The organism is Paraglaciecola sp. T6c (genome assembly GCF_000014225.1).
Lineage (GTDB): Bacteria > Pseudomonadota > Gammaproteobacteria > Enterobacterales > Alteromonadaceae > Paraglaciecola > Paraglaciecola atlantica_A.
This window is the reverse complement of record NC_008228.1, coordinates 1,730,144-1,845,486: the sequence shown is the minus strand read 5'-3', so window position 1 is coordinate 1,845,486 and position 115,343 is coordinate 1,730,144. Positions and strand designations below refer to the sequence as shown.

Genomic DNA, 115,343 nt, shown 5'->3' with positions numbered 1-115,343 from the left:
AAAATATTCGGTTCATCGTCCACAACTAAAAGCTTACCTGTCGCCGGAGTGGCATGTAATTGCTGGCTGTTCATTTGCGTTAGCCCCTAAGCATTATTATGTTAATTAAGACAGTGTTAAGTAACAGAGCACTGATTTTTAGTATGTTGATGTTCAAAACTGATACTGCCCTTCAATTCGCACTCGAACACCTTGTTCGTCTTTCCCTTTAATAGTTCTAATGTCGCTGACGCGGGCACCTAACCACCAGTTATGGTTCATTTTCCGGCGCAATCTAATATCAACCCCCTGCAAATTCGAGGTAGCAAACCTAGCGGTGCCGTTTTGCGCAAATTCATTAATCACACCAAAACGTTCGACCCGCAGGTACCTTATATGCCAAGCATAATTGCCCACTTGCTTTAAGGTACCTTGGCTAAACTGCACAGCAAGGCTGGTTTTCTGATCATTAAATTGGTCGAACTGTGAGAAGCTTTCCAACGAATGCCCTATATCTACGCCCAATTTATATCCTTGATAGTCAACACTCGTGGACAGGCGTATCGAACGGTTATCTAGCTCAGTGTCTTTTTTCGCATACCTTGCGCCCTGCTGACCGTGGTAATCCACCAGCCAAGGTGAAACCCTCAGCTTTATCCCCTTAAAATCATAGTTCATATTCAACTGTATGATGTGCATCAGACCTATTACATCGCTGTTTCCATCCAGAGGTTTCAGTGATGCGAGTTGCAGTTGATGCTGTTCATTGAACTGATAATTCAGGTGAACGCCAATAGGGTGCAAATTTCTATCCCAAAATATGTCAGTGACTTGCTTCGATTGCCACGGAATTTTGCCGATATAAAGCTGAGCTTGGCTGGATTTTCCTGAATTAAATTTTCCAGTCATAAATAGGCGTTCTACATACACATCGTTATCTGGCTGAGGCTGTGTATTAAATCTAGCGACAGTAATGGCTGGTACATTTTGCTTATTTTTCAACCCCGTACTTAAACGTCCCTGTGCAGACCAATTATTATTGATGTCAGCCTTGAGCCCTAAACGGGCAATCAAGCGAAGACGCTCCCGGTCTGGCAAATTATTGTGCTGGCTTTCATGTTCGTATCTCAGAATCATATTGCCAAATACATCAAGATCACTCGCAATCGCTGCACTGGGTACTGCACTGAGCGCTATGAGTACTCGCAACATAAACTTCTCCATCGAAAACTCCTTGCCATCACAGATAACATTAAATTCGTGAGACTAATAATTACACAATGTCACTATTGTCACATATTACACTTTAGTCCTATTTGTCATTTTAGTCATAAATGGTATAAACTAATCATACGTAATGACAGCCAAGAGAAATCAATGAAAACATTAACCTCCGGTGAAATAGCGAAGTACTGTGACGTTAATTTGCGCACGGTTATCCGCTGGATTGATAGTGGCAGACTCAAAGGCTACAAGTTGCCTGGTGGTGGTAATAACCGTGTGAAAGAAGAAGATTTTCTCGCATTTTTGCAAGATAACGAGCTACCTATCCCTACTGAGTTTCAAACAAAAGAGACACGTGTGTTGATAGTTGACGATGAATTGCAAGTGGCAAAAGCCATAAGCCGAGTAACCACTCGCGCCGGCTTCAAAAGTGTTATAGCGACAGACCCTTTTATGGCAGGTGCGTTGTTGACCAGTTTCAAACCGCAGTTAATGACACTCGATTTAAGCATGCCTGGGGTTAACGGTTATGACATCGTTAAATTTGCCCGCCATGATTACGACGATAAATCGTTGAAAATACTAATTATTTCAGCCCTAGGAGAAGAGCAACGACAACAGGCAGTCGATTTGGGCGCTGATATGTCACTGTCTAAACCATTTTCAAACAAAGAATTACTAAACACGATTGAAAGCCTGCTGGTTAAATAATTTTTGGCTACACACGTGTTGGTCTCTTTTTGATTGTTTTTTTGTTCACTTTCGAACGATGATAGGAGTACAAGATGAAAAAACGTTTTCTAGGCTGTATTTTTTTATTCTGCGCTTTAACCACATTGCCAGCTTTGGCCGCTGAAAAGCAGTCACAGCAAGCATTAACCTTTGCTGTTGTGCCTCAACAATCAGCGAAAAAACTAGCCAAGTTGTGGACCCCACTATTAAAGGAAATAAGTGCAACTAGTGGGGTTGAACTTGTATTTACTACGGCACCCAATATCCCCATATTTGAACAACGTTTAGAGCGTGGTGAATACGACTTTGCTTATATGAACCCGTACCATTTTACTGTGTTCAACCAAACGGCAGGCTACCACGCGCTAGCAAAGCAAAGAAATAAATCTATTCAGGGGATCATCGTGGTCAAACAAGACTCCCCCATCACAACCCTGCAGCAATTAGAAAACCTGACCTTGGCATTTCCTGCTCCTGCGGCATTTGCTGCCACGCTTTTGCCTAAAGCTGACTTACAAGCTCAAAATATACTGATTGAAAGCCGCTACGTATCCTCTCACGACTCTGTTTACCTTGCTGTCGCAAGAGGTTTGCTGCCTGCAGGAGGCGGCATTATGCGTACGTTCAATAATGCACCAGAGCAAGTCAGAGATAGCCTGCGAGTCCTTTGGAAAACCAAAGCGCACACGCCTCACGCCATTGCTAGCCACATGAGTGTCCCGTTGGAGGTTCGTGAACGAGTACTACAAAGTTTACTTAGCCTAGACAAAACAAAACAAGGAAAGGGTCTGCTAAAAACCATTAACTTTAGCGCTTTTGAAAGCGCAGAAGATAATGACTGGGATGACATTCGGGCCTTGGGCATTAAAACGCTTTAATACGCGTCATGCTTAGAATATTTTAACGGGAGTCTCACATGTCTTTGCGTCGAAAAACAATAATAGGTATTGCCAGCATAGAAGCCGTGCTGTTGCTTTCGTTAATCATTACCGCCGTGACGTTTTTAAGTCAATCTGTGAACAAAGACTTGATTAAACATGCCTCTACCACTGCGACTTTGTTCTCAACCACCACCAAAGATGCTGTCCTTTCGTACGATCTTGCGTCACTGGATGATTTTGTCTCTGAAGCGCTTAAAAACCCCGGTATAGAATACGCTCGAGTCATTAGTAGCACTGAGGGCATTTTATCGCAAAAAGGCTCTGCTTCAGCATTGGCCCGTGCATTTAACGCCGATATGCATATGTCCGACGTCACCGATGGCATCTTTGACACCTACGCCGATATCATTGAAGGGGATACTGTTTATGGTCGCGTGGAAATAGGCATGAGCACAGAGCAGGCCGTCACTTCTATCGCCAAAATAAAACAATGGACCACCTCCATTGCAGTTGTAGAGTTAATTCTCGTGGCTTTATTTTCATATGCTTTGGGTCATTATTTAACCCGCCAACTTGGTTTGCTAAGGGCTGGGGCGAAAAAGATATCCTATAGCGTACTCTCGGGTGATTTTAATGACACCCGCATTGCGATAAAAACTAAGGATGAACTCGGAGAAGTTGCCCACGCCTTTAACCAAATGGTCGAAACCTTAGAAGCGGAATGCGTTCGGGTTAAAAAATATCAAGAAGAACTAGAGCATCTAAATCAAACTTTGGAAAAGCGTGTAGTGGCAAGAACGCAACTACTTGAAGATAAAAACGCACAATTAAGCCTTATCAACTTTGAATTAAAGAGCACACAGGAACAACTTGTACAGGCTGAAAAAATGGCCTCTCTTGGGCAATTAGCAGCTGGGGTTGCCCACGAAATAAATAATCCAATAGGCTTTGTTAGCAGTAACCTAACATCTCTTTCAGAGTATGCAGATGTGTACGTTAAGCTGGGGCAACATATCACCGATTGGCAATCGAGCGAAACACCAGAAGACCGCAAAAAGTACGAAAACAGCCTAATTGAATTTATTCAAAGTGAAAATCTTGCGTTTATGCAAGAAGACATTCAAGCGTTAATCAATGAATCGAATGAAGGCCTAATACGGGTTAAAGATATCGTATCAGGACTGAAACAATTTTCCCGAGCTGACAGTAAAGAGAGTCAATACTTTGATATCAATGACTGTGTTAAAACCACGTTGAGTATGGTCAGCAACGAACTTAAATACCACTGTGACATCGTCACGCACCTGCAAGATGTCCCTCAAGTTAACATCAATGTAGGCAAAATTTGTCAGGTACTAACCAATTTATTCATCAATGCAGGTCAAGCAATTGGTTCGCAAAATACTTCCCGACAAAGTATTGCCCCACAAAGTATTGCCCCACAAAGTATTGCCCCACAAGGCGTCATCACTATTGAAACCTATTCTCATCATGAATTGGTATATGTGGTGGTCAGTGATACTGGTCATGGTATTCCAGCTGAGAATCTAAAGCGCCTGTTTGACCCTTTCTTTACCACTAAGCCAGAAGGGCAAGGCACGGGACTTGGTTTGGCTATTTCTTTTGGTATTGCCCAAGAACATGGTGGCGATCTGAGCGTGTTCAGCGAAGAACACAAAGGCAGTCGCTTTACCTTAAGCTTGCCCGTAACCACTTTACCCACAGAAACCGTCTAATAATGAGCCTTACAACTCATAAAATAGGAGTCAGTATATGAACACGTTATCAGAAAACGAAACGACCACGTTTACGGTTTTATGTGTCGATGATGAAGTCAATATTCTCAAAGCCATCAAACGAGTTCTTCACAGGCAAGATTTTAAACTGATCACAGCTGAAAGTGGTGCACAAGCATTAGAGATTCTAAAGCAAGAATCCGTTCAGGTCATCGTTTCAGACATGAGAATGCCAAATATGTCAGGCGCTGAGTTTTTGCAGAAAAGTACTGAAATTATCCCCGACTGCTATCGCATCCTGCTGACTGGTTATTCTGATATGTCATCAACCATTGATGCCGTAAACAAGGGAGACATCGACCGTTACTTACAAAAGCCATGGGATAACCACGAGCTCATCACCACGGTTAACGATGGTCTGGCGAAAATTAAACTTAAGCTTGAGAATAAGCGTCTGAGTAACTTAGTTAATAAGCAAAATGCCTTGTTGAAGGATTTGAATCACAACTTAGATGAAAAAGTAAAACTGCGCAGCAAACAAATAGTACTCGCGATGCGCAAGCTAGAGCACAATACCCTTGCCACCCAGCGCGTACTGTATAATTTCATTAGTATTAATCCCCACCTTGATGGCGGGTTTGCGCAAAGTGTGAGCCATCTAGCAGGTAAAATTGCCGACCAAATGTCTTTGCCTGAAAAAGAACACAACCATGTTACTTTTGCATCGCTGCTTTGTGAAATCGGCCTATTAGGGTTAGACACCGCCCTGTATGCTAAACCTTTCAGTGAGCTTAACTACAATCAGCAAGATATTTTTATGCATCAAACTAAATTTGCTGAACAAATTTTAAGTCCTGCAACTCATCTTCGCGACGAACTGGATATAATTACGTGTCAGTTTGAATACGTAGACGGCACAGGCCCTAACAAGCTTTTCCTTGAGCAAATACCATTAGGTGCACAAATTCTAGCGGTCGCGAGGGATTTCTGGCGCTATAAATTAGGGCGTATAGGCAAAACCCCTCTATCCAATAGTGAAGCGATTAATGAGCTGAAGAAATACCGAGGATTACGATACGCGGCCAAAGTCCTAGACATTTTGGTCAAAAATCCAGATCTTATCAGTGGCCAGTTTATTGCCGCGGCAATACAAGTCGTTGATCTGCGTGATGGTATGCGTTTAAAAGAAGATATTCTGACGGAAAATCACATATTGGTGCTGCCTAAAGGCCATGTGTTTTCTGATGCTTCCATTCGCCAACTAGCCAACTATGAAAAACAAAAAAGCCAGTCTTTTGCCATCCATGTGCATCCAGCAGAAACCGCGCCAGACACTACTGAGGTAGAGGAAAACTAAGAGAGAATTGAGTTCCTTTACCTACAGTAGATTGCACTTGTGTATGCACGTTATGTGACTCGAGAATAGCGTATGACACCGACAACCCTAAACCTGTCCCTACGCCTACAGGCTTAGTGGTGAAAAACGGTGTAAATAACTGGTCGAGTGTTTTTTTGTCCATGCCACAGCCATTATCGATCACCTCTATCAATAATACCCTGGGGGTCAGTTTTGATTTAATCGTTAGCTTGCCGCCCTTTGACATGGCGTAAGCGGCATTCACAAATAAGTTCACAAAAACTTGTTGCAGTTGCCCGATGTTTCCAAGTACTTCTGGTAAATCCTCCGGCAACAAATTATCCACTACATGCTCATATTTAAGGGCATTCCAAGCGATTTTTAGCGCCCCTTCGATGCAAGCTTTAATGTCTATTTTGTCTAGTTTGCCATCACCGCTGTGAGAAAAGGTTTTCAAGTTCTCAACGATCTCTTTTACCCTGTCTAACCCTTCTAAATTCGATGCCAGTAAATCTTTGGCATCCTGTTGTATGTAGACTAAATCAATGTTTTCACATAATGACTTGTATTGCGCTGCATCCAACTGCCCCGAGATACCAATTTGCTTTAAAATTAACGCATGTAATTGCTGATAATCTTGTAGGTATTCTTCGAGCATCTCTAGATTTGAGCGAATAAAGCCCACTGGGTTATTAATTTCATGGGCAACGCCAGCGGCAAGCTGCCCTAAAGAGGCCATTTTTTCTGATTGAATGAGTTGCTGTTTAGCCTGCTCTAAGCGGTTCACCGTGTCTTGCAGTTCCACCGTACGCTTTCGAATACTTACGTCAGTAATGCGCCGCGTAATGCCGCTTAACAGGTGTTCTCTGGCTGTGCTGAGCACAGAGAGCGCCTCTTCGTCTAAATATTCCGCTCGGCTAAAAAACGCTAACCATGCAATTTTATTTCCGAGTAATTCAAAGTTAACAAACACTATCCATTTGAATCCGGCTAATGCTTGGCTAGATTGTTCATCGATAGCTGAGACCAACCACATACTCAGGCATTCTTGCTGTTGAATGGGTAAGAACTGTGTTGCTTGCTGTAAGAATGCTTTGTCAGAGACCCACTCATTTGGCGCCCGCCAAATATTGTCGACTTTAGATTCTAACGCTTGGCCATTTTGCGTCACGATAAACATGCCACATTCCACCGAAAAAAATTGCCCAGTCAACTCCACCGTATTCGTTATCAGCTCTTGCAACGATATATCCGAGGAGACGTCACCTGAGGTTTGGCGTAAAAACTCTAGCTCAGCTTGTTTTTTCTTAGCCATCGCCAAGGAAGTCTGCAACGACTGATTGGTTTCATACAGTGCGCGAGAGTGCACCTCTAAGTGCTGTTCAGACATCACTCGGGCTTTCTTTTCTCGCTCGACTTTACGCTCTAAAACGGCGATCCTTGCCTCTAATTCCTCGTTCGATTTAGCCAACTTTGGTAACCTTTATCACACATCGTGCGTCGCCATCATGCTCACATTCTGGTTGTTCAATTGCCACTTTTTGACCTGTATGATCGGCCAGCCCCTCTATGATCCCTTCACAGAAGTAACACATCTTGCGCGGAGAGAGATAATGAAAACTCAAAGAGTTCTCTGTTTCCTCTATAAACTCGAATTCTGGTAATATCGCTTCTGGATTCAGTTTTTTCACTTCCACATGGATAACATCTTGTACCCCATAAAGAAAGCTGAATACGTCGGTAAATTTATGCGCCTCAGGGGGAGCGGCTTCTAACAACTGTTTGAACATCCATTGGCCAAACGCCATTTGAGCCTGTTGACCCGTTAGGCCCTTCTTTCCCATGATTAAACCCACTAGGGTAAACAGTTCTGCGTCATCATAAGTCGCAACTGAAGTGTATATGCCGTCACTGGGTAACTCTGCATCTTGCAACAATTCGTCCCAAAACTCATCGCCCCATAATTCATCAACAAACTGATTCAACTTTACAAAAATAATGCCTTTCATAAGCTATTCTCCGCTGCGTTACACTCTCGACAACTAGCCAACATTGACTAACAAGTAATGTTCAGTTCCAAGATAGTCGATTTTTACCGCTAACCTCAACGTAAATTAGTCTACCTTTGCGTGTAATTCTGTCTTAAATATGCAACATTCAAGCCCCTACACGTAACGCAATCAAACCTTAACCTATTGATATATCTAAACATATAGTAATTGGAACAAGAACTGCTAACTTGAGATTAAATGAATGTTGTGCCTAACAATTTACTTGGGACCAACATTATTAATATAAGGACAATTAAATGTTTGATTCTCAGCGGTTCGATAATTCACATGATCACCATGCCTATGCTTATGGCAGCAAACCACAGCTTGCAGTAGACAATACCCGTGGTTTTAATCGCATCGTCGCCTTCAGTGACGGCAGCGCGCAAGGCTACCAGTTACCAAAGTGCCGCAATAGCAAGCGCATTAGTGTGTTTGGTCTTGGCCATAACGGCGCACTGTCGGCTATTTGCATGGCAGCCATTGGGCACAAAGTAATAGGTGTCGATTTAGACCAGCGCCGCATCAACGCGCTCAATCAAGGTCGAACGTTTTTAGACGAAGATGGTTTGCCCGAATTACTGGCCCAAATCGGTACATTCTGTAACTTGGTTGCAACTGACGATGGTTTTAATGCGGTTAAACGCTCTGATTATTCACTGATCTACGTAAATGACGATGCAGACAGCACGACTTCCGTCAGTATTGATAAACTCAAAATCATTTGCGAGCAGATTGGCCTGAGCCTGAGATACAAAGAGCATTATCATAATATCGTCTTCTGCCAACAATTAGCATCGGAAATAGTCAAGGATGTGCTTATTCCCATCTTAGAAAAACAAAGTGGCAAAAAAGTGTCTGAAGCATTTGGTGTCACGTCAATGCAAAGTGGTAACCAGACTACTCGCAGCATCAAAGAGTTTTATCAACCCGCGCAATTAGTCATCCAGTTTATCGACAAGCAGAGTTGTCAAATGACCGAGCAACTATTTAACGGTTTCAAAGCGAGTATCAGGCGCATAAGCTGGTAAGCACTTATTTTCCATTAGCCAGTTAAAAATCGGAAAAAGGCGCAAACAAATCGGAGAAAAACCGACGTTATTTGCGCCTTTTTAAATGATAAAACTAAGATTAATCGCTGCGTATGAACGCGAGCCTTATATATCCATACTTACGCGTAGGTATCAACCTGATTAACTGACGACGTACTTGACTGGCTGCCGGTTAACGACGTCAGCATATCTTTAAATACTGCACCAAGTTCATCTTCAGACATACTGCTGGCGTTATCACGTAAACTATCTAACTGTGACTTTAAAGATGACTGTTGATCCTTACTCAAGCTGGACAACATATCAGTAACAGCACTTTGCTCTTCACTCGATAGGGTCGACACCGCAGACTCTATGCCTGGTGGTATTCCTCCCTCAGGCGGCGGTGGAGGTGGGCTCTTTGGGCGACCAACGTCTGACGAAGCCAATGGATTCATGGATTGGTTAGCAGCATTTATTTGCATTTCAGTTATCCTTTTTTAGGGTGATAATTTAGCGTCGACGCTAGGGCGCGTTGATCTTTGCTGTACGCAATTTGGTCTACATCGAAACGTTTTAATCGCGAAACAGTCCTGCCGGCCTAGTCTCTTTTGCCCATCTCAGGTACAGCAACCAAGGTGTCATCAATCATCTGACAAGTCGCACTCATTGAGTCTCCTCGTCTAGTTTCTACGTTGACAAAATCCCCCTCTGATTGACCTTCACAGGCTTCAAATGCTTCAGGAGGCGGTCGGCGCTCGCCGCCTTGCCCGCGACCTTCTTGTGCACATGCTGTAAGACTGCTAAGTGCGAAAACACTAGCGACGATAAACATTTTTGATATTGGCATATTTTTTTACTCCAGATTTAGTCTACAACAAATACTATCAAGCAAATGTGCAGAAACAGTGGAGATTGCATGGAGAAGTCGGTTAAATTGCTGCCCCTGACTGGTTAAGCGAACTTTTGTACAGGTATACTTGAGCGATGAATATATTCCGTAAAGTTTTCTTATCTTTTTTAGGCTTGACTGCCTTCACTCTTCTGATCACCTTAGGACTTGCTCGTTGGAGCTTTGACCAAGGGTTTCTTGATTTTGTAGCAGGCCTAGAGCAGCAACGGCTGGGAGAACTGAGCGTAGCCCTTAGCGCAGCTTACTCTCGTGATAAAACATGGAGCACCGTGATTGAATCCGGCTTGGAGTACTATGCGAGTACTCCTCCAATCCATTTTAGAGGTCGCCCACCCGCGTTGAATCAACCCCGCCCCCTAAGGCAACAAGGCAAAGGTCCGGGCTCTCCAGGCAATCGGACTGCTCCTCCTCCCCCTAGGCGTAACGGGCAAGATGCGGCGCCGCCAACGGCTTTATTTGACCCCCAAGGTAAATGGTTAGTAGGGGCAAAACCTCATTCAGATACAAACGATATGGTCAGTTTCAGCATTTATTTACAAGATGAGAAAATCGGTGAATTACGTAGCTGGTTAGACTCGGTGCCCCAGAGCGAGCTCGCCTCATCATTTTCCATGCAGCAAAGGTATGCGAGCATTGCTATTGGTCTGTTATGCCTGCTTTTGGCAGGGATCGCATCTTGGCTACTGGCTAGAAAGCTCACTTCGCCAGTCAACGACGTCATTCACGGTGTTGAGCGTTTAAGTCGAGGTCACTATGACTTATCGCTAAACCCGGTAAGAGCTGATGAATTGGGTATTCTCATGCGAAACCTAAATGGCTTAAGCCATATATTAAATGAAAACCGCAGTGCAAAGAATCGATGGTTTGCCGATATATCCCACGAATTACGCACCCCCTTAACTATTTTACTCGGCGAGTTAGATGCCTTGGAAGCAGGTATTCGACCATTTGGGCCTGAGCAAATTGAATCCTTACAACAAGAAGCGTTGCTATTACACCGTTTGGTGGACGATCTCTACCAACTCTCTATGTCTGATGTGGGCGGCTTGAAGTACCACTTTAACCAAATCGACATCAGCAAAATTTGTCATAACGTGTGCAGTGCTCTAACAAGCAAAGCTCAGCAAAAAGGCTTACAGGTAACGACTCAAATCCAAGATAAGGTCATCTGCCTAGCGGATCTTCAACGAATTGAGCAATTATTTATCAACCTGTTAAACAACGCCATTTTGTACACTCAACAAGGCGGAAAAATACAAGTGTCACTGTCCCATCATGCCCACTCGGCAGTCTTCGAAATCAATGATACGTTACCCGGTGTACCTGCTGAGGATTGTGAAAAATTATTCGACCCTTTATACCGCCAAAGCGCCTCACGAAATCGCTCTGCTGCAGGTGCCGGATTAGGCCTAACCATATGCAAAAATATCGTAATTGCCCACAAAGGCAGCATTGTTGCCTCACCATCAACCCTAGGGGGGTTATGTGTGCGCGTGGAGCTTACGTTAACTAAGGATAAAATATGAGCAATCAACAACAGATACTGATTGTGGAAGATGAGCCCAAAATCGCTCAAATATTGGTCGATTTTCTGACCATTGAAGGCTTTGCTACACAAGTCGTCCATAATGGTGATGAAGCAGAAGATGCCATCAGGACCAAAACGCCTGACTGTGTCATCCTCGATTTAATGCTACCGGGTAAAGATGGTTTGAGTATATGTAAGGATGTGCGCAAATTTTCGCAAGTGCCGATTATTATGCTTACCGCAAGGGTAGATGAAATTGACCGCTTAATGGGTTTGGGTTTCGGTGCTGACGATTACGTTTGCAAACCTTTTTCGCCCCGAGAAGTGGTCGCACGAGTACAAGCCATTTTGCGCAGAGCCACATTTGCAGCTCCTTCATCAGATGAAACCTGTATTTTAACGTTCAAACATATCAGCTTAAATACTGAGCGCTTTGAGTGTGAGATTAATAAACAAGTGACCGAACTTACTCCTGTCGAGTTTCGCCTGCTCAAAACACTGATGAGTCGACCAGGAACGGTTTTTTCTAGAGAGAGCTTGATGCAGAGCTGTTATGAAGACGCCAGAATTGTGAGCAATCGTACTATCGACAGCCACATGAAAAATCTGCGCAATAAAGTCGCACTTACAAATGATCCTCAACCTATTTTGCAGTCTGTTTATGGCGTGGGTTATAAACTGATGTAACAGGTATATTGCCGAGCACGCGTAAAAGCCTATTGGCACGCAACATCTTATTTTGCACACCAAATCCTTAATAACTGCACCGTTTCTGCGTTTTGTTTTTTTACAGTGATAGCTGGTTAACAAAAAAAGATACGCTATGAATACGATACGAAATTACTCCCACTTCATTTTGCTACTGACCTTAACATTCACACTTTTCGCGTGCGGCGGCAGCGACACACAAACGGACACAACGAGCGATAGCGCAACCGCTAACTCCGGCTCGGATACTGACACTGACAACGATAGCGGAACACAAACAGAGACAACCGTTGACGCTAGCGACCTGTTCTTCTTTGACGACGCGGTCATTGAGTCCATCACAACACAAAGCTGTACTTTATCTGGCGGTACACAAACCACCTGTTATCGCATTACCCTCGCGGGCGAGCCAGCGAATGACGAAATAGGCCCTTTTTGCCCACCAACAATCAGCTCTGACGCATCACAAGGGGGAATTTGGTTTGATGGCTCTGGCGAGGTGTACGACATAGACGGTGAATTTATCAGTAACTTAGATCAGCTTTACGGTGATGGCTGGCAGTTATATGACCTGAGCACCGGGGAGGTAAACATCACTGATACTCAAGAGGCATGCGAAGCCGCTGCACGACCAAATGTCGACCCAGAATATCAAAATTACTGCGTGCAATGCGATTTGGATTATTACGGCGGTGGTGTGAGTGAAACCGTTTTACTGCCTGTTACACCAGTGCCGTTATCTAACCCCAGTTACGTCAATGCCAATATGGGGGTATCGTTGAACGGCGTTATATTAGCGGCACAAGCCCCCGTGGATGCCATATTGAGCAATTACACTATCGCTGCGTTTGACGATTGTGGTGGCCATATCAATCCATTTGAAGGCTATCATTATCATGCTGCCACTGGGTGCTCTACAGGTATTGACCAAGAAGATGGTCACGCCAATCAGATTGGTTACGCACTGGACGGTTACAGTATTTACGCCATGTTGGACGCCAGTGGATTCGAAGAAACCGACTTAGATGAGTGCCGCGGTCATACCGATAACACGCGAGGTTATCACTATCACGTAGCCAGCCCAGGTGAGAATATGTTTATCGGTTGTTTTCATGGTGAACAAGGTGAATGGTTGGGCAGCGAATGATTAATTCAGTAGCAAACATAAAGGTAAAAGCAAAAGCTCTGTATCTGAAAGCATTGGTCTCAAGGCCGTTAATCGCTGTTTTATCCATTTTGCTATGCGCTATATCAACACCAGCCCTAGCGCATGAGGGCCACGTAGATAAAGACGCTCAGTTCGCTTGCAGCGAAAAAGCCTTGCGTGAATCATGTGAATACATGAAGCAAATAGACGAAAAATCCGCCAAGCTATACAGTGGATATTGCCAAAAGATATCGCACACTAAGATGTGTGTGCGCAATCAGCCCATTAAAACCATCGTACTCGAACCGCTGGAAAACTAACTAAGCGGTCAGTTGCGGCGAGTCTGAATTAAGACTCGCCTTTTCGCGCCTTCAGGTTTTGTATTTCAGCAGCCAAACCTCTTCATTCGCCTTTAGTTTACCTTTTAGGCCCCCGACTACATCTTCGCTTGCCAGCTGCGAAATATCATAGTGCTGGCCATAATGGCCAGTAATTTCATTGCCATTTACACAATAAGGTGGGCCGGGTAACAAATGTTGTTCATAATCGAAGCTAATCAATAATTGCGGAGCTGCACCGGTCAATTCGCGCATGTGTAAGGTATACTTTTCACGCATATCGAAAGGTAATGCCACTAAGGCTGCACGATCATAAATCGCATCAACCCGACCAACCAACGCTGGGTTTAGTTGAAAAATATCCCCTACATACGCGTCAATCATCAACCCACCGACCATTGCTTGGTAATGAATTAGGTCAATTTCTTCAAAATGCATGACCTTGGGCTCTATTTCCATATCTTTGAACAGTTGAATAACAGCGGGCTCATGCAACTCGGCGGCAACCACATGATGACCATTCGCCACCAGCCAAGCAATATCTCTGGTTTTACCGCAAAGAGGCACCAATAGCCGGCTTGACTGGGGTAATCCTAATTCATCAAAGTGCGCTTTTAACAAAGGGCTCCCTTTAAATTGATGAAAAGCCGTCTCCCCTTTTTGCCACTTCTCATGCCAATAACTCGCTTGCATATTTACTCCATCACTTCGCTTAAATAGTATTGCGACTTCTTATCCGTACTTGGTAATGACTTTATAAAATCCATATAAACCCTATATAGACCCTTCATAAATACCGACAAACACCATCATGCCACTTAAAGTCCACTTTAGGTCAAGGTTTTTTGACTCAATCAAAGCGCTTACCGAGACATCTCAAACCTGAACACAACTAGGCTAGTTAGCCAGTTTCATTTAAAGCATCCCTTTAAGTTTTGCTAGCCCGTAGGCATTCACAGTAGAGGCATCTTTAATATCACCAGATAAAATCATTGTCTCGAACTCAGTGAGCGGTACCTTTTTGGTAATTAATCCCTCTTCCTCAGGATCCAAATTGATTTGGGTAAAGGTAAGTTCAGTGGCAAGGTAAATATGGTACATCTGATTGCAAAACCCGTATGCTAGGTATTGCTCTCCCAAATAATGCATTTTATTCGCAACCAACCCGGTTTCCTCTTTTAACTCTCCAGCGGCTAATAATGCGTGATCAGCATCAGGGTTTTCCTCCCACGCGCCTTGGGGTAATTCCCAACAGCGTTTTTTAATCGGATAGCGATATTGTTCAACCAAATGAATACACCCGTCTTGCACAGCTAAAATCACCACAAAGTCGGGTTTCTCAACCACGCTATAAATCCCTTCGTTACCACTGCTGCGGCGAATTTTATCTTCTTTTAAGCGCATCCATTTGTTTTCATAAACAACCTTGCTGGTTAATGTCTGTATTTCATCGCTCATTTTTTCATCCTAGTAGATTAGTTGTTAGGTCGCGCTAAACTGAGTCGACCTATCCTAGCGTAAAAGCATGAGTATTTTCTCATTGCATACAAAAGTAATTCCGAGATTTATTGAGGGGTTTTAATTTCGCTGCGTATACGTAGTAACATGAGGTTATTTAATGGGTAAGGCGTGAAAGTCATCCAACTACATCGGGCAAAAAAACAGCTCATTGCCAGAGATGAAAACAGCCTGTTAGTAAAACAGCTGTACGATGAATATGGCAGTGCATTACGCCGTTTTATTCGCGTGCGCTCACGATTAAACGACAGCGACTGTGAAGATGTGATGCAAGAGGTATATGAGCGCCTGTTGAAGCTCGACGATTTACCTCAAAAGCTGTCAGGTAGAATGGATACAGTTCGTAATTATCTATTTCAAATTGCCACCCATATATTAATCGACCGTGACCGCCGTGCTAAAGTGCGCTGCAAAGACGCCCATGTTAGCGAACAAGATACGGCTATATTTACATCCTTATTTTCCCCCGAGCGAGCACTGCAAAATAGAAAGCAGTTACGGGAAATAGAGACGGCATTAGCAGAGATTAAAACCAGCCACAAACAGGCATTTATGTTAAACAGAGTAGAAGGCATGAGTTACCGGGAAATCAGTGACGCATTAGGTGTATCAGTCAGCACAGTAGAAAAGTATATTTCAGCGGCCTTGGTTGCCATCAGAGCGAAGGTGTCTTCCCTATGAGCAGCAATATGAATCAAGAAGTAATACAACAGCAAGCGGCGACTTACGTTGCGCGTCTATATTCAGGTGAGCTTAGCGCGGAAGAAGAAATGCAAATTTACGTCTGGTGCGACAGGTCTCCTGAGCACCAGCAGGAGTTTGACTCCATGCTTGCTATTTGGGACACCAGCAATCAACTGTTTCAAACTGCACAACCAAATAAAAATAAGAAAATGAAAAAGAAAAAGAAAAACGCTTACTGGTTAACGAGCGTTGCTGCAAGCTTAGTATGTACTGTGTTAGTGATGTGGTATCTCACGCTCCCCGGCCCCGCCCCTTTGTATCAAGCGGCCATCCCTAAGCCGAACACCTACCACACAGCCATAGGTGAAATAAGCACGGTCGGCTTGCCCGATGGCAGTGCCGTAACACTCAACACCGACAGTGCGATCAGAATAAATTTTACGGGTCAGCAGCGCCGAGTATGGTTAGAGCGCGGCGAAGCATTTTTTGATGTAGCGAAAGACGAAAGTCGGATCTTTAGCATTAACACCGGCGAGAAAACCATTCGTGTCATTGGTACAAAATTTAATGTGCGAAAGTCTGATGCAACGCTAAAAGTATCGGTAACAGAAGGTTTAGTCGCAATACAGCCCTCGGCGTTGGCCTCGAGTGAGCATATAGATTTTGAAGAAGCGGAAACCCTACTCCCCGCGGGCTCAGTCGGCGCTTTTAACGGCACCAGTGAAGTGATTACCCATGTGACCTCTAAGGAAGTGCTGGCTAACCAACAATGGCGACAAGGCATATTTCGTTTCAACAATGAGCCGCTGGCGAACGTTATCACTGAATTTAACCGTTATCGCTTGAAGAAAATCACTCTTCAAAATCGAGATCTTGGCAAACTAAAAATAAGTGGGGTATTTAAGTTAAAAGACGGAGACAGTATTTTGTCCGCCCTTGAAGCCGCGCTACCTGTTGAGATTGACCGTTACCCTGAGTATATAGAATTGAGCGCAAGAAACTAATTTTCACTTTTTGTGGAGGATCATTTAGTGCCTTGCGTATACCTCTAATAGGAACAGTCATTTCTAATAATAATAGAGGCACACATATGAAATCACATCAGTCGTTTAAACTCAGCTCCCTTGCTTGCAGCATTATGCTCATGCTGCAAACAGGGAACAGTTTTGCAGCTCAAACACAGCAACAGAACATAGACATACCCGCACAAAAACTCGATGCGGCATTGCTCGAACTCGCCGAAGAAAGTGAAACGCAAATTTTGTTTTCTTCTGCCATTACCCCAGATATTACCACTCGTGGCATATCAGCCACGTTATCAGTAGACGACGCCTTACGTATTTTACTTGAAAACACCTCGTTAGAGTTCGTTAAGCGCTCTGCGGATACGTTTATCATTCGCGAAAAAAACAAGAGCACCTCATCAAGCTCCAATACATCAGAGACTATTGAGCCTGTTGAGGCAGTAAAAAGCGCTGCAGGTACACCAGCAAAAAAGGCTGATGGCGAAGCCAGTGTTGAGCGCATCAAAGTTGTGGGCTCAAATATTCGCGTCAACCAAGACTCTGGCGCATTGCCTATTAGCACATTCAGTGCCGAAGACTTCGAAGATTTAGGCATTACTAGCGGTGCAGATTTGCTGGCTGAATTGCCCCAGCAGGGCGAAGTCAGCTTCAACAGCGAGCGCGTGGTGGGCGGTGTAAACGATGCCCGTGGCGATGTGTCCTCGGTCAATCTGCGCGGTATCGGTACAGGGTATAGCTTAACGCTGCTTAACGGACGGCGCTTAGTATTGCACCCTGGTACCCAGGCAGAAGACTTAGTGCCCGTGACCACAGTCAACTCAAATGCCCTACCGGTACGGGGCCTTAAACGCGTCGAAGTGTTACGCGACGGTGCCGCTGCAATATACGGTACAGATGCCATAGCGGGTGTTATTAATTATGTTCTCAAAGACAAAAACACCGGTGGCGACGTGCAGTTCCAATACGGTAAAAATGATGGCACTGACAAAGACACCTTCAGTTTATCTGGCTCTGGCGGTTGGTTTTTTAACAATGAACAAACCCACCTGACACTCAGCGCCAGCGTGTATGAGCAAGATATGCTCATGGCATCTGAGCGAGAATATGCAGCCAGTTCAGATACCCGTAATTATCCAGGTTTGAACCCTGAATTTGTCGGCAACACCTCATTAGATGGTCGCACTACCTCAACGCCTTGGGCAGAGTTAAGCTCAGGCAGCCTAGGCACATTTCACATTCAACCAGATACATTCGATGGTTGTGAGGTTGCCCTTGGCAATGGCATATGCGCAGACGGTGGCAGCTTAGATCGTGAGTTGCGTTACGATTCAAACTCAGAACGTTCATTAAGCTCAGAAGTAAGCCGCGTAAATTTATACGCATTGCTGACCCATGACCTGACTGATGAAATTGAATTATATGGCGAAGCTCTGTATTACCGAGCAGAAGCTGACCGCCTACGCGAACAAAGCGGAAACTTAACCGCTCAGCGCTTTACTGTCGCCAGTGATGCATTTTACAATCCATTCGGCGAAGACGTAACAGTTAGACGCTATCGCCCTATTGATACGGGCCCACGTGCAATTAATGTTGAAGATTACTCCTACCGCTTTTTGACTGGTCTGCGAGGTTATTATCAAGATTGGGACTGGGACACGGCACTGCTTTATTCAAAAGCGCATACCCTAGACTCTGCGAATCGGGTGAATACTACTTTGTTTCAGCAAGCAGTGAACAGCACAGAACAAAGCACAGCCTATAACTTGTTCAACGGTGGCAGCTTAACTTCGCCAAACAGTGGCGATGACACAGGTAACGACCAAGACGTTATCGACGGCTTTATGTTCAATATCGAGCGCGAATCCCAAACCGAGCTCGCCCTGTATGACTTTAAAATATCCCGCCCAGACATTTTCGAGTTACCCGCCGGGGACGTGGGCATGGCAGTGGGTATTGAATATCGCTATGAAAGTTTCTCTGATGCCCGTAGTGATGCGTTAAATGGCACTGATAGTTTTATTGATGTGGTCACCGGCAACCCATCGGCGCTTGCCAGTACAGTGCTGGGCAGTAGCCCAACGCCAGACTCTTCAGGTAGTCGCAATGTGTTTTCCACTTACGTGGAATTTGCAGTGCCTTTATTAGCTGATTTACCTCTGGTAAAAAGCTTAAACATGCAATTGGCTGCTCGCTATGAGCGTTTTTCAGATGTGGGGGATATTACCAAACCCAAAATATCCCTCGCTTGGCAAGTCAACGACATAGTTCAGCTTCGTGCAGCTTATGCCGAAGGCTTTAAAGCACCAGGATTACCGCAAACCACCGCGGTTGATGTGTCACGCTCAAACACCCGCTCTGATCCCATATCAGGCATTCGCCAAGGCACCCTTGAAATTCGTAACGGTAGCGATGATTTAAAACCTGAAACTAGCACTAACACCTTTGCAGGCATTGTGTTTACCCCTATGAAAAACCTGACGTTAACCGCTGATTGGTGGCACATAAAGCAAAAAGACGTGGTGGGAATTCTAAGCAGTCAAACGCAGATTTTGTACGATACGCTACTACGTGCCGATGGTGGCAGCAATGCCAACGTTATTCGTGATGAAAACAATGAAATCTTGTATGTGACGAACGACTACACCAACCTTTTGCCTCGTGAAATTAAAGGCGTCGACTACAGCATCTTTTACAAAATGAGTACTGAAGTAGGCGATTTCACCTTCACCGCTAATGCGGCGAATTTAACCCAATTTGACCAGGGCTTGGACTCCATCACTCAGCAGGTAGTCACTGCCCAAGAAAGCGGTAATGAAGCGGTACTATTTAATGGTGAAGCTGTTGGTATTCCGGGTGCCGCTGGTGATTTACTCACTAAAAATGGTCGCCCCGAATGGCGCAGCAACATCGGCATTAAGTGGCAAAAAGACAGCTGGGGTGCTGGGGTTAAATACAAATACATCAGCGAGCTAGAAAACGTCTTTTTATCTTATTTTGATGATGCGGGTGATCTGATTTATCAACAAATCGACGATTGGTCTACGGTTGATGCCTACGCTTCCTACTCCTTCAAAGAGCAAAACAGTTTACTAGAGAACACCAAGTTAACCTTAGGTGCACGTAATATTGGTGATAAAGAACCACCTTTCACCTCTGGCACATTTGGCTACGAAAGCAGTGTTCACTCTTCATCAGGCCGCTACTTGTACATGACTCTGAACAAGAAGTTTTAGCCCTTTAGCAACACAGCCAATCGCGGATACGCTGATTGGCTTTTTTATGACCCATAAAGAATGGAATGCTATCACCATGCTTAGATATTTTTTCCCCTTAGTATTACTCGCCACGTTTTCAGCATTTAGTCAGGCCAAAGACTGCCAATTTGACGATGTCACCTTTCATAGCGACTTTAGCACTGCCCGTTTGAGTACCTGCGAACGGTTGGCTAAACATGAATACCATATTGGTATTTTGCCAGAAAATGAGCCGGTTAATCCTAGCCCTTGGTTTGGTTTTAAAGTTCAGTCAGAACAAAATGCCCAGATAACGCTTAAACTGACGTTCAATGGCAACAACCCCCGCTATTTACCAAAACTCAGTACGGATGGCACTCAGTGGCAAAACATTCCGTTTAACACTAAAGGCAAAGAAATGTGGATCAGCCTGAACACAGGCAAAGAGCCAATTTGGATTTCAGCCCAAGAAGCCATTGATAATCAAGAGTATGACGATTGGCTAGCCAGTCTCAAAAAACAGCAACCCTCCCTTGAGGTTGAAACGTTAGGGCAATCAGAAAAGGGCCGGCCAATCAAAGCGTTGATTAAACAGTCGCCGAAGAATAACGAATGGCTAGTGATCATAGGACGCCAACACCCGCCAGAAGTGACAGGGGCCATGGCGCTATTTGCTTTCAGTGAAGCCCTATTACTGGATGAGGCATTAAGTACCCCGTTCTTTGAACGCTTTAACGTTCTGATGGTGCCAGATTTGAACCCTGACGGCGTTGAAACCGGTAACTGGCGACACAATGCCAATGGCATTGACCTTAACCGAGACTGGAAAAACTTCGCTCAAGCAGAAACGCGGCTGGTACGAGACAAAATGACCAGCATAGTGCAAGGCGGCGGTAAAATTGTATTTGCGGTAGATTTTCACTCAACCTTTCATGATGTTTTTTACACCATGCCAGATGATCATGATTTAGCACCTATCCCTTTGATGGCCGGCTGGTTATCCGATTTAGATGCCGAGACAGGTTGGGTTTTCAAAACCGTGAATAAGTCAGCCTCATCACCGGATCGCGGAATATTCAAGCAGTACATCGCCGATCACTATAAAGTACACGGGGTCACCTACGAAGTGGGTGATAACACCAATCGCCAACTTATTCCTTATGTTGCAAAGCAAGCTGCCAAAGCCTTGGTAGAAAACCTGTTAGACGTTGAACCAGAAGCATTTTATGTTGATAAAAAATAACTGGCTAGCAGCGCTATTACGCGCGTACTCAAAGCGTTTTTATTCAGTAAGCAACGTTTTGCTGCTCGCCACGAGTTATATCTACTCAAGCGCAACCTTGGCCGCAGTTAACCCGTTAGACCCGAACGGCGATGCTGCGACGTTTGTTGAACAGCAGATTAACCAACAGCAAGCAATGAGCAACACACTCGCTGACAATATGTGGCAGTGGGCCGAAACTCGGTTTCACGAGCAAAAAAGCAGTCAAGCCATGCAAGATATCCTCATTGAGCATGGCTTTGAAGTCGATGTTGGCGTAGCAGGTATGCCCACTGCATTTGTCGCTCGTTATCGCTCAGATAGCGCGTCGAAGCATCAACGCTCAGCAAGCCAAGGGCCAGTGATTGCTATTTTAGCAGAAATGGACGCCCTGCCCGGCTTATCTCAAGGAGCGGTTCCTCACCAAGCCCCCATTGCAGGTAAAGCCGCAGGCCACGCGTGTGGTCATCATTTATTCGGCGCAGGCTCGCTGGCCGCTGCAATAGCGGTTAAAAACTGGCTGGTTCTGAACAAGATAAGCGGCGAAATTCGTTTGTACGGCACACCAGCGGAAGAAGGTGGCTCAGGCAAGGTGTATATGGTGCGAGAGGGTTTGTTCAATGATGTCGATAGCGTATTGCATTGGCACCCTGGTGGCCAAAACACGACTCAGCCCATGACAACACTGGCCAACAAAACGGCTAAATTTCGCTTTCATGGCATTGCCTCGCATGCCGCTGCAGCGCCGGAGCGAGGCCGTTCAGCACTCGATGCCGTAGAAGCCATGAATTACATGGTAAATATGATGCGTGAACATGTGCCCTCAAACACGCGCATTCACTATGTCATCACCAGCGGCGGCGAAGCCCCCAACATAGTGCCTGAATTTGCTGAAGTCTATTACTTCCTGCGCACCCCATCAGCCGGCGAGCTACCCGAGTTATGGCAACGCTTAGAGCAAACCGCACAAGCGGCCGCGCTGGGTACACAAACGAAGGTCGATTGGGAAATTATGTCAGGCGTGTGGAGTACCTTGCCAAATGCCACGCTAGCGAAAGTGACATTTGATGCTATGCAGCGTTTTGGTGGTATTACATACTCTCCTAAAGAACAAGCATTTGCTGAAGAGTTGCGCCCAACACTCAGTAAACGTGCATTGAACCAAGTCGGCAACGAGCAAATCATTCAACCCTATACAGATGATATCTATCACGCTACCGCATCTACCGATGTGGGGGATATTAGCTGGAACGTGCCCACGGCAGGCTTTGTAGCCGCCACTTGGGTACCAGGTACAGCGCCTCACACCTGGCAAGCGGTTGCTGCTGGCGGCATGAGTATTGGTCATAAAGGCATGCACCTAGCCAGCAAGACGCTCGCGCTAAGTGCAATACGCTTATTTCAACAACCCGCGCTGATAGAAAAAGCAAAAGCAGAGTGGAAAACACGAGTAGGAAATGTGCGGTACCAATCTCAGATTGGCGAGCGCGCACCGGCAATCACGCCGAAATAAAGCAAGCACTGAGTACCCTTTAGCAATATGCTAGCGGCTGGGCTGACCGGGTACCATTTAAGTGTTGCCTAGGCCAGCCAAATCATGAGTGCTATTAGGCGTGGGTCAACAAACACTAAGGAAACAATATAAAGAGAGCATCAAGAATATATAACTAATTTATAAAGAGAATGTATGAAATTAGCCGAAGTGAGTGACGTACACCTAGTTCAATTGATGAGCTGGTTTGACAACGAGGCGCAACTAACGATGTGGTCGGGACCGAACTTTCGTTATCCGTTTACCGAATCCTCCTTCAAAAAAGACTTGAAGTTGTCAACGCTCTCATCTTATTCATTGTTATCACCACAAGGAGAGTTGCTGGCATTTGGTCAATATTACTTGCGTGAAAAAAGGTGCCACTTAGGACGATTAGTCGTTAATCCCGTAAAAAGAGGACAAGGCATTGTGGCCACGCTTATTGCGAAATTAACGGTAAAAGGAAAAGAGCATCTACAGGTAAACACCTGCTCACTGTTTGTTTTTGAAGACAATTCCAACGCGATCCATGCTTATCAAAGGTTAGGCTTCAAACAAAGCGAATACCCAACTGATATGCCCCTAATAGACTGCATTTATATGGTTAGCGATTTAAGCTAATGCTGTTCTTATCCCCTCTTTAGAAAAACACTTCTACTACGCAGCAGGCGCGGAGCAAATGATGAATACCTTCAAGCGCCACACTTATCATTAACAGCTGCTAGGAAGGACCAAAGCGAAAGCGTTGTTAAAGCGCGCCTAAAACAATTTCAAACAGTACATACCATGCATACCCTGTAGCCCACTCCCTTGCCTAAAAGTTGACCTTACGCTGCGTATTCTCCGTCAACACTCAATATTCCAGTAATCATTCTCAATCGTTAGGGTTAGCAATAAATCACCTCTAGTTGAGGAAAATTATCCCTATGAGCAAGAGAGTTTTGATACGACCTTTAATGTGGGTGTCTTTTTAAGTTTTGTCTTTTTAAGTTTTCACTTGCTTAAAATCAGATTCATTTTTGTCACTACAAATCAATGTTCAAAAAACACACATTCAGGACATGGTTTTAGCAATATCAATAAACGCACGAAGTCTCGCTGGCATATGGCGTTTAGTTAAATAATTGATGGTGTATCGAGGTAGCGGCCGGACATATTCATCAAAAAGTGTCACTAACTCCCCAGAGATGATAAATGGTTCCGCAGGTTTTCTGTAAACATACGCCAAACCAAGTCCCGTTTTTGCAAAGTTAATCATTGAAACCAAGTCATTCACTATCATTCTAGGTTTTGGCTCTACCAAATAAGGAGTGCCCTTCCCATCAACAAACTCCCAAGAAGCAAGCTTATCTGTTGAGCCAAACGCAAAACGGATGCCTTCATGTTTAGTGAGCTCGATTGGCTTATTAGGCAGCCCATGTTTTTCCAAATAAGCAGGAGAAGCGACGAGTGCCATGTCTAGTTTTGGTCCTATTTCTACTGCATGAGTTTCTTTTTCAAGCAGAGTTTGAGAGCGTATCGTAGCGTCAATGCCTGATGTCACTAAATCAACTTTGCTATCATCATACATTATCGCAACAGCCACAGCAGGATACGCTTTTCCGTATTTAGCAATCACCTCATCGAGGAAAAACGGCGAGCTGCTTCGCGGGGCTGATAGGCGTAACGTGCCTGAAATAATATTTTCATCATCGCTTAAATCAACCAAAACACTTTCTAAATTTTTTAATGCTGGCAGTGACCTTTCAAAGAGCTTTTCCCCTGCGCTGGTGAGCGCAATTTTACGTGTGGTTCTATCGATTAAGCGGACGCCAAGTTTTCCTTCAAGTCGTTGTATGGTTTCACTCACCGAGCCGGCAGCAAGATTCAGGTTTGCAGCAGCTGCGCGAAAACCATTAGCTTTAGCTACTTCAACGAATATCGAAATGTCATTTAGGTTTGCACCTCTCATTGTTCATTAATCCTAACAGTCTGTTACTCATTTAACGATTTAAATAAACAATAAGGCGCCTTATATTTAAAAGCAAGCGCTATTCAATAGCGCTTTTAATTAATTACAAAGAGGATGTCATGACAGAAGTTACAGAAATATTTGTTTTAAAAATGAAAGACGCAGGCCGTGCAAATGATATTCGAGAAAAAGCTCGGGAAGATTTTTTGAGTGTCGAAGGTGTTGATTCATGGAAAACCTACGTCACCATCAACCCCGATCGCCCAACACTATTTGCAGAAATTTACACCTTCGCTGATGAAAAAATCGCGAAAAAGGTGACACCACAATTTGCCAAACGTGAGCTAACCAAAGCATTTCTAGGTGAAATTGAAGAAATTCTTGTTGGACAGTATTTCACTGAGCACCAGCCCCTCACAGGAGAAAACAAATGAGTGATATTAATGATATCAAAAAAGTCATAAGCACTTGGAATAATGGCCTGGGCTGCGGCGACATCGAGCGTATGATTGCGACCTGTGATCCAAAGGTCATAACGGTTAATAATCGCCAGTCTGCCACTGTCGGCTCTCAAGCGATAAGAGATAAATATATGCCGCGTATCGAAATGGCCGATATAACGTCTGGTTACGATATTGAGCAGCTAGAAGTTTTTGGTGATGTAGCCGTTGTTGTTGGCCGTTTTTATGGTGAGGTGAAAAACAAAGTCACAGGAGAAATTGGAAAATCTGAAGGGCGCTTAGTCCTAGTTTATCGTCGCACGGAAGATGGCTCATGGAAAATGATACTCGACATGGATAATAACTACGCCTAGACGTTAGTTGCTGATTAATGGAAAAGGGCTATGCATATAGTTTTACGTGCATCCCCTCTTTCCGAAAAGCGTGGCAATCACCACAATAGGTTTGCCGCCTAAATGTCAAAATTTCGCATCAGAAAAAAAGCATTCAATGTCTTTAAGTGGCGCTTTGCCACTTGTTAGATTTAATCTATTGAAGCATGAAGCATTCGCTTAATCGTTGATTACCCTTTTTTCCTGATGGTCATTTACCTGAGCGTTTTTCACCTATCTTTCAGTTAGTCCACGCTAGGCAAGATACAGCGAAATTGCGTGTGTTCTTGCCAACGCTCTGCTAACTGCAATAGTTGATTATCACTGCCCAAAGGCCCGACAATTTGCATTCCAGCGGGTAACGGATTATCACTGAACATGGGTAAAGACACCGCCGGCAAGCCCGCTTGATTGGCAAAACTGGTTAAGTCGGCTTGATTGGCTGGCACGGGCTCTTCAAACGCAAATGCCCGTTGTAAAACAGTAGGCATCAATATCGCGCAGCCTTGTTTGAACAATTGACGCGCAAATACTTTAGCGTTATCCAGAACCCGTTCAGACTGCATCATATCCATAGGAGATTTTCGTTCGATATAGGACAACATGCCGCGCATATATCCTGAAAATTTGTGCTGGTTGTTGGCCCAATCCTCTTGGTGTTCAATACGCATATCGGCTTCGCACAGCAGCAAACCCGCTCTGCGGGCTGCGCCAAAGTCGTATCCTGAAAAATCAAAATACTGAATACTAAACCCTAAGTCTGTGAACGCCGTTAAATTAGTGGCAAAGTCAGCAGCGATGTCTGGTGCAACGCCTAATTGTTCTAAGTTCTCAGGTACCAGTAATACTTTATTGTCAGTGTACGACAGGCGATTAAATGCGCTGAAATCAATAGATGCCGCACATCCCTCATCGAAGGCTTTCATCACACTGAGCGCTAAGGTTAAATCTTTTGCTGAGCGGGCTAGCGGGCCGATATTGTCCATTACTCGGCTGCACGTCACAGTGCCGTGATTACTCACCGCTCCGCGACTGGGTTTGAAACCAAAAATACCGCAATACGCCGCAGGAATACGCACCGAGCCCATGGTATCAGTACCCAGTGACAATCCCACCATACCAGAGGCCACCGCAGCGGCTGAACCGCCAGATGAACCGCCCGGGGTATAGCCATGCTTATGGGGGTTGTGGCAATCTCCAAAATGCTCGTTTTGATTGGTGGCGCCAAGCGCGCCCTCGTGCATATTAAGCTTGCCCATCACCTGAACGCCGGTTTGCTTTAAACGGCTGACCACAAACGCATCTTGTTTAGCTTGGCGCCCGACTCGCGTCGCCATGCCTGCTGTAGTAGCAAAGCCGCGTACATCAATATTGTCTTTCACGCCAATACAAATCCCTTGAAACAAGGACTTATCGAAAGAAGCGCTTTGCTCAACATTCGGCATGGCGTAGCTGATAAAAGCATTTATCGACGAATTGACACGTTTGATGAAGCTATGTTGCTCGGTTGCTAACTCTTGAGCTGAGATTTGTTTATCTTTGATGAGCGCAATATGCGTACTCACGTCTTGGCTGAGCAGTGCGATATCCATTACTTAAACCTGCTGTCGATTAAACGTATAGGTTTCTGTCTTATATCTACTTGAGTTAATGGGGTCAGCTCCCCTTCCCCCACCAAGGCCACTTTCACTTCAATGCCTATTTTACGCTTCAGCAAATCAGCATAGGCAGGCAGCAAGGCATCTCGCTCACCAAGGGGAGTTGACACTTCAGCGGTGACAATCATCTCGTCACGTCCGCTCGCATCGCGAACAGCTTCGCAAATGAATTCCCCCAGAAACTCAACTCGCTCGTCAAGCATTGGTCCAACGCCTTGAGGATAAATATTAATACCACGCAGCTTGACCATATTGTCAGAGCGACCCATAAAACCTTTGATGCGCTTAAACGGCAGATTGAGGCTATTTTCACCTACCACTTCTTGGGTGATGTCGTGGGTGTTAAAGCGGATAATTGGATACACATCGTCTTTATAAAGGCACGTTACCACCATGTTGCCGGTTTCACCGGGCGCTACCGGCTCGTTGCTATCGGTATCAAGCAGTTCTAAGTACTGGGCATCTTCCCACACGTACATGCCGCTGTGATCAGGTCCCTCTGCGGCGATAGTGCCTGTGTCACCTACCCCATACCAATCGAATAGCTCAGGGTTACCCCAGGTTTTAGCGATGCTCTCGCGGCTTTCCATGCCTAAATGACCAATGATCATATCGATTTTAATGTCTTTGCCAGGAATTAAGCCTTCTTCTTTGGCCACATCTGCTAGGCGCTTTATATAATCAACAAACCCAACCAGCACGTTTACGCCAAAGGTTTTCATTAAATTAACTTGTTGTACCGAGCGTGTTTCAACCCCAGTGCCAGCTGATAGAAACATTGAGTTAGTGTATTTAGTGACGGCTTCGCGAATGTAGTGACCGCCGTTGATCATGCCGTGACCGTAGCAAGATTGAATCGTAGCTGCGGGTTTTAACCCCATAAAACGGTACGAGCGCGCCACTAACAAAGACTGTATTTCTCGACTTTTAGGCCCGAACAACAAAGGTTGCGGCGTACCTGTAGTACCGCTCGTGGTATGAAATACCAAAGGTGGGCGCTGCTCAGGCGGTATGCCATCAAGCCCATGAAAATCACCAATCGGGGGGTACTGCTCCACACTGTCCATGATGTCTGACTTTGAAATAAGCGGCAGCTTTTCAATATCATCAAGGCTTTGAATATCCTCTGGTTTAACGCCAGCATTGCCCCAAATGCGCTGATAGAAAGGGATCTCCCAGGCGCGTTTCACCACGTGCATAAAACGCTCGTTCTGCAGTGCTTTGAGCGCGCTTTTACTCATCCCTTCAAATTGCTCAAATACGCCATCCCCCAATGGGTAATCACGCAGCATTTGGTTGTAATCGAATGATTCGAAATAGGTTGGGTATGTGGCCTTTTTTATCTTCCCTGAAGAACGACTAGGGGCTTTGTTTTCTGTGCTTGGTGCGGTATCAACCATATTATTCATTTCATTACCTATTACTGACGAGTGCTTCAACTAAGTTATTAATATTCGTGATCTGCTCGAGTTGGTCTATGCGTTTTATCAAAAAGCCAATATCAGCATCGTTAAAAGGCACAATGGCGCTGTTGCAAGCGGCGCTAAATTTAATTAATTGCACCTCACGGCCCAGAGGATTTTGCGGGCTGCCCAATACGTGTTGCAATTCAACACTGTGCTTTACCCCTGAATTTAAGGTTACTGACACACTGACAGGCGCTAACGCATTTGGGTCACTAACAGCATTTAAGTGGGTATATACTTTACTGCCTAGCGCTAAACGCTCTGCATTTTGTAAACACTCAGCTTCAAAATCGACTACCCCAATGTCACCGGTGAGTAATGCGCTGGCGGCAATATAGCCGTTACACAATTTGGCGTAGCTTGCGTCCATCCCCTCTTTTATGGGCCGACCGACTAATTTGTTGATCAAAGGCGTACCGTATACATCAACGCGGGCAACATCTTGCGCTGAAAAACCATGCTGTTTTTGCAGTTGTTGCAAGCCATCAATGGTGCCGTGGCCGGCGCGCCCAGTAGGGAAAGGTTTATGACTGACACGCTCTATTTGATACTCGCGGCCAAGTTTTTGCACCAGAGGCTGGATATCAAAACTGTCTTCGAATAAACGAAAGTAACCATAGGGGCCTTGCAAAATATCTTTAGGGCCGGCAAACCCTGCTTGCGCCATATCTACTGCGCGAATAGCGGCTGAAGCATTGATTCCTATTTGCATAGCCAACATAGGCGAGCCTTCCACATGAGATTGCATGGTGCCGCTCATTTGGCTGTACGCTATGCCAAGGGCGTTTTGCAGTGCTTCGCCTTTCATACCCAGCATGGCACTCATGCTAGCTGCGGCGCCTAAGCAGCCGCAAATCGACGGGCGAAAAAACTTCAAGCTCGAGGTGACACACTCACCGATTAATGTGGCCACATCGACCGCTATAACCACGCCTAAAATCAGTTGCTTACCAGACAAATTATGTTGCTGGGCATACGCCACCAGTGATGACAAAATCACCGCCATTGGGTGAACTACCGCCGGCTCATGCACGCAGTCCCATTCTTGATTATGAATTTGATAGCCATTTACGGCTGCAGCTGACACCGCAGGTAGCCATTCGCCTGTGGCCCACACTTGTGCTTGATGCCCCTGCCCCCACTGGCTCACCGCTTGTTTTATCTTCGCGACATTTTCCACTCGCGAGCCACTTAACCCAACTCCGATGGAGTCCAAAATAAAGGTCTTCGCCGCGTTGACAGTTGACGCAGGCAAGTCTTCAAAGCCCGTGCTTTCAATATGTTGCAATAATAATTCAATGGCATCAGGAGCATTTTCTATAGACGCGGTGCTCATAGGAAGAGGATTAACAGGCGTATCGCTCATAGACTAAAGACTCTGTAATGGGCGCAGCAGCGCGGTAAGACTGGAAATTGGCGCAGATTGTGACCAATCGAATGTGCATAACTTAGCAATGTTGTCCTCTGTCATACCAGAATGGCTAAGCAGCATATGCGCTTTTTTATGACGTTGGGTTTGACTCAAAGGCTTTTCGGGGTCACCTAACGTATCTTGCTGACTGCGCACAATCTGCTGGCCATTTTTGAAAGCCACTGTGCACTTAGCGCCAAAATGTTGGGGATACGCCGATTCTATATGCTGATCCACGCGCACGTTGATAAGCCCGCGCAGCATACTGCATTGTTTGTCTTCAAAGGCTGTTTGCGTGTAATGCTCAAGTTGAGGTTCTCCCCAGAGTAAAATAGCGGCCAAGGCGTGTTGGATGCTGAATTTTGCTTGCAGGCTGGTTTGTGGGGTTAACCGGTCACAAAACACTTGCGCGTCTTGATAAACCCCCACATCAACGCGCTCGATATCGTTTATATCGATTGCGCCTTCTTTCAGTATTTCCAGCAGTACGTCCATCGCACCATGAGCATGGCGACACGCCGGCCAAGGCTTAAAGCTGCAATCGTATATCCGCCAACGTGATTGCTTAGCGAGAATTCGCTTAGGTGACGCATCATCAGACAGCGCGTTGAAAATCCCCTGAGGGCCTTCAAGAATATATTCAGGACCAGATAAGTTTTGCTTAGCCATAAACGCCGCCATCACACCTGAGTGGCACGCCTGTGCATTATGCCACTGCTTAGTGAGGACCTTCTCATTGCGCATTTGCCACAAGCCGCCCGTAGAACTGCCCGCATTGCCTATCGCCCAAAGTGCTTGTTGCTGAGATAATTTAAGTATCGTAGACGACGCAAGCGCGGCGCCAAGCGCACCGCAGGTGGCTGTATTATGAAAATAACGGTAATGGCTACGCCCAATGGCTTCGCCTAGGCGAATGGTTAGCTCATAACCCTTAATGATGGCCGTTAAAAAAGACTCCAGTGTGCAATCCATTTGCTCAGCAACCGCCAACGCCGCCGGGATAATGACCGGCCCAGGATGCAATATTGAGCTGCGATGAATATCGTCCATTTCCAGCACATTACCTAGGGCACCGTTGTGCTGGGCTGCGTTTTGCATAGTCGTTTTTTGCTCACCGACCGCTGAGCACTTGCCGCCTTCATCGAGGGCGAGTAAGCCTTGATAAGCGCGCCCCGCATCAGACAATTTACCTAAGTTGGCACACGCCAACCAATCCAGCACATGTTCCCCTGCTCGGGCAAGGTCTTGCTGGTTGATAGGCATTTGATCAATGTCAATTAATAGCTGTTTGCTGAGTGAAAGTGTCATTGGCAAGTTACTTTAATTCCTATACTCTTCGATTTGTCCGGACATATTTATAACAGGTATTTTTTCGTTATTCGAATAACCATTGAGGATAAATGACTAAAATCAAATCGCTACCCACTAAACATACTTTGCCTAAATATCAAGATATTGGGGAAACGTTGATCAGCCAAATTTTAGCCGGTGAATATGCACTCAACTCGCTATTGCCAACTGAAAAACAACTCTGTGAGCAGTTTTCAATCAGCCGCCATACGGCTCGTGAAGCCCTGCGTCATGTAGAAAAGACAGGCCTAGTGGAGCGCAAACAAGGCTCAGGGACCTTGGTAAAACGCAGCACCATGCCCGAGCAAATTAATCAGTTTATTAACTCAGTGAAAGACTTGTTGGCTTTTGGCCAAAATACCCGATTTGAAGTGCAAGTCAGTGACATGATCATCCTTGACGAACAAATGGCTGAGCTACTCGATAGCACAGCGGGGCAAGAATGCATACACATAGGCGGTGTGCGGTTTGAGCCCCATGATAAGAAACCCATCTGTTATTCGAATATCTACCGCCGACCACATCAAGATGAAGTGGATGAAAAACTCAAAGATACCAAAACAGCGATCTACGCTGTGATTGAAGCTTTAGATGATAAAAAAATTGGCAAAATCGAACAGCAAATTTCAGCGTGTCTTCTACCTGAGCCCCTCGCATCACAATTGGGAGCCACGGCAGATTCCGCCGCAATGAAAATTACACGCCGCTACTACTCTTTGAGTGACGACGATTTAATTCTGGTTGCCCAAAGTATTTATCCGGCGAAGCGTTTTAGCTTCACGTCGGTTCTTTATCCCAATAAGTGAGCAAAAACGCCATGTTAGTGCAATTTAACTGCATCGATCACCTACCTTCAATGCAAGATATACGGCTTGCGCAGTTAGGCGCACACCTTGCTTGGGTCGAACAGAATATGGCAAACATTTGTGTCGCAGGCCCATTGAAAGATGACGGTGAAATTATTGGTTCGCTCTATGTACTTGAAACAGAAGATATCGATGAAGCAAAAGCAATTTTATTCAGTGACCCTTATTACCTAGCCAACATTTGGCAGTCAGTAGAAACACATGAATTCAATGCGTATGCAGGTAATTGGGTTGGCGGTAAAAATTGGCCAACATGAACACTTTTCCCTAGAAAGCACCCTAGTTTAATAAAAAGAAACCAAAGCATTTCCAGATAACAACAAGAAAACCAGGAGTTCCCATGCAATCAGTAACAGAATCAAGTGACAGCCCAATATCCAATGAGGGCAAACGAATGGGACATCCTATGCACTGGATAACCGTTTTTATCGCCATGATGTGTTTGTTAATTTCAAACGGCATGGTGATCACCGGCATTACGGCATTCGACAGTGCCATGCTCACTGAATTCAGCAATTGGTCCCGTGGTGATTTGAAACTGCGCGGCTTGATCACATTAGCGCTCACCGGCGTGCTAGCGCCCTTTGTTGGTATTTTAATCGATAAAATTGGGGTGAAATTTTTGGTCATGGTCGGTGCTATCGTGCTTAGTCTGTGCTTCTATGCTTACGGTAATATCAGAGATATCTCTGATCTGTATTTGATACACGCAGCCTTTTCGATTGTGCTGCTGGCGTGTGGCCTAAACGTGGCCGTTATCTTGGTGTCAAACTGGTTCGTAAAATTACGCGGCACTGCCATTGGCATTGCGGTGGTCGGGACGTCACTTGGCGGTGCCGTACTCGCCCCCTTGTTTGGCTCTTGGTTGGCTGATGGCATGACATGGCGTGAGGGCATGCAGTTGGCCGCGCTGATTCCGTCAGCATTGTTCTTACTGGCGCTGTTCTTACTGCGTAATCGCCCGACAGACATTGGGCTAAAACCTTTTGGCTTTTCAGGTGAAGCGAGTGCACCTGGGGCTGATTTATCCCAGCACGGGTTAACCTACAAAGAGGCTATCAAAACGCGTTCGTTTTGGTCTATTGCCTTTATAGCCATGTTTACCTTTTATACGATCATGGGGTTTCAGGCGAACTTGGTGCTCCACTTAATGGATTTAGGCTTTACCTTGCAATCTGCCGCAGCGGGCCTGAGCGTATTATTTGTCCCCGCACTAATAGGTAAGTTTTTGTTTGGTTTAGTGGCAGATAAAATTACTGGTAAGCGTGTGCTTTATACAAACCTGCTACTGATGCTAACAGGCTTAATAGGCATGCTATTCGCGGATAAAGATAACGTGCTGATTGCCATTGGATTAATTGGCTTTATGTGGGGTGGTTTCTACACCTTGCTGCAATTAAACGCCGTGAATAACTTCGGTTTGAAAGCCTCAGGCAAATTGCTGGGAACTATTACCGTGCTCGATGCATTCGGTGGTGGACTGGGCATTTATGCCACAGGCGCAATATACGATGCCTACGGTAGCTATCAAAATGCCTTTATGATCTTCTGCGTATTGGTTGCCTTGTCTGTGATCCTTATCAGCCAAGTAAAAAAACACGTTTAGCCCCATTGCAACCCCCTAGCGTTTTACTCCATCGCGCTGGGGGATTTTTCACTATTACCTCTGTAATCACTACCTCCACATACTCGCGACCTATACATCCCCCCAACGTTTAAGTGCTTACACCTTTTGAATACGCGTTGACGCTTTATTCTTGTTCGCTCTCTGCAACACACCGTTCGCACGTCTTGGGTAAAACGTCATAATTTCAGTCATTGACTAAGTATCAAGCATAAAAAAAGCGACCCTAATTTCGAATATTAGGCTCGCTCGTTGCTTTCATTTTTATTGCTTTCATTTATGGCTTTTCTTTATTGCGTTACTTTACAAAGATTGCGCTAAAACCACCAAGGGGATGGTACGCCAGTGTTGCGAATATAGGCCTTTTTACGGGTAAAGCGCCTGATTGATTCAGCGCCCATACGCGAGCCACCTAAGCCTGAGTATTTAAACGATTGCTTTTCTGCTTCATGGATCAAAGCTGTTAATGAAGCATCGTTAATGCTCACAGCGCCTGCCTCTAATTGGCTGGCCAGTTGCTTGGCATAGTCCACATTCTGGCTAAATACCGCTGCCGATAAACCAAACTCGGAGTCATTCGCCATCACAATCCCCTGCTCGTCGCTATCCACTATGGTCACAGGTAAAATAGCAGCGAAGGTTTCCTGACTTACGATATCCATGTCCGGTGTGACGTCAGTTAGCACTGTAGGTGCGCAGTAACGCCCGCCGCCTAAATTAAGCACCTCACCACCACATAAAATCGTTGCGCCTTTATCTTTTGCGTCTTGCAGCTGAGCCTCAACAATGCCCACCTGCTTAGCTGAAATGATAGGGCCGATTTGCCCTTGCTGAATATCAGGGTAGTTGTGCTTAAGGGCGTTGACGTTTTGCACTAGCGTCGTTAAAAACACATCGGCGATCGCTTTGTGCACATAAACCCGCTCAAGTGACATACAAGACTGCCCGGCATTGACCATGCTGCCCCAACACAGTGCTTTAGCGGCGAGCGCAGGATCTGCGTCATGGCATACCACAGCTGGGTCTTTACCGCCCAACTCTAAAAAGGCGGGAATAAATCGCTCAGCACATGCTTTGCCCACATGACGCCCAGTGGCCACGCTGCCGGTGAAACACAGTGAATCCACGGTATTAATAACACCTTGGCCTGTTTCCCCTGCACCGGTAACGAAACTAAGCACCTTATCTAAAGCCGGTACGCTTTCAAGTACGTCATTAAAAGGGGCGACGAAACGCGACGTGACTTCACTGGGTTTAATTAACACAGCACTGCCAGCCAGCAATGCGGGTATGGCATCCACGAGTGATAGCAACAGCGGAAAGTTCCACGGGCTAATGACCCCTACCAGCGGGTAAGGTAAATAATCTTGTTGTAATTCAATAAAGGGAATTTCTGCCGCCCACGATTCGCCTTTTGCTAAAAGCGTTGGGGCTTGCTTACACCAGCGATGTATCGCATTTATGGTGACATCTACTTCCAGTTCCGATTCACTGGCACGGCCTGTGTCGTTAATAAGAGCAGCGACTAGTTTGGCTTTATGCTCGGCCATTTTACTCGCCAATTGCTCTAGTGCCGTTATTCGCCCGCTTAGCCCGCTCTCCCACCACGCTACTTGTTGCTGTTTTAAATGAAGGGCGATGCTCGCGACCTGCTCAGTACTAAACACGGCTAACTCAAAATCTTCTTGGCCAGTGCGCGGATTAATCACGGACATGGTTTGCATGCGGTTACTCATCTGAATGCTCCGGTAAAATCACCCCTGCTTTTTTCAGGTTTGCAATGCTGCTCATTTGCGTTTGAATAAAATGACTCCGCTGCGGCACATTCACCTGCTGCTTTTCATTGAGCATGGTATTGGCCGGATACACCGCTTGGCTATAATGCTGGCTAAACAACTCATTACGTTGACGTGACAGAATATTGCCCATGCCTGGTTTGTTGCGATAACGACGCAAGGCGGTGATATCAAGCTCAGCATTCGCCACCATGCTCTCGCCCATACCCGCCTCAGCCATGACTCTGCCTTTGAAATCGACTAATTTAGACATGCCATCAGTGGACTCAGCGGGAAAATCAATATCGGCAATGCCCGCTGAATTAGCCGACACCACATAGGCTAAGTTTTCCACCGCTCGCGCTCGTTTGGCGATGTCTTTGGGGGTTAATTCAACCGAACCGACTTCTGAGCTACTGTGCAGCAACACCTCGGCTCCATTCATCACCAAACAGCGGCTAATTTCCGGATATAGAATTTCTTCAGATGCCACACAAGCTAAATTACCAAGTTCTGTTTTGGCCACCGGAAACAAGGACGATTGGCCGTACACGTCTAAGTATTTATCCAGCACGTCGTGGGGCGTGGGCGCAAACATGGACACCAAACGGCGGTAACGTAATATGCAATCACCGTTGGGGCCTAGAATAAAAGAGGTTTGAAAATACAAGTCTTTAAAATGTGGATCTAACTCGTACACATTGCCCGACAAATACACTTGGTTTTTTTGGGCAATTTCGCTCAGCAGCTCATATTCTTTGCCATCTTGAGCAATCGCGCCTTTCTCCTTCCATTGAGCCAACGATTCCCCCATAGGGAAGCTCGTGAGAAAATACTCTGGCAGCACAACCATTTTGACGCTGGGGCCAACGAAGCCTTTTGTGCCTTGAACATGCCTACCCACACGACGAATATTATCGAATATTTTTTGACGAGCATCAGCCACGTTCAATTTGTTAACGGCAAAACAGCGGGTTTGCAAAGCAACAGCGGTATAAGCAATAGACATATTCTACTCCAAGGGGGTTTGTGACAGGCCGTCCATCAGCATGATGTTGAACTCACCAGTGCCTTCTCGGTGTTTTTTTGCTTCTGCGTATTCTGGCGAGTCCCAAAATGCGTGCGCCGCTTCACGACTGGCCCATTGAGACATCACGATACTTTTCGGCGCGCTCTTACCTTCAATTAATTCCGGTGCCCCCATCGCGATATAATGCCCGCCGAACTTTTTAATCAATGGAGGAACGGCTTGGGTGTAAAGCTTAAATTTATCCCAATCATGAACGGTTGCTTGGATAATCAAATACGCACTCATAGCACAACTCTTTTGTTGAATTTCGCTTACTTTAGCAAATGCCACAACATATTGAAGTGAAAGAACTTTTAGTTCGTTCACTGTTTGATATTTGGCAATGGTTATCGCACTTAAGTGAGCACTAACCGCGGTGCTAATGCATGCTTTACTGAGAATGCGGCAGCAGTAACCCTCAAAAATTGATCAAAAAACACTCATAAATCGATTAACTTTCTAGCACTTTAGTTTAATAATGACTGGGCCAAATCCCTTAAAACAACATTAACAAAGTGGATGACAACTGTGACAAAAGGACAACACACAGATAGCCCTTTTAACAAACCACGCTCCCGGGGAATTCGAGCATCCCAGCAAAAATTGCGTACAGCGCAGTTAGCGGCTGGGTTCAAGTCTCAGGCGGAGGTGGTTGATAAAATACAGCAAATAGAGGGCTTAAAGAAAGCACCGCGCTCTCTGGTAAGTCGCGTATTTCGTGGCGAATCAGTCGACCCCTTAAGTATTGAGCGGGTAGCAAAAGCGCTCGATGTGCAAGCATGGGCGCTGTATTTAGATTCAGCTGAAGTCGATCATCAGCCTAGTGGCGGCTTGCTGGAGAGTGATGACACATCTGGTATTCAGACCGATGAAGTTCCTCCCTCGCTCAGTGCGCAACACACTCATATGCAAACACCAATAAACAGTGAAATGCAGTCAGTCCCTCAGGCTGAACAAAACCTTAGCAAACCGTTTACTTTCAAAGCGCCCTCAGCGGATGACAGCCGCAGTGATGGGGATAACAGCCCTTCTCAACCACATGCTTCTGAGCGAACGCATCAAGCGCCCCCGAAAGAACAAGAGCAAGAACAAGAACAACGAAAAAATAAACGCCTGCCCTTTTTGGTAATCACCCTAATAGTGCTGTTAGGCGTCTTAGTCATAGACCGATTTTGGCCGATGGACGATTTAAATTCTGCAGGTAATACACTAGCGGGTGTTGTTGATATCGATAATAAAGTAGTCGCTGTGATCCCGATTAAAGGCCGCAGAGGAGCAGATATAACCCGTAGCATTGAGCAATTACTGGCAGGCCCTACTCAACTAATTGTAGGTAGCTCAGCCCTCCATGCTGGCGTGCAAAGCCCTCAAGAATTATTACGCAATAAAAAAGCAGATTTGGTGATTAGCGCAGAGCTGATTGAGATAGGCCGCTACATCGCGGTTCGTTTATTTTTATCTCGAGATGAAGATATGCAGCAAGTGTGGTCTGGGGTTTTCAGCAAGTCTTCTTCACAACAGTATATTGAACTGCAGCTCAAAAAAGGTTTGAACACCTTGCTCACGAAACGTCCCATTGCAGACATCGCCGATTGGTATAGCCTGCAACGGTTCTTAAATGGCATGAAGTATTTTGAAGGTGAGCGCTCAGAGCAAGTTATTTTGCGGGCAATGGCTGATTTTCAGCGGGTGATTAGCAGCGCCCCAAATTTAGTCCATGGATACGCTGGCATGTGCGCGGCTTTAGTGGAACAAAACCTTGAAACCAGTGATAAAAACAACCTTGAAGAAGCATCCAGATATTGCTCAACTGGCTTCGAAATAGAGCCAGATTCTGTTTTTATTCAAAATGCATTGGGTAACCTTGCCCGTGTTAAGGGCGATTACCTAATTGCTAACGCACACTTTGAACAAGCCTTACATACGGACCCCAATGATATTACCGCTTTGCAAAAGATGGCTGAAAGCCAAATGCGCATCTTCTTAAAAAGCCGCGAGCCTGAACTTTTCTCGCGCATTTCATCTCAGCTAGCGCATGCAGCTGAGCTTGAGCCAGACAACTGGAAAATCCCTTATACCCAAGGCCGTGCTCATTATTTTAAAGGCGATCAATTGGGCGCTATCGAATATTTTTCCCGTGCAGCTGAACTGTCAGTTAATTATCAAACCTTAAACAACTTAGCGGCGTTACAGTTTTGCGTGGGTGATTTACAAAACGCCAAAACGCATTATCAACGAGCGTTAACTCTCAAACCGCAGCATGCTGTGTTGTTATCGAATATTGCAGTACTGCACTTTTACCTAGGTGAAAGCCAACAGGCGTTGGATATTTTTGAGCCGCAAATTAAGCGCATCACCGAAGAGGGAGGCCCAGGGTTATATCAACTCTGGTCTAATGTCGCCGATGTTTATCGCACCCAAGGTAACTCGGAAAAAGCACTCCAGGCGTATCACAATGCTATGTCCGAACTTGACCGTGAAGTAAGTAAAGGGGAAGCCAATGTGATGCAAAAAGCGTCTCGTTTGGCTATGTATATTTTGGTCACTGAACTGTCACCCGAGTTGCAAACCACAGAGCTCTTAGCCTCTTTAAAAAAACAAGCTGAGGCACTCAATGCCGCGGCGGACCCAGTATCGTTACATCAACTTGCTTTAAGTTGGTTGCACTTAGGTAATGAAGAAAAAGCCCGCTACTACCGCGATAAACTAAAGGCCATTTGCCCTGGGTTCGCCGCTTCACCTGACTTTCAGGCACTTGAGCCACACACCATGTAATCATCTCATCCATAATTAAACCTGCTGAAATAAGCGGTGTTTTGCCTTGTGTTCCCATGCGTTTCCTTAAAGTCATAAACCAAGCCGAATAACGTATCAGCTTGGTTTATGCCGTCTGTATCGACACGCTAGGGCTAATACTCCGATTAGGAATATACCCCACGATGTCGGGGTTGGCACCGGCATGTTGTTTGTATCATCGACCACCGTAATTTGTGCATCGAACACGCTGATATCCATAGCCAACGCGTTTAAATCTGACACGATGAGATTATTAAAAGTAAGATTGCTGACGCCTGCACCACTGGCCATAAACGATAGCGTCGCAAACATAAACTCATTAGCCTGAGTGGATAAATCGGCCGTAAATGATACCGCGTAGGCATCGACGTGATTTGAATTTCCTGCTAAATCAAAAATATCAAACTCATCTAATGACGCATTTCCCACTGCGGAATTAAGGGAGCTGACAGCATCGTTGAACCCAAGCAAAAATTCAAACCCGCCTACATCGACGTTTTCTAATCCTGAAAACCAGAGTTCGAAAATAATCGTATCGCCGATATTAACCGTTTCATTTACGTTACTTTGTGTGTTGTTAAACGATAAGATGGGCAAAGCATTCGCTGTTTTACATACTCCTGATAGCAAAACCGCCCCGAGGATTAGGTGTTTGAGCATGAAAGTGATTTTTGCATTTTTCAACATGAATATTCCTTATTTAACCTATTGAATTCGAGTTATTTTCTACATCTCATGTGCTAAACGTTAGTTTGCTGACCATATGAGATAAAGCAGCACATCCTTGTGCTTATCTCGCTGGTATTACTCGGGTTTTAAGGCGCAACGTGATAGGTCACACTCAAGTGCACAACCTCTGGCGTCTAGCACGTTAATCACACCGTTTTGATCCCAATCTGCCACATCGCCTTCACTTGCGGTTGCATTGCGAAGTCGTGCTATAGCACGAATATCTAGGCTATCCACAAAATCATTGCCATCGACATCGCACATTCTTGGTTGCACCACGTTGATCACATCAATGAGTACCTCATCCTCGTCCGTTGCTTGCCCGTCACTCACCACTAGCCGCAATGTATACAACCCAGCCAAATCAGGCTCGATAAACGCCAGCACATTATTGTTATTGATAACGGTAGCTACGCTATTTTCGGGGCGAGAAGCCACCTCCCATAAATAGCTGAGCGCTTGAGGGCCTGAGTCAGGGTCATAACTTAGTGAGCCATCGAGCGCTACGCGCTCGCCTGCATCAACGGTTTGGTCACTCCCGGCATCAGCAACCGGTATTTGATTTTCACTGACAGTCACCATGACGGAGTCCGAGTCGGTTAGCTCGCTATCGCTAACGGTGACCATGAGCGTATAAGTACCTGCGACGTCTGGCACAAACATCGCTAACCCCGCAGGCGTGCTTTCAATACTCGCGCTAACCAGCAAGCTACCCTGGGGCACTGACACAAACACCCATTCGAACGTCAGTGGCGCGGGGCTTTGGTCTGGGTCAAAGCTTGCTGAGGCATTAACCTCAACGCTGTCGCCAAGTTCCTGTTGCTGGTCAGCACCTGCATCGGCCACTGGCCCTTGGTTGACCACCACCTCGTTTATCACAATACTGGCCTCAACCACATCGGTTAACTCACCATCGAAAACAGCGAGTTGTACACGATAGGTACCCGCTACATCAGCTGTAAAGCTAGTGGTGGCTGTTCCTTGGCTAACAAGACTTGCCGTATTAATAGTGCTACCCGCTGGCGCACTTATCACCTGCCACTCGTATGTTAGGGCTTGAGGGCCGTTGTCATTGTCAACACTGGCACTGCCATCTAGAGCGACTTGTGTACCGGTTAGCATGTCGCCGCTCACTTGAATATCAGCCTGGGGCGCTACATTCGCCTGGGCCACGCGCACCACAACTGAGTCGCCAATGCTACTGTCTTCACCGTCATCAACCACAAGGGTAAATACATAATCCCCTGCGACGTCTGGTGTAAAGCTTGGGTTAACACTTGTGCTATTTTGCAGTGCAGTGACCGCGCTGCCTGAGGGCACAGAAACCACCGTCCAAGCGTAAGTCAGTAAATCACCGTCCGCATCGTTTGATGCACTGCCATCGAGCTGTGTAGGCACATTTAATTCGACGTTTTGATCTGCACCGGCATGGGCGCTAGGTGCGCGGTTGATAACCGTTACAGTAACAATCGCACTGTCACTGAGTAAACCATCACTGACAGTGAGTTCGAAACGGTATTCGCCATATACATCAGGTTGTACGCTGGCATTCGCGCTATTCGGCTCAGCGATATCAGCCTGTGCTACAGCGCTGCTATCTGGTGCAGATACCAATGTCCAACTATACGTGAGCGCCTCTGGTGCTTCATCGGGGTCGAAGGAGCCAGAACCGTTAAGTTGAATCACTTGATCTTTAAATAACGTTGGCGCAGAAGACGCAGACGCTATCGGTTTCTGCGGATCAGGCGCTGCCGTTGGCAGGTTATATTCAAGAACGTAGTCGCCAATCTGGTCTCTGCCTGAAGTACCATCACTGAGCACAATGGTATAGGTTCCATTCATCGGTAGGCTTAAATTATAAACCCCAGCCTCAGAGTAATGGCTCGCGTTAGTGAAATAACTCCCATCTGGATTATGCAAGGTAATAAAGGGGGATAAATTAGTGACTTCCAGCTCTCGCATAACTAGTGTCACCTCATCACCCACCACCCCATCAAAGGTGAATGTATCAATGTCACCTTGCGTGACCGTTTCAAAATAAGAACCAGCGCCGCTTAATTTTCCGTGTTCATTAGCACCGAGAGACTTAGCAAAGTGAATTTCATAATCGCTAGTTTGGTCACGTCGGCCTGTACCGTCCTGCACTAATAAGATGTACGTCCCGGTTTGTGTTGCAAGAATATTGCGTAAATTAGCGACAGAATAGTTGCTGGCGTTACTGACTCGACTACCGTCCGGTGCATAAAGCGTCATTAAGGGGAAGTACACATTACGCAAGATATCAGATAGCTGAATATGCAAACGTTCACCGGCAACCGCCTCAAATGTCCAGGTATCTAAATCCCCTAGCGTAATGTCACTGCTCACCACGCCACCGTTAATCAGTGGGCCGTTTTCGTTAGCGCCAACGGATTTAGCAAAGTGCACTTCATAATTACCTACCTGATCACGACGACTTGTGCCGTCTTGCACCAGCAAGGTAAACGTTCCTGTTTGTGTGGCCGAAACGTTGTATAAGTTAGCCACAGTGTAATTACTAGCAGACCCTACGCGGGTGCCATCTGGTGCATAAAGCGTCATGAACGGAAAGAAGCCAGTGTTATCCACATCCGCTATTTGAATATTCAGGTTTTCGCCTGCCGTGGCCTCGAACGTCCAGGTATCTAAATCCCCTAACGTAATGTCACTGCTCACCGCACCGCCATTAATCAGTGGGCCGTTTTCGTTAGCGCCAACGGATTTAGCAAAGTGCACTTCATAACTACCTACCTCATCACGTCGACTCGTACCGTCTTGCACTAGCAAGATGTACGTTCCTGTTTGTGTGGCCGCAACATTGTATAAATTTGCCACCGTATAATTACTAGCAGACCCTACGCGGGTGCCATCAGGCGCATAAAGCGTCATGAACGGAAAGAAGCCAGCGTCATCTACATCCGCTATTTGAATGTTCAGTCTTTCACCTGTTGTAGCCTCGAACGTCCAGGTATCTAAATCCCCTAACGTGATATCACTGCTCACCGCGCCGCCATTATTTAACGTGCCGTTTTCGTTAGCGCCAATGGACTTAGCAAAGTGCACTTCATAATTACCCACCTGCTCACGTCGACTTGTGCCGTCTTGCACTAGCAAGATGTACGTTCCTGTCTGTGTGGCCGCAACATTGTATAAATTTGCCACAGTGTAATTACTAGCAGACCCCACACGAGTTCCATCTGGTCCATAAATCGTCATGAAAGGGAAAAAGTCGCCTTCGTTCACATCCGCTATTTGAATGTTCAGTCTTTCACCTGCCGTAGCCTCAAATGTCCAAGTGTCTAAATCACCCAACGCAATGTCACTGCTCACTACACCGCCATTATTCAGCGTGCCGTTTTCATTTGCGCCAACGGATTTAGCAAAGTGCACTTCATAACTACCTACCTGTTCACGTCGACTCGTACCGTCTTGCACTAGCAAGATGTACGTTCCTGTCTGTGTGGCCGCAACGTTATATAAGTTAGCCACCGTGTAATTACTAGCAGACCCTACTCGGCTGCCATCTGGTGCGTAAAGGATCATCAACGGGAAAAAACCAGCTTCATCCACGTCCACTAATTGAATATTCAGTCTTTCACCTTCGATGGCGTCAAACGTCCAAGTGTCTAAATCGCCTAAGGTGATATCACCGCTGACTGAGCTACCGTTAATCAACGAGCCGTTTTCATTGGCACCGATAGACTTAGCAAAATGAAGCGCATAAGCGCCTGTATTATCCTGCCGTGAGGTGCCGTCTTGAACGACTAGAGAATAGGTACCTGTTTCAGGCGCTTCAGCATTATAAATACTGGCCACTGTATAATTACTCGCCGAAGTAACGCGTGTACCATCTGGCGCATAGAGCGTCATTTGAGGAAATAAATCACCAGCGGCTAAATCTACCAACTGAATATTAATACGCTCTCCCGCTGTGGCGTTGAACGTCCAGGTATCTTCCTCACCCGCTACCGAAATAACACCAGATACTGAGCCGCCGTTAACCAAATCTGCGGCCTGAACTTGACTCGCCCCCATGCACAGCATAAGTAAGCCGCACAGTACCAACCAATAGTGCTGTAAAGAGCGAGGTAAAATGCTGTTTGAAGCTCTGTTAGAAAGGGAGTCTGAAGCATGTTCGATGTGAGCATCAGGACCTCGCTTATTGTACGTAACGTTTCTAGTATCCATGATCTTTCCTTTACATGTTTGTTAGAGTGGCTCCGCTGTACAACGCGCGTGACCGAGTGTGTTCGTGTACGCGATAGACGACTGCTACCCTCTGCTAGCTCTGAGCCTCTGCTATTTACAAGAATTTACTAAACACGAATTAACACAGTGACACAAAATAAATCGCCTAAGAAACACACCTAATCCTTAAGTGAAGCAAACTGAATCATTCGTCGTTTTAAATGAATGGAAATGAACGCAAATGAGAAAAACTGAAAGCACCGTGCATGAGTGAAACAATGGAAATTTTCATCCCGTATCGGCAAGCGGATTTGCCGATCGCAGCCTGTTTCACTCGTCATTCAGGGCCTAGGGATTAGACGTGCAATGAGAATAGATTAAAAATAAATTGAAAGTGGTTTGAGCGTAGTCCGCAGCAATAAAAACAGACATCAATAGATTGTGAAGATTGACATCCATAACCAAACATCAGGGCGCATAATCAGCGTGAAACCAATACCTGATCTTCCCCTAACTCAGCAGACGAAATAACGCCTTACTCGTTTATGTGAATTATCGTTTATATGAATTAGCGCTTATATGCGTTAATCAGGCTTTCATTTTGCATTTTGTGAATAGCGAGCCAGACCAAGTTAGACAGATAGCTTTGTGCCAAAAGCCGTCGTTGAGTTTAAAAAACGTCAACGACTACTCTGTACGTAAACCAGCCGGTGAACCACATTAATATTAGTATTTGTTGTTTGTCTTTTGCGGCCGCTTCAATAAGAGAGACGTTATCAGCGCAACCGCTCAACAATAACAATTCTGCAAGGAGACAAAGTACATGACGCATAGTGAAGTCCTGTTATTCAGAAAAGATGCTCAAGAGTGTCTAGGACATATCAAACCTCGCCATTTAGTCTGATTAGATTGTGCGAACGTGTTACTTGAATACGTAAAATTAGCTAATAACACTAATATCTGAGCAAACAAACTACGCTCAGAATAAGCCTAAATTGTAATTCATTGATTTTACTTGTTTTTCATCTGTGGTACGGCGGTTGCTAGATACACGCATATTGTGATCGATCTAGGGTAAAATGAAATGGAAGAGAAGCAATTCAATAAAATAAGAAATGGCCTGTTACTGGCAGTAATACTTTTCGAAGTGTGTCACTTAACATGGGAATACTTTAACGGCGGAGTAATTACCCATCACCTTTTCATGCGTGCTGATCTTCCCGGATTGTCGAATTGGTGGGGACTACTGATTTTGCCACTTCTGGTGTGGCTATCCGCTGCAGTAATTAAAAAAAGAATATCAACTGGGTCGGATGCAAAAACACTTCCTCCGTCGGTATTACTGGGATTCTTTAGCATGCTGCTGGTAAGCACAGTTCAATCAATTGCCTTTGTAAATGGCTTTCCAAGCGTAACAATGTATTTGGCTCTGGGCGTTTTAGTTTCAGCTTTATTTGTACCGCTATACAGAATGGAATGCATTCTTGGGCATGTTATCGGCTCAACCTTTGTGTTTGGTCCTGCTATCCCATTTGTCGGTGTATTGATGTTCGCCCCTATCTCGTTGTTGTCACACAAGTGCATTAAACCTCTATTTCTGCGCTTCAAGAACGGCAGAACGGCTGTGAGTTAAAATGTTCTGAGAGTGAATGATGGTTTAGTGTTGATGGATAGAAACCTTCGCGTTTAGAAAATAATAAAACCTAAGCCAAATTAAGTACCTATGAACTTCCGGTATTTGACTATTAATGCCCGTCAGACCTCGCCCATAGGCTCCTCCGTACGTAAAGCGGTCGTACAGATGTGAAATACCAAACGGCAGTAATGAGCGAAAAGCAGCCGTTCGAGCTTGATGATTTTAACGCCCAGCTAAGGTGCTGGTTTGGAGCGCAGCGGAAAACCAGTCCCACTTGAGCTGATTGTTAGCATTAGTTTTGTTCATATGTTTTCACTCGGGTTTTAATTCGTCGCCAAATCAGGCCAGTTTTTTCATTGCTATCTTTTACATCTAATTGGTACTGCCCTCTGAAACGATACAATACGTCCCCGAGGTTTCCTCTTACCTTTGCAAACACTATCCGCTGATGCTTGTGCTTTTCTTTGTTGTTGACGTGACTTGATACATGTTGTTTTGCTTTTTTGTCATCTTCGTTTCGCTCGGTTATTACTTCTTCGTCAGAGCTAATTTGATTATCCCATTCTCCGTTGGGAAATAATTTTGGAAACCATAGCATGATATAGTGGTCGGGATGCGCTGCTCCAGCCCGTTGATATCCGGTGTAATTATGACCAAAACAGTTACATGCATCTTTTATTGTTTTGAATGCCACGTTATCTTTGATGTCAATGTAACCGCGCTTTATGTATGTTGCCGAATCAAATTCAGAATCTATGTCCCACGGAATAAATGAGATTTCTTGCCTCATACTTTTTATTTTATTTACGGCGGCATCTATTTGGGTATTTATGTCATCAAATGACTTTGTTACATCAATCCGCAATATTTCGTGACCAGTTGCGTTGATAATGTCTGCTTCACGAATTTTATCTGCTTCGATATTAGCTTGGTTGAAATGCTGGCCTTCATCAACTTCAATATGAAAAGCAAACTGAGGGAAATATAAATCAGTTAGCGCTCTACCTTTGGGGCGCGTTACATATTGTTGGGTGATAAACTTAATGCTGAAATCATTCAATAAGTGAATTATTCTCGTTACAACATATGCTTCATATTTTTTGTTTTTCGTCCTTCCGAGTTGGCGAATTATGTATTCTTTTTTATCCATTCAATGAACCACTGATTTTTGATGCTAACGCTTATTATCGAGCATGTCGTATACGTAACTTCTAGATTTGGTTTTTTTAATCACTTCAAGTTCTTACCTTTTGATTTTATTCAGTATTTTTACTATCGTGCGAGTAAAACCGTTTGGAGTTGCAAAAGCAAAAGGAGACCTCGGTTTAACGAGACTTTTCTTCTTCCTATTAAAAATGAAGTGAAAAACATTTTCCACAATTAAATTAATAACCTAGCATATTTTTGAAAAACAAAACGAGACCTGAGAAATTTATATAATAGGAAGCAATCTTGACATCATTTAAAAACACACATCGCACCTGTATATAAATACAGCACACTTTACAGGAGATAATATTATGTCCAAGTCACCTTTTTATAGAATCTAATCGGGTTATATTACGACCCAAAAGGTATAGCTTAAAAACGTAAAACGCCTACCTTCATTGGATTAAACGATTTATTTATCTCAACGACAAGCGTCATCCTAAAGATATGGGGGAACGAGAAGTTGAACAGTTTTTATCACATCTTGCTATTAATTATGTTGGGTGTCTATGTAATTAATGTTGGGTGTCTATGTAATTACCGAACTGAAAATTAAGCATATTCTAAAAAAGCTATTTCGTAAGTGTAGATTTTACTGCCACTGTGGTCTTTTACTAAGAAAGAAATCGATAAAAGCGCGCACTTTTGGCTCGACAACCACTGTTTGATGATAGTAAATGAAGGCTTCGGCACGATCCCACCAATAGTCTTCCATCACCGGCACAAGTGAGCCATCTGCAATGGCTTCTTTAATTTGTTTCGATTTAGGTAAGGCATTTATTAGCCCGAGACCTGATTGTGCACATTCAATCATTCCTGCCACCGCTTTTACCCTAGAGTTTAACGTTTTATGTATGACTTCTCCTGTAAGAGCCTGTAACACTAGAACGTTGCTTGGCTCATTATAGAGATAACCAATCACATCGTGTGTGTCCAGATCGTCTGGCGTATTTGGGATCCCTTTGGTATCAAGATAATCAGGAGAAGCAAAAATCCCATAACGTTCATTGTACAAAGTGCTTCGTTTCAATCCCGTGAAGCGATCTCCTAAATATGAACCTATCCCCCAGTAAACATCATATTCATCCTGCGCAATATCAACCAAAGACTCCTTCACATCAAACACGACATTGAGAAGAGGAAATTGCTTTAAAAATTCGCCTATCCATGGTGTGAAATTCTCTGTAATGACTTCATTTGCTTGCGTTAAAATACGGAGTTCACCTGAAACTTCGAACTCCGTTGATCGCACCCACTGCTGCAAATCACGGTGTTGGTTGTTCAATGCGGTACAACGCTTGAGAAACTCTCTGCCATATTCAGTCAGTTTTAGTTCTCGTCGAGTTCGAATAAAGAGTGCTTGGCCAACACTCTGCTCAAGATTAGCAATTTGCTTACTGATCGCCATAACGCTTTTAGACATTTTTACAGCGACTCGGGTCATATTTCGTTCTTGAGCGACGAGCTCAAAGGTCTGAAGTTCTCTTAGCTGCATGAGGTAATTAACCATAAACTTTTAGTTTATCTATTTTTAGATATTAACTTATTTATTTATCTAGGTCAGTAAAATACGATTTGCACCATACTTATCTACTATTGGAAATACTTATGAATTTACATATTTGGACACTCTCAATGGCGTGTGTCGTCTTAGCCGTGCCTATTTACTGCCTGTGGGAAGGCAATAAGACGCAACAGGATGTTACATCAGGCAAACAAACGCGGTTGGGGGCATATGTTTCCACCATAGTGCTGCTGTGGATACCTACCTTATATTTATTGATAGGCATGAGTTTGGGTAAGGTGAATACTGCCGACCTTTCATTAGTGTGGGCGGGTAGTCTCAACAACTGGTTAGGTGCAATGGGGCTATTACTGATAATGGGCTATTTTGCCTCTAGTCTATTTTCAGTGAAGAAAACAAAAGAAACGCATCAGAACATTAGATTGCAACTAGACCACGTCGCGTGGCTTATGCCGCGAAACCTGAAAGAGCTAACGTTATTTACTGGGGGCCTTTCACTATCTGCCGGTATATGTGAAGAACTCCTTTTTCGAGGGTTTATTTGGCAACTTCTTACACCAATTTTAGGGCTTTGGCCTGCACTTCTGTTGTCTAGTATCCTATTTGGTGTCGCGCATTATTACCAAGGATGGCCTCACGTGCTGCGCGCAGGTGTCATGGGAATAGCGCTAGGGCTGGTATTGTGGCTTACAGAAAGTATATGGATTGCGATTGCGTTGCATGCACTCATAGATATGTATGGTGGACTGCTAGCCTACCTAGTGTTTCGCACCACTGATGTTAATCCATTGCTTGGTGCTAAAGCCTGACGCTCTAGGATTTAGAGACTGCTATTTTAGTGCTTTCGTTACTGAGCAACATAATCAATGTTGAACGTGGAATAGTGTGAGCCAATAGGTTTCTAATATTGCTTTGCTTGTATATTTTCTTGCTTCTGCTACAAATTCTGAGCAAATTCTTTAGGCTGCAGCATTAGCTGTCCAAGAGGCAACACATGAAAATAAAGCTAATTTCAGCTCTTCTGGTACTAATATCAGGATGTTCTATTGATGCAGGTGTCAACGCGAACGAAACCTTAAGTGCTTCATCCACAAAGCGTCACACTGTACTAAATAAAGAGAAATGGATTCACGGCTCTGTTGATTGTAAAACCAACCAAGACCCATCGGTTGATATATATAGGCATGATGAAACGAGCTTTATACTTCGTCAAAATAAGTGCCTAACCTTTGAAGCTCCCTTTGTATATGTGCTTGTTGGTGAACGGAAGATCCTGGTATTTGACACCGGAGCAATGCCTGACACTGACGGTTTTTCTCTTTATCAAGAAATCAAAACGGCTGTTGGAGCGGATGTTATTTCCGAGAGAGATATATTGGTCATTCACTCTCATGGTCACAGTGATCATTATCAAGGCGACGGTCAGTTTGACGGGCAGCCAAATGTCACTTTGGTTGGCCCAACAGCTAAAGAAATGAAGAACTATTTTGGCTTTAATGAATGGCCTACGGGTCAAAGCACCGTGGATCTCGGTAACCGAAAGTTGACAGTTATTCCAACACCTGGGCACCAAGAAGAGTCGATAACGGTCTACGACCATCAAAATAAATGGTTGCTGACAGGGGATACTTTGTATCCTGGGATTATCTATATAAAGAATTGGGATGAATACAAACTTAGCATCGACAGACTAAATAAATTCTCAAAGTCACACAAAATAAATGCCATTTTAGGTGCTCATATAGAAATGGCCGCTAACCCCGGTGAGTTTTATCAAATGGGCTCAACTTATCAACCTAATGAGGCTCAACTGGATTTGGCAACGCCACATCTACATAAACTAAATGCCGCCCTGCAACGCTCATCCAAAGCCGAAAAAATAGATTTCGATGAATTTAAGATTCAGCCAATGGGCTTACTGCAAAAATCTATCAGTAATGTTGTGCGTTGGTTCACACAATAGGAAACAAGTCGTACAAGCGGTTTCTCTTTGAATGGCTGGCAAAATAGCAATGTATAAAGAGGCCGCTACACTGTGTACGAATCTCCTTTTCACACATATATACTGATAGCCCGAGTAAGTTCCCTCTGGATGACCCTTTTGGCTCGTAGTAAATGATCTGAGCTGTTCAAAGTAACAACTTAACGTGCCAGTTATATGCTGGCGACTAAATTCGTATACGCCAACGATTACCCTAGTGAGGTTTTGTTAACGCTAGGCCTTTTACCATATATATATCATCGTACTTAAGGCCGCCGTTTCCATAAGGTTTATCGATTGGGCCGGTATTACAATTCATCAAAAAATACGTGAGCGGCCATTCGCGCTGCATGCGAAAGGTTGCACCTTGATAAACCAACGTCTGCACGGGGAACTCACTGCCACCTTGTAAGTACACGTCATAAGTTTGCCCGCCATCAGCCACTCGAGCGTTATTAACCACATACCAAATTTGATACCAAACGCCGGGCGCTAAAGGCTCGGCTTCGCCCTCACTGTCGCTTTCGACGTCAATCTCGGTGTTGGAGTTAGTGTTGGTATTGGTATTGGTATTGGTAAAAGCACCATGCCATTTATGCTTCACATTGGCGTAGCCACTAGGCACTTTAACCATGAGTGCGCCGGTGTTCTTAAGGCCGCTAGACTCGCTTTTATCCGTTACACGTAGTGTGGCTTCAAAGGCATTGTAATCATGCTTTTTTATATCATCAGGGCCCATGTTACTTAGGCCAAAGGCATGGTTATTGGGGAATGCCTCAACATTTATGCGAGTATAAAAAGTGTAAGTGTCACCTGAGGAGAAGCAACTAAGGGCTTGGTTTCGTTTTTGGTATCTGCTTTTGTCCAATTATCAACACTATTACCGTGCTCAAAATCGTCTATCAGTAACCAAGCGATGGGCTCATTCGCAGCGCTCACTGCGCATATCGCTTGACTCAGTAAACAGATACAAATCATTCTGATCAGTTGCACTTACGACTCCTTGTATTGGCCGTCACGTTAATACGTTAATACGTTAATTTTCGCCATCGATAATTTTCCAATGGCGCTGCATTTCAAAATACAAAAACGATGCAGTCCACGTTATCAGCACCAATCCAGTTAGGGATTCTATACCGGTTAAGTAGCGCAAGGCACCTAGGGGCTCAATGTCGCCGAAACCGACTGTGGTATAGACGGTAAACGAGAAATACGCGCAATCCATTAGCGAGCCTTCGAAATTACCAATGAGTGTGCCCCACCCGTCAATCCTATGCATGAAATAATAAGCGATAGCGAATATCCAAATTTCACAGATATGTGCGAGAAGTGCGCCGAACACGCCGAAGACAATACGATAACTGTGTTTCACTCGCATATTAGGCAAAAAACGCATAATACGATGCAAAAACTCGTAGTGCAGCATAACGGCACCCGCCACCAGCAAAGTATTAATTATAAATACGTAGATCATTTACCACTTCCGTTGAATCGGCCTTAACCTGATGATAGATAGGCCATTTGATATTATCATCAGCCAGTCTCATTCGCTTATACAGACCTGAGTTTAACACCAAGTCCTCCCTCTATTTTCATATAAAAAACAACAAACTTGCAAAATACCCGCTAACGGTTTTAATTAAGTGGCACACTAATAAGACGTTAGCCAACAAAGAATGCAGGGAACACATATTCAGCGCTAACGTGCATATCAAAAAGGACGCTTATGAAAACGAATCCCCTGTATACGCTGACCCTCACCGCCTTGCTATTAACATTAAGTGGTTGTGCAAGTCAGAAAAGCCCAGCGACAAAGAAAATCGAGCCCTCGTTAGAAATCCCCTCGGTTACACAACAAAAAAGCGAAACCAATCAAGCCTGCATCGATATTATTAAAGATTCCGAAGGTGTAAGACTTAACGCTTATAAAGGCCCGGGTGGACATTGGTTAATCGGTTACGGTCACAAAGCGGGTGTAAAGCAAGGCATGACAATAAATGCCCCGCAAGCCGAGGTATTACTTAAAGCAGACCTGCTCAAAATAGAAGACCAAATGCACAAGTTAGTTAAAGTACCGGTAAACAATAATCAATTTAGTGCATTGGTTTGCTTGGGGTACAACATCGGCATGGGCAACCTATACAAATCAACTTTATTGCGCTTACTGAATAAAGCGGATTACACAGGGGCAAGCGAGCAATTTAGCGTATGGCGCAAAGCAGCCGGTAAAGTCAACGCGCATCTGGTGCAACGCCGTGCAAAAGAGAAAAGTTTGTTTGATAGGTAACATGAGGCAGCGACAAGCGCTCAATTAGAAATCAGTGGCAGCGCCAGTTCCAACTGATACCTTTCAGCTCACATCGTGAAAATGGCGCCCATTTGTCGTTAAATAGACGTGGTGCGCCATTTTTCTTTCATGAGTGACTGGCGATTAATTAGCCACAGCTAACGTTAAGTCTGCTCTTGCTGCATGTGTCGCTGCCACTAACTGCTCCCGCACTGCTTGCGCGCTAGTGCATGGTTTATCAAATTTCAAGAACAGTACTTTCCCGTCAGCTTCGATGTGACAGCCTTCATAAAATGCCGATAGCATTGTCACCTGTTTTGCTCGCAGTGCGAATTGATGTTCAACAATGAGCGTCATGGCGTCGTGGTGATCCTCATTCATGTGTTCAATAATCCCTTTACTCACTCGCGGCCAATCCTCAGACTTTTCGCTTGATTGCCAATCTTCTTTGTTTATCCAAAAGATTTTGCCGAAACCGCCTATGTAACGAATGCGCTCAGGTTTGATTTGATAAAACGAAAAGTCGTGGGTCTGCTTATAGCCCTTAGCGCGAGGGAACAACGCCAGATACTGCTCAGTTAAATAGGCATCTTCCACCAATTCTGCATCTCCCAAAAAGGTCACTCGGCCATTGGCTTGAGAATCATCTTGCAAGGTGTCAAATATAGTCACCGACACTTTAGGGTTACCTTTGATATTGCGCGTGTGCTGGGCAATTTGGCTAATATAAGTGACTAAGTTACCTTCATTAGTCATAAAATACGGCACCACAGAGCCAAAGGGATAACCCTGCACTGATTGTGAGTGTGTGCTAAGTACCCCGCTGTGCTGCTGACGAACGAGGATTTTGGCGTCGAAGATATATTTGTCTAATTTCATTTTTGCTCCTTATGGCTAATCGGGTAAACACCATCAGTGGGTGATATACGGCACACCATCTGGTTGTGGGATAAGTTTGGGCATTACGCCAAAACACTGTTGTAAGTTTGTTGCGGTGATCACGTCAGCCACTCGCCCCTGCGCTAAGCAGCGCCCATTTGCTAACAAAATCACCTCACTGGCGTAAGGTAAAACCAAGTTAATATCATGGCTGACACACATGACGCTTAAACCTTGTTGGCAGAGTGTTTTAATCACATCCATCATGGCTTTTTGAAAACGAAAATCCAGCGCTGAGGTGGGCTCATCGAGCAACAGCAACTTGCCGTCTAACAGTTTTGCCGCGCTGTCCCCATGTCTCTTTTTGTGCACGTCCATTGAAGCCCCTTCGGTTGTTTCAATGAAGGTTGTGGGTAACAATTGCACCAAAGCTTTGGCAATAAACACGCGCTGGCGTTCCCCGCCCGACAACGTTCTAACATCACGGCCGAATAAGTGTGCAATGCTGAGCTGTTCAGCCACTTGGCAAATGAGCGCCGTACTCTGAGCTAGGGTTTCGGTTTGATTTATGCGTCCTAGCTGCAAAATTTCTTCCGTTAAAAAGGCAAACTGCACTTGGTTATGTTGATTGACAAACGCACGCACTTTGGCGAGCGATTTAATTTGCCAGTCGCCTAACGTGCGTTCATTCAACGTTATTGCACCTGTCAAAGGTGCATGAAGCCCAGCAATGCAGCGCAGTAAAGTCGATTTACCGCAGCCGTTTTCGCCTATTACCGTGCAAAAGCTGCCAGCATCCAAACGGATGTTCACTCCCTCAAGTAAGGTGTTCTCGCCGTGATTTAAGGCGATATTGTGTAAATTAAGCATGGCGTTTAAGCAATTGCCCCTCCCCTTTTTTGTTTAGCTAAAAGGTATAAAAAGAACGGCGCTCCCACAGCTGAGGTCACTATCCCGATAGGAATTTCAAGAGGGGGAAATAACGCCCGAGAAGCGGTATCAGCGCCCAACATTAATATGGCGCCAAGCGCACCGCAGGCAGGCATCAAATACTTGTGATCTGCGCTGAAAATCGTGCGAGCAATATGGGGTACCACCAAACCAACAAAGCCGATAATGCCGCACAGTGCGGTAGCCAGAGCGACCGAAAATGCCACTAGCCAGAGTATCAAACGTTTGTATTTGTTGACTTCAAGGCCCATGCACTGGGCTTCGTTTTCGCCAAGAGCAAACAAGTTCAGTGGTTGGCGCAAATGCATATAAAGCGCGATAATCGGAATACTTAATATTCCGACAAACAGCACTTTAGACCACGTCACCCCGCCTAAGCTGCCCATCGTCCAGTAAGTGATTTGCCGTAACGCGTCATCATTGGCCATATAACTAATTGCACCAATATGTGTACCCGACAATGCATTAACCGCAACACCTGCTAAAATCAGCGACGAAATCGCCATACCTGCTGGCGTACGCGCAACTATCAAAACAATCCAGACGGCTATTAGTGCACCAATAAATGCACTTAAGGCGATTAAATACTGCCCACCTATTTCAAGTTGTGGATAATGGTTAATCAGCGCGAGTGCTGTGGCGGCGGCTGCAGCCGCTCCCCCTGAAATGCCTATTAAGCCGGGATCCGCCAACGGGTTTCGCACCAAGCCTTGCATCGCACAACCTGACATCGCCAGTAATGCCCCAACAAACATGGCCATAAACATGCGTGGTACACGCAGCTCAGAAAAGACATACCACTGTAAGTACTGCTCTTGAGACAAGGCTTGATGGTTGAACTTGTTGACTAGCACATCAAATAAAACGTGGCTAGATTGCTCAAAACTACCTGATTGTAACCCCACTAGCAGCAACACCGTTGCGAGGGCGAGCACAAACGTAAAGCCACGCATATGCTTTTTTCGCCTTGCATGTAGGGCAAATTGAAGGGTGATGGGCGAGGCTTTTAGGTTGGTAGACATATTAGAGGTCATATTGGCATTCATCGGCTCTGGTCAGCGTAAAACCCAGCAGTGCGCGCAATCACCGTTTGCAAGGCTTGTGGATAGCGAGGAGACAACCCTAATGCACTGCTACTTTCCATTACACTGATGGCACAATTTCGCCCTGCATTTGTCGCTTTTAGTGCTGGGTGTTGGCATAAACGCTGTAATGCATTCGCCTCTCGTGCACGGTGACTTGCGACAAAAATGATGTCTGGGTTGGCCGCTAAAATCGATTCGTTATCCATCACTTTATAATCTATCAAAGCGTGTGCTGCGTTTCTCACACCCGCATCATCAAACAAGGCTTGAGGCACAGTATTCCCCCCTGCGACGGTTAACCCACGATCGCTGTCAGACATCACAAACAGCGCCGTGACCTTGTCATGCCCGCCTGCAAGGGCGCTTGAATCATTCGCCAAACGACGTTGACTTGCTTTGGCTTTTAGCTGTGCTACTTGTTGGGTAATCTGTTGATTCAATGCTAACGCTTTTTCTGAAGCGTTTAATAACTGGCCTATCTCACTGATAAGCTGATGCAAACCCGCTACGTCTCGTTGCTCATCAAATATGTGAACCTGAATACCCGCAGCTGTTAACTGCTCAGCTAAACTTTCAGGCCCAGTAGCCTGTGCACCCAATAAATGGGTGGGCTGGAACCCTAGAATGCCCTCTGTACTGAGCTGACGAAAATACCCCAGTTTAGGCAGTGAAGCAGCGGCAGCAGGAAATAAACTGGTGCTGTCGGTAGCAACAATAAGCTGCTCTTTACCTAGGGCATAAATTACTTCTGTTATGCTGCCGCCCGAGGCGATAATGCGCATTTTTTTGGGACTTTGCTGGCCATCCGATTCAAGCGAGGTGCCTGCGTATGCTGATGGTTGTAAACTGATTAACGCAAGAAAAAAAACTAAACTAACGAACTTGTACATGGTGCATCCAATTAACGTTTAAACGGTTTGCCGAATTTGTGTGCGGCTGAAGTGCGGTTTGCGCCAATACCGCCGCAAACCGCACTTGTTGAAAATAAACCTTCACCTAGATACTCAGCCAACGCTTCGGCGCGAGTACCTGCATGCAGGACTAATGAATTACTCGCTGGTTAATTCATTAAACCGGAAGCTGTAATTACCTGATGTACCCGCATCGTCGTAGTAGCTGGTAATTTGCATTTTAAACGTGCCTTCGTTGGTGTTGATCAAGTACACACCGTATTGTGACCACAGCAAATGCCCACCATTTAAGTTGTACTGATACCAAGGGTTGTTATCGAAGGCCAATTCTTGCGTTACGTCTGACGCAAAGCCGTAAAACTGTGCGGCTTCGCTGTCTATTGCAGCATAAGCATTGTCGTCATCCACTATCGCAGTGGCATCTTCAGCGATGTGAATATCAAATTCAGCCCCTGTGATGTCATCCACTGTGGTGCACGCCAAGGTAATATCCCACGCATCTGTGGCAGATATAGCCGCACCTAAATCAAAGTCTATGTATATGTCATCGGTGCAGTCTGCGGTGTTAATGGTCAATGCTGATTCAGCACCAAATTCGGTGTCCCCGGCTAAGGTATTTTGCGTGGCAACGCCAAACGTAATGGATGACATTGTGCGCCCCTCAGTGGTTAAGTCCGTCACGCGAAACTTGGTATAAGCGTCATCTGAGTCGACAATGAAATAGCGGTCATCGTTGGCAGTCACTATATGGGTTGTTGTATCGTAATCGTAAAATTTTGCGCCAATGACACTCTCTTCGCTGTCACCAACAAAACTTGTTTCCTCGGGAATGTCCGTCCCACTGATAGCAAGATAATCATCTAGTTCTGTGTCTGCATCAGCGTTTAAGAAGCTATTGGCAACCGCGGCGCCAGTATCATCATAAAAGTCGCTGTTAATATCGGTGAAAAATGCCCCAACGCCGTTGTCACTGTGGGTATTCAAATAGATCTTGGTGCGCTGAAACGCGATATCCCATGCACTGCTTTCAGCCGCTTCTTCAGCAGTTAGCGTAAGGGCAATACCCGCATCTAAATCGAAATACACGCGAGTTGGCTCAGCAGTTGTTCCTGTGCTAAACGGCCCCACTATTGTGCCCTCTTCTACCACCGGTACCGTCGGCTCAGTGGGTGAAGTATCAACGCTATCGCTGCTCGAACTTGACCCTCCGCAGGCTGTTAGTAGTATGGCGGTGCTCAAGCTGGCGAGGTAACTGATTTTCATGTGTGTATTTCCTTGTTGTAAGAGTGTTTTAATAGAATTGATAGCTAACGCCGACAAATACCCGCTGGCTTGAAAGGGGCCTTACATCGAGTAAGCCTTGGGCGATAGCATCGCTGTTTTGATGTTCATCAAAGAGGTTGTCGATACCGGCATTCCACTGCCAGTGGTCGTTAATGTGCTGATTTACGCTGAGATTAACGCTGAGCCAATCGTCTTTTTCGATACCCAATTGTGTGCTGCTTGGATGCTCGCCCGTTTCATACACCACGTAGGCTAACGCATTGATATCGTAAGGGAGTCGCCAAGTGAGGTTTGTCTTAATCTGATGCGTGGGCCGTTCAGCCAAGTAAACACCATCGCCATCGGTGGCATGTAGATAGCTGTAGCTCAGTTGATAATCCACTTTTTGCCAACCCAGCTTAAGCGACAGATCTGCCCCTTTCATATAGGTTTGGTCGACATTGGCGTAGCGGGAAATCAATAAACCAGTTTGCGCTGAAGCCTCAACGTCGGTCACTGTATTAATAAAATCTTGCGCTTTGGCGTAATGAATATTGGCTCTTAGCGACAAGCGCGGGTAGGCGCTGTGAGCGTTTTTGTTTGAGTCACTGCGAGAGTTATTGCCAGCGGCATCGCGCGATCGATTAGCACCAAACAAGCGCTGAACACTGCCGTGGTAACTCAGCTCAAAGTTGCCACTTAGGGCGGTTTCCGGGTCAAGGTCTTCATTGCCCAGCACCATGTAACCTAAGTTGCTGTGATCAAATACATAAAAGCGTTCTTTTAACGTAGGAACGCGATAGCTTTGCCCTGCCCCAACTCGCAATTGCCATAAGTCATTTTTATCATCGCTTAGGGTAAACAAACCATTTACCCGCGCCGCAGAATGTACCCCAAAGTCACTGTCATTTTGTGCTCGAAGGCCCGCAACCAATTCATGATCGCCATATTGCCAACTGGCTTGCGTGTAAGCCTCAACACTGTCACGACTTTGGTCATCAATTTCAACAGTGCCAGCGACACCGGCCGTGCTGGCTTGCTTAACTTGATAAAGTTCATCACGATGCAATACCAAGCCTGATACAAGGGCGACATCGCTTAGTTGCCACTGATATTGACTGTCTATTTCTGCCAACGTGATTTGGGCATCACGCAGACCGTTTGAATCTCCGCTGGTTTCATCATGTTGTAGATAGCGCCCTTGTACCTTCCATACTTGGCTTTGACTCACACTGATATCGTGCTGCCACTGCTCGACGTCGGATATATAACTAATGTCTCCAACTTGTCCAGGAATGGCATAGCGCAATTTGCTTTTTTCATCGCTGAAATAGCGGGTCTTTAACGCCAAGTGAACTTCACCAAAGTCCCTAGCCAACCCCAGATTAACAAACGACTTATCCGTACTGGGTGCACTTTGTGAGAGTGTATTTTGGTCGTAATCAAAGCCTGGATCATCAATTTTTTGTGCGCTAACACTTCCCTGCCAGCCCAAAATCATTTGGTTAACGTTTAATTGGTATAACCCAGCCACATCACCAGAATCGATGGCATTTTGCATATAACTGCTTGCTTGGTATCGGAACTTGGCACTATTTCGATTCTGTTTACGGGTGATAACGTTGATCACTCCGCCCATAGCAGAGCTACCATAAAGCACAGACGCCGCACCGCGTAACACTTCTATACGCTCAATGTTTAGCACACTGATTTGGTCTAAATCTACCGACGAGCCAGTGGGTGAAATTAGCGGTTGGCTGTCAAGCAGGACCAATACATGATCTCCGTCAAAACCTTGCATTTGCACTGTGTAGCCGTCTTTTTCGTTACGCTTAGTGACCACTCCAGGAATGAAGTTGAGCGCACTGGCTAACGTGCCATGACTCACTTGTTGTAATTGTGCTCCTGTAATCACCTCAATAGGAATTGGGCTTTGTGATTGGGCAAGCTCGGTGCGCGTGCCCGTTACCACCATTGTCTCTAACGGTGTATTTTCAATATGTTTTACATTGGGCTTGTTGTCATTGAATAACTGCGCCTGAGCACTGGTATTGAACAACATTAGGCAAGGTATGAGGGGTTTTAAGTTCACGTGAATATCTACTGCAAATAGTAATCGTTATCATTTGCATTTTAATTTGTCACAATTTCATCCTCTTGGTCAAGGGATTTGTGAATATTTTGATCGCAGACAAGGCGTGTTCGCCCAGAAAATATACCCATAAAAAGTGAGTTGTATCAGCACGTTTAAAGCCACGACAAGCGATAACGCGACGAACAAGTATTCGCGTGAGCTTCAACCAAACCGCACCTGCATTTAATGGGGAAAGCCGCTGCTTTATGTCGATAAAAATGGCAGAATAGCCCGCTTTCGTTGCGCCCTTCGCAATCTTGTACCCTTTGCAGTCATAAGTTGAGACGTATCATTTGAAATATTCACAGCGCGCCCAAGCTATATCGCCCTTCTTTGCCATGGCATTTGGGGCTAAAGCAGCCGAATTAGAAGCACAAGGCCATCATGTTATTAAGCTTAATATCGGTGAGCCCGATTTTGGCGCGCCACCTGATGTGTTACTTGCTATGCAGAACCTGGCCACGACTTCCCCTCTACCCTATACGTCAGCGCTGGGGTTACCCGAGCTCCGTGCTGCTATCGCAGGCTTTTATAAAATGGCGCATAACGTCGATATAAGCCCGGATCGTGTGGTCGTGACGGCGGGCGCTTCTGCTGCGTTGTTGCTGTTATCGGCGGCGTTTGTAGACGCTGGGGATAATGTGATCATGGGCGATCCTTCTTATCCCTGTAACCGGCAATTCATAAAGAGCTTCGGAGGCAATGTTCAATTAGTGCCGACGACAGCAGATTCACGCTTTCAGTTGAATATGGACTTGCTTGAAAATCACTGGCACAGCGGTACGCGAGGTTTAATGTTAGCCACACCGTCAAACCCAACAGGCACAGCCGTTGCACCAGATGAATTGCAGGCAATGTGCGCGTTCGCTAAAAGCCGCGGTGCGTGGCGTATCATTGATGAGATTTACCTTAATTTGCATCACGGTGACGCAGGTTTTCAGCCGATTACCGCGTTATCATTCGATGATGAAGCACTTGTTATCAATAGCTTTTCTAAATATTTCGGCATGACTGGCTGGCGCTTAGGTTGGTGTGTGGTACCTGAGCGCGCTGTACCTGTTATGGAGCGCATGGCGCAAAACTATTACATTTGTCCATCAACCCTCGCCCAAAAAGCCGCCCTCGAATGTTTTACACCGGCTTCTATTGCCGTGTGTGAGTCCCGCAGAGCGATGCTTAAGTCTCGAAAAGAATTGATTTTAGCCGGGTTGAAAGAGTGTGGTTTGCACGTGCCTGTCCAGCCAGATGGCGCATTTTACGTCTATATTGATGTTCGCCCTACCGGCCTTTCAGCCATGGACTTTTGTGAGCGTGCACTGCAAGAAGCCCACGTAGCACTCACTCCAGGCAATGATTTTGGCGAATTTCAAGGGGATGATTACGTACGTTTGTCGTTCGCCTCCGCTGAGAGTGAGTTACAAGAGGGATTGGTAAGGTTGAGTGGTTTTATGCAAAATTTAACATAGTCGTTGTTAAGCCTGTGTGAGTGCTTATTTTGAAGATAATCACTCACCAACTTCTTTACACAACCTTTACTCTTTTCCCTCTAACAATCCTCTGTCTTGCGTATCCAATATATATCATCTTTGGAGGCGCTAGTATGACCCACTCTTTGAAGCGACATATAAAACGATCTGTAAAACTAGCTGTGAAACGCTCAAAGCAAGGTATGAAGTGCCGATTCGCTTTTATTGCGTTAATTAGCTGTTTGCTTTTAACGTCTTGTGGCTTATTTCACGGTCGGCATTCAGGTGGTCATGGTAACGTTAATGTTCGAGGCGGAGGTAATGGGCCGGCAGCGCTAATTATATTAGGCGTAGGAGTTGCGATTGGCACCATCATATCCGCCATACCCGACAAACATACCCCTATCAGCTCAGGCCGCTATTATGCTGATGGCATATTTTACCGCGATACGTCACAGGGTTACGAGGTGATTTCTGCACCGATGGGCGTCTGGGTAAATGACATCCCTGCCCAGCACAGACTGTCACGCTTTCAAAATAGAGATTACATTGAATGCAGAGGGGTTTGGTATCGTTATAGTGAAAATACTCAACAATATCAGGTAATTAAAAATCCTTATAAATAGAATCCAAGCTAAGCCGTGCGTCTCAGTAGCATCGCAATTATTAGCACCTGAGCGATTAGTTGCCAGCCGTTTTGTCTGTCCACTCGTTAAACAGCAATAGGGATTTGGATACCGCGCCTAATATGATATAAAAATACGCTAGGCGTTTATCGCGTAATCTTTTTCCGGCAGTGAATCCCAATCGATGCATATTTTAAATTTCGAAGCTTTTTTGTTGGCTATCACCCTATTAACCCTCACCCCAGGGATTGATACCGTGTTGGTGATCAAAAACTCGAGTCGTTCTGGAGGGCGTGACGGCATAGTGACTAGCCTTGGCATCTGTCTTGGTTTGTTCGTACATGCGACCTTTTCAGCAGTGGGCATATCAGCGATTTTATTACAATCCGCTGAACTTTTTATGGTAATAAAATGGATAGGCGCTGCATATTTAATTTGGTTAGGCATTGGAGCATTAAAAGCTGCGCTTAAAGGTGATGCAAGTGTTGCCATTGATGCTAGCGGCGTGAGAATTTCAAGCCTGAATCGCTCGTTAAAAGAGGGCTTTTTATCGAATGTGCTTAACCCTAAAACCGCCGTGTTTTATCTTGCCTTTTTACCGCAATTTATCGACCCTCAGTACTCGCCGTTTCTGCAAGCAATGACTATGGCAGCAATACACTTTGTGATTGCCATGGTGTGGCAGTGCGGTCTTGCAGGCGCTGTCAGCTCAGCTAAACGCTTCTTTGCTAGCAGTGCAGCTATGCGCTGGATGGAAGGTATTTCTGGTAGCGTATTAGTCTTTCTAGGATCGAAACTTATTTTCGATGATGCTCCGGTAAAATCCAATTAACTCCTCGCCCGTGTCGGTTTTCACTTTCTAAGTAACGGTCCAATAATCATAGGATTTTTGATGTTTCGGTTTGTATTTTCTAGTGCTTTGTTGTCAATATTGCTGCTAAGTGCGTCTGTAAAAAGAGTATATGCGCAAGCGCCTTCTGAGATGGAGCAATTGGCCATGCAGTATGCGCGCGTTATTGGTCAAATTGAGCTGATTAATGTGGCATTCACGCAAATGAATGCGCGCTGTGAAACAGACTTCATCACAAGTGCTAAATTCTTGCCTGAGGTTGATTATTTACTGCGTAAAAACATGGATTACCGCTTTGATGAATTCGTTCATTGGATGGAAGGCGCAGCAGAAACGCGTTTGCTGGCAACACAAATGGTTGACGAAGTGATAGCGGAACATGGCGGCTGCGACAGTAGTGCACTCACCCATTGGTTTCGTTATTTAACTGAGTTAAATGAACAAGAAAACCTCGCTTTTTTACGTCAAAACAAGCTGTTGTTTGGTCTGCCTAAGGTTGCTCGCAGCGAGCATAAAATACAGTTGGCGTTTAACGCTAAGATAAATGATTACCAGAATTTACCTTATCAAGAGATCCACGATTTAGCGTCCGCGTTAGATCAGGGTAGCTACCGATATTCGCTTCTTAGCTTGTCTCAATCGATTATAAAAGATAGCACCAAAGCACAAACGTTATGGCAATTCGCAGTCGATGAATTTGATAAACCCGGCGCTTACTATGCCCTTGGTAAATCTCTGCAAGAACACGCAAAAGATAAAGCCTTAGGGGCTTTCAAGCAGTCTGCACAAAAAGGTTACCGCTTCGCTGAAACGTGGTTGGGCACCTATTACGCTTGTCATAACAATATGCCCCAGGCTTCATTTTGGCTCGAAAAAGCCAAACAAGACGGCGCGGAACCTGAATATATCGACGATATTTATGCAGAAATCGACGAGCTCGGCACACCCACCAACTGTGTGGATGGTTGGGTATACTAACAACCATGTCAGTAATTTATTCCTGTTGCTGCTTCCCTCCAAGTCGCGAGCACCAGAGCTGCTTTTAATTAATTCCACGATCGCAAAACGCCAACCCTCTTCGTTTTGATTACCTATAAAAACAGCGTGCTTAATCGATTCTATGAGCCCAGATCAGCAACTGACATTTTCTGTAACATTATTCAAGCTTCTGAGCAGGTGGTTCGCTATTCAAACTTGTTTTGTGTCAATTTTATCAGGCCCTAATAGTGGGAAAATCATTAGCCTAGATCAACGTGAACATACGTAACATTGAGGACAACCTAATGAGCAACACATTCTATATTCCTGCCGTTAATATCATGGGCGAGAATGCCCTCGAGGATGCTATTCAACAAATTGAGTCCCTTGGGTTCAAAAATGCTTTGATTGTAACCGACCCGGGCATGACACAGTTAGGTGTGGTCGCTGAAGTACAAAACTTGCTCCAAGAGAAAGATGTTAATAGCTTTGTGTTTGACGGCGTTCAACCTAACCCGACCGTGAACAATGTAAACGCGGGGCTTGATGTACTGCACACCCATGAATGTGATTGCGTAATCTCTCTCGGCGGAGGCTCAGCCCATGATTGTGCTAAAGGTATCGCGCTGGTGGCGACAAATGGAGGCCACATCAGTGATTATGAAGGTGTTGATGTATCTAAAAAGGCGCAGCTACCGTTAATCAGCATTAATACAACAGCGGGCACTGCGTCAGAAATGACGCGCTTCTGCATCATTACTGATCAAGAAAGACATATAAAAATGGCGATTGTGGATAAAAACGTTACGCCTATATTGTCCGTTAATGATCCAAGACTGATGGCGGGTATGCCTGCATCTTTAACCGCCGCGACAGGTATGGACGCACTGACTCATGCGATTGAAGCTTACGTATCTACTGCCGCCGATCCGATCACAGATGCATGTGCTATCAAAGCCATCGAGCTTATCCGCGATAACTTGCATGAGGCAGTGCATAACGGCACCAATATGGCTGCCCGTGAGCAAATGGCCTATGCACAGTTTCTAGCTGGTATGGCGTTCAATAATGCGTCTTTAGGCTATGTTCATGCTATGGCACACCAATTAGGCGGTTTTTACAATTTACCTCATGGTGTGTGCAACGCGGTATTACTGCCACATGTGCAAAAATACAATGCGCAAGAAGCAGCACCTCGCCTAAAACATATTGCCAAAGCACTAGGAGTAGCGGTAGATAGTTTAACGGATGAAGCGGGTGCAGAGGCGGCCATTAGTGCCATAGTGTCATTGTCACGCAGTGTGAATATTCCAGCCGGTCTTGCCGAGCTTGGTGCGAAAGAAGCTGATTTCGACATTCTCGCCACCAATGCAATGAACGATGCCTGCGGCTTAACAAATCCAATTCAACCAACCCATGAGCATGTGGTCGCTATTTTCAAAGTCGCCATGTGATTTACGCTTGTTAACGCATCTCAGGTTTTAAGAACGTTGCGATGAATAAATATGTGCGCGTGAAATAAGTGAAGTGTAAAGGCCTGAAAGTGAACTTTTAGGCCTTTTTATTTTGGGAGATTTTACCATTCCACGTTATTAGGTGATCACTCAGCGAGAGTTTAAAAGGGCTTAAACAAGGCGCATGACTGAATGAATAGTCGCTCTCTTTCGAAGTTATGCAACGCAGTGTAAGCCCTTTTAAAACTCGCCTGAAAGGAATGCCCCAGCGGCTTTTGCTCTGCGTTATCACTATTTGGAAGGGAAAAACCATTACTACATAGCGACGCCTTAATAAAAAAGTGCTGGACGCATTCTGAGGGGGCACTTAATAATGCGGATTGGTATTAAACTGGCAATGAGGTTTTCTTCACGGGAGATTTAAGCACAAACGAAGAGTGAACCCCGCTGACGCCTTCAATGCGAGTAAGTTTATCGAGCAAAAATTGCTGAAAATCGTCCATGTCTTTTACAATGACTTTAAGCACGTAATCGGCGGCTTGTCCGGTGATCAAGTGGCACTCCAACACTTCGCTAAACCCCATTACGCTCTCCTCAAACTTAGCGAAACGCTCTGGGGTGTGTTTATCCATAATAATTTGAATAAAAGACAACAGGTTTAAACCAAGCTTACGCGCATTTACTAGCGCCACATAACCATCTATCAATCCGCTTTCTTCTAATTGCCGTACCCGGCGCAAACAGGGCGATGGGGATAAGTTAATCGCATCGGCTAGTTCTTGGTTTGAGATCCTGCCCTTGTGCTGAATTATTTCAAGAATATGGCGATCGTATTTATCAAGTTCCACGTTAACTTCCTATAAAGGTGAAAATAATCAATAAAGTCAAATACTGAGCAATATTATTGCGCAATAAAACAAAATAAACCAGTTTTAGCAATTATCTGCCCGCGGGTCTGCGTTACGCTTGTACACCTTGTTTATCTTAAAAGCCGGAGCGCAAAAATGATCAGCCAACCACATACCAAATATCAACGCTTTGAAGGGGTTAGCTTACCTGATCGCCAATGGCCGAATAAACACATTACTCATGCTCCTGTCTGGATGAGCACCGACTTGCGCGACGGCAATCAAGCGCTGATAGATCCCATGTCGATTGACACGAAATTGCGCTTTTTTAAAGAATTAGTCGCTATTGGCTTTAAACAAATTGAAGTGGGCTTTCCGTCAGCGTCAGACATTGATTTTAATTTTGTGCGCTTACTGATCGAAAAAAATCACATCCCAGATGACGTCACTATTGAAGTGCTAGTTCAAGCACGCTTTGACTTAATCGAGCGCACAGTAGAAAGCTTACGCGGTGCGAAGCAAGCTATATTGCATATGTACAATCCTGTCGCCCCTGCCTTTCGCGATATTGTGTATAAAACCGATAAAGCCGGTGTAAAGCATATTGCCACCCAAGGCACAGCGTGGGTGAAGGAATTGACTGCCCAAGCAACAGAGGTAAATTGGACGTATCAATACTCGCCCGAGGTGTTTTCTAGCACCGAAATTGAGTTTGCCAAAGACGTATGTGATGCAGTAGTAGAGGTGTGGCAGCCAAGTGCCGACAACAAAATTATCATTAATTTGCCAGCCACCGTTGAGATGAACACCCCGAATACCTACGCAGACCAAATAGAATGGATGCATCGTCATCTTAACCGCCGAGAGCATATTGTATTGAGTGTGCACCCACATAATGATCGCGGCACAGCCGTGGCAGCAGCAGAGCTAGCCGTGATGGCAGGTGCCGACCGAGTTGAAGGCTGCTTGTTTGGCAATGGTGAGCGTACGGGCAACGTGGATTTAGTCACCCTTGCAATCAACCTATACACCCAAGGTGTTAACCCGGAGTTGGATTTTTCGAATATCGATAGAGTGCGCAACTTAGTGGAAGAATGTAACCAGTTGCCTGTGCACCCTCGCCACCCTTATGCCGGGGAGTTAGTCTTTACCGCCTTTTCAGGCTCTCACCAAGACGCGATTAAAAAAGGCTTGGCGGTACAAAAAGAAGATACCCTATGGCAAGTGCCTTATTTACCAATTGATCCCGCTGATTTAGGCCGCAGCTACGATGCTGTTGTGAGAGTAAACAGCCAGTCAGGAAAAGGGGGCGTGAGCTTCTTACTTGAACGCGAAGGGGGTTTGCAGTTACCGCGTAAATTACAGATTGAATTCAGTAAAATCGTACAGCAACACAATGACACCAGCGGTAAGGAAATGAGCGCTTCGGGTATTGTGTCGCTTTTTGAATCAACATATTTGATTCAACCCGATTGGATTGAGTTTAAACAGTGCCAAATTAAAACCGTTGAACAAAACCAACAGCAAATCGACATTCAGCTGATTATTAACAACGCTGAGGTGAATATTAGCGGTGTGGGTAATGGGCCAATCGATGCGGCGTCCCGCGCGATGAGTCAATTGATAAAAACGCCACTTGAGATTGTTGATTACCATGAGCACGCAATTGGCGAGGGCTCTGGGGTCACCGCTGTATGTTACTTAGAATTAAGAACGGGTGACACCACAACTCGTTTCGGTGTCGCCAAAGACAGCAATATTATGACCGCGGCTGTCAAAGCGATGCTAAGCGGTATTAATAGAAGCGAGCAACAAGAAAGCATCCAAACCGCGGTTGCCAAGGCTTACACATTTGACCTAAAGCAAGCCGTTTGCTCTGCTTAGCGTGTCGTTAATTTAGTAACGAGCACAGTCACTAGAGCAATGCTATGTGCAGCTCCTATAGTGTCATAAAGCGCGGCCCAGTAATTTTTCATGATTACTGGGCATATTAATTTAGACACACAGAGACTGCTGACCTATTCGCTGGATAAGCTATCTACTCCGCTGAGCTTCTCACCAGTTTTTTGGCTTTCTGTCATTCTGGCTTTCTGTCTTTCGATACTCCCTAGTCACATCTCTTTTGCTCACACTCAACAATAACTGATGACGATTTCAATACCGATTATGGTCTTTGATGAGACTTTGCCCAAAGTATGCGCATTGGCTCGACTCATGCTACACGCTATTGAATGCGCTAGTATTTTCAGCACCCGTTGTTTGAGCACAGCATTTAAACTAAGTAAAATAGCTAACATAATAAGGTGTAGTAATGAGCGAAGACGCGACGAACTTTGATCGTAGAAGCATGCTAAAAACCTTAACTGCGGGGGCTGTTTGCACCCTTGCTGCATCAGGAATGGCCAACAGCGCGCCGCAGATCAGCGTGGCTGAATTTCCCGCCGTCCCTAAAGGGCTTTCCCCTGAATCCCTCGCTGAGGATGAATCTTTTTGGGCCAAGGTTGCACTGTTTTACGACACAGCCCAAGGCATTGTTAATTTGGAGCATGGTTATTGGGGCAAGATGTCTCGCCCAGTACAAGAAGCCTACGTAGACAATACCCGTATGGTTAACACTGACCTGTCTTACTATGCACGTAAACACTATAAAAACGACGAAAGAGTAAGCACCCTTAACGTTGCTAAAGCTCTTGGGGCACGGGAAGACGAAGTCGTGCTGACCCGCAATGCCACTGAATCAATTCATAACCTTATTCGCCAGTACAATCGATTAGAGCCAGATGATGCCATTCTGTATACGGACATCGATTATCCCAGCTTTAAAGACACCATGCGCTGGCTTGCGGCGTCTGGAAACCTCGAGGCGGTTGAGGTAACACTACCTCCTCAGGCAAATCAGCAGCAAATACTCGATAAGTACATTGAAGCCTTTGATAAACACCCTAATTTAAAATTAATGTTGCTCACTCATGTGAGTAATCAACATGGTTTGATTTTGCCCGTCGCTAAGGTTTCGGCCATCGCGAAGCTACGGGGTATAGATGTGATATGTGACTGCGCTCAATCATGGGGTTTGCTCGACTTCAATATCACAGAATTGAACGTAGATTGGGCAGGGTTTAATTTGCATAAATGGATTGGCAGCCCAGTGGGTGTGGGTGCGCTGTATATGAAAAAAGGCTCATTGAAAAAAGTATCCCCCTACCCTGGTGAATCTGACCCAAAAAACATCAGTGTGAATTCGCGCGTACACACAGCTACAGTCAACTTCGCTTCAATTTTAACCCTGCCTGCGGCTATCAATTTTCACAACATGCTTGGCGGCGCTAACAAAGAAGCGCGTCTGCGTTACTTACATGCCTTGTGGGCAACCGAAGCCCGTAAGATGCCACATATCGAAGTACTGGGCGGCGCTGACGGTGAGTCCTGTACAGGCATGGGTGCATTTCGCCTTGCGGGTAAAACAACGCTGGAAGAGGCGAAAAATCTACAGCAAAGGTTAGAAAACGAATTTGGCGTTTTTACAGTCGTTCGCGTCGGGTTATCCAGCGGTTGCTGTATTCGGGTTACACCACAGGTATTTACCTCAGCGAATGATATTAGCCAACTGCTTATCGCTTTGAAAAACCTCGGTTGAGCGTTGAATAACACAAAATTAATCTAAAATTAACCCCAAAAAACAATAAGCAAAAGGAACACCATGAACAAGCTTTTACTTACGTGCGCTTTATCCATCAGCCTTGCGATGTCTGCAAACGCCTTTGCCAGCGATTCACCTGAAGCACGCATTAAAGCTGCTGGTTTCGAATTACCTGCCCCGGTAAAACCCATCGCTAATTATGTTACCTGGCGACGTTCAGGGAATACCTTGTACCTGTCAGGTCACGGTGCCTGCGAAGGTAACAGTATATTGGGAAAACTCGGCGATACGCTTAATGTTGAGCAAGGTTATGAGGCCGCTCAGCGCGCGGGTTTGTGTGCGCTGGCCACCATAAAATTGGCGGTAGGCGATTTAACGAAGGTTAAACAGGTGCTACAAATTAACGGCATGGTAGCAGCGGTTCCGGCGTTTACTGACCACTCGAAGGTCATCAATGGCTTTTCTGATCTGTTTGTCACGGCGTTTGGTGACGACGGCAAAGCCGCGCGGGCAGCGGTAGGTATGAGCGGCTTACCTGGCAATATGTCAGTAGAAGTCAGTGCGGTTATAGCATTAAAAGAATAATCTTCATTTTACACTGACTGCCTTACTGATTTAATGCTGTCTGCCTTGTTAATTTAATGATTGCTCATTGGTAATGACTATCGCGCAAGGCAGTTGCTCCGTCCCCTTTGTGATTTATTGCATCATCGCCTCATTGCCTCACTTTTAAAGCTAGAACGTTAAGGTTTCAAACGGGCAAAAAATGCGTTTAATTTAATACTGTGCATCGAAATATTAACCGACATGCTTACCCCGAACGATTCATTAAAATTTCAGCGCTCATTGAAAAACGCCACATGGCTCTGCTGCCTGAATCTAGCCCTGTCACTTACTTTTTGAAAAGTGGAATAAAGAGCAGATTACCAGCCTGATTGTTGCGCTATGCCTTTGAGCCTATGGCGTTCATGGTTTATATTCTGTCGAATATTTATATCTCCAGCAGAAGCAGAGGTGGCATTCATCTTTACCAAGAATCTGTTTGGATAATGTTCGCCGTGCGTATTTGCGGGGCCGGTGCTTTTATTATCACTGCACTCGATCACTGCACTTGATCACTACAATAGAAGAGACAACGAACACAGCTATTTCAAATATGGGCAATTGCTTTATTCTGCGTGGCAGCTATGCGAAAAATTGTCATTGTGCGCTAAGTGATTTTATTATGAGAGTAACGGTATGCCAAGAGCCAACCAAATGCCAAGAGACGCTAAGAGGCGCTAGCATTTGATAAAGTAGCCAGAGCGGAGGTCAGTGATCGACTGCTGTTAATCCTGTGTAATGAATATTGCATACCTGTGCCTAAACCCTCCAGGCTATAAACTAACAGAACAACATAAACTTAAAAAAAGAGCTAAATATGACTCATGATCTAGCGGCGAACAAACAAAACGCCATTGATTTTTACCGCACGGCCTATTTAGGTGAGCCGGCCAAGGCCGTTGCACTTTACGTAGGCGACACGTACATACAACACAATCCAGCAGTGAAAGACGGTAAACAAGGTTTTATCGATTACTTCACTGAAATGGCTGAGGATTACCCTGTAAAAAGTATCGAATTTGTACGCGCTATTGCACAAGGGGATTTGGTCGCCCTGCACACTCACCAAACCTGGCCGGACAATATGCACTACATCACCATGGATTTTTTCCGTTTTGATGATGCAGGAAAAATCGTTGAGCATTGGGATTCAATACAAGAAATACCCAGTGATTCGAAAAACGGGAATACGATGTACTAACTACGCGTAATGGGCACCATAGACAGTTCAATGTCTATTTGGAGCCCCTTGTGTCATATAAAGCATAAAAAGCGCAATAAATGCCAATCTTATTGTCGATAAACACCAACTTACTAGCGCAATTATTAGCGCAGTTATTAGCGCAGTTATTAGCGCAGTTATTAGCGCAGTGCCAGTATCACCTAAAACCTTATCACCCACTGAAAAACGTGAACGATGGTTAGCGGTGTGGATGCCGATAGAAGTAACGCCCTAATTCGCACTATTAAATGAGCGTGGCCAACGATTCTCACGTATTTAATGTCAACGCAAGGCACTTACCCAGCCTCTTTTATCTCACAAATACTGTTAACAAGTGGATATCGTCCACTAGCAATAGCCGCTCTGTGCTCAAGATAAATACCCTAGTGTAAATACATTATTTTAATCGCATTCACTTGCTGACATAAGGCTAGCAATGGCTTAGCACGCTTGTTGAGTAATAGCTTACGCGCCTAATAAATAAAAATTAATGCATTGATTGAGATCGCTTAATGTAGCGAGTATGATATAAAATTGTAAACAATTTACAATAAACATTATCAATATAAATGTGATTTTCTTAGCCGGAAATAAACCGTTACGTTACGCGTTGATGGCCTACATCATTTGCCGAACCTGTGTTTTTTGATCATTAGAGACTCTTATTACTATGAACATACGTAAACCACTCTCCTTAGTCGCCCTTGGCGTCGTTATCGTTTTACAAAGCGCTTGTAGTCATAACAACGATGTAAATTCCCCCAAAAATAACCCTGTAGCATTTAAAGATGTGTCTGAGTCAGTTGGCTTAATCACAGATGCAAACTGGAAATACGGCGGTCCAGCTGTGGTTGATTTGAACAATGACGGGCACTACGACTTTTTATTGACCAACCATGACACCACCCCAGTACAATTGTTTATGGGTGATAAAAACCATCATTTTAGCGAGGTGAAGGGTGTTTATGGCAAGGTGGATTTACATGGCGTGTCCGCCGGTGATTACGATGCTGACGGCGACAATGATATTTTATTGTCGCTTGGCGGCGGGAACGGTTTAACCCCGCAACCTCAGCGGTTATTGCGCAACGACAATGGCAAATTTACCGATGTAACCCAAGAAGCAGGCATATCTGAACTAGGCGCACGGGGCAGAAGCGTGCGCTGGGTAGACTTAGACAACGATGGCGACCTTGATTTTATGCAGGTTAACGCCACCAAAATGGTTGATGAGACCTCACCGCGAAACATCATTTTTGAAAATATAGGTAACGCTAAATTTCGGTATGTGAGCAGTCCAGGTTTCGAAGATGTTGAAGCAGAGCGAGTGTTACTCACGGATTACAATAACGATAATGTAATGGACATCATTACATTCACCAGTTATGACAAATCCACTATTTGGCAAGGCAATGGCGATTTTACCTTTACCAATACCACCAGCAAGGTGTTTCCAGCGGGACATGAGGGTTACCCTGGTACCGTCACTGTCGCTCAGGCTGATATTGATAATGACGGCGACCTTGATTACTACTTTGCCAGAGGCAAGCTGTACTACACCATCGCCAATAACAGCATCAGTTTTGATAGAGCACATCAGACGCTTGACCTTCGCGATGTCGGCAGTAAAAGTCACGATGGCTTAACCTTATATGCTAATGCTGACTTAGTGCTCAATGACTTTTATCACTTCCCTAGAGCCAAACTGCTGGATTTTATGCCGGTATATATCGGTGCTAACAAACAGCAAATTACCACGCCAACAGCTGATCAGACCGTGACACAGGAGCAAGCAATAGGCTTTCCTGATGAAGTCACTGAAACCGGTTGGTACATAGGTTACTTAGGTGACAACAAGTGGCGGGTAGAATGGATGCTCACCGATGATTTAGCCTGGGATGTGCGCGCGTCTTTCACCGGCATCACAGACTATGAAGCCAGCTGGACACCGCAAGAGTTAGGAGTGCCTGACGTACTACTACGCAACGACAACGGCGTATTCACCGATATTTCAAACGTCTTACCTGAGCAAGCCAAAAGCAATAACTGGGGAGTGACCACAGGTGATTTTGACAATGACGGAGACGCAGATTTCTTTGTTTACCGCTTTGGCGATTTAAAACGCCGAATCGCTGACGTGATGTTCATCAATAACGGCCATGGGCAGTTCAAAGCCATTGATAAGCAAGATGCCACCAGCGAAATAGGACTCAAATCTCACGGTGATTCAGGCGTAGCATTTGATTTCGACCTTGACGGAAAAATCGATATATTAAGCGGCGATGACGACAACGGGAAATGGCATTTATACAAAAACATTACCCAAGATGCTGATAACAATCACCTATTGGTAAAAATCGGCTATTCACAAAATGGTATAGACCCTTACGGCGCTAAAGTGTGGGTCACCACCAAAGGTGGCAAACAGTACAAGCTTATTGGCTCGAGCAACGCCAACCATTCACAAAGTTTATTGAACATTGCGCATTTCGGTTTAGGCAAGGATGACGTAGTAAACGACATTACAGTGCGCTGGCGAGATGGCACGACGCAAACCTTGAAAAATCAGAAGGTTAATCAGCTTTATAATGTAGGTAAATCAGTTTAATCACAGATGCGGTAGCAAGAACAGCATCTGCTCTTTGGCGACCTATCGATCGCTAACGATTTAGCCCTAAACTAAGCGGTAACCAAGTACACCACTGACGATAAACGCCGCTTGGCTTTATCGTCTATTTCCTACTCCGTTCCCTTATTTTCACCGCGTATATCCCTAATACCAGATACGTTAGCTATTGAACCTAATAGGTTTTTTCCACCTGTATGAATGTCGTCAGCGGAATACTGAAAGATAGCCACCAACCCTAGGCCGTAAGAAAACCTTCAATTTTATGTCAATAATCTGTCACCTCTTAGTCACATAACAACCTCACTATAATCGCCGCTATGACCACTATGAGATGCGCAGCCTTGCTACGTCTCTGACTCATGATTATAAAAAAGGATAGTTAATGAAGATTCAAAATTTACGCGATATAAAATATTCAGCCCTCGCGTTAGCGGTAGCATTTGGTATTTCAGCCTGTTCATTGGACGGCGATGATGGTGAAGACGGTGCGCAAGGCGCCGTTGGTGAGCAAGGCGAACAAGGTGCTCAAGGTGAGCAAGGTGATACCGCAGGAAAATTAACGCGCATTGCGACGGTGCCTTTAGGCGCTGAAGTAACTGGTATTTTCTTAACCGATGAAGGGGATCTTTTCTTTAATGTCCAACATCCTTCCGGCACCAATGCCGTCACCACTGAGGTAAACGCAAAGCCAATTAACACAGGCACCGTAGGGGTTTTAGCGGGCGCAAACTTTAACAACCTACCTGTTACGCTACCTAATTCGCCAGTACCTGCCAGCGATGAAGAAAAGGAAGTGGTGGTATCCGCCATTGGCCAATACCAAGTCCTTGGTCAAACAGGCGATACCTTTGGCACTGAATTACCTGAAGGATTAGGGCACATTTACACCTTAGATGGCGAGGAGTTAGTGTTAGAAAACGATATGCCTGACTTTAATGGTTTTATTTCTACGGCGTCAGGTGAAGGTTATTTATTTTCTAACTGGGAAGAATTACCCGGCGGTATGAGCCGCATGAAGATTGAGCGTGATGATTTTGGTATGTGGCAAGTAACTGAAGCCATGATGCTAGACTTCTCCCCAGTGTGGGGAACTGCCGCTAACTGTTTCGGATCTATGTCCCCTTGGAATACCCCACTAACATCGGAAGAATGGGTGGTAGATTCATCTGTTGATTCAACCACCTCACCTAGCTGGAATGATCCAGAAGCCGTCGCAACGGATGCTCGTCTTGGCCGCATGTGGCAGATGACAGCACCAGATGCGTCAAACCCGTATAACTATGGTTACATAGCAGAAGTCACCGAGCCTCTTGCTGATGAGCCTGTCATTGTTAAGCATTTAACTATGGGTCGTTATGAGCACGAGAACTCAACCGTCATGCCAGATGGAAAAACCGTGTATCTTTCACAGGATGATACCGGCGGCGTGTTATTTAAGTTCATTGCTGACACCGCTGAAGACCTCTCTACTGGTACCCTTTACGGCGCTAAATTAACCCAAGACCTTGGCCAAAATGAACCTGCTACTACCGGTTTTGATGTTCAGTGGGTTGAACTTGCCAGTGGTGATAATGCCACTATTCGTGCATGGGTGAATGAATACAACGACATTGGCACCGATGACTACATAGAAGGCCAGAGTTCATACATCACCATGGCTGATGTAGCCGCTTGGGCAAATGGCGATGCGACCTACCCTACCGTTGAAAATGGCGGAAGCAGCCAAACAGCAGGGGAGCCAATGGATGATCGTGTGGCGTTTCTTGAATCACGTGCAGCTGCGCGTGCTAAAGGTGCAACAGCTGAATGGCGCAAGCTTGAAGGTATTTCAATCAACCTAAAGCGCGCTGAAGAAGCGGTTGAAGGAACAGATACCATAGACGGTGAAGTGGTTGAAAATGCTTATCTTTACATCGGTATCGCGGATTTAGATAACACCATGGTGGATGACGAAGGTGATATTCAGCTTTCAGCACGTGTTAAAGATTGTGGTGGTGTGTATCGCGCTCGTCTTGAACAGGGGTATGACATTACACGTATCGAGCCTGTAGTGATGGGGGGAACTTACCGCTCAAGCTTAACAGGAGCAGAGCGTTGTGATGTGGAGCAACTTTCTCAGCCAGATAACGTTGTGGTGATGAACGACGGCCGTATTCTGATTGGTGAAGACGGATTCCAGGAAAACAACACGCTGTGGATGTACGAGCCAGCAGACAAGTAAGCTTTTCCCTTTAATTCATCCGAGCACAGGTGTGCTCGGATTTTTTCGTTGTAATCATTATGAACATACACATTAAATTACTACCCTTATTAAGCGTTACTTTACTACCATTTTTGTTGGCTTGCTCGCCCTCCCCGCAAGAAGAGGCAAAGTCCGGCAACAAAGCAGAGACTATCGTGGTTCAAGCCACAAGCAATGAAGCTGATGCATATCCATACAATGAAGGCGATGACATTCCTGCCATGGCCTACATAGAACATAAAGAAATTTACAATCCTGAGTCGGTTATCCCACCTCAGTGTTACACCAAAACAGAAGGTAAAAATAACCCCTGTTATGCCTGTCACCAAAGCTATGATCGCGTTGAAAAACGCCCCAATCAGATGGGCGATGGCACACTACAAGGCAATTACGAATTTTCCGACGTCGGGCTTACCAACAGTTGGAAGAACTTATTTATCGATAGGCGTGAGCTGATTGCAGGGATCGAAGACGACGCCATTTTGGAATACACATCCCAAGATAACTACGCCTCTGCCATTGAAGGGGATAGCACTATTCCCGAATACATGCGTATTGAAAACTTGAGTACAGGTGCAGCCGCTTTTGATACAGACGGGTTAGCCAAAGACGATAGCCGCTGGGTCTCCTATAACTACAAGCCCTTCCCCAGCACCTTTTGGCCAACCAATGGTTCTACTGGGGATGCAATGATCCGCTTACCTCAGGCGTTTCAACAACTCGAAGGTAAATATAGTCGTGACGCATATCTAGTGAACTTAACCCTAGTTGAAATGGCACTTAAAGACGTCAACACCCTGCCCGTGGCAGGCATCAACGAACAGGAACTCGCCTTGGATATTAACGGCGATAATGAACTCAGTGAGCACGTAACCACCATGGTCCGCCAGACTCATTATATTGGCGATGCTGCCCATGTTGAAGTGGCGCATATGCTGTTTCCTGAAGGCACAGAGTTTCTGCATACGGTACGCTATATCGGCGTTGACGAGCATGGTGATATATATAACGCTGAACGCATGAAAGAAGTGCGCTATATGCAAAAGCACAGATTCAGAAGTCGTGAGAGCTTAGCTTCTGCTTACTATGCAGAAGCTAAGGAAAAGCATTTCGAAAATTTACCGCAAACCCGCTATTTAGGTGACGCAGGCATCGAAAACGGTTTTGGCTGGACCATTAACGGCTTTATTGAAAATGAAGAAGGGGAATTGCGCGCCCAACATGATCAAGAACTGGCTTTTTGTAACGGCTGCCACAAAACCGTAGGCTCAACATTTGATCAAACGTTTTCTTTTGCTCGAAAGGTGCCAGGCAGTCTTGGTTGGGGATATATTAACCTGCACGAAATGGAAGACGTACCCAATATAAACGAAACGCAAGGCGAGTTTCTAACTTACATGCAACGCGCTGGCGGCGGTGACGAATTCCGTCAAAACCAAGAAATGTTGACCCGCTGGTTTAGCGAGAAAGGCATCCTTAATGTAGAAAAAGTGCAACGGGCCCCTTCTGTATATGCGCTAATTACACCGAGTCCGGACCGCGCATTAGCGCTTAATAAAGCTTATTTAACCATAGTGAAAGAACAAAGTTACCTGTTTGGGCGAGACGCTACGCTAACTGAAGCTAGCAATGTATTGAGCCACATTGATGCAGAACAACCACCGTTGAAGCCAGAGCATCGCTTTAAATGGGATATGCGCTTAAACTGGAATGCTATAAAAAGTACAAAGGTCGCTGGCCATTAAACAATAGTCCTGCACTAAGTCAATTGCCCTAACGGGCAATTGATAACCCTTTACAGAGCACCTAGATTCTTGCTGTTCCTCATACCACGTAAATATTAAATCCGAGAGTTCAATCCAAGCACTATTGCGGTGAGTAAGATGTTTCAATGAAGACACTTGAGTCATCTCATACACCAATTAAGTCATCGGTTAGCACATGGCGTAATTTTTTATCTTGGTGATGAGGGCCATAGTTTAATACAGCAATAAGTTTTCTACTCCACTAAATATGTTCAAAAATTTTCGTTAAGCCCGCAAGTGAAATAAACGATCGGAATCTACGTATTTACAAAATCAGTTGCCCTTATTACTGTCTCAAGCACAGGTTTACATCTCAGAGGCATAACGTTGAATAATACACTGTTTGTAATCCTCGGCTTTGGCCTATTGATGAGCATGATAGCTGTCATTGGCGGGCTTTTTATTCTTTTGCCCGAGAAAACCTTAAAGCGCTGGTTGATGCCAATTGTCGCATTCGCGGCAGGTTCGTTACTCGGCGGAGCGTTCTTTCATATGATCCCACATGCGCTGAGCGCTTCAGAGTCGCTCATACACGTGATGCTATGGGTAGTTGCCGGCTTTACTGCTTTTTTCGCACTCGACCAATTATTGGAGTGGCATCATTGTCACCGCGTGCCTTCAGAGCATGTGCGCCCGTTAGGCCCGCTACTTTTGATTGCTGATGGTGTACATAATCTGCTCGGCGGGTTGGCGATTGGCGCTATTTTCCTCATCGATATACGAGCAGGGATAGCGGCTTGGACCGCTGCGGCATTGCACGAACTCCCACAAGAAATAGGTGACTTCGGGGCTATGGTCCATGCAGGTTATTCTCGCCGAAAGGCACTTTTATACAATTTCATTTCTGCACTCACTTTCCCGCTTGGTGGCGTTATTGCTTTCGTAGTTGGACAAAGTTTGAATGTGTATTTTCTTGTCGCATTAGGCGCAGGAAACTTCTTATACATCGCAGGTGCAGATCTGATACCCGAGGTTAAACACGCAAAAGACCTTAGAGAAACTGGGATCCGTTTCTTGTTCTTTATATTAGGTGTCTCCCTGCTTTATCTTGTGACCAAATTATAAACAAAATGGCTCAGTTAATTTGATATCCGCGTTATTAGGCAGATTAAACGCCAATGGAATGCAAACAGGTTGGCATATTAAAAGGAATGAAAGCAGCGCCTTGACTCTGCTGCGTATCGAATTTTAGCGCTCTTATCAAACGTCATTCCGCTTACGGGCTGTTTTAAACTCAGGCGATAAACATATGAGCGCTCGCTTATCCTGCGCAGTAAAGGCTGTAATCTTGGCACTTTTTAACTCGCGCTTAATACAGCACCGATTCTTTAACCCTAGGCTATAAATGGCCAAGACCTTTTGAGGGCTTAAAAGAAGTCAACTTTCTGCCGAGTATGGCCTAAATGTTTACAGGTACCGCAATGAACCAGCTAGAGTGGTTACCAAGCTCTATGGTATCCAAATGATGACTAAGCACTTCCTCACAATGACTTATTAATGAGTACGTTTGGGCTAAATCAGATCTGCTTCTTCTTGTCGAAGCGTTAAAACTTCATAACCCGTTTGCGTCACTAAAATCGTGTGCTCCCATTGAGCAGACAGCTTTTTATCGGCAGTAATCACTGTCCAACCATCTTTTTTAGTCTTTGTTTTTGCCTTCCCCTGATTAATCATCGGCTCAATGGTAAATGTCATCCCTGCTTGCAAACTCAGTCCTGTTCCTGCCTCTCCGAAGTGAAGAACTTGTGGATCTTCATGCATTTCTCGGCCTATGCCATGCCCACAAAACTCTTTGACAACAGAGTAACCATTGCTTTGTGCTACGGTTTGTATCGCAGCACCGACATCACCTAATGTTGCACCCGGCTTCACTTTTTTGATACCTGCCCACATGGCTTCGTAAGTGGTTTTGACAAGACGCTTGGCCAGTGGACTTGCGTCGCTCATGACATACATTTTGCTGGAGTCTGCAATAAAACCATTTTTCTCGAGAGTAATGTCTAAATTAACAATATCTCGCGACTTTAGCTTGTAGCTATCGCGCGGAACCCCATGACAAATGACTTCATTTACGGATGAATTTAATGCAAATTGATAACCGTATTGACCAACACTTGCAGGCCTTGCATTTAATGTATTACGAATGAAATTATCGACGTGATTATTGATCTCTAGCGTAGAGATCCCTTCTTGTACAAAGCCATCTAACATATGGAATACTTCAGCCAAGAGTTTTCCTGACGCTCGCATCAACTCAATTTCTTTTGCCGTTTTAATGTTGACTTGCATACTATTTGACAACTTTTAAGGCAGTGTCAGCGTTGGCATTTTCCAGTTCTTTAACAATAAGTTCTGAGAACGTTAACGTGGGATTTAACTCCGCTAGTCGCCCCATTTTTATCCAAAATTCAGCTTGCGCATTGATAGAACGAGACATGACTTGACAGCTTTTTCGCACTTCGTCGTGAACTTCGTCAGATATTTTTATGATTCCCATGACATACCATTTGCATATAAAACATATATGAATCGTATGCTTTAATATTTTGTTTTGCAAAAAAATACAGCTGTTCGTTAACTGCAAAAGAAATGATTTGCACTGTGTTTGTCAGCAGAACCTACCCTTTACAAATGACAGAAAGTAGATACAAAGTGAATTTAAGGACACTATAACAACCAGGTTTCACCGAGACTATTGGGGGATTGTCGCTGTAACTGACGTAAAACCTGAAGGACCTTGTACACGACTATTAAGTGGCGTCTGGCATTCAGTCATCTTTTTACTTTTAATTTACTATGCTTTCACCAAAGCGTTACCGCATTAGGCGCTCAGTCTGCGACTATGAGGTGCTATCACAGCCTGATATCAACTCTGGTCAATTTAAAAATTAGAATTGAGTCAGGCATAGGCCACACATTTGACAAACACACTTATTTAAACGCGCTTACTTAAACGCATCGATTTAACGCATTTATTTGATTACGAGTACTGGGCAGTTCGCTTTTTTAACGATCGCGTCGGCAACATTATCATGCAGAAAATGAGACATGCCGGTTCTTCCGTGGCTGGCGATAACCTCCATGCCAATATCACCGCTATTGGTTTCAGCCAAGATTTCATCGACCGCATCTCCGTGTCGGATAATCGTCTCAATCTTTAAACTCGTATCTAACTGACTTAATAAATCATGCATTTTAGTTGCGGCAGCATCTTCCATATTCTTAGCTAATTCAGAGGGAGTGATCGTAAGGATCATGTAATTCTCATTTCCTGAAGGCTGCTCAATGACATGCAAAATACGGATACCCACTCGATCTAAATTTGCCATTTCAACGACGTACTGCAAAGCATGTGACGAAGTATCGGAAAAATCCGTAGGCCATAAAATAGCGCGTGATCGCATATTACTCTCCTAGACAATGTAAAGGGTGTTGGTGGAATAACGCTACGAGCCTCATCCGAACAAACTCGCCTTTATCGCAAAGACTTAAGTATAGTCAGCGCCCAGTGACGATTTAGTGACCAGAATCAATTCAACCACACTCTAAATACCCCTTTCGTTGAATCGGTTGGTATACATTCAAATAGAATTAACACTAGGTTACTTTGCAGACGCTGAATTTAGCGTATGCAACGTCAAGCTGATTGGATAATGATCAGAAGAGTGAATATTCGTATGCACGTGAGCGTTAACAACCTCTAATCCACGAAAATAGATATGGTCAAGGTGCTGAAACAAATGATTGAACCTTGGCTTACGATCCATTCTCACTTCGTCCAACGAAAACGATTTTGCTAACTGATTAAAGTAACGTAATCTTTTGCCATTCCAAGTGTTAAAGTCACCCGCTAACAATATGGGTCCATCATGATTTTCCAGCATGTGGAATACTTGGTTCAAGTGCATACTGAACTTATCAAAAGAGACAAAATTAATAAGGTGAGAGTTTACTACGAGTAGCGACTGCCCTAATGTGGGCAATGGATAGACCGTCGCTAACAACATTTTTTTTGTTTGAGAAACAGGTTCGCTAGGCTTCGATACCGAAAAGTAATGTTGCTGCGCCGCAACAGTCGACCCCGTCTTAACGCCCGTTTCAATATTCGTTTTCACGTTTTTGAAACTACGCGCCATCATCCACTGATGCTGTAGCGACTTTTTGAAGTCGACATCATAAGGTGAATTTAATACCGCTTCTTGTAAAAGGATTAAATCTTTGTCACTAGAAAGAGATTTGAAATCTTCTAACCAGCCCTTTTTTTTGCATTTGAACACATTCCACAGCAAAAGCTCAATGTTCGGCCCCATAACTGGGTTGGGTGCATGCCCCATTATTTTCACAGACTCCAATGGGCTAAAACGACTCTTAAGCATGACTTTATCGGCCTCTAGCAAACAAGATTATAGAAAGATCTGGTGCCCAATAACTCTATCAAAGATAGGGTGAAAATAACCGGAACAAATTGTTACGAGTCTTCTTATAAAAGGGTAGATTGCTAATTTCCTGCTGTGTAACCGGTAGCGAGTTTTGTTTTTTAGAAAGAAAAAACGCTCTCAATTTGGCATTAAGTTGCCTATCAAAACACTCTAAATTAATTTCAAAATTAAATTCTAAACTTCTGGCATCCCAGTTAGTCGAGCCGACAAATGACCAAATGTCGTCGATAACAACAATTTTACTGTGGTCAAATGGCCTATTATTTTTATAGATTTTTATACCGTGCTTAATTATGCGCGAGAAATTTGCTTCCATCACCCAATCCACAAAAGGAATGTTGCTGTGTCTAGGCACGATTATCTCCACTGATACACCACGTAGGGCCGCAGCGTGTAAAGACGTCATTAGGGTTTGGTCTGGTATAAAATAAGGGGTCATAATTTTCACACTTGTTTGAGCGCAAACGAGTGCGTTAATCAAAGTCCAACGTATTTTATTGTGGTCTTCATCGGGACCATCTTGAATGGCCCGAGCAATAACCGATTTATTACTTGTTTTGGTCATCGTGGTTTGTACGAACGAAGGAAATTCAATTAATTCTCCGGTCGCAAAAAACCAATCTTCTACAAATACCTGACTAATTTGATCTATCACCGGGCCGGTTACTTTAAAGTGGATATCATCAATCGGGTGTTCAGCCGATTTAACCTCATTATTTTTACTTATATTCATTCCACCGACATAGGCTACTTCACCATCTACACAAAGTATTTTTCGATGATTCCGTAAGTTAATAAAGCGAATAGTCGTAAGCGAAATGGCAGGTAAAAAACGAGCCGTTTTCACCCCGAGCTTCTTTAAGGCTCGGTCTGATTTATGCCAGCTGTATCCAATGCCTACACCGTCCAATAATACGTTTACGATGACCCCTCTTTGATGCGCATCGGACAGGGCATCTACAAATTGTCGTCCAAGTGAGTCGCAGTCAAATATGTAACTCGATAAAACGATATAGCGATGAGCCGCATGAATAGATTGGAGCATTTCTGGGTAAGCCATATCACCGTTAACCAATGGCTCAACACTATTATCTGAAACGTAGTTAACAGGGTGAATGGTATGCCCCGCAATGACTGCCGGATGCCAATGCGCCGGAATATGAGATATTTTATTGGGTTGTTCTGGGGCGCGAAAATCCTGCTTAAGTGTTTGAGGGTGTTTTTTCTGCGCTGAGCGCTTAATACGATTTATCCCAAACAGCCAATAAAATAGACTGCCTATGACGGGCGAAAAGATCACTAATCCAATCCACGCTAACGATGTTCGTTCATTTTCTTTGAACATAAGTACATGTAACGATGACATAATGGACAAGCCAATATGCAAAACAACTATGATGGTTACCCAATGGATGTAAACCCATTGGGTCCATTGTTCAACTATTTGCATAAAACCCTACTCAAATAATGCTTATGTAAATCAATTTCGGAAAATAAGTGCTGACAGAATATTACACCATAGCGACAACCTATTTAACGGATACATTTGGCCCAAATTTTATATTTTTGACCATTTTGCTAACGTCGGCGGTTTCTATTGGTTACTTCATATTGATGAGCTACATCATTACAAACATGGATAAACGATACTTTATCCGCAGAAAAAACAAAGATAAAAATGCTGATATCATTCCTAACCGAACGCCGGGCAAAAACAGCTTAATATTCATCATTGAAATGGTAAAAATTCTCTTTGGGATAGGCTTACTAGTGTGTGGAATTATTATGTTAGTTTTGCCCGGTCAAGGCTTAATAACCATGTTAATAGGGTTAAGCTTGATACCCTTCCCAGGTAAAAACAAACTCGAACAGAATCTACTATCAAGACAGTCGGTGAGATCTTCCTTGAATTGGATCCGAGCTAAGGCGAATAAAGAACCCTTTATTTTCGATTGAATGCCCGTCCAATGTTCGAATAGAACAAAAGCATAAAATGGTTGTGGTTAACGTTTTTGACTCAGGTAAGGGAGACCACAGTGCAGCAAAAGTACTCAGCAAAGGCTAATATTGCTTAGCTGGTTGACTGTATGGCTACAGGGCATTTGATTAGCGTCATGAACCACATATGGCTCTTGAGAGTGTTTTGAAATGAATAAAGGGTCCCCACTGAGCCTTTGACTGCGGCGAAGCAAGTGTAAATATTTTGAAGAGGAGTAGCTTGCTTAATACAGACTTAGCACGCTATTTGTTTAGAGTGCCAAAGGGTCTAAAACTGGCTTTAAAGCTCCAAATAAAAAAGGGCAAGGTGAGCATCACACCTGCAACGACCATCATGACACCAGCATAAGGGCCGTCAATGGTTTCAGGTAAAACGCCTTGCTGATGAAACTGCTGCCGCAACCCCGTCAACATAACAAGCACGCCTAATACGTCCATTGCAATTAACACAACTAATAAGTTCGAGTGATAACGCACCTTCACTGTTTGTTTTTTCGGATTAGGCTTATCGTTGTTTGCAACGCTAGGAAGAGGGAATAATGACGCCATGAATTCTCACAAAAGTATTTATATTACTATTTAACAATTATGTAACAGTTGACCTCCGTTTTCTGCAATAAGTTCACTCTTGCGGATGAAAAGGCTGAATGTACGGTAAAAACCTTACCCTAGCGTGTAATACTCTGCGAGCAACTGGTTGAACAGTTATAATGACGCGCTTCTCTCGCGTTAACTCAGTAACAAAGGCCTGAATACCTTTTCCCACATATTTTGGTAACGTCCCTTATGCCAACCAATATGCCCTATTCTTTTGTGATCAACATCTTTAGGCGCGACAGTGTGTCGGGTTATATTTGCAGTGCTGAACTGATCATGCAACATATCGATATTCTTCAAAGACATCATTTCATCATCACTGAACGCAATTGCGCAAATAGGTAAGCTCACATTGGCGAAGCGCTCCTTAAGCCACTGCCCTTCGTTCTCAACTGCATACCCCTCTTTAAGGCACCAACGTCGCCATTGCATCATCACGCCCTTGGGCAGGTTGCACATGATGTTTAGCTTATCCCCAGGGAAGTAGCCCAAAGTCGGCACTGTCAGTGGCACTAGAAAATACCACAAAAACCACGCAACACGCTTAGTGGGGGGCGAATTGTACCACCACGTTCCTGTGCCAGTACCAACTGTAATCGCCCGGCTGATCGGGCCAGTATTAGGCATCATGCCCAGCATGTGACCGCCTACACTGTGACCAATCCAAATACACTCGAGACCGCTGAAGTGCCTCTCAACAAAATTAAGTACTGCGGGACAATCATTATTCGCCCACCCTAACAAGTCACTATTGCAATGCTTTACATGGCGATCCATAGACGAACCAATGCCATCATAATCAAATGTCACAACATGAAAGCCTAAGCTGGTTAGCCATATCGCGAAATCCTGGTAGAGATGCTGCGCTACGCCCGTCGCGGCCGCAACCACGCAAATGCCTTTTACAGGTTTTAGCTGACTCTTAAAAACCTTTAGCACCACCGAATGACCAGCATCTGTAACGATGTCATGCTCAATGCTTAACCCGCTAGATGAAGCTTCATCCGTGATGGAAGACTCGTTTCTGCTATTCAATTCGGCCGCTATATCACTAGATATTGCAACACCTGCTAAAGATTGCGTAGACGATGCAATAGCCGATTGCGTTGAATTGTTCATGACTAGCCTCTTGGTTGTTGATTGAGTCAATGCGTTTAGGTTCTGATGCCCAATAACCAGATAAGAGCACTATTTATTTCTCATGTAAAATAATTTATTTCCAACATTAAATAAAACGGTTTTAGATTACTGAATAACGAGCAAAAAATAGACCAAAGCGTTGCGTTATAAATATTTATTTCGTACATTAAATAAATAGATAATGAAAATGGTACACAATGAAAAAGCAACTTAAGATATTTCACTTGCTGCAGTTAGCGCATGGTGCGCTTTTTAAAGCCGCGGATAAAAAACTCAAAAGCGAGCTGCACGTTAGCACGACTCAATTAGCTGTGCTTTTCACATTATCTAAACAGGATAACGCGCCGATCACAGCCATCGCTGATTCGCTCAACATGAGCTACTCCAGCTTATCAGGCGTGATTGACAGAATGACCAAAGCAGCACTGGTTACCCGCCAACAGGGGACAACTGATGCTAGGGTACAAAATGTTATCTTATTGGCCAAAGGACGTGATCTTGCACAGCGCTCCGCTTCAAAGGTACGCAATATAAATCATGCCTTGTTGGAACATTTCACCCTAGATGAGCAAGAAACCATTGCGCGGTTTCTAATGCACGTCACGCAAAATGCAGAAAACATAGTCAGTGAAAAAGAACCGTTTTAGTGACTTGCATCAACCCAACCCCATTGTCGGAGTCTCATCATGTCAAAGAGCCTTAATGTTTCCCTAAATAACCGAGTTCTTTCGTTAACCATAAATCGTCCTGAGCTAAAAAATGCGCTCAATCGTGAACTGTACGCGGCCTTAGCGGATGAGCTAGAGCGAAGCAACCATGACGATCAGATCCGCGCTGTTCTATTAACCGCTAACGGCGATACCTTCACTGCGGGTAATGATTTAGATGATTTCATTAACCCAGTTGAAGAGAGTGGCACCCCTTCGGTCATTCGATTTTTAAAGGCTATCTCAGAATGTGAAACCCCTATTGTGGTCGCGGTGAATGGCCCTGCCATCGGGGTTGGCCTTACCATGTTGCTACATTGCGATATGGTGTATGCCAGCAAAAGTGCACGCTTTCGCGCCCCCTTTACCCATGTAGGTTTAGTACCTGAAGCCGCATCCAGCTTGTTGCTCCCCCTTGCGGTGGGTCAAGCATGGGCAAATGATTTAATGCTTGCAGGTCGCATACTTGATGCTAGAGAAGCACTGAGTGCAGGACTTGTTACGCGCGTATTCGAGGATGACGTCTTAGTCGCTGAAAGTCTAAAAATAGCAGAGCAAGTCGCCAGTTTAGCGCCTAATTCAGTTAAGCAATCAAAGCGCTTAATTCGTGGCGTAAACAAAGAGGAAGTTCAGGCGCAAATGAAACGTGAAGGTGTCATATTTGCCGAGCAACTAGCCTCTGCCGAGTTTAAAGAATCCGTCGCGGCATTTTTTGAAAAGCGAGCCCCTCATTTTGCTTAAGGTGGAAAAACAACAAGACCATAAGCGTCTTCACGGGTGGCGCTACCGCTCGTTCACACATGCAACCTATTCAAGTAAGATGCTCACCTCGTCAGTATTAGCACTGTATTAAATCTCAATGAAAGCAGGAAACAACATGTCAGGCATTACACAATTAGATGAATTACTTAAATCGATGTCGCCATTTTTGCAAGACGGCGAGTATGCCTTTTGCACAGTAGACGGTAAGGTAGCTGATTATGCACATTTGGATCCGGTGTGCTTTTTTCAAGAATCGGAAGGCTTAACATTAATTTTACTAGCCGAAGATGCCAAACAGGCGAAAATACCTTTTGACGGCACCTATAGACAAATTACCCTCACGGTACATTCTAGTCTAGAGGCTGTGGGATTGACCGCAGCAGTAGCAGCAAAATTAACCGAATACGACATCAGTGCAAACGTGGTTGCGGCCTATTATCACGATCACATTTATGTGCCCAGTGGCAAGGCACAACTGGCTATGAATGCATTGAAAGAATTTAATATGAACTAAACGCGCTGAAGAGCTTTCTTAGTTCCTAGCCATGCTCTCGACCCGTCAAGTTATGCAGGATGAACTTGCTTCGTCTGAGTATATATTGAGTATTTCACGTAACAGTAACTTGGCGTCACCCCGAAGTTTGGTATTACTGACTAATGACTCAAATTCGGCGGGTTGAATATGCCCATCTTGGTATGACAAGCTTATCTCGCTGATCAAATTAGCTTCAAATAATATCGCCGTCATGGGGTCGAGATCATCCACGTTCGTAATGTCTTCCACCTGCCCTTGCACTACATCAATAATCACACTGGGCATATTCCAGATTTTCATTAACTCTACGCTGAGCAGCATCGATTTCTCACTGAGAAATTTCTTAAACACCAACGAGTCTTGTTTAAAATCTGGATCGATCATTTTAAACGCCTCGACCATAAACTGAAAAATAACAACTTTACCCAAATCGTGCATCAGACCAATGGTATAAGCGGCATCGGCATTTTGCTTACGCCTCGCCGCGAGTGTTTTGGCCACAATGGCTACATCTTGGCTATGTAGCCAAATTTTCTCACCGAAGGTTTTAAAATAAATAGGCTTTTGCTGACATAAGTTCTTAATGAAGCGATTAAGCACGAACTCTTTTATGTCATTTGCCCCCATAAACATAAAAGCCTGCTGCAAGTTAGTAATGTCTTTATCACCGCGTTTATAAGCTGGACTATTGGCTTTTTTCATCAATTCAGTCGCAATGCTTGGCTCTTGTTCAACGACCTTGATAAATGACTGCAAATTAAAATCAGGATTATTTAGCAAATTGGTTAGTGAAATAACCGATTGAGGTAACACTGGAAAATGGGTTAGTACGCTATCGGGAGATTTCAGCGCATGATTTACCCGCGTTAAAATGTACTGCTCGATGGGGTTCAATGTGGTGCTAGTTTGTGAAGGCCCAAGCAAGTAATCGTAGAATAAAAAATCAAGACGATTTAATGAGGCGACACTGATGTTGACCGTGCGAGTTGGTATCGGTATGTCGTAAGATTCGACAATATTATCGCTCGTTTTCTCAGTTGAATTTGCAAGTTTACGTTTGTTGTTTTGCTGAGGGTTAGCCGCAGTATTTACGGTGTTATTAGAAACACCTTTATCATTATCGGCAGCGTTACTAGCACGACTGCGCTTAAAAAGACGGGAGATGAGTTTCTCAAACATATTTCAAAAAATTCCAACTGACCAAACAAAAACGAATTACAGTACTGAAGACTTCTAATCATGACTTTCAGCAACATGTCCAGAAACTAACCACCCTGCATTAGTATGCCGTCTACAAAACTGATTATAGGTTAAAGTTTATAAAATTATTCTCCTATTATATTTTAAATTTAGTTTTTTCACCCTGTTTAGTAGTTGATTTATATAATGTTACGGCGATATTCTCCATTCCTAATACTTTAGTGTGATAGGAAAATATTTACTCACTATTTAATCCACTGACTCGTCGCTTTATCTTTTCAAAATCAGATTAACTTGATCATTTTCATTGCGATTCGTGTGGAGCAGATAGGCCCATCACTTTGGGTTAGCTATATTGATTATCGCTCTACCCAGTTCATATTATTCTTCAGTAAACGACCGCCGTCGATTAGTTTCTACGCCAAACGCAATACAGTTCAATATCCTGCTTTAATGTTCGTAAATCCGATAATTGCCCCTCTTCAACCGCTTCATCAAGTTCAAGTTTGGCCGCTTCACAGCGTTCACCAAACTGCTGTTTAACAACATCCTGATCGCTTTTAGATGCAGCGCACCCACTTAAACCCAAGACGAACGCACTTCCCCATAACACAGCGTGACGCATATAAATCCTTAGTTGCTATTTTTCGATTGAGTATTTTTAGTGGTGTTTTACTAAAGGTAAAATGAGTTATCAAATTTGTCTTATCTAGACACAACCCAGGTAATGATAGAACTTGTAGACAATCCTATAGGCTTTTAGTGCCCTAGGGGGTTCCACTGGATAAAGCACACAGTGTTAATGGCCGTTAGGGGGCTGCCATAACTCCACTTTATTGCCTTCTGGGTCGATAACCCAAGCAAAAATACCGTATTCAGACTCTTCAATATTATCTAGCACTTCACAGCCTTCAGCTTTTAGTACTTTGACTAAATCGTGCAGCGCTTCCACCCGATAATTGATCATAAAGGGCGCGTTACTTGGTGCAAAAACCCCTTCAGTTGCTGAGCTGATACACCAAACAGTCGAGCCTTTAGCGGCTTGGCCATTTGCATCACACCATGAAAATGAGGAGCCACCCCAGTCCTGAACATCTATTCCGAGGTGACGTTTGTACCATGCACGTAATGTAGGTGCATCTTTAGCTTTGAAAAACACCCCACCAATCCCAGTGACTCGTTGCATTATTATTCCCTCCAAATGTCGCTGCTCAACAAAGGATAAACCAATAAGAATCAACTTACAGAAACAAAGTGAAACGCTGTTATCTGCTATGACGTGAGTACACCGAGCGGTGTTAATTTATCTCTAAATCAAACGTTATTCAGCACCATGTCTTTGATCTTATGAGCTTTCTCAAAATGATCTAATTTGTGAGTTTCAATCCACCACGTGGCTGCTTCCATCAGTAATGCAGGATCGTCGTTCTTATTCGCAAAGAAAGCGTAAAATGACAAACCAACGTTATCGCCCTTGCTGGCTATTTTTTTGTCACAAACCGTGACGATCTTAGCGCGCAATTCCGCTCTCATACTCTGATAAGCCCTCGTTAATTTTTATTAATGATGAATAAACTTATGTCTGATACCAACGCCGCTAAATAATCAGCCACATAGGGAATATTCAATGGAGTTGGTATTAGCTACCAAATTGACATAACCAATACATCGAAAGTCAGTCAGACATCAAACTTACTGTACAACAACGTCACACTCTAAACTCATTTCGCACGAAATTGAATTACTGATCAAGCACGCTTCGTCGGCTTTATTGAGCAGTTTTTCAGCTTTTTCAATATTTTCGGTTTTGGGGATCGATAACTGCACTGTAGTTCGTACTTGGGTAAAAAACGTTTTCCCCTGCACTCGGTCGAGGGTGCCTTGAGAATCACATTTTATGTCTTGCCATTCAAATTTAGACGCTCTAGCAATTGCCCTAAACGAGAGCACAAAACAATTGGCGATAGCGGCCATAAATAAATCCTCTGGTGACCATTTGTCACCATCACCGCCAAATTGTGAGGGCGGCGCGACGGAAATATCCGGAAGATTGTCACAATATGCCGTTAAAGCACCTGATGAATCACCTTTGGCGGTGACTGAGTACTGATGGGGCAGTGTTTGCATTGCTATTTCTCCTTAGAGATTGATGACTAGACATACTAATTAGAATACCTGCTTGTCTCTTGATGTTACTTTCATATACGTTTTCTGCTAACTATGCAGGGATTGGAAAACGTTAGATATCTGCAGCTTTACGTTGAAAATGGCGTTAATACTTTAAGCATGTGCTTGAGCAAAGCTCTTTAACAACACTCTTTAATAAAGCTCTTGAACAAAGCTTTTTAGAAAAGCTCTTCAGCAAAATCCTCTTCAAGAAATTGAACACTTTCACTCTGTCTCAGGTCAGCGAATGGGATTAATTCACATGACTAAATGCGCGTGATTAACTCTTTATATTGCTGATGCTCTGCCAATAGCACTTGGTGGGTGCCCTCCCCTTTAAGCTGGCCATTTTCCAACCATATGATCTTGTCCATATTGCACAACAGCGCTGGATCGTGCGTGATACACAGCACCGTACTCTCATTCATCGCCCCCATGATAGCTTTCATAACGGCTTGCTTAGATTGGTTATCGAGGCCTTCTGTGGGTTCATCTAACACCAATAATGCGGGGCGACGCAATAACAACTGTGCAATCGCTAAGCGGCGAGATTGGCCTTGTGAAATTCGTCTACCTGCACTGCCTAATCGCGTATTCAATTTATTTGGCAGAGTGAACACCCAGTCTCCCAACTGAGCTTGCTCACAGGCATGTAGCATTTGTTCGTGGGTGGCATCAGGCGCGGCGTAGCGCAAATTATCCGCGATGGTGCCATCAAAAATATGGTGTTGCTGGGCGAGGATCGCGATGAGTTTGGTGCGTAGCGCAAAGGTGAGCCCTTTAATGGCATATTCTTTATCAATTTGCTCGTTGGCCTCGTGCGTAACACAAATACTGCCGTGCTGCTCAGGCCATAAGCCACTTAGCAAATTGACCAAAGTCGACTTACCGCTGCCGCTTGGGCCAACAAGCGCCACGTTTTGGCCCGGGTTAATCGACAGACTAATATTCTCTAATGCAAAATGATGGTTGCCCGTCGAGGGTTTAATGGAAAGGTTCTCGGTAAATGGATCACTCTCATACTGATAACTGACATTTTTCAGTTTTAATCCGAGGCTTTTTGTTACGCTGGGGGCCTGATGTACCGGTTGATTTAGCTGCAGTATCGGCTCAGGTTGCTTATCTTGTCCTTTGCTAGTTGTCGTGTTGGGACTCGAATTCAATGTATTTTGGGTTTTGGCTAACACGTCTTGCAAGGCAAAAATACGCCCAGCGGCACTTAAGGCTACAGGGAGTTGAATAAAGGCATTTGGCAAAGTCAGCACAGTTTCAAAACTGGCTAAAACAAATAATGACAGCATAGCTAAATGCACGTTTTCTATTTGCTGTGAGAAGACCAAAGGCACCAGCACGCAAACACTTGCAAGCATGGCTAGCTGCACAACGATTAAGCTCACCCCATCACTGTCAGCGAGTGCCGCGTGTCGCTTATCCAGCAAATCATTGTAGTTTTGCTGTATTGCGTTACATTTTGCTAATTGGCTGTCGGTTGCTTGATATAAGGCCAACTCCCGTTGCCCTGTTAACATATCAGATAAGGCGTCACGAAGCTGCGCTGAGCGCTCAGTCTGCTGCGCTGCAGTGCGGCTAAGCTTGGCACTGAGCAACACAGGTAACCCCACCCCCACTAACAACAGTGCACCTAAGCAGACTAACGCCACTTGTGGATTAAAACCGGCGATTATCCAAATTACAATCGGTATGCATACCAATGCCACCAGCATTGGCAGCAACACATTGAGATAAAATTTGTCGAGGGCATCCACATCGTTTTGCATACGATTAAACAAATCAGCACTGCGATTCATGGCCAGTTGTTGATTATTCAACTGACTTAGCGTGGCAAACACGCTGACGCGAATTTCACTCAGCAGTAGAAAGGTCGCGTTATGTGTAACAAGGCGCTCCCCATAACGAGATGCCGTGCGCACAATGGCTAAAAAGCGAATAATGCCAGCGGGTGTAAAATAATTCATTTGTGCTGCGGCTAATCCAGCAGCCGCCATGGACGCTAAAAACCAGCCGGAAATAGCGAGCAATCCCACGTTGGCCAATACGGTCAATACCGTTAGAAAAACACCCAATAACATCGCCCCTGCGTGGGGCCGACATAGGCGTAATAAACGAATGAAATTATGCATAAGCACCTGCCTGATTATCGCTATTTAGCAATTGCTTAAACGGCCCATTCTGCTGGCTCAATGTCTGATAATTGCCTTGTTGCACTACGCGCCCAGCTTCAAGCAACAAAATTGATTCTGCTTGTTGTAAGGTACTTAGTCGATGAGCAATCACCAATACCAAATGTGTTTTAGCGTGCTCATTGATGGCCCGCTGTACGTCTCGCTCAGTGGCGCTATCTAAATGCGCGGTAGGTTCGTCAAGTATTAAAAGGGGGGCGTCTTTTAAAAAAGCCCGCGCCAGTGCGATACGCTGTTTTTGCCCACCAGATACCCCCTCACCTTGTTCGCCTAAAAGGGTGTCGAAACCATCCGGCAAGGATTCGATGAATGCCAGTGCGCCTGCTTTTTCAGCCGCCAACGAAACTTCTGCTTGTGTTGCGTCAGGCTTACCTAACATGATGTTCTCTTTAATGCTGGCGTAGAATAATGTCGGTTGTTGAGGGATCCACGCGATCTCCCGTTGCCACGTAGGAATATCTGCAGCGCTAAGTGGGCCATTGCCTGCATCAATACAAGTGATGATTTGAGGATAAAAGCCAAGCAAACAGTCAAATAACGTGCTTTTACCAGCCCCACTTGCTCCGACAAAAGCCACCATGCCTGTTGCCGGTAAAGCCAAGCTAATATCGTGAACCCCTTCATCGCTGTCAGGGTAAGTAAAGCTCAGCCCAGAGACAGTAATAGAGCCGTTAATAAGGCTGTTATCTAGCGCACTGGATGCAGGCTCACTCGTCACTTGCGATTCGTTATTAGGGGTTTGCAGTATTTCTAACATATCGCCCGCGGCGCTTATCCCTTCAAGACGAGCGTGATAATGGTTCCCCAGTTTACGCAAAGGTAAATAGAACTCAGGGGCGAGTAACAACACCACAAAGCCGGTGGCGAAGTCCAGCGTGCCAAAAAACAAACGAAAGCCAATCAGTACCGCAACCAGCGCCACACTGATCGTGGCTAAAAATTCTAATGCAAACGAAGACAGAAAGGCGATTTTCAATACACTTAAGGTCGCATGGCGAAAATCATCTGATATTTTAGCAATCTGCTTTAATTCCCGTTTGGTCGCATCGAACAGCTTCAATTGCGTTAGGCCGCGAATGCGGTCAAAAAAGTAATTTCCAAGTACCGCTAATTGCTGCCATCGGTCTTGATTAAGTTGCTCTGCTTTATGCCCAACCAAAATCATGAAAAAAGGAATCAGCGGCGCGGTAAACAAAAATATTAACCCTGCTTGCCAGTCGGTGGGAAATATCACCACTAAAATAGCCAAAGGGATCAGGGCGCTATACGCCACGCTAGGCAAATAGTTAGCGTAGTAATCGTGCAGTGCTTCTACCCCATCATGTAGAGTATTAAGCATCGCACCGTGGCCCTTTCGGTCGGTAAAATTTGGCCCGAGTTGCGCTATTTTTTTCAAAAGATTGGCGCGCATATCAGATTTAATATTGCGTGCAGCTCGAGCACTTAAACGTTGGCTTAGGGCCAAAAACAAGCCTCGAACAAGGAGCAATCCCCCTAAAGCCCAAAGAAAATGGCTAACGGCGTTTAAGTCGGCCCCTTCAAACATTACTAGGTGAATGCTTTGTGCGAGTAAGTAGGCACTAGCTATCATCAGTAAGGCATTAACAGTACCAAGGGCGATACTGAATCGAAGTAAGCCCGCTGCGGATGCAGATTCGCGCTTTAAAAAACCGCGCAACAGCATTTGCTGAGCGCGGTCTGGACGGGCTTTAGTTGTCACGTTCTTTTTGCAGCCTCTCGTACAACTCTTTTTCATCGTCCGCTATGCTGTCTTTGTTTTGATGAAATTCGTACCACATCACGTTAATGACGCCCAGTGTGCAGGCCAATAGCACGCCTAAAATCCACGCAAAATACCACATAAAAACTCTCCTAATATCAGGTGTCAGCACCTAATAGGATGACACCTGCAAATTATTCAACTAACCCGCGCTTAATAGCTACCATGGGTGTTATTTTCAATTTCATGCACGGTCACCCTGCGCCACATCTTCACGTAACACCAAGTGGTGTACGCCAGAATCAATGGTACAAAAATAGCCGCTGCCACAAACATAACGTTCAACGTCATATGGCTCGAAACCGCATCCCACATGGTTAAACTCACGTTAGGGTTGTTGCTTGAGGGCATAACGAATGGGAACAACGATGCTCCTGCCGTCATAATAACGCCCACTAACATCAAGCTAGAAGACACTAAACCAAGCGCAGGTTTACCCACTTTTGAGAAGAACCAAGCAAGCGCTGCCATCCCCATCCCCAGTGCAGGGAAAATTAACGTTAGTGGCATTGCGCTGTAGTTGTCTAACCACGCTCCTGACGCTGAGGTAACCACTTTAGCAATAGGATTAGCGTAACTTTGCGTATCAGGCATGCTGACAATTTGGTACCCGTCCATGTTGGCTACCCAGAAGCCTGCGATAGCAAAGAGCACCATAAATATGATTAAGGCGTATCGTCCGTATTGGCCTGAGCGCATGGCGACATCGCTGTCGGTACGTAGCTGCAACCACATGCCCGCATGGCCCATTAACATAGTAATGCTAACTAAGCCGGCCAAGATGCCAAATGGATTAAGCAAACCGATGAACGAACCTTGGTAACTAGCACGCAGCAGGTTGTCGATATTAAAAGGCACCCCTAAAAACAGATTGCCAAAAGCAACACCGAAAACCAACGCAGGAATGGCACTGCCGGCGAATAGCGCCCAGTCCCAATTATTACGCCAGCGGTACGTATCAATTTTACTCCGGTAATCAAAGGCCAGTGGGCGAAAGAATAACGCGAACAAGACCAGTAGCATTGCGAAGTAAAAACCCGAGAAGGCGGCGGCATACACCATGGGCCAAGCCGCAAATAATGCACCACCAGCGGTAATGAACCACACTTGGTTGCCATCCCAATGCGCGCCGATGGTATTAATAACCGTTCTGCGTTCGCTGTCCGTTTTACCTACTAGGCGCAGCAGCATAGCCACACCCATATCCATGCCATCAGTTACCGCGAAGCCAATTAACAGAATGCCAATGATCAACCACCACAATAATTTCAACGTCTCGTAATCAAAAATCATGATTGCGCTCCTTGTTCTTCAGCCGGTTCTTGGTAAATCTTTTCAAAATGATATTTATTGGTGTGCAATGAGCTCGGCCCTTGCTTAACAAATCTCAGCATTAACCAACCTTCGACGATTGCCAAGCCGGTATAAAAGATGACAAACCCAGCAATACTCATGATCAAGTCGTTTGTGGTCAATGACGAGGTTGCCAAGAACGTGGGTAAAATCTCTGAAATTGCCCAAGGTTGTCTGCCGTATTCTGCGACCACCCAGCCGAATTCAATGGCTATCCATGGCAGTGGAATACTGAATACCGCCGCCCACAATAACCAACGTTTCTGTTCGATAACCCGGTGCGCGTTATAGTAAAAAGCCAGTACAAATACGACGAGCATAGCCACACCACAGGCCACCATGATCCTAAATGACCAAAACATCGGGCCCACTTTAGGGAAGGAGTCTTTCACCGCTTGTTGAATATTTTCTTCCGTGGCATCAACCACATTTGGCGTGTAACGCTTGAGCAATAAGCCATAACCCAAATCGGCTTTTAGCTCATCAAACGTGGCGATGTTTTCAGGTGTGTCTTGACCATTTCTAAGTTTATCGAGGTACGCATAAGCCAACATGCCGTTACGAATACGTTTTTCATGGTTTTTCTCTAAATCGCTTATCCCCTCCACTTCTTCATCTAATGAGCGCGTAGCAATGATGCCTAACGCATAGGGTATTTTAATAGCAGCATGAGTTACTTGCTCTTCTGAATCAGGGAAGCCAAACATGGTAAACGCCGCTGGTGCTTCTTCTGTGTGCCACTCAGCTTCGATAGTCGCCAGTTTCACTTTTTGTACTTCACCCACTTCGTAACCAGACTCATCACCTAGTAAAATAACACACAATATTGACGCCAAGCCGAAGCCACTTGCCACCGAGAATGAACGTTTGGCAAAAGAAACATCACGTCCTTTTAGAATATAATAACTGCTGATCCCAAGCACAAACATTGACGCAGCAACATAACCGGCGGAAACAGTATGAATAAACTTAACCTGCGCCACGGGATTAAACACCAGCTCAGCAAAGCTAGTCATTTCCATACGCATGGTTTGATAGTTAAATTCCGCGCCGACGGGGTTTTGCATCCAACCGTTGGCAATCAAAATCCACAATGCAGATAGATTAGTGCCTACCGCCATTAAGAACGTTACGCCTAAGTGTTGACGGCGCGTTAGTCTGTCCCAGCCTAAAAAGAACATACCTACAAAGGTCGATTCTAAAAAGAAAGCCATTAAGCCCTCTATCGCCAATGGCGCACCAAACACGTCACCTACATAGTGTGAGTAGTACGACCAATTGGTGCCGAACTCAAACTCCATAGTTAGCCCAGTGGCAACCCCTATGGCAAAGTTGATTCCGAATAGCTTGCCCCAAAACTTAGTCATGTCGCGATAAATTTGTCGGCCGGTCATAACAAAAACCGACTCCATGATGACCAAAATCCACGTCATACCCAGTGTTAGAGGCACAAATAAAAAATGAAACAGTGCGGTGATCGCAAACTGTAACCTCGATAGATCCACAAAGGTTTCATCTATCATATTTAAGGGCTCCTAATAAGGTCGCTCATGCGACGCATTGCAAATCTGAATGTGGGTGTATTAAACTTTCACTTCTAAAGTTTCAGTAATTACTGAAACTTTGTGAACTTTACTCCTGTTGAACATTTTTTGTCAATAGGAGCGTTATATTATATTTATCTAATATTCATGTAATTGACGTGTATCAGGAATACCTAAAAATACAGCTGAAACATGCGCTACAGCTCAGTTCACTGTGCTGGTAAATGATTCCTTTTCATCGTACATTACGCGCTCTGAACGCCGTTACTTTCAGATACTTCCAGTCACATCGACTCATAAGACAATACGAACGTTACCCACTATATAGATTAACGTCACAGCAAAACAGTTGGGAGTGCCCATGGATATTCACGCCTATTTTATTTTTCTGACCACGACCATAATCGTGTGTATGTCGCCTGGGCCTGCGGTGATCACCATTGCTTCTCAGGGGGCTCGCCATGGAGCGAAAAAAGCCATATTCGGTGTAACGGGTGTGGCCAGCGCCAACGTGGTGTATTTTTTGTTATCAGCGACGGGCATTGCTTCACTATTGGTGGCGTCAAACTTCGTTTTTTCGATAATCAAATGGGTAGGTGTGGCTTACTTGGTGTACTTAGGCGTAAATGCCATTGTGAGCAAAAGCGGCGGCTTGAGGGTTAATCAAAGTGCCAGTTCAAATGCCAAAGGTATCGCATTGTTTAGTCAGGGCTTTATCGTGGAGCTCGCCAACCCCAAAGCATTATTATATTTTTTGGCGTTACTTCCCCAGTTTATCGATATTGAAAAACCCATATTGTTGCAATTATTCATTATGGGCGCGTCGTGTTTAGTGGTCGATTTATTGTCGTACACTATGTACGCCTGCATCGGCCAAAAACTGTCTAGCGGCGCGGTTAAAGCGTCAGTGGTTAATATGATCAATAAATCTGCGGGTGGCTTTTTACTGTTTGCAGGGATTAAAATGGCATCCGTCAGCTCGAATATGTAATCGAGTATAGATTTGGGCTGTGCAGTTTGTGTTCTACAGGAAAATAAACCTTAAACGCTTAATTCGGTGATGTGCCATAACTCACCAGCTGGCCCCCATAAATAAATCACCTTGCCCCAGGGCTCTTGTTTGATGGGCTCATGCTTAACGGCTAGTTCGCCCATGTTCTGAATTTGCTCATATACAGCGTTGATGTCTTTTACGATAAGTTGCATCATTAAATTCTCAGCAAACGTTTGATTATAAACGTTCTGCAAAAAGAACGTGCACTCGCCACAACTGAGTATGCATAACTGCTCATTAACGGGCTCTTTAATAAACCCCAAAGCCTGATAAAATGCTTGCGATACCGCGAAGTCTTTACAAGGAATAAATAACCGCACGTCAGTAGGTTGCATAAAAATCCTTCCTCTATTTCTTTGCTTAACTAGCGCCTAATTAAGCGTTCGATTTATGCGCTAAATACTAGCCGCGCGCTTGTATAATTATGGTTGCAACGCGCGCAACATAGACTGATATTGCTGCGCTTTATCGGTTTGGCCCGTTTTATTTAAATAGCTGACAAGCGCACTTAACACGTCAGTATCAGCTGGCCAGCGCTGATGGGCCTGCTCTAACTCTTTGATAGCAACTGCCGTTTGCCCTTGATGGTCAAGCGCCACCGAGTAAACATAAGCAAAAGACGGCAAAGCTTCATCACTGTGTGCTGATATTTTCAAGTTCGCCAAGGCTTGCCCATATTGCTTCTGGCGAATTTTGAACAAACCTAGCGCATGATTGGCTTGGGCGTTATTTGGTTCAATCTGTAACGCTTCTTGCAAATAACGCGCGCCCTTAGCGTCTTGGCCTTGTTGACGGTAAAACTCTGACACCTGAATTAACACCGGAATATAGCTAGGCTCAATTCTATAAGCGGTTAAATACGCTTGCTCCGCTCCTGCTAAATCCCCCAAGTTGCTAGCCAAATGACCAAGGGCTAATTGGGTAATGGGTGAGTCTGCGTTCATCGCAAGCATATCTCGGTATTCATTTAACAGTGGCATCAATTTGGCTTTATCTGAGCGTGACAACTGGCCTACGCTTTCCACTAGCGTTCTTGCCATTTCAAAGCGGACTGCTTTACTCGGTTCGTCGAGCTTCTGACTTAGTACCTGCCAACGTGCTTGTGGCCCTAGAATATTCAACGACTCAACAGCAGCGCGGCGCAATAATGCATTGTCGCTTTCGAGGTTTTCAAGAGCGATATTTACCCCCTCTTGTGAGCGATACTGACTCAGATCAGCTAATAAAGAAGCTCGGCGTAAATAGCTGTACTCAGGGTTTTGAATATAAGTGATAGCCTCGCTTAAGCCCTGAGGGGCCAAATTCTGCACATGCTCGCGAGCCACTTTCCATTCATTTACCTTCGAATTACTCCCCCAAAGCTTGTGACTTGTTTCTCGCCAATGCTTGTCGTCTTTATCATGGCAGGCTAAGCAGGATTGAGGCTCACTTGCCGCATTGTCAAAACTCAAATCCGGGATCAAAAAGCTGTGGTCGCGCCTGTCATCCACACCCATGTAGGTTTTTTCAGGCATGTGGCAGTTTACGCACATGGCCCCCTCTGTTTGCGGCGTATGGTGATGATGCTCTGGGCTATTGAAGGTTTCAGCTTGATGGCATTGTAAGCACAAGCCGTTACCTTGAATTTTCACTTTCCCCGTGTGGGCATTATGACAGTTCGAGCAAGTCACTCCCGCATGTTGCATCTTACTTTGCATAAACGAACCGGCCACAAAGACCTCTTCATTGATGCTGCCATTAGCGTGATAAAACGGCGCACGGATCCACTCTAACCGGTTGTCATCCACAAAGCTTTGCTGAGGCTGATTAGCACTGTGGATAATGGCATTTTTACCATGGGTGTCTTTGTCATTTTCTTTGTTGACTGAGAAAGGGTGTGACAAAGGGGTGCGCAATGAATGGCAGCGAGCACACACATTAACTTCGCTGTTGTTCGGTTTGCCATCAGCATGGGCAATCGGATTGTTGGGGCTGAACGCAAAGTTTTTCACCGCGGGTAAAAGTTGGCTGAAGCCAGAATGGTCTTTGCTCAAACTATCGCTTTTAGCCAACTTGATATGCTGACCAGCCGGGCCATGGCAGCTTTCGCAGGCCACATTCACCTCACTAAACTGCGTATCAAAAGCATTCGTTTTAGGTTCAAAATTGCGTTTGAGATCGGTTGTGTGACAATCCGCACAGCGACTATTCCAGTTTTGAAAATGACGCTGCCAGAAAAATGGATGTTCAGGAGTGATTTTTTCAATGGGTTGTAAGTGATACCAGCGCTGACCACCTTCCTCTTCACTGCGACTGTCCCAAGCAATGTTAAACGCTTGTAGCTTGCCCTCGCCTACGTCAATTAAATATTGCTGCAACGGGTAAAAACCAAACGTATAAGGCACATCAAAAGTTTCGACCTTGTTTTGCTTATTGGTTGTCGTGATTTTGTACTCGCCATTTTCAATAAAAAAGCGCGTTGCTATATCATGAAATCTCACTTCTATATCGCCGAAATCCCCCAGTACAGTGTCTTTGCTTGCCGTTTGCATGGCTTTAAAGTGGTCAGACTGCTGCCATTGGTCATACTCACTTTGGTGACACCCCTGACATGCTTGCGCTCCAGCGTATTGCGATGGGTCGATTTTAGAGGCTATTTGACTCGCTGCAGCAACCGCTATTTGGTTTACTTGATTCAAAGATACTTGGGTAGATAGCGAACCCTCGCCCATATCTGCAGCTTGGCTGTTAACAGTGAGCAAGGCAGACCAAAAAAAAGTGAATAATAAGGCACATGTTTTTATCTTTTTCATGTGTGTTAGATCTGCCGCGTACCACTTCATCACATTCAACTGCTTATATCCTCGTCAAAAATTACTGGTCTTATTTCACTTGGGCTCATGCTTGGCCCAATCGCTCTCTTAGGCACATGGCTAATTTGTAAGTAACTGATTTATCACCGATTGGAATGAGTCCAAAAATATAACTTACCAATAACCTAAAGAGTTTCGTTTTAGGAGGGGGCGCATTACGGGCGCCTCAGTCTCATAAGAAACATAAGTTTACACTTGGCGCATTAACGCACTGAGTTAAATACACTATTTACTTATGAGTTTGTTGTGATCAGCTTACTAAAAAATTAGATTAAAACACAACTCACCCACTGATGACTAAAACTTCGCGTCTTAGTGAATAACACTGCTTGGCAACTCAGATGTGTCTGAGAGAAAAAACTGATTTATTTACCGCTATGATGCCGGCAACGATCTTCGGTTAGACGTAGGCTGGGACGACAAACAAGGCCACTAAATAAGCCGAGGTTTACGATTTAAAACACTGGAAAATAAGACATGAAATTGTATAGCTACTTTCGCTCTTCCGCAGCATACCGTGTGCGTATTGCTCTTAATCTAAAAGGTATTGACTATCAGTTGGTACCGATAAATTTACTTAAAGGCGAGCACTTAGGTGAAACGTATAAAGCCATGCAGCCTCAAGGGCTTGTGCCTTGTATGCAACTTGAAAGAGGCGAAGTTCTTACTCAATCAGGGGCGATACTCGCGTATATCGAGGCCAAATATCCGCAACATCCTTTAATGCCCGAAGACCTAATGGAAGCCGTCAAAATACGTAGCTTAATAGACATGATCGCTTGTGACATTCACCCAGTGAATAATTTACGGGTACTGAAGTACCTCAGCAATGAGTTAACCATCGAAGATGAGCAAAAGCAGCAATGGTATCGCCACTGGATTGAACAAGGATTTGAAGCCATTGAACACATGCTCGCAGCAGACAATTCGCCATCGACATCGCCTGCTTTCGCTATGGGGGATCAGGTGACTATGGTGGACGTCTATTTAGTGCCTCAAGTATACAACGCCCTGCGATTCAAAGTAGACATGCAGCCCTACCCTAGAATAATGCGTGCCTATCAAGCGTGTAACAACCTAGACGCCTTTATCCAAGCCGCGCCAGAAAACCAACCAGACAGCACTTTGTAGGCTAAGGCTAAGGTTGCGTCACGGGTAATAGATAATCAGTGTTGTATTATGGGTGTTGCGGGGGTTGCGGGTGTGGTGTTATGGGTAAGACACCTACCTAAAACGAATCGCCTTCAGCGAATATCAATTTTACCTCACTCAAGATAGGATACCGTCACACAACGAATGAACAACGAGGCAAATTTTCATGACAACCCATGTGCTTTTTCGGGGGCCACAATCACGTAACGACACCTGGCAGGCACTCTTTGCTGATGCCCTGCCTAACGTGGCTTGGCACCACTGGCCGCATGTGGAAAATAAAGACGCTATTGAGTTGATGATAGTGTGGAAATTGCCGCGTGATTACCAACAAGACTATCCCAATTTGAAAGTCATATTCTCAGTTGGGGCGGGCGTTGACCAACTCGACTTAGCTAGCGTGCCTGAGCATATTCAGGTGGTACGTATGCTTGACCCAGGTATTGCCAAAGGCATGAGCGAGTTTATTGCTATGCATGTGCTGAATATTCATCGAGATACCTTCGCCTATATCAACGCGAATAAAACCGGCTCGTGGCGACCAATGCCCACGGTGGCTAATAAGCAAAGACGCGTCGGTATTTTGGGCTTAGGTAACTTAGGCCAAGCTGCAGCACAAACCGTTTTACAACTGGGGTTTAGTGTCAATGGCTGGAGCCGCCGCCCGAAACACGTTGAGCAGGTGACGTGTTTTAGTGGCGATGCTGAATTAGAGTCGTTTTTAGCCCAGACGGATATTTTAGTGTGCTTAGTGCCGCTTACACCAGAAACACGAGGCATACTCAACGCGAAAACCCTAAGCCAGCTCCCCAAAGGGGCCAGCGTGATTAATGTAGGGCGCGGCGAACAGTTAGTGCCAGATGATTTAATGACTTTGCTCGATGCCCAGCATTTATCCTACGCCGTACTTGATGTGTTTGAGATTGAGCCCCTACCTGAAACACATCCACTATGGCAACACCCTCAGGTTTTAGTGACCCCACATATCGCTGCTATCACTCAAGATGACAGCGCAGGTCAAGTGCTCGTCAGCAATGTGCAGCGTTACATCAATAAACAAGCTCTCATTGGCCTAGTGGATAGGGACCGCGGTTACTGAAAACGGTGAACCACATTTACTTTTGTACTAGGGCCAATCGATTTCCGACATGACCCCAGCTAGCAATGATCCCAATCCTGTGCGTTGATCTGGCGAAGCTGTTTCAACTCTACACATGAAGCAGCACAAGCTAATCTACCAACATTGACACTACGGGTGCTAAAAATAAGCCCTGCAATCAAACCGTATACTCGAAATGGTTTTGCGATATATAGCGAAAGTGAGCGCTTTTTTAATATGGCAGCAGGCACATTTTAAGCGTCTCACTTAGCCTGCTTACTGTACAGGCGATTAAAAAGGGCGCGAGCATGTCTTAACTAGCGTATTTCTAAATAAATAAGCAACCAACCAAAAAATACCAATAAAAATTGCGTTCACGCTGTCTTTAGCTTTGAAGTCTAACGCACCTAGGCTAGGCGGTGATTTTCTGCTTCGATAGGTTCAGGCAATGGCTTTTCCCCTAATACATCCAGCAGATTAATTTCTATCGTGCGAGAAATAGCATGCAAAGGCAGATGATTGGCAGACAGGCCAAAAGGCGCGGCCAACTCTTCGCTTAATGCATCTAAACCAAAAAAAGTGTAGGCAATAATGGCACTGAACAAAGGCGTGACTAATCCTTGGGAGGCCACAATACCAAAAGGTAAAATAAAGCAGTACAAATAGGCTGTGCGCTGCACCAGTAACATATACGCAAATGGCAACGGCGTAGTCTGAATGCGCTCACATGCCGCCTGTACTTCAGCCATTGCGGTAATGTGCTCATTTAAGCTCGCTTGCAAAATGTCTGACAACAAGCCTTGCTCTCGGCACTGCCTGATTTTTAGCGCGATCATACGTAATATCGCATCCGGTAAACTGTTTGCTTGGCGCAGACATACTGTGTCTTGCTCGGTGACATACTGTTGTATATCGGGCCATGGGTCAGTCTGGCGAAGCTGGTGTCGCAGTGCGTGAGAAAACGCTATGCTGAGCTTGATGGTATATTCTTGCGCCTCGATGCCCGCTTTTTCACTGCTATCAATGTAGGACATCAATTGACGGGATAAACTACGAGACGCCACCACTAACTGCCCCCACTGTTTACGCCCCTCCCACCAGCGGTCGTAACTGGCATTGTTACGAAAACCAAGAAACAACGACAACGCCACACCAAACAAAGCCACAGGCGCAAGGGTAAAATCTGGGAATATTTTAGGATAGAAATGTTGCGCTACAGCAACTGCCACACCCAGCAAGGTGATAAATAGAATTTTCCCGTAAATAAGCGGTAAAACCGACCCACGCAAAATAAAAAACAACCGAAACGAGTGAGGGGTATCGCGAACTATCATAAGAGTCTCGAACTAGATATTATAAATGCCTTAAGCTGGGTATTATAAAGAAAAAGTGCCAATGTGTTTGTTAATAGATTGAATCATTAGATTTGCACATATCTAGCCTGATCCTGGGCCAGAGGCAGCACCTGAAGCAGCACCAGAAGCAGCGCCTGAATCAAGAACATAAGCAAATCGACATATGACGCCTTGTCTCCCGTTCTGTCACTGACTTTCTAGCCGCAATACCAAGGCATATACATTGACTTAAAATGCGCTAACATACCTTCTGTTATCAATATGTTATAGGCGTTCTTTATGCTTAACCATGTCGCGAAGCCCTTTACAAAACTAGTAGAGCGCTATCTGCCCGATCCCTATATTTTTGTGCTTATCTTGACGCTAGTCACAATCGGCGCTGCGGTTGTGTTCGAACAGCAACCTGTCTTAAGCGTTATTACCCAATGGGGTGATGGATTTTGGGGTTTGCTGAGCTTTTCTATGCAAATGTTATTGGTATTAGTCAGCGGTTTTATGTTGGCTAATACGCCATTAATGAAGAACCTATTAGGCCGCCTGGCAACGCTGGGAAATACCCCGGGTAAAGCTATTATTTTAGTGACCTTGGTATCACTCACCGCCAGTTGGATCAATTGGGGGTTTGGTTTAGTCATAGGAGCATTGTTTGCTAAAGCCCTCGCCCGTCAGACCCATGTAGATTATCGCCTATTAGTGGCCAGTGCTTATTCTGGGTTTGTGGTGTGGCATGGCGGATTAGCAGGCTCAATTCCACTGACCATTGCCACGCCTGGCCACTTCAGTGAGGACCAAATCGGCGTAATCACCACAGGCAACACCATTTTCAGCGGCTTTAACCTTATCCTGCTCGCTATCCTATTTATCGTCGTCCCTCTGGTTAATCGCCTGATGTTGCCCCCTGCTGACGAGAGCATTATTGTCAGTCCAGATAAACTCCACGACGACCCTATGCCAAGCGCCGAAAATACTCGGCCAGCGGATAAACTTGAGAACAGTAAGCTGTTAGCGGTGTTAGTCGGTTTTGTGGGTATCGTCTACCTAGTGAGTTACTTTGTTCAAGGCGGCGGCCTTAATCTGAATATCGTGAACAGCCTCTTCTTGTTTTTAGCCATCGTCTTACACGGCACCCCTAAACGTTTGCTGCACAGTCTTCAACAGGCCGTGCACGGTGGGAGTGGCATTATTATTCAGTTTCCGTTTTACGCGGGAATTATGGCGGTCATGGTGCAATCTGGATTAGCACAAAGTTTATCCCAATGGTTGATCAGCTTTGCTAGCGCTGAATCCCTGCCGGTATGGAGCTTCATCAGTGCGGGTATCGTCAATATTTTTGTGCCTTCAGGCGGCGGGCAATGGGCGGTACAAGCGCCTGTTATTCTGCCTGCTGCCGCAGAATTAGGCGCAGACGTGAGCCGCGTGGCGATGGCAGTGGCGTGGGGCGATGCGTGGACAAACTTAATCCAACCATTTTGGGCTTTGCCCGTGCTAGCCATTGCTGGGCTAAAGGCCAAAGATATTATGGGATTTTGCTTAGTTCAACTTATCGTCACCGGTATTATTATTTCGCTAGTATTGCGCTTTGTGTAAAATACTAAAATAATCAAACACCTTACTACCAATTCCACGTTCAAAAGTGAGCACTTAGTAAGAGTTCAAACAAGGCGAATGAATAGATTTTTCTTTCAAAGCCATTCAACGCGGTGTAAGCCCTCCTTAAATTTGCAGGTTATTAACTCTCACAGCGTGCTGATAAGATATACTGAGCTCGAGTAATGTTAATGTAACGTCTGAGTGCTTTGCTACTCTAGATAAACCTTGAAAACCAAAAAATAAAAGCGGTTAGGGATAAAATAAAAACAGGTAAAGTCATCTTTTGCGCACGAGTTAAAGCTGAGGACTTAGTCCGTTTCCAAGTCATCAAAACACCAGTATAAGACATAGCAGTCAATGCTATCCCAAAAACAAACCAAACCATTTTTAACCAAAAACCTCCGAAATTACCAAAATGTAGCGGATCAGCATATTCGTTGATATAGGCTTGAATCGAAATTGAATCAGGTGACCATGTATCAATAATAACGTGCGATTGAGGATCAATGAATACCCTAAGGGCTCTGTTGCGTATAATGGGGTTACTGTTACTCACTCCTCGTAGTTGAAAGCTTCTGTCACTCGCAATTGGCATGTAAAACGCAGTAATTTCCCAATTATCATGGGCATTTTGCGCTTTTTGTACAATAGTTTGAAACTCATCCACACTTAACACTTTTCTTTCAATAGTGGTGCTGTTCTCGACTATCGGGCCTGATGGCTCAATGTTTGAACCCGCCACGGCGTTACCAAATTCATAGAAATACCAAGCACCTGTGATAGCCATTAGCAATGTAAACCACAAGCCCCACAAACCTAACACTTTATGTAAATCACTTAAAAATATACGTTTACCCTGTGTAATACGCATACGCCAAAGGGCTTTACGCCAGTTTCTTGTGGTTTTAATTCCAGTGTACAAAGAGAGTAAAAGTACGATAGATAATGGACCAACTATAAGCAAGCCAGGGAACGCAGGCATAAATAAATATCGATGAAAATCGCGAAAAAAACGCTGTACCGTTAAACGTGGAATATCGCCTGTGACCTCGTGGGTCCACGGGTCAACTTGCACAAATCTATTGTGCAGCGAGTCGTTATCTAACACTACTCTAAAAGTTAAATAGTCTGAATCGAGCTTAGTCATTGAGGTGATTGGACTATTAGGATAGGCCTGGGTAACTGATTGATAAATCTTAACCCAGTCATCTATTTGCATTGAATCAGGTGCATCGGCAGGTTTTTCAGTTGATCTTAATTCAGGGAAAATGAGCCAATCAATTTCGTTAGAAAAAGTCGCTATAGTGCCAGTGGCTAATACAACAAACATTAACAGTGCCAACTGAAATCCTAACCAAGCATGCAAGTTATAAAGTTTTTTTAGACTATGTTGTTTTTTTGCCATGACTTCTTTCTTACTAAGGTGTTGAATACGAAAATCGATATTAGGTTTGAGGGTATATCTAACTAGTGGATGCGAGCTACATCTTTAAATTACCAGTTACTTATTTACCAAAGCAACATGCCAACCGAGCTGGTCGATTGGCATGTTTAAACATTTCGGATTAAAAGTCGAAAGAAATAGAAGCAAACGCGGTACGAGGTGTACCAATACTGATACGTAAGTCACCACCGCTCGCCGAATAATACTCTTCATCAAAGATATTTTTTAGCGCCAACTGGAAACGTAATCTATCGCTTGCACCCAAACCGGGTATATTAACTGTGTACCAAGCAGATAGGTCAACAACTGTGTAGCCATCTAATTTGTAGGTATTACTATCGTTGCCATAACGGTCACCCACATAAAATAAACCACTGCCTAATCCTAGCCCTTCAAATTTTCCGCCTTGCACTTCATAAGAAGCCCACAGATTAAAGGTACTTTCAGCGACATTTCTAGGGCGATTGCTACTATTAATACCTGTGCCAATTTCTGCATCAACATAAGCATAACCAGCAATGATATTCATTCCATCCGTCGGTTGACCAGAGATCGAGATTTCTCCACCTTGAGAACTTTGTCCTTCAATAAGAATAGGTAAGTCATTGTCATCAGTAGATAATACATTTGATTTTTGAATGTCGTAAATAGCGGCACTTGCTTGTAAATCACCGTCAAAAAACTCTGCTTTAAACCCTATCTCGTATTGTTCAGACTCTTCTGGTGAAAAGGCTACATTTTCTCCAGTTAGTATGTTTACAGTAGTATTAGGTTCAAAAGCAGTAGAGTAACTGACAAACACTGATGCAGTACCCGTTAAGTTATAGTTAGCTGCTAGTTGAGGAGAAAGTTGGCTTTCTTCAATATTTTCAGCAGACTCTCCGTCTACTTCAAATGAATCATAACGCACACCGACTAAAATATTTAAGTTATCAGTGATTTCCATATAATCATTAATAAACAAACCACTATTTTTTTCAATTGAGGTAAGCAAGGTTGCACCTTCAATACTTAAACTATCATCTAAATTTCCATAAATAGGGTTACTCACATTAAATAATGCGCCGTCACCACCAATAGCTTCAGAAACGCCATTCGTAAAATCGGTACTGACAAAGTATCGTGTCGTTTCGCCATCTCGATAATCTGCGCCAAAAGCTAGACGATGGTTGGTGTTACCTAGTTCAACTTGACCTGTCACCAAAGCATTTGCATAAAAAACATCAACATCTTGCTCTTGACTACCATCAGTGCGCCTTATTAAAAAGACCTGATCAGTAGGATCATCAAATATTTCTGTAGTAGTTGCTAAACCTAATATGGTCGCAATATCTGCAGGGTTGTCAAAAATAATAAAGCCATCTTCTGTAATTGCTCCATCGGCATCAAATATGGCTGCGGCTAATGGCCTTGCTTGCAAGTCGTTAGCTGAACTACTCTCAATTGCTCCACTTACTTTGAGTGCCCAGTCTGCATTTAGCTCATGACTTAATGTGGCTTCAGCAAAATTAAACTCGCTTTCGAATACTTCAAACGCCTCACCAAAACGACGAGATAGCGGAATGTCTAAAAGCTCATTTATCACTTCTCGCCCATCTGCCGTAGGTACAGTAATTGTTCCCCTGTCTAATGGGCGACTCTCATCTCGGTATTCGTAAGACAAGTCGAGTGAGGTCGCGTCTGTGATGTCAATTCCACCAGATATAGAAATGGTATCCCGAGAAATATCGGTAAAATCTCGGAAGGATTCTGAATCTTGAGTAGAAGCAACGACTCGCACGCCTGCTTTTTCGGAAATAGGTTGGGAAATATCCAGTAGAAAAAATCCATCGTCGTATGAACCAAACCTTGCTTCACCTGATATGCGCGACTCGACCAAAGGCTTTTTAGTGACCACGTCCACTAACCCACCGGGCTCAACTTGTCCATAAGTAATAGATGCTGGCCCACGTACTACCTGCATATATTCTAAGTTTGACAAGTTTGTTTTAAAGTTTGTTTCTCTTCTGAATCCGTTTCTGTAAACTGTGTTGCGTCTGAATCCACGAATAAGAAAGTCATCGTTTGTACCGCCAAAACCATCACCCAAAGAAATACCAGGACTATTACGTAATGCCTCACTTAAGTCGGTAATTTTTTGATCCAAAATAACTTGCTCAGGGATAATGTTAACGACTCTAGGTAAGTCTAAAAAGTCTACTGGAAAACCTGTTAAGCTTTTTGTACTTTCTATGACATATCGATTTTGATTAGTCCCAGTGACCGTTATTTTTTCTATTTCTGAAGTGGCACTCTCTTGCGCACCACTTGAAAGCGCAACGAACGCCGCAAGATATCCTAGCCTAAAACTCATGATCCACCTTAATGTGTATTTTATGTGAGGTGTCTTTAATTAGCACCTTTATAACAACCTGAGTAATAATGATAATGAATATCATTTGAATTTGATATAGTGTAATTATAACAAATTTATCACTGCTAACTCATTGTGAGATATTGATTGCTGATTTACAGGTGCTGCAAAAAGTGGCTGAGCATCACTCCATGACAGCAGCGACAAACAAATTAGATATAGGCTCCCCTGCAACCAGCGTAGATTTAAAGCGAATAGAGACGCAGATCGGCTGCGTAGCTGTTTGTGCGTGAAACGAGACAACTACGTCTTACATCTGCGGACGAATACTACTTAGCGCTTTGCCAGAAAACCTTGGATTTACTACGTTATCTCTGGACGGCAGTACTTTATCATCAGTTGATATGATTCAATTTGAGCTGATAGATGTATTGCTACTACCTGACTCGACTAATGTTCTCGCAATAGTCGAGAATAAAGGATACGAAATAACGGCAACTGAAACTTATCTTGTTGAAATAGATACTATTAGTGGAATGTCAATTTGGCAGAGTGCGGCAATTGCAGGCGGCGCAAGCAAGAATGCATTAAAATGGGGAAAAATTGACGCAGAATCACATTCACTATTGATTTCAACCGATGCTGGAATGATGATTACTCATTAATGATGAAGGCTAAGTGCTATTTCGCACTTAATCTATCTACGCTCCTATCAACTGAGACACTAGATGTGACACTTGGGAGGCTGCTTAGGCAGCTCCCCAAACTTTATGCTTTCTCTGCCCATAAGGGCATTAGTTAATGACAGAACTCATATTTGTCACAACTTACATTGGCCATTCTCGCGTTGTTCCTAAGGCCTATCTTTCCCCCTTTTACAGTTTACTGTCAGGAGCTGTCACTTCATATTTGCTGTTGGTGCGAATGAAAAGTGTGGCTGGCGTATCACCCTTGTTTTTAATGCTGTGAGTAAAGTCACCTGTCGATTCTACGTAGCTACCTGGGCTCAGAGTTAATGCTGTTTCTTGCTCTTGTGAGTGATACTCAACTGTGCCAGCAATCACCACTGCGCGAAACTCACTTGCATCCGTTTTCACATCACCTTCAAAACCTGCGGGCAATTTGATCATCGAACCATTCATATCCGCCGTGCTTTCCCAAAGGTAGGTGGACTGCACACCATCAACGTGAATAACATTCAAATCACTGTCGTTTAACCACACTATGTTATCTGTGTGCAGATTTAACGGGCGCTCGCCATTATCAAAGTTTTCGCTTGAAGGTTTGACTAAGTATGGGCCTGAGTCAATTTCAAGATAAATTAAATTGGTATCAGCGTTCGCCGCTGTGGTGTGATCTTCACCCGCTGGTTGCGTCCAAAAAGAGCCCGCTGGCATCCACATTTTTTCAGCTTTTGGGTCGTCATTGTGCATTTGGCCTTCGATCACAATACCCCGGTAAGTAATGTTGTGAATGTGCGGCGGAGACTCAAACCCTTTGTTAAAACGGACCAACATACCCGTGGCAGTATCTGCGGTGCGATCGCCCCAGAGATCAGCTGCGCCAGGGCTTTTATCACCACGCAGTGGGTTAAGGTAGCCCCATTTAATGTCACTTGCTGCAACGACTTTTGACCTAGACTCTTGCGCAAAAGTGCTAGGTACAAACAGCGCTGCGATCAACGCAGTGGTTAGGGCTATTGGGGCTAAATTGGTAAATTCTCTCATTGGGTTTTCTCCGTTAAGTCAGTATGGGCGCATGTTATGCCGCAAAGCTCTTTCGATAAACGGGTAAATCTTCAATACACTTTCGCGAAAACGTGGATAATAGAGGAATACTAGATTTTGCTTAATGCCCACGTATAAGAAACTAAAATGAAAATTGCTGATTTACAGGTGCTGCTAAAAGTGGCTGAGCTTCATTCCATTTCCGCGGCGGCAAACCAACTCGATATGAGCTCTTCGGCGGCCAGTGTGGCTTTGAAGCGCATCGAGACGCAGCTCGGCGCGCAACTGTTCGTGCGTACCACGAGGCAAATACGCCTTACGTCTGAAGGCGAACGCTACTTACCCCTTTGCCAGCAGGCCTTGGATTTACTGCAACAGGGGCAAGTATTAATTAACGAAGAGCAACAATCGATCAGTGGTGAGGTGCGCATGGCCGTATCGTCAGAAATGGGTCGAAATCTTATGCGTGTGCTGCTGAATAATCTTATGCGCAAGCACTGCGCTGTGACATTGCGCTTACATGTGAGTGATAGTAGAGCCGATTTTTACCGCGATGGTGTTGATGTTGCTTTGCGTGCGATCACCAAAGATGCGGCGAAAGAGCTTAATTTATATGGCTTTAAAATATGTAATATTCCCCATGTGCTTTGCGCTGCCCCAAGCTATATTGCCGAGCACGGCGAGCCGCAAACCCCTGACGAGCTGCCCCAACACAACGCCCTGCTTTATAAGCTCTATGAAGTGGTGCATGACGGTTGGGAGCTTTATCAAAACGACCAACAGTACAAAATCAAAATGAATAGCGATCGCGCCGTGAACGATGGCGATATTGTTAGGCGCTGGTGTGTCGACGGCGAAGGTATTGCCAAAAAATCAGCCATTGATGTGGCCCAAGATTTACTAGCAGGTCAGCTTAAGCGGCTTATGCCCGAATATAAAATTCCGTTAACCCAAATGTGGTTAGTGCTACCCAGTCGCCAGTTAATTTCCCCCGCTATTCGCCTCATTCGAGATGAACTGAAACGGAACATCAACGAATTGAGAACACAATTAATCACCAACCAACTCTTATCCGAACAAGAGTGGCCAAAAGCCGAGGAAGAATGGCCACAGGCGGAGTGAGGGGTAAGGTCAGCGCAAGCGCTCACCTTCTTGAGTATTGAACCAACTAGGATGCCTGTCAGAGCATTGGCTTTAGGCTAGGCCTTGTTTAAATGCTCTGCGTGAAAACGAAAATGTGCTTCAATAAAACTGCTGATAAAGTAGTAACTATGGTCATAACCCTCATGCAAATTCAGCGCTAGCGGATAACCGCTGGCCATAGCTGCACTTTGCAAAACGTCAGGCTTTAACTGCTCACTTAAGAAGTCATCTGATGCGCCTTGGTCAACCAAAGCAGGGACGAACTGCGTGGCACTGCGCATTAATTCGCTGGCATCGTATTCACGCCATTTAGCCATG

At 44.8% G+C, this 115,343-nt stretch carries 102 protein-coding genes and 3 pseudogenes (2 of these 105 running past the window's edge); 52 read left to right on the top strand and 53 right to left on the bottom strand.

The features are described from left to right. A protein-coding gene (locus PATL_RS07870; protein ID WP_011574376.1) for an EAL domain-containing response regulator crosses the window boundary here: on the bottom strand, positions 1 to 74 show its start. The gene continues 1,618 nt to the left of window position 1, outside the view; 74 of the gene's 1,692 nt are visible here — the first part of the coding sequence; the start codon lies at positions 72 to 74; its stop codon lies beyond the left edge, outside the window. A 79-nt stretch (positions 75 to 153) separates the two neighbouring features. Next, on the bottom strand, positions 154 to 1,203 hold the full coding sequence (locus PATL_RS07865) for a putative porin (protein ID WP_041713534.1): 1,050 nt from the start codon (positions 1,201 to 1,203) through the stop codon (positions 154 to 156). A gap of 153 nt (positions 1,204 to 1,356) precedes the next feature. Between PATL_RS07865 and PATL_RS07860 the strand changes: the two genes are divergently transcribed. From PATL_RS07860 to PATL_RS07845, 4 genes are all read left to right on the top strand, one after another. Beyond that, positions 1,357 to 1,914, top strand: a complete 558-nt coding sequence (locus PATL_RS07860) for a response regulator (protein WP_041713532.1) — start codon at positions 1,357 to 1,359, stop codon at positions 1,912 to 1,914. Positions 1,915 to 1,988: 74 nt separating this feature from the next. Then, the gene (locus PATL_RS07855) at positions 1,989 to 2,813 is read left to right on the top strand and encodes a phosphate/phosphite/phosphonate ABC transporter substrate-binding protein (RefSeq protein WP_011574374.1); all 825 of its coding nucleotides are present in this window, start codon (positions 1,989 to 1,991) and stop codon (positions 2,811 to 2,813) included. Positions 2,814 to 2,851: 38 nt separating this feature from the next. Further along, complete coding sequence (locus PATL_RS07850) at positions 2,852 to 4,552, top strand: ATP-binding protein (RefSeq protein WP_011574373.1); 1,701 nt, start codon at positions 2,852 to 2,854, stop codon at positions 4,550 to 4,552. 37 nt (positions 4,553 to 4,589) lie between these two features. Continuing rightward, a complete protein-coding gene (locus tag PATL_RS07845) occupies positions 4,590 to 5,909 on the top strand; it encodes a response regulator (protein WP_011574372.1) in 1,320 nt (439 codons plus the stop codon). On the opposite strand, the gene PATL_RS07840 is transcribed toward PATL_RS07845, so the two are convergent. Together PATL_RS07840 and PATL_RS07835 are read right to left on the bottom strand one after the other, a co-directional pair. Further along, a complete protein-coding gene (locus PATL_RS07840; RefSeq protein ID WP_011574371.1) occupies positions 5,887 to 7,380 on the bottom strand; it encodes a sensor histidine kinase in 1,494 nt (497 codons plus the stop codon). The genes PATL_RS07845 and PATL_RS07840 overlap by 23 nt on opposite strands. Beyond that, positions 7,373 to 7,918 (bottom strand): heme NO-binding domain-containing protein, encoded by a 546-nt coding sequence (locus PATL_RS07835; protein ID WP_011574370.1) that lies wholly within the window; start codon positions 7,916 to 7,918, stop codon positions 7,373 to 7,375. The genes PATL_RS07840 and PATL_RS07835 overlap by 8 nt, the downstream gene beginning before the upstream one ends. Before the next feature lie 299 nt (positions 7,919 to 8,217). Between PATL_RS07835 and PATL_RS07830 the strand changes: the two genes are divergently transcribed. Then, positions 8,218 to 8,991: a GDP-mannose dehydrogenase gene (locus PATL_RS07830; RefSeq protein ID WP_011574369.1), complete on the top strand. Its 774-nt coding sequence runs from the start codon at positions 8,218 to 8,220 to the stop codon at positions 8,989 to 8,991. A gap of 140 nt (positions 8,992 to 9,131) precedes the next feature. Here PATL_RS07830 and PATL_RS07825 read toward each other — a convergent pair whose 3' ends face one another. Together PATL_RS07825 and PATL_RS07820 are read right to left on the bottom strand one after the other, a co-directional pair. Beyond that, positions 9,132 to 9,476, bottom strand: coding sequence for a hypothetical protein (locus PATL_RS07825; RefSeq protein WP_011574368.1), 345 nt, complete (start codon positions 9,474 to 9,476; stop codon positions 9,132 to 9,134). A gap of 116 nt (positions 9,477 to 9,592) precedes the next feature. Next, positions 9,593 to 9,841, bottom strand: coding sequence for a hypothetical protein (locus tag PATL_RS07820; RefSeq protein ID WP_011574367.1), 249 nt, complete (start codon positions 9,839 to 9,841; stop codon positions 9,593 to 9,595). 137 nt (positions 9,842 to 9,978) lie between these two features. Between PATL_RS07820 and PATL_RS07815 the strand changes: the two genes are divergently transcribed. The 4 genes from PATL_RS07815 (at position 9,979) to PATL_RS07800 (ending at position 13,607) form a co-directional block, all read left to right on the top strand. Then, positions 9,979 to 11,430, top strand: coding sequence for an ATP-binding protein (locus PATL_RS07815; protein ID WP_011574366.1), 1,452 nt, complete (start codon positions 9,979 to 9,981; stop codon positions 11,428 to 11,430). Then, on the top strand, positions 11,427 to 12,119 hold the full coding sequence (locus PATL_RS07810) for a response regulator (protein ID WP_011574365.1): 693 nt from the start codon (positions 11,427 to 11,429) through the stop codon (positions 12,117 to 12,119). The genes PATL_RS07815 and PATL_RS07810 overlap by 4 nt, the downstream gene beginning before the upstream one ends. A 136-nt stretch (positions 12,120 to 12,255) precedes the next feature. Beyond that, positions 12,256 to 13,287, top strand: a complete 1,032-nt coding sequence (locus tag PATL_RS07805) for a YHYH protein (protein ID WP_011574364.1) — start codon at positions 12,256 to 12,258, stop codon at positions 13,285 to 13,287. Then, positions 13,284 to 13,607 carry a hypothetical protein gene (locus PATL_RS07800; RefSeq protein ID WP_011574363.1) on the top strand — a complete coding sequence of 108 codons (324 nt, stop codon included), beginning with the start codon at positions 13,284 to 13,286 and terminating at the stop codon, positions 13,605 to 13,607. The genes PATL_RS07805 and PATL_RS07800 overlap by 4 nt, the downstream gene beginning before the upstream one ends. 51 nt (positions 13,608 to 13,658) lie before the next feature. Here the strand turns inward: PATL_RS07800 and tmpT are convergent, their stop codons facing one another. Then, complete coding sequence (tmpT, locus tag PATL_RS07795; protein ID WP_011574362.1) at positions 13,659 to 14,318, bottom strand: thiopurine S-methyltransferase; 660 nt, start codon at positions 14,316 to 14,318, stop codon at positions 13,659 to 13,661. Positions 14,319 to 14,540: 222 nt separating this feature from the next. Continuing rightward, positions 14,541 to 15,083 (bottom strand): NUDIX domain-containing protein, encoded by a 543-nt coding sequence (locus PATL_RS07790; protein ID WP_011574361.1) that lies wholly within the window; start codon positions 15,081 to 15,083, stop codon positions 14,541 to 14,543. A gap of 171 nt (positions 15,084 to 15,254) precedes the next feature. Between PATL_RS07790 and PATL_RS07785 the strand changes: the two genes are divergently transcribed. From PATL_RS07785 to PATL_RS07760, 6 genes are all read left to right on the top strand, one after another. Beyond that, positions 15,255 to 15,824 carry an RNA polymerase sigma factor gene (locus PATL_RS07785; RefSeq protein WP_011574360.1) on the top strand — a complete coding sequence of 190 codons (570 nt, stop codon included), beginning with the start codon at positions 15,255 to 15,257 and terminating at the stop codon, positions 15,822 to 15,824. After that, positions 15,821 to 16,831: a FecR family protein gene (locus PATL_RS07780; RefSeq protein ID WP_011574359.1), complete on the top strand. Its 1,011-nt coding sequence runs from the start codon at positions 15,821 to 15,823 to the stop codon at positions 16,829 to 16,831. Before PATL_RS07785 ends, PATL_RS07780 begins: the two co-directional genes overlap by 4 nt. Positions 16,832 to 16,917: 86 nt before the next feature. Continuing rightward, positions 16,918 to 20,085, top strand: a complete 3,168-nt coding sequence (locus PATL_RS07775; protein WP_011574358.1) for a TonB-dependent receptor — start codon at positions 16,918 to 16,920, stop codon at positions 20,083 to 20,085. A gap of 46 nt (positions 20,086 to 20,131) precedes the next feature. Next, positions 20,132 to 21,328, top strand: a complete 1,197-nt coding sequence (locus PATL_RS07770) for a M14 family metallopeptidase (RefSeq protein WP_011574357.1) — start codon at positions 20,132 to 20,134, stop codon at positions 21,326 to 21,328. After that, positions 21,312 to 22,859, top strand: a complete 1,548-nt coding sequence (locus PATL_RS07765; protein ID WP_041713528.1) for an amidohydrolase — start codon at positions 21,312 to 21,314, stop codon at positions 22,857 to 22,859. Before PATL_RS07770 ends, PATL_RS07765 begins: the two co-directional genes overlap by 17 nt. 174 nt (positions 22,860 to 23,033) lie before the next feature. Next, positions 23,034 to 23,498: a GNAT family N-acetyltransferase gene (locus PATL_RS07760; RefSeq protein WP_011574355.1), complete on the top strand. Its 465-nt coding sequence runs from the start codon at positions 23,034 to 23,036 to the stop codon at positions 23,496 to 23,498. A gap of 433 nt (positions 23,499 to 23,931) precedes the next feature. Here PATL_RS07760 and PATL_RS07755 read toward each other — a convergent pair whose 3' ends face one another. Further along, positions 23,932 to 24,828, bottom strand: coding sequence for a LysR family transcriptional regulator (locus PATL_RS07755; RefSeq protein WP_011574354.1), 897 nt, complete (start codon positions 24,826 to 24,828; stop codon positions 23,932 to 23,934). 119 nt (positions 24,829 to 24,947) lie between these two features. Here PATL_RS07755 and PATL_RS07750 point away from each other — a divergent pair, with 119 nt between their 5' ends. Further along, positions 24,948 to 25,262, top strand: coding sequence for a hypothetical protein (locus PATL_RS07750; RefSeq protein WP_011574353.1), 315 nt, complete (start codon positions 24,948 to 24,950; stop codon positions 25,260 to 25,262). Further along, on the top strand, positions 25,259 to 25,642 hold the full coding sequence (locus PATL_RS07745; protein WP_011574352.1) for a YybH family protein: 384 nt from the start codon (positions 25,259 to 25,261) through the stop codon (positions 25,640 to 25,642). Before PATL_RS07750 ends, PATL_RS07745 begins: the two co-directional genes overlap by 4 nt. 263 nt (positions 25,643 to 25,905) lie before the next feature. Here PATL_RS07745 and PATL_RS07740 read toward each other — a convergent pair whose 3' ends face one another. The 4 genes from PATL_RS07740 to PATL_RS07725 are packed head-to-tail and all read right to left on the bottom strand — an operon-like array spanning position 25,906 to position 31,503. Then, positions 25,906 to 27,252: an amidase gene (locus PATL_RS07740; protein WP_011574351.1), complete on the bottom strand. Its 1,347-nt coding sequence runs from the start codon at positions 27,250 to 27,252 to the stop codon at positions 25,906 to 25,908. Further along, the gene (locus tag PATL_RS07735; RefSeq protein ID WP_041713526.1) at positions 27,252 to 28,727 is read right to left on the bottom strand and encodes a phenylacetate--CoA ligase family protein; all 1,476 of its coding nucleotides are present in this window, start codon (positions 28,725 to 28,727) and stop codon (positions 27,252 to 27,254) included. The genes PATL_RS07740 and PATL_RS07735 overlap by 1 nt, the downstream gene beginning before the upstream one ends. Positions 28,728 to 28,731: 4 nt before the next feature. Next, positions 28,732 to 30,150 (bottom strand): MmgE/PrpD family protein, encoded by a 1,419-nt coding sequence (locus PATL_RS07730; protein ID WP_011574349.1) that lies wholly within the window; start codon positions 30,148 to 30,150, stop codon positions 28,732 to 28,734. A 3-nt stretch (positions 30,151 to 30,153) separates the two neighbouring features. Then, complete coding sequence (locus PATL_RS07725) at positions 30,154 to 31,503, bottom strand: MmgE/PrpD family protein (protein ID WP_011574348.1); 1,350 nt, start codon at positions 31,501 to 31,503, stop codon at positions 30,154 to 30,156. Positions 31,504 to 31,595: 92 nt separating this feature from the next. Here PATL_RS07725 and PATL_RS07720 point away from each other — a divergent pair, with 92 nt between their 5' ends. From PATL_RS07720 to PATL_RS07710, 3 genes are all read left to right on the top strand, one after another. Then, positions 31,596 to 32,351: a GntR family transcriptional regulator gene (locus tag PATL_RS07720; protein WP_011574347.1), complete on the top strand. Its 756-nt coding sequence runs from the start codon at positions 31,596 to 31,598 to the stop codon at positions 32,349 to 32,351. Between the two features lie 11 nt (positions 32,352 to 32,362). Further along, positions 32,363 to 32,668, top strand: coding sequence for a YciI family protein (locus PATL_RS07715; protein ID WP_011574346.1), 306 nt, complete (start codon positions 32,363 to 32,365; stop codon positions 32,666 to 32,668). A gap of 83 nt (positions 32,669 to 32,751) precedes the next feature. Continuing rightward, positions 32,752 to 34,017: an MFS transporter gene (locus tag PATL_RS07710; protein ID WP_011574345.1), complete on the top strand. Its 1,266-nt coding sequence runs from the start codon at positions 32,752 to 32,754 to the stop codon at positions 34,015 to 34,017. 335 nt (positions 34,018 to 34,352) lie between these two features. Here PATL_RS07710 and PATL_RS07705 read toward each other — a convergent pair whose 3' ends face one another. Genes PATL_RS07705 through PATL_RS07695 form a run of 3 tightly spaced genes read right to left on the bottom strand, consistent with a single transcriptional unit; the run spans position 34,353 to position 37,125 of the window. After that, complete coding sequence (locus tag PATL_RS07705) at positions 34,353 to 35,771, bottom strand: aldehyde dehydrogenase family protein (protein ID WP_011574344.1); 1,419 nt, start codon at positions 35,769 to 35,771, stop codon at positions 34,353 to 34,355. Beyond that, positions 35,764 to 36,819 (bottom strand): nitrilase-related carbon-nitrogen hydrolase, encoded by a 1,056-nt coding sequence (locus PATL_RS07700; protein ID WP_011574343.1) that lies wholly within the window; start codon positions 36,817 to 36,819, stop codon positions 35,764 to 35,766. The genes PATL_RS07705 and PATL_RS07700 overlap by 8 nt, the downstream gene beginning before the upstream one ends. Before the next feature lie 3 nt (positions 36,820 to 36,822). Continuing rightward, positions 36,823 to 37,125, bottom strand: coding sequence for a DUF1330 domain-containing protein (locus PATL_RS07695; RefSeq protein WP_041713519.1), 303 nt, complete (start codon positions 37,123 to 37,125; stop codon positions 36,823 to 36,825). 273 nt (positions 37,126 to 37,398) lie between these two features. Between PATL_RS07695 and PATL_RS07690 the strand changes: the two genes are divergently transcribed. Continuing rightward, positions 37,399 to 39,654, top strand: coding sequence for a tetratricopeptide repeat protein (locus PATL_RS07690; RefSeq protein WP_011574341.1), 2,256 nt, complete (start codon positions 37,399 to 37,401; stop codon positions 39,652 to 39,654). A 96-nt stretch (positions 39,655 to 39,750) separates the two neighbouring features. On the opposite strand, the gene PATL_RS07685 is transcribed toward PATL_RS07690, so the two are convergent. Both PATL_RS07685 and PATL_RS22220 read right to left on the bottom strand, forming a co-directional pair. Then, the gene (locus PATL_RS07685) at positions 39,751 to 40,362 is read right to left on the bottom strand and encodes a hypothetical protein (protein ID WP_011574340.1); all 612 of its coding nucleotides are present in this window, start codon (positions 40,360 to 40,362) and stop codon (positions 39,751 to 39,753) included. A 117-nt stretch (positions 40,363 to 40,479) separates the two neighbouring features. Further along, positions 40,480 to 44,610, bottom strand: coding sequence for a PKD domain-containing protein (locus tag PATL_RS22220; protein ID WP_011574339.1), 4,131 nt, complete (start codon positions 44,608 to 44,610; stop codon positions 40,480 to 40,482). 1,084 nt (positions 44,611 to 45,694) lie between these two features. Between PATL_RS22220 and PATL_RS22215 the strand changes: the two genes are divergently transcribed. Further along, complete coding sequence (locus tag PATL_RS22215) at positions 45,695 to 46,243, top strand: hypothetical protein (protein ID WP_011574338.1); 549 nt, start codon at positions 45,695 to 45,697, stop codon at positions 46,241 to 46,243. A gap of 295 nt (positions 46,244 to 46,538) precedes the next feature. Here PATL_RS22215 and PATL_RS07670 read toward each other — a convergent pair whose 3' ends face one another. Further along, positions 46,539 to 47,396, bottom strand: a complete 858-nt coding sequence (locus tag PATL_RS07670) for an AbaSI family restriction endonuclease (RefSeq protein WP_011574337.1) — start codon at positions 47,394 to 47,396, stop codon at positions 46,539 to 46,541. 458 nt (positions 47,397 to 47,854) lie between these two features. Between PATL_RS07670 and PATL_RS23075 the strand changes: the two are divergent. After that, positions 47,855 to 47,974 (top strand): annotated as a pseudogene (locus PATL_RS23075) (phage integrase N-terminal SAM-like domain-containing protein); the annotation flags it as partial. 73 nt (positions 47,975 to 48,047) lie between these two features. On the opposite strand, the gene PATL_RS07665 reads toward PATL_RS23075, so the two are convergent. Further along, positions 48,048 to 48,950, bottom strand: a complete 903-nt coding sequence (locus PATL_RS07665) for a LysR family transcriptional regulator (RefSeq protein ID WP_041713517.1) — start codon at positions 48,948 to 48,950, stop codon at positions 48,048 to 48,050. 113 nt (positions 48,951 to 49,063) lie between these two features. On the opposite strand from PATL_RS07665, the gene PATL_RS07660 reads away from it, so the two are divergent. After that, positions 49,064 to 49,789, top strand: coding sequence for a CPBP family intramembrane glutamic endopeptidase (locus PATL_RS07660; RefSeq protein ID WP_011574335.1), 726 nt, complete (start codon positions 49,064 to 49,066; stop codon positions 49,787 to 49,789). Between the two features lie 185 nt (positions 49,790 to 49,974). Next, complete coding sequence (locus PATL_RS07655; protein ID WP_011574334.1) at positions 49,975 to 50,943, top strand: MBL fold metallo-hydrolase; 969 nt, start codon at positions 49,975 to 49,977, stop codon at positions 50,941 to 50,943. A gap of 232 nt (positions 50,944 to 51,175) precedes the next feature. On the opposite strand, the pseudogene PATL_RS07650 reads toward PATL_RS07655, so the two are convergent. Beyond that, positions 51,176 to 51,939, bottom strand: a pseudogene (locus PATL_RS07650) (hypothetical protein). Positions 51,940 to 51,997: 58 nt separating this feature from the next. After that, the gene (locus PATL_RS07645) at positions 51,998 to 52,435 is read right to left on the bottom strand and encodes a potassium channel family protein (RefSeq protein ID WP_041713514.1); all 438 of its coding nucleotides are present in this window, start codon (positions 52,433 to 52,435) and stop codon (positions 51,998 to 52,000) included. A gap of 252 nt (positions 52,436 to 52,687) precedes the next feature. Here PATL_RS07645 and PATL_RS07640 point away from each other — a divergent pair, with 252 nt between their 5' ends. After that, positions 52,688 to 53,248 (top strand): lysozyme, encoded by a 561-nt coding sequence (locus PATL_RS07640; RefSeq protein WP_011574331.1) that lies wholly within the window; start codon positions 52,688 to 52,690, stop codon positions 53,246 to 53,248. Positions 53,249 to 53,392: 144 nt separating this feature from the next. Here the strand turns inward: PATL_RS07640 and PATL_RS07635 are convergent, their stop codons facing one another. The 6 genes from PATL_RS07635 to PATL_RS07610 form a co-directional block, all read right to left on the bottom strand. Then, positions 53,393 to 54,127, bottom strand: coding sequence for a HugZ family protein (locus tag PATL_RS07635; protein ID WP_011574330.1), 735 nt, complete (start codon positions 54,125 to 54,127; stop codon positions 53,393 to 53,395). A 33-nt stretch (positions 54,128 to 54,160) separates the two neighbouring features. Beyond that, positions 54,161 to 54,997 carry an ABC transporter ATP-binding protein gene (locus PATL_RS07630; protein ID WP_011574329.1) on the bottom strand — a complete coding sequence of 279 codons (837 nt, stop codon included), beginning with the start codon at positions 54,995 to 54,997 and terminating at the stop codon, positions 54,161 to 54,163. Positions 54,998 to 55,002: 5 nt separating this feature from the next. After that, positions 55,003 to 56,031, bottom strand: a complete 1,029-nt coding sequence (locus PATL_RS07625; protein WP_081429969.1) for a FecCD family ABC transporter permease — start codon at positions 56,029 to 56,031, stop codon at positions 55,003 to 55,005. 89 nt (positions 56,032 to 56,120) lie between these two features. Further along, the gene (locus PATL_RS07620) at positions 56,121 to 57,053 is read right to left on the bottom strand and encodes a heme/hemin ABC transporter substrate-binding protein (protein ID WP_011574327.1); all 933 of its coding nucleotides are present in this window, start codon (positions 57,051 to 57,053) and stop codon (positions 56,121 to 56,123) included. 159 nt (positions 57,054 to 57,212) lie between these two features. Continuing rightward, positions 57,213 to 58,337 (bottom strand): HmuY family protein, encoded by a 1,125-nt coding sequence (locus tag PATL_RS07615; protein ID WP_011574326.1) that lies wholly within the window; start codon positions 58,335 to 58,337, stop codon positions 57,213 to 57,215. A gap of 28 nt (positions 58,338 to 58,365) precedes the next feature. Further along, the gene (locus tag PATL_RS07610; protein WP_041713512.1) at positions 58,366 to 60,429 is read right to left on the bottom strand and encodes a TonB-dependent receptor plug domain-containing protein; all 2,064 of its coding nucleotides are present in this window, start codon (positions 60,427 to 60,429) and stop codon (positions 58,366 to 58,368) included. A gap of 335 nt (positions 60,430 to 60,764) precedes the next feature. Between PATL_RS07610 and PATL_RS07605 the strand changes: the two genes are divergently transcribed. The 5 genes from PATL_RS07605 (at position 60,765) to yiaY (ending at position 65,845) form a co-directional block, all read left to right on the top strand. Continuing rightward, positions 60,765 to 61,937, top strand: a complete 1,173-nt coding sequence (locus PATL_RS07605; protein ID WP_041713510.1) for an aminotransferase class I/II-fold pyridoxal phosphate-dependent enzyme — start codon at positions 60,765 to 60,767, stop codon at positions 61,935 to 61,937. A 134-nt stretch (positions 61,938 to 62,071) separates the two neighbouring features. After that, positions 62,072 to 62,563 carry a DUF6515 family protein gene (locus PATL_RS07600; RefSeq protein ID WP_232283299.1) on the top strand — a complete coding sequence of 164 codons (492 nt, stop codon included), beginning with the start codon at positions 62,072 to 62,074 and terminating at the stop codon, positions 62,561 to 62,563. 184 nt (positions 62,564 to 62,747) lie between these two features. Beyond that, positions 62,748 to 63,395 (top strand): LysE family translocator, encoded by a 648-nt coding sequence (locus PATL_RS07595; protein ID WP_011574322.1) that lies wholly within the window; start codon positions 62,748 to 62,750, stop codon positions 63,393 to 63,395. Positions 63,396 to 63,455: 60 nt separating this feature from the next. Continuing rightward, on the top strand, positions 63,456 to 64,391 hold the full coding sequence (locus PATL_RS07590; RefSeq protein ID WP_011574321.1) for a hypothetical protein: 936 nt from the start codon (positions 63,456 to 63,458) through the stop codon (positions 64,389 to 64,391). Positions 64,392 to 64,696: 305 nt separating this feature from the next. Next, the gene (gene yiaY / locus PATL_RS07585; protein ID WP_011574320.1) at positions 64,697 to 65,845 is read left to right on the top strand and encodes an L-threonine dehydrogenase; all 1,149 of its coding nucleotides are present in this window, start codon (positions 64,697 to 64,699) and stop codon (positions 65,843 to 65,845) included. 386 nt (positions 65,846 to 66,231) lie between these two features. Here the strand turns inward: yiaY and PATL_RS07580 are convergent, their stop codons facing one another. Further along, complete coding sequence (locus tag PATL_RS07580; RefSeq protein ID WP_011574319.1) at positions 66,232 to 66,693, bottom strand: Lrp/AsnC family transcriptional regulator; 462 nt, start codon at positions 66,691 to 66,693, stop codon at positions 66,232 to 66,234. Between the two features lie 156 nt (positions 66,694 to 66,849). Here PATL_RS07580 and leuA point away from each other — a divergent pair, with 156 nt between their 5' ends. The 9 genes from leuA to PATL_RS07540 all read left to right on the top strand — a co-directional run bounded on the left by leuA (position 66,850) and on the right by PATL_RS07540 (position 79,899). Next, complete coding sequence (gene leuA, locus PATL_RS07575) at positions 66,850 to 68,577, top strand: 2-isopropylmalate synthase (RefSeq protein ID WP_011574318.1); 1,728 nt, start codon at positions 66,850 to 66,852, stop codon at positions 68,575 to 68,577. A gap of 427 nt (positions 68,578 to 69,004) precedes the next feature. Next, entirely contained in the window at positions 69,005 to 70,330 is a 1,326-nt protein-coding gene (locus PATL_RS07570) for an aminotransferase class V-fold PLP-dependent enzyme (protein WP_011574317.1), read from the top strand. A 63-nt stretch (positions 70,331 to 70,393) separates the two neighbouring features. After that, positions 70,394 to 70,918, top strand: coding sequence for a RidA family protein (locus PATL_RS07565; RefSeq protein WP_011574316.1), 525 nt, complete (start codon positions 70,394 to 70,396; stop codon positions 70,916 to 70,918). Between the two features lie 835 nt (positions 70,919 to 71,753). After that, the gene (locus PATL_RS07560; protein ID WP_011574315.1) at positions 71,754 to 72,137 is read left to right on the top strand and encodes a nuclear transport factor 2 family protein; all 384 of its coding nucleotides are present in this window, start codon (positions 71,754 to 71,756) and stop codon (positions 72,135 to 72,137) included. Positions 72,138 to 72,217: 80 nt separating this feature from the next. Further along, on the top strand, positions 72,218 to 72,361 hold the full coding sequence (locus PATL_RS22665) for a hypothetical protein (RefSeq protein ID WP_157043403.1): 144 nt from the start codon (positions 72,218 to 72,220) through the stop codon (positions 72,359 to 72,361). 467 nt (positions 72,362 to 72,828) lie between these two features. After that, positions 72,829 to 74,766: a CRTAC1 family protein gene (locus PATL_RS07555; RefSeq protein WP_011574314.1), complete on the top strand. Its 1,938-nt coding sequence runs from the start codon at positions 72,829 to 72,831 to the stop codon at positions 74,764 to 74,766. Between the two features lie 403 nt (positions 74,767 to 75,169). After that, positions 75,170 to 77,008: an alkaline phosphatase PhoX gene (locus tag PATL_RS07550; RefSeq protein ID WP_011574313.1), complete on the top strand. Its 1,839-nt coding sequence runs from the start codon at positions 75,170 to 75,172 to the stop codon at positions 77,006 to 77,008. A gap of 59 nt (positions 77,009 to 77,067) precedes the next feature. Then, positions 77,068 to 78,774: a hypothetical protein gene (locus PATL_RS07545; RefSeq protein WP_011574312.1), complete on the top strand. Its 1,707-nt coding sequence runs from the start codon at positions 77,068 to 77,070 to the stop codon at positions 78,772 to 78,774. A 429-nt stretch (positions 78,775 to 79,203) separates the two neighbouring features. Then, entirely contained in the window at positions 79,204 to 79,899 is a 696-nt protein-coding gene (locus tag PATL_RS07540; protein WP_011574311.1) for a ZIP family metal transporter, read from the top strand. Between the two features lie 447 nt (positions 79,900 to 80,346). Here PATL_RS07540 and map read toward each other — a convergent pair whose 3' ends face one another. The 5 genes from map to cls form a co-directional block, all read right to left on the bottom strand. Next, positions 80,347 to 81,123, bottom strand: coding sequence for a type I methionyl aminopeptidase (gene map, locus PATL_RS07535; RefSeq protein WP_011574310.1), 777 nt, complete (start codon positions 81,121 to 81,123; stop codon positions 80,347 to 80,349). A gap of 1 nt (position 81,124) precedes the next feature. Beyond that, on the bottom strand, positions 81,125 to 81,331 hold the full coding sequence (locus tag PATL_RS07530) for a ParD-like family protein (protein ID WP_011574309.1): 207 nt from the start codon (positions 81,329 to 81,331) through the stop codon (positions 81,125 to 81,127). A gap of 475 nt (positions 81,332 to 81,806) precedes the next feature. Next, positions 81,807 to 82,238: a universal stress protein gene (locus tag PATL_RS07525; protein WP_011574308.1), complete on the bottom strand. Its 432-nt coding sequence runs from the start codon at positions 82,236 to 82,238 to the stop codon at positions 81,807 to 81,809. A gap of 198 nt (positions 82,239 to 82,436) precedes the next feature. Further along, entirely contained in the window at positions 82,437 to 83,210 is a 774-nt protein-coding gene (locus PATL_RS07520) for an endonuclease/exonuclease/phosphatase family protein (protein WP_011574307.1), read from the bottom strand. Between the two features lie 58 nt (positions 83,211 to 83,268). Beyond that, positions 83,269 to 84,723 (bottom strand): cardiolipin synthase, encoded by a 1,455-nt coding sequence (gene cls / locus PATL_RS07515; protein WP_011574306.1) that lies wholly within the window; start codon positions 84,721 to 84,723, stop codon positions 83,269 to 83,271. A gap of 47 nt (positions 84,724 to 84,770) precedes the next feature. Here cls and PATL_RS07510 point away from each other — a divergent pair, with 47 nt between their 5' ends. Continuing rightward, positions 84,771 to 85,229, top strand: coding sequence for a hypothetical protein (locus tag PATL_RS07510; RefSeq protein WP_011574305.1), 459 nt, complete (start codon positions 84,771 to 84,773; stop codon positions 85,227 to 85,229). Between the two features lie 285 nt (positions 85,230 to 85,514). Here the strand turns inward: PATL_RS07510 and PATL_RS07505 are convergent, their stop codons facing one another. Next, positions 85,515 to 85,820: a hypothetical protein gene (locus PATL_RS07505; protein ID WP_011574304.1), complete on the bottom strand. Its 306-nt coding sequence runs from the start codon at positions 85,818 to 85,820 to the stop codon at positions 85,515 to 85,517. A 180-nt stretch (positions 85,821 to 86,000) separates the two neighbouring features. Further along, positions 86,001 to 86,987 carry an alpha/beta hydrolase family protein gene (locus PATL_RS07500; protein ID WP_011574303.1) on the bottom strand — a complete coding sequence of 329 codons (987 nt, stop codon included), beginning with the start codon at positions 86,985 to 86,987 and terminating at the stop codon, positions 86,001 to 86,003. 218 nt (positions 86,988 to 87,205) lie between these two features. On the opposite strand from PATL_RS07500, the gene PATL_RS07495 reads away from it, so the two are divergent. The 3 genes from PATL_RS07495 to PATL_RS07485 all read left to right on the top strand — a co-directional run bounded on the left by PATL_RS07495 (position 87,206) and on the right by PATL_RS07485 (position 88,991). Continuing rightward, positions 87,206 to 87,655, top strand: a complete 450-nt coding sequence (locus PATL_RS07495; RefSeq protein WP_011574302.1) for a MarR family winged helix-turn-helix transcriptional regulator — start codon at positions 87,206 to 87,208, stop codon at positions 87,653 to 87,655. A gap of 39 nt (positions 87,656 to 87,694) precedes the next feature. Then, complete coding sequence (locus PATL_RS07490; protein ID WP_011574301.1) at positions 87,695 to 88,456, top strand: enoyl-CoA hydratase; 762 nt, start codon at positions 87,695 to 87,697, stop codon at positions 88,454 to 88,456. A gap of 136 nt (positions 88,457 to 88,592) precedes the next feature. Next, positions 88,593 to 88,991 carry an ACT domain-containing protein gene (locus PATL_RS07485; RefSeq protein WP_011574300.1) on the top strand — a complete coding sequence of 133 codons (399 nt, stop codon included), beginning with the start codon at positions 88,593 to 88,595 and terminating at the stop codon, positions 88,989 to 88,991. 45 nt (positions 88,992 to 89,036) lie between these two features. On the opposite strand, the gene PATL_RS07480 is transcribed toward PATL_RS07485, so the two are convergent. The 10 genes from PATL_RS07480 to PATL_RS07435 form a co-directional block, all read right to left on the bottom strand. Continuing rightward, positions 89,037 to 90,191 (bottom strand): HDOD domain-containing protein, encoded by a 1,155-nt coding sequence (locus PATL_RS07480; protein ID WP_011574299.1) that lies wholly within the window; start codon positions 90,189 to 90,191, stop codon positions 89,037 to 89,039. Positions 90,192 to 90,621: 430 nt separating this feature from the next. Further along, the gene (locus PATL_RS07475; protein WP_041713506.1) at positions 90,622 to 90,837 is read right to left on the bottom strand and encodes a hypothetical protein; all 216 of its coding nucleotides are present in this window, start codon (positions 90,835 to 90,837) and stop codon (positions 90,622 to 90,624) included. A gap of 174 nt (positions 90,838 to 91,011) precedes the next feature. Further along, a complete protein-coding gene (locus PATL_RS07470) occupies positions 91,012 to 91,398 on the bottom strand; it encodes a VOC family protein (RefSeq protein WP_011574298.1) in 387 nt (128 codons plus the stop codon). 128 nt (positions 91,399 to 91,526) lie between these two features. Then, complete coding sequence (locus tag PATL_RS07465) at positions 91,527 to 91,745, bottom strand: DUF6500 family protein (protein ID WP_011574297.1); 219 nt, start codon at positions 91,743 to 91,745, stop codon at positions 91,527 to 91,529. 159 nt (positions 91,746 to 91,904) lie between these two features. Continuing rightward, entirely contained in the window at positions 91,905 to 92,339 is a 435-nt protein-coding gene (locus PATL_RS07460) for an OsmC family protein (protein ID WP_011574296.1), read from the bottom strand. A 305-nt stretch (positions 92,340 to 92,644) separates the two neighbouring features. Next, complete coding sequence (gene cydC, locus PATL_RS07455; RefSeq protein ID WP_011574295.1) at positions 92,645 to 94,519, bottom strand: thiol reductant ABC exporter subunit CydC; 1,875 nt, start codon at positions 94,517 to 94,519, stop codon at positions 92,645 to 92,647. Continuing rightward, positions 94,512 to 96,299 (bottom strand): thiol reductant ABC exporter subunit CydD, encoded by a 1,788-nt coding sequence (gene cydD / locus PATL_RS07450; RefSeq protein WP_041713504.1) that lies wholly within the window; start codon positions 96,297 to 96,299, stop codon positions 94,512 to 94,514. The genes cydC and cydD overlap by 8 nt, the downstream gene beginning before the upstream one ends. Further along, on the bottom strand, positions 96,289 to 96,441 hold the full coding sequence (gene cydX, locus PATL_RS07445; protein ID WP_041713502.1) for a cytochrome bd-I oxidase subunit CydX: 153 nt from the start codon (positions 96,439 to 96,441) through the stop codon (positions 96,289 to 96,291). Before cydX ends, cydD begins: the two co-directional genes overlap by 11 nt. 71 nt (positions 96,442 to 96,512) lie before the next feature. Then, on the bottom strand, positions 96,513 to 97,652 hold the full coding sequence (gene cydB / locus PATL_RS07440; protein ID WP_011574292.1) for a cytochrome d ubiquinol oxidase subunit II: 1,140 nt from the start codon (positions 97,650 to 97,652) through the stop codon (positions 96,513 to 96,515). Then, a complete protein-coding gene (locus PATL_RS07435; RefSeq protein ID WP_011574291.1) occupies positions 97,649 to 99,235 on the bottom strand; it encodes a cytochrome ubiquinol oxidase subunit I in 1,587 nt (528 codons plus the stop codon). The genes cydB and PATL_RS07435 overlap by 4 nt, the downstream gene beginning before the upstream one ends. A gap of 382 nt (positions 99,236 to 99,617) precedes the next feature. Between PATL_RS07435 and PATL_RS07430 the strand changes: the two genes are divergently transcribed. Beyond that, positions 99,618 to 100,247 carry a LysE family translocator gene (locus tag PATL_RS07430; protein ID WP_011574290.1) on the top strand — a complete coding sequence of 210 codons (630 nt, stop codon included), beginning with the start codon at positions 99,618 to 99,620 and terminating at the stop codon, positions 100,245 to 100,247. A 50-nt stretch (positions 100,248 to 100,297) separates the two neighbouring features. Here PATL_RS07430 and PATL_RS07425 read toward each other — a convergent pair whose 3' ends face one another. Both PATL_RS07425 and PATL_RS07420 read right to left on the bottom strand, forming a co-directional pair. Further along, on the bottom strand, positions 100,298 to 100,645 hold the full coding sequence (locus tag PATL_RS07425) for a lactoylglutathione lyase (RefSeq protein ID WP_011574289.1): 348 nt from the start codon (positions 100,643 to 100,645) through the stop codon (positions 100,298 to 100,300). Between the two features lie 87 nt (positions 100,646 to 100,732). Next, positions 100,733 to 103,132 carry a multiheme c-type cytochrome gene (locus tag PATL_RS07420; protein WP_011574288.1) on the bottom strand — a complete coding sequence of 800 codons (2,400 nt, stop codon included), beginning with the start codon at positions 103,130 to 103,132 and terminating at the stop codon, positions 100,733 to 100,735. 507 nt (positions 103,133 to 103,639) lie between these two features. Here PATL_RS07420 and maiA point away from each other — a divergent pair. The 3 genes and pseudogenes from maiA to PATL_RS22895 form a co-directional block, all read left to right on the top strand. Further along, positions 103,640 to 104,293: a maleylacetoacetate isomerase gene (maiA, locus tag PATL_RS07415; RefSeq protein ID WP_011574287.1), complete on the top strand. Its 654-nt coding sequence runs from the start codon at positions 103,640 to 103,642 to the stop codon at positions 104,291 to 104,293. 187 nt (positions 104,294 to 104,480) lie between these two features. Beyond that, a complete protein-coding gene (locus tag PATL_RS07410) occupies positions 104,481 to 105,413 on the top strand; it encodes a 2-hydroxyacid dehydrogenase (protein WP_011574286.1) in 933 nt (310 codons plus the stop codon). 129 nt (positions 105,414 to 105,542) lie between these two features. After that, positions 105,543 to 105,671: pseudogene (locus tag PATL_RS22895) on the top strand (GNAT family N-acetyltransferase); the annotation flags it as partial. Between the two features lie 149 nt (positions 105,672 to 105,820). Here PATL_RS22895 and PATL_RS07405 read toward each other — a convergent pair. Next, on the bottom strand, positions 105,821 to 106,747 hold the full coding sequence (locus PATL_RS07405) for a bestrophin family protein (RefSeq protein WP_011574285.1): 927 nt from the start codon (positions 106,745 to 106,747) through the stop codon (positions 105,821 to 105,823). A gap of 300 nt (positions 106,748 to 107,047) precedes the next feature. On the opposite strand from PATL_RS07405, the gene PATL_RS07400 reads away from it, so the two are divergent. Further along, positions 107,048 to 108,355, top strand: coding sequence for a short-chain fatty acid transporter (locus tag PATL_RS07400; RefSeq protein WP_011574284.1), 1,308 nt, complete (start codon positions 107,048 to 107,050; stop codon positions 108,353 to 108,355). A 217-nt stretch (positions 108,356 to 108,572) separates the two neighbouring features. Here PATL_RS07400 and PATL_RS07395 read toward each other — a convergent pair whose 3' ends face one another. Together PATL_RS07395 and PATL_RS07390 are read right to left on the bottom strand one after the other, a co-directional pair. After that, the gene (locus tag PATL_RS07395) at positions 108,573 to 109,763 is read right to left on the bottom strand and encodes a PepSY-associated TM helix domain-containing protein (protein WP_011574283.1); all 1,191 of its coding nucleotides are present in this window, start codon (positions 109,761 to 109,763) and stop codon (positions 108,573 to 108,575) included. Positions 109,764 to 109,923: 160 nt separating this feature from the next. Then, positions 109,924 to 112,155, bottom strand: a complete 2,232-nt coding sequence (locus tag PATL_RS07390) for a TonB-dependent siderophore receptor (protein WP_011574282.1) — start codon at positions 112,153 to 112,155, stop codon at positions 109,924 to 109,926. Between the two features lie 191 nt (positions 112,156 to 112,346). On the opposite strand from PATL_RS07390, the gene PATL_RS22890 reads away from it, so the two are divergent. Further along, complete coding sequence (locus PATL_RS22890) at positions 112,347 to 112,448, top strand: hypothetical protein (RefSeq protein WP_232283327.1); 102 nt, start codon at positions 112,347 to 112,349, stop codon at positions 112,446 to 112,448. Between the two features lie 48 nt (positions 112,449 to 112,496). Continuing rightward, the gene (locus PATL_RS07385; RefSeq protein WP_011574281.1) at positions 112,497 to 112,820 is read left to right on the top strand and encodes a hypothetical protein; all 324 of its coding nucleotides are present in this window, start codon (positions 112,497 to 112,499) and stop codon (positions 112,818 to 112,820) included. A 210-nt stretch (positions 112,821 to 113,030) separates the two neighbouring features. On the opposite strand, the gene PATL_RS07380 is transcribed toward PATL_RS07385, so the two are convergent. Beyond that, complete coding sequence (locus PATL_RS07380) at positions 113,031 to 113,882, bottom strand: DUF4437 domain-containing protein (protein ID WP_011574280.1); 852 nt, start codon at positions 113,880 to 113,882, stop codon at positions 113,031 to 113,033. Between the two features lie 147 nt (positions 113,883 to 114,029). On the opposite strand from PATL_RS07380, the gene PATL_RS07375 reads away from it, so the two are divergent. Next, positions 114,030 to 115,004 carry a LysR family transcriptional regulator gene (locus PATL_RS07375; protein ID WP_011574279.1) on the top strand — a complete coding sequence of 325 codons (975 nt, stop codon included), beginning with the start codon at positions 114,030 to 114,032 and terminating at the stop codon, positions 115,002 to 115,004. 77 nt (positions 115,005 to 115,081) lie between these two features. Here the strand turns inward: PATL_RS07375 and fghA are convergent, their stop codons facing one another. Then, positions 115,082 to 115,343: the end of an S-formylglutathione hydrolase gene (gene fghA, locus PATL_RS07370; protein WP_041713496.1), read on the bottom strand. The gene runs 581 nt beyond the window's last position; only the last 262 of its 843 coding nucleotides appear in the window; its start codon lies off the right edge, out of view; its stop codon occupies positions 115,082 to 115,084.

Coding starts and splice junctions, on each gene's coding strand:
- PATL_RS07775 (WP_011574358.1), top strand. CDS start 16,918: ATGAAATCACATCAGTCGTTTAAACTCAGCTCCCTTGCTTGCAGCATT.
- cydX (WP_041713502.1), bottom strand. CDS start 96,441: ATGTGGTATTTTGCGTGGATTTTAGGCGTGCTATTGGCCTGCACACTG.
- PATL_RS07825 (WP_011574368.1), bottom strand. CDS start 9,476: ATGCAAATAAATGCTGCTAACCAATCCATGAATCCATTGGCTTCGTCA.
- map (WP_011574310.1), bottom strand. CDS start 81,123: ATGCAAGTCAACATTAAAACGGCAAAAGAAATTGAGTTGATGCGAGCG.
- PATL_RS07720 (WP_011574347.1), top strand. CDS start 31,596: ATGACTAAAATCAAATCGCTACCCACTAAACATACTTTGCCTAAATAT.
- PATL_RS22215 (WP_011574338.1), top strand. CDS start 45,695: ATGGAAGAGAAGCAATTCAATAAAATAAGAAATGGCCTGTTACTGGCA.
- PATL_RS07855 (WP_011574374.1), top strand. CDS start 1,989: ATGAAAAAACGTTTTCTAGGCTGTATTTTTTTATTCTGCGCTTTAACC.
- PATL_RS07850 (WP_011574373.1), top strand. CDS start 2,852: ATGTCTTTGCGTCGAAAAACAATAATAGGTATTGCCAGCATAGAAGCC.
- PATL_RS07660 (WP_011574335.1), top strand. CDS start 49,064: ATGAATTTACATATTTGGACACTCTCAATGGCGTGTGTCGTCTTAGCC.
- PATL_RS07620 (WP_011574327.1), bottom strand. CDS start 57,053: ATGTACAAGTTCGTTAGTTTAGTTTTTTTTCTTGCGTTAATCAGTTTA.
- PATL_RS07570 (WP_011574317.1), top strand. CDS start 69,005: ATGAGCGAAGACGCGACGAACTTTGATCGTAGAAGCATGCTAAAAACC.
- yiaY (WP_011574320.1), top strand. CDS start 64,697: ATGAGCAACACATTCTATATTCCTGCCGTTAATATCATGGGCGAGAAT.
- PATL_RS07395 (WP_011574283.1), bottom strand. CDS start 109,763: ATGGCAAAAAAACAACATAGTCTAAAAAAACTTTATAACTTGCATGCT.
- PATL_RS07780 (WP_011574359.1), top strand. CDS start 15,821: ATGAGCAGCAATATGAATCAAGAAGTAATACAACAGCAAGCGGCGACT.
- PATL_RS07750 (WP_011574353.1), top strand. CDS start 24,948: ATGACAGAAGTTACAGAAATATTTGTTTTAAAAATGAAAGACGCAGGC.
- PATL_RS07435 (WP_011574291.1), bottom strand. CDS start 99,235: ATGATAGATGAAACCTTTGTGGATCTATCGAGGTTACAGTTTGCGATC.
- PATL_RS07865 (WP_041713534.1), bottom strand. CDS start 1,203: ATGGAGAAGTTTATGTTGCGAGTACTCATAGCGCTCAGTGCAGTACCC.
- maiA (WP_011574287.1), top strand. CDS start 103,640: ATGAAATTGTATAGCTACTTTCGCTCTTCCGCAGCATACCGTGTGCGT.
- PATL_RS22220 (WP_011574339.1), bottom strand. CDS start 44,610: ATGGATACTAGAAACGTTACGTACAATAAGCGAGGTCCTGATGCTCAC.
- PATL_RS07375 (WP_011574279.1), top strand. CDS start 114,030: ATGAAAATTGCTGATTTACAGGTGCTGCTAAAAGTGGCTGAGCTTCAT.
- PATL_RS07465 (WP_011574297.1), bottom strand. CDS start 91,745: ATGAGAGCGGAATTGCGCGCTAAGATCGTCACGGTTTGTGACAAAAAA.
- PATL_RS07760 (WP_011574355.1), top strand. CDS start 23,034: ATGAAATTAGCCGAAGTGAGTGACGTACACCTAGTTCAATTGATGAGC.
- PATL_RS07410 (WP_011574286.1), top strand. CDS start 104,481: ATGACAACCCATGTGCTTTTTCGGGGGCCACAATCACGTAACGACACC.
- PATL_RS07665 (WP_041713517.1), bottom strand. CDS start 48,950: ATGCAGCTAAGAGAACTTCAGACCTTTGAGCTCGTCGCTCAAGAACGA.
- cls (WP_011574306.1), bottom strand. CDS start 84,723: ATGCAAATAGTTGAACAATGGACCCAATGGGTTTACATCCATTGGGTA.
- PATL_RS07645 (WP_041713514.1), bottom strand. CDS start 52,435: ATGATCTACGTATTTATAATTAATACTTTGCTGGTGGCGGGTGCCGTT.
- PATL_RS07460 (WP_011574296.1), bottom strand. CDS start 92,339: ATGCAAACACTGCCCCATCAGTACTCAGTCACCGCCAAAGGTGATTCA.
- PATL_RS07525 (WP_011574308.1), bottom strand. CDS start 82,238: ATGCGATCACGCGCTATTTTATGGCCTACGGATTTTTCCGATACTTCG.
- PATL_RS07820 (WP_011574367.1), bottom strand. CDS start 9,841: ATGCCAATATCAAAAATGTTTATCGTCGCTAGTGTTTTCGCACTTAGC.
- PATL_RS07800 (WP_011574363.1), top strand. CDS start 13,284: ATGATTAATTCAGTAGCAAACATAAAGGTAAAAGCAAAAGCTCTGTAT.
- PATL_RS07710 (WP_011574345.1), top strand. CDS start 32,752: ATGCAATCAGTAACAGAATCAAGTGACAGCCCAATATCCAATGAGGGC.
- PATL_RS07430 (WP_011574290.1), top strand. CDS start 99,618: ATGGATATTCACGCCTATTTTATTTTTCTGACCACGACCATAATCGTG.
- PATL_RS07545 (WP_011574312.1), top strand. CDS start 77,068: ATGAACATACACATTAAATTACTACCCTTATTAAGCGTTACTTTACTA.
- PATL_RS07405 (WP_011574285.1), bottom strand. CDS start 106,747: ATGATAGTTCGCGATACCCCTCACTCGTTTCGGTTGTTTTTTATTTTG.
- PATL_RS07670 (WP_011574337.1), bottom strand. CDS start 47,396: ATGGATAAAAAAGAATACATAATTCGCCAACTCGGAAGGACGAAAAAC.
- PATL_RS07565 (WP_011574316.1), top strand. CDS start 70,394: ATGAACAAGCTTTTACTTACGTGCGCTTTATCCATCAGCCTTGCGATG.
- PATL_RS22890 (WP_232283327.1), top strand. CDS start 112,347: ATGACAGCAGCGACAAACAAATTAGATATAGGCTCCCCTGCAACCAGC.
- PATL_RS07730 (WP_011574349.1), bottom strand. CDS start 30,150: ATGAGCGATACGCCTGTTAATCCTCTTCCTATGAGCACCGCGTCTATA.
- PATL_RS07560 (WP_011574315.1), top strand. CDS start 71,754: ATGACTCATGATCTAGCGGCGAACAAACAAAACGCCATTGATTTTTAC.
- PATL_RS07600 (WP_232283299.1), top strand. CDS start 62,072: ATGACCCACTCTTTGAAGCGACATATAAAACGATCTGTAAAACTAGCT.
- PATL_RS22665 (WP_157043403.1), top strand. CDS start 72,218: ATGCCAATCTTATTGTCGATAAACACCAACTTACTAGCGCAATTATTA.
- PATL_RS07530 (WP_011574309.1), bottom strand. CDS start 81,331: ATGGGAATCATAAAAATATCTGACGAAGTTCACGACGAAGTGCGAAAA.
- PATL_RS07745 (WP_011574352.1), top strand. CDS start 25,259: ATGAGTGATATTAATGATATCAAAAAAGTCATAAGCACTTGGAATAAT.
- PATL_RS07725 (WP_011574348.1), bottom strand. CDS start 31,503: ATGACACTTTCACTCAGCAAACAGCTATTAATTGACATTGATCAAATG.
- PATL_RS07540 (WP_011574311.1), top strand. CDS start 79,204: ATGAGCATGATAGCTGTCATTGGCGGGCTTTTTATTCTTTTGCCCGAG.
- PATL_RS07590 (WP_011574321.1), top strand. CDS start 63,456: ATGTTTCGGTTTGTATTTTCTAGTGCTTTGTTGTCAATATTGCTGCTA.
- PATL_RS07770 (WP_011574357.1), top strand. CDS start 20,132: ATGACCCATAAAGAATGGAATGCTATCACCATGCTTAGATATTTTTTC.
- PATL_RS07695 (WP_041713519.1), bottom strand. CDS start 37,125: ATGAGTGCGTATTTGATTATCCAAGCAACCGTTCATGATTGGGATAAA.
- PATL_RS07495 (WP_011574302.1), top strand. CDS start 87,206: ATGAAAAAGCAACTTAAGATATTTCACTTGCTGCAGTTAGCGCATGGT.
- PATL_RS07470 (WP_011574298.1), bottom strand. CDS start 91,398: ATGCAACGAGTCACTGGGATTGGTGGGGTGTTTTTCAAAGCTAAAGAT.
- tmpT (WP_011574362.1), bottom strand. CDS start 14,318: ATGCAAGCGAGTTATTGGCATGAGAAGTGGCAAAAAGGGGAGACGGCT.
- PATL_RS07425 (WP_011574289.1), bottom strand. CDS start 100,645: ATGCAACCTACTGACGTGCGGTTATTTATTCCTTGTAAAGACTTCGCG.
- PATL_RS07835 (WP_011574370.1), bottom strand. CDS start 7,918: ATGAAAGGCATTATTTTTGTAAAGTTGAATCAGTTTGTTGATGAATTA.
- PATL_RS07615 (WP_011574326.1), bottom strand. CDS start 58,337: ATGAAAATCAGTTACCTCGCCAGCTTGAGCACCGCCATACTACTAACA.
- PATL_RS07815 (WP_011574366.1), top strand. CDS start 9,979: ATGAATATATTCCGTAAAGTTTTCTTATCTTTTTTAGGCTTGACTGCC.
- PATL_RS07490 (WP_011574301.1), top strand. CDS start 87,695: ATGTCAAAGAGCCTTAATGTTTCCCTAAATAACCGAGTTCTTTCGTTA.
- PATL_RS07860 (WP_041713532.1), top strand. CDS start 1,357: ATGAAAACATTAACCTCCGGTGAAATAGCGAAGTACTGTGACGTTAAT.
- PATL_RS07505 (WP_011574304.1), bottom strand. CDS start 85,820: ATGGCGTCATTATTCCCTCTTCCTAGCGTTGCAAACAACGATAAGCCT.
- PATL_RS07765 (WP_041713528.1), top strand. CDS start 21,312: ATGTTGATAAAAAATAACTGGCTAGCAGCGCTATTACGCGCGTACTCA.
- PATL_RS07400 (WP_011574284.1), top strand. CDS start 107,048: ATGCTTAACCATGTCGCGAAGCCCTTTACAAAACTAGTAGAGCGCTAT.
- PATL_RS07830 (WP_011574369.1), top strand. CDS start 8,218: ATGTTTGATTCTCAGCGGTTCGATAATTCACATGATCACCATGCCTAT.
- PATL_RS07475 (WP_041713506.1), bottom strand. CDS start 90,837: ATGCGTCACGCTGTGTTATGGGGAAGTGCGTTCGTCTTGGGTTTAAGT.
- PATL_RS07595 (WP_011574322.1), top strand. CDS start 62,748: ATGCATATTTTAAATTTCGAAGCTTTTTTGTTGGCTATCACCCTATTA.
- PATL_RS07555 (WP_011574314.1), top strand. CDS start 72,829: ATGAACATACGTAAACCACTCTCCTTAGTCGCCCTTGGCGTCGTTATC.
- PATL_RS07550 (WP_011574313.1), top strand. CDS start 75,170: ATGAAGATTCAAAATTTACGCGATATAAAATATTCAGCCCTCGCGTTA.
- PATL_RS07790 (WP_011574361.1), bottom strand. CDS start 15,083: ATGAGCGATGAAATACAGACATTAACCAGCAAGGTTGTTTATGAAAAC.
- PATL_RS07690 (WP_011574341.1), top strand. CDS start 37,399: ATGACAACTGTGACAAAAGGACAACACACAGATAGCCCTTTTAACAAA.
- PATL_RS07700 (WP_011574343.1), bottom strand. CDS start 36,819: ATGTCTATTGCTTATACCGCTGTTGCTTTGCAAACCCGCTGTTTTGCC.
- PATL_RS07640 (WP_011574331.1), top strand. CDS start 52,688: ATGAAAACGAATCCCCTGTATACGCTGACCCTCACCGCCTTGCTATTA.
- PATL_RS07655 (WP_011574334.1), top strand. CDS start 49,975: ATGAAAATAAAGCTAATTTCAGCTCTTCTGGTACTAATATCAGGATGT.
- PATL_RS07630 (WP_011574329.1), bottom strand. CDS start 54,997: ATGCTTAATTTACACAATATCGCCTTAAATCACGGCGAGAACACCTTA.
- leuA (WP_011574318.1), top strand. CDS start 66,850: ATGATCAGCCAACCACATACCAAATATCAACGCTTTGAAGGGGTTAGC.
- PATL_RS07635 (WP_011574330.1), bottom strand. CDS start 54,127: ATGAAATTAGACAAATATATCTTCGACGCCAAAATCCTCGTTCGTCAG.
- PATL_RS07740 (WP_011574351.1), bottom strand. CDS start 27,252: ATGGATATCGCACTGCTCAGCCAAGACGTGAGTACGCATATTGCGCTC.
- PATL_RS07755 (WP_011574354.1), bottom strand. CDS start 24,828: ATGAGAGGTGCAAACCTAAATGACATTTCGATATTCGTTGAAGTAGCT.
- PATL_RS07485 (WP_011574300.1), top strand. CDS start 88,593: ATGTCAGGCATTACACAATTAGATGAATTACTTAAATCGATGTCGCCA.
- PATL_RS07845 (WP_011574372.1), top strand. CDS start 4,590: ATGAACACGTTATCAGAAAACGAAACGACCACGTTTACGGTTTTATGT.
- PATL_RS07500 (WP_011574303.1), bottom strand. CDS start 86,987: ATGAACAATTCAACGCAATCGGCTATTGCATCGTCTACGCAATCTTTA.
- PATL_RS07810 (WP_011574365.1), top strand. CDS start 11,427: ATGAGCAATCAACAACAGATACTGATTGTGGAAGATGAGCCCAAAATC.
- PATL_RS07520 (WP_011574307.1), bottom strand. CDS start 83,210: ATGCTTAAGAGTCGTTTTAGCCCATTGGAGTCTGTGAAAATAATGGGG.
- PATL_RS07685 (WP_011574340.1), bottom strand. CDS start 40,362: ATGTTGAAAAATGCAAAAATCACTTTCATGCTCAAACACCTAATCCTC.
- PATL_RS07715 (WP_011574346.1), top strand. CDS start 32,363: ATGTTAGTGCAATTTAACTGCATCGATCACCTACCTTCAATGCAAGAT.
- PATL_RS07735 (WP_041713526.1), bottom strand. CDS start 28,727: ATGAATAATATGGTTGATACCGCACCAAGCACAGAAAACAAAGCCCCT.
- PATL_RS07625 (WP_081429969.1), bottom strand. CDS start 56,031: ATGCGTGGCTTTACGTTTGTGCTCGCCCTCGCAACGGTGTTGCTGCTA.
- PATL_RS07380 (WP_011574280.1), bottom strand. CDS start 113,882: ATGAGAGAATTTACCAATTTAGCCCCAATAGCCCTAACCACTGCGTTG.
- cydB (WP_011574292.1), bottom strand. CDS start 97,652: ATGATTTTTGATTACGAGACGTTGAAATTATTGTGGTGGTTGATCATT.
- PATL_RS07390 (WP_011574282.1), bottom strand. CDS start 112,155: ATGAGTTTTAGGCTAGGATATCTTGCGGCGTTCGTTGCGCTTTCAAGT.
- PATL_RS07705 (WP_011574344.1), bottom strand. CDS start 35,771: ATGAGTAACCGCATGCAAACCATGTCCGTGATTAATCCGCGCACTGGC.
- PATL_RS07805 (WP_011574364.1), top strand. CDS start 12,256: ATGAATACGATACGAAATTACTCCCACTTCATTTTGCTACTGACCTTA.
- PATL_RS07420 (WP_011574288.1), bottom strand. CDS start 103,132: ATGAAGTGGTACGCGGCAGATCTAACACACATGAAAAAGATAAAAACA.
- cydC (WP_011574295.1), bottom strand. CDS start 94,519: ATGCATAATTTCATTCGTTTATTACGCCTATGTCGGCCCCACGCAGGG.
- PATL_RS07480 (WP_011574299.1), bottom strand. CDS start 90,191: ATGTTTGAGAAACTCATCTCCCGTCTTTTTAAGCGCAGTCGTGCTAGT.